Source organism: Haladaptatus halobius (genome assembly GCF_020618475.1).
In the GTDB taxonomy this organism is placed as follows: Archaea; Halobacteriota; Halobacteria; order Halobacteriales; family Haladaptataceae; genus Haladaptatus; species Haladaptatus halobius.
Genome location: NZ_CP085340.1, coordinates 341,449 through 454,677, shown reverse-complemented (window position 1 = coordinate 454,677; position 113,229 = coordinate 341,449). Strand labels below are relative to the sequence as shown.

122 protein-coding genes and 6 pseudogenes (2 of these 128 cut by a window edge) are annotated in these 113,229 nt (G+C 53.5%); 62 read left to right on the top strand and 66 right to left on the bottom strand.

The annotated features are described in order from the left end of the window. Positions 1-1,324, bottom strand: partial view of an aspartate aminotransferase family protein gene (locus LIW51_RS35625; RefSeq protein ID WP_227380270.1) — the 5' portion only. Its footprint begins 65 nt before the window's first position; 1,324 of the gene's 1,389 nt are visible here — the first part of the coding sequence; it begins with the start codon at positions 1,322-1,324; its stop codon lies off the left edge, out of view. 392 nt (positions 1,325-1,716) lie between these two features. Beyond that, positions 1,717-2,556 (bottom strand): polysaccharide deacetylase family protein, encoded by an 840-nt coding sequence (locus LIW51_RS35620; protein WP_227380269.1) that lies wholly within the window; start codon positions 2,554-2,556, stop codon positions 1,717-1,719. Between the two features lie 108 nt (positions 2,557-2,664). Here LIW51_RS35620 and LIW51_RS35615 point away from each other — a divergent pair, with 108 nt between their 5' ends. Beyond that, positions 2,665-3,963, top strand: a complete 1,299-nt coding sequence (locus LIW51_RS35615; protein ID WP_227380268.1) for an ArgE/DapE family deacylase — start codon at positions 2,665-2,667, stop codon at positions 3,961-3,963. Positions 3,964-4,106: 143 nt separating this feature from the next. Next, entirely contained in the window at positions 4,107-5,375 is a 1,269-nt protein-coding gene (locus LIW51_RS35610; protein ID WP_227380267.1) for an ABC transporter substrate-binding protein, read from the top strand. Between the two features lie 4 nt (positions 5,376-5,379). Here LIW51_RS35610 and LIW51_RS35605 read toward each other — a convergent pair whose 3' ends face one another. Beyond that, positions 5,380-6,165 carry an SDR family NAD(P)-dependent oxidoreductase gene (locus LIW51_RS35605; protein ID WP_227380266.1) on the bottom strand — a complete coding sequence of 262 codons (786 nt, stop codon included), beginning with the start codon at positions 6,163-6,165 and terminating at the stop codon, positions 5,380-5,382. 84 nt (positions 6,166-6,249) lie between these two features. On the opposite strand from LIW51_RS35605, the gene LIW51_RS35600 reads away from it, so the two are divergent. Then, positions 6,250-7,020 (top strand): SDR family NAD(P)-dependent oxidoreductase, encoded by a 771-nt coding sequence (locus LIW51_RS35600; RefSeq protein ID WP_227380265.1) that lies wholly within the window; start codon positions 6,250-6,252, stop codon positions 7,018-7,020. 142 nt (positions 7,021-7,162) lie between these two features. On the opposite strand, the gene LIW51_RS35595 is transcribed toward LIW51_RS35600, so the two are convergent. From LIW51_RS35595 to LIW51_RS35570, 6 genes are all read right to left on the bottom strand, one after another. Next, positions 7,163-7,891, bottom strand: a complete 729-nt coding sequence (locus tag LIW51_RS35595; protein ID WP_227380264.1) for an ABC transporter ATP-binding protein — start codon at positions 7,889-7,891, stop codon at positions 7,163-7,165. Then, complete coding sequence (locus LIW51_RS35590; protein WP_227380263.1) at positions 7,888-8,604, bottom strand: ABC transporter ATP-binding protein; 717 nt, start codon at positions 8,602-8,604, stop codon at positions 7,888-7,890. Before LIW51_RS35590 ends, LIW51_RS35595 begins: the two co-directional genes overlap by 4 nt. 3 nt (positions 8,605-8,607) lie before the next feature. Continuing rightward, positions 8,608-9,630, bottom strand: coding sequence for a branched-chain amino acid ABC transporter permease (locus tag LIW51_RS35585; protein WP_227380262.1), 1,023 nt, complete (start codon positions 9,628-9,630; stop codon positions 8,608-8,610). Next, the gene (locus tag LIW51_RS35580; RefSeq protein WP_227380261.1) at positions 9,630-10,505 is read right to left on the bottom strand and encodes a branched-chain amino acid ABC transporter permease; all 876 of its coding nucleotides are present in this window, start codon (positions 10,503-10,505) and stop codon (positions 9,630-9,632) included. Before LIW51_RS35580 ends, LIW51_RS35585 begins: the two co-directional genes overlap by 1 nt. Positions 10,506-10,821: 316 nt before the next feature. Continuing rightward, positions 10,822-11,811, bottom strand: coding sequence for an LLM class flavin-dependent oxidoreductase (locus LIW51_RS35575; RefSeq protein ID WP_227380260.1), 990 nt, complete (start codon positions 11,809-11,811; stop codon positions 10,822-10,824). Positions 11,812-12,131: 320 nt separating this feature from the next. Next, positions 12,132-13,358 (bottom strand): Zn-dependent hydrolase, encoded by a 1,227-nt coding sequence (locus tag LIW51_RS35570; RefSeq protein ID WP_227380259.1) that lies wholly within the window; start codon positions 13,356-13,358, stop codon positions 12,132-12,134. A gap of 184 nt (positions 13,359-13,542) precedes the next feature. On the opposite strand from LIW51_RS35570, the gene LIW51_RS35565 reads away from it, so the two are divergent. From LIW51_RS35565 to LIW51_RS35555, 3 genes are all read left to right on the top strand, one after another. Beyond that, positions 13,543-15,555: a hydantoinase/oxoprolinase family protein gene (locus LIW51_RS35565; protein WP_227380258.1), complete on the top strand. Its 2,013-nt coding sequence runs from the start codon at positions 13,543-13,545 to the stop codon at positions 15,553-15,555. Continuing rightward, a complete protein-coding gene (locus LIW51_RS35560) occupies positions 15,548-17,335 on the top strand; it encodes a hydantoinase B/oxoprolinase family protein (protein ID WP_227380257.1) in 1,788 nt (595 codons plus the stop codon). Before LIW51_RS35565 ends, LIW51_RS35560 begins: the two co-directional genes overlap by 8 nt. Before the next feature lie 102 nt (positions 17,336-17,437). Further along, a complete protein-coding gene (locus LIW51_RS35555) occupies positions 17,438-18,127 on the top strand; it encodes a hypothetical protein (RefSeq protein WP_227380256.1) in 690 nt (229 codons plus the stop codon). Positions 18,128-18,392: 265 nt separating this feature from the next. On the opposite strand, the pseudogene LIW51_RS38980 reads toward LIW51_RS35555, so the two are convergent. The 3 genes and pseudogenes from LIW51_RS38980 to LIW51_RS35545 all read right to left on the bottom strand — a co-directional run. Then, positions 18,393-18,542: pseudogene (locus LIW51_RS38980) on the bottom strand (helix-turn-helix domain-containing protein); the annotation flags it as partial. Positions 18,543-18,588: 46 nt separating this feature from the next. Beyond that, positions 18,589-21,252: a lamin tail domain-containing protein gene (locus LIW51_RS35550; RefSeq protein ID WP_227380255.1), complete on the bottom strand. Its 2,664-nt coding sequence runs from the start codon at positions 21,250-21,252 to the stop codon at positions 18,589-18,591. 339 nt (positions 21,253-21,591) lie between these two features. Further along, positions 21,592-22,008 (bottom strand): hypothetical protein, encoded by a 417-nt coding sequence (locus LIW51_RS35545; RefSeq protein WP_227380254.1) that lies wholly within the window; start codon positions 22,006-22,008, stop codon positions 21,592-21,594. Positions 22,009-22,406: 398 nt separating this feature from the next. Between LIW51_RS35545 and LIW51_RS35540 the strand changes: the two genes are divergently transcribed. The 3 genes from LIW51_RS35540 (at position 22,407) to LIW51_RS40290 (ending at position 24,894) form a co-directional block, all read left to right on the top strand. Further along, entirely contained in the window at positions 22,407-22,799 is a 393-nt protein-coding gene (locus LIW51_RS35540; RefSeq protein WP_227380253.1) for a hypothetical protein, read from the top strand. A gap of 114 nt (positions 22,800-22,913) precedes the next feature. Further along, complete coding sequence (locus tag LIW51_RS35535) at positions 22,914-24,065, top strand: amino acid ABC transporter substrate-binding protein (protein ID WP_227380252.1); 1,152 nt, start codon at positions 22,914-22,916, stop codon at positions 24,063-24,065. Between the two features lie 622 nt (positions 24,066-24,687). Beyond that, on the top strand, positions 24,688-24,894 hold the full coding sequence (locus LIW51_RS40290) for a DUF7344 domain-containing protein (protein ID WP_438267503.1): 207 nt from the start codon (positions 24,688-24,690) through the stop codon (positions 24,892-24,894). Between the two features lie 4 nt (positions 24,895-24,898). On the opposite strand, the gene LIW51_RS35530 is transcribed toward LIW51_RS40290, so the two are convergent. The 7 genes from LIW51_RS35530 to LIW51_RS40610 form a co-directional block, all read right to left on the bottom strand. Beyond that, positions 24,899-25,288, bottom strand: coding sequence for a HalOD1 output domain-containing protein (locus LIW51_RS35530; protein WP_227380251.1), 390 nt, complete (start codon positions 25,286-25,288; stop codon positions 24,899-24,901). 96 nt (positions 25,289-25,384) lie between these two features. Further along, positions 25,385-28,138 (bottom strand): bacterio-opsin activator domain-containing protein, encoded by a 2,754-nt coding sequence (locus LIW51_RS35525; RefSeq protein ID WP_227380250.1) that lies wholly within the window; start codon positions 28,136-28,138, stop codon positions 25,385-25,387. A gap of 216 nt (positions 28,139-28,354) precedes the next feature. Beyond that, entirely contained in the window at positions 28,355-28,915 is a 561-nt protein-coding gene (locus tag LIW51_RS35520) for a DNA polymerase domain-containing protein (RefSeq protein WP_227380249.1), read from the bottom strand. A gap of 1,032 nt (positions 28,916-29,947) precedes the next feature. Further along, complete coding sequence (locus LIW51_RS35515; RefSeq protein WP_227380248.1) at positions 29,948-31,237, bottom strand: thermonuclease family protein; 1,290 nt, start codon at positions 31,235-31,237, stop codon at positions 29,948-29,950. A gap of 137 nt (positions 31,238-31,374) precedes the next feature. Next, positions 31,375-31,806 (bottom strand): hypothetical protein, encoded by a 432-nt coding sequence (locus LIW51_RS35510; RefSeq protein WP_227380247.1) that lies wholly within the window; start codon positions 31,804-31,806, stop codon positions 31,375-31,377. A gap of 104 nt (positions 31,807-31,910) precedes the next feature. Next, complete coding sequence (locus LIW51_RS35505; protein ID WP_227380246.1) at positions 31,911-32,138, bottom strand: hypothetical protein; 228 nt, start codon at positions 32,136-32,138, stop codon at positions 31,911-31,913. Between the two features lie 411 nt (positions 32,139-32,549). After that, on the bottom strand, positions 32,550-32,798 hold the full coding sequence (locus tag LIW51_RS40610) for a DUF8156 family protein (protein ID WP_497007424.1): 249 nt from the start codon (positions 32,796-32,798) through the stop codon (positions 32,550-32,552). An 893-nt stretch (positions 32,799-33,691) separates the two neighbouring features. Between LIW51_RS40610 and LIW51_RS35500 the strand changes: the two genes are divergently transcribed. Further along, positions 33,692-33,997, top strand: a complete 306-nt coding sequence (locus tag LIW51_RS35500) for a HalOD1 output domain-containing protein (RefSeq protein ID WP_227380245.1) — start codon at positions 33,692-33,694, stop codon at positions 33,995-33,997. 67 nt (positions 33,998-34,064) lie between these two features. Here the strand turns inward: LIW51_RS35500 and LIW51_RS35495 are convergent, their stop codons facing one another. Then, positions 34,065-34,301, bottom strand: a complete 237-nt coding sequence (locus tag LIW51_RS35495) for a hypothetical protein (protein ID WP_227380244.1) — start codon at positions 34,299-34,301, stop codon at positions 34,065-34,067. Positions 34,302-34,749: 448 nt separating this feature from the next. On the opposite strand from LIW51_RS35495, the gene LIW51_RS35490 reads away from it, so the two are divergent. After that, positions 34,750-35,046, top strand: a complete 297-nt coding sequence (locus tag LIW51_RS35490; protein WP_227380243.1) for a hypothetical protein — start codon at positions 34,750-34,752, stop codon at positions 35,044-35,046. 74 nt (positions 35,047-35,120) lie between these two features. Here LIW51_RS35490 and LIW51_RS35485 read toward each other — a convergent pair whose 3' ends face one another. From LIW51_RS35485 to LIW51_RS35470, 4 genes are all read right to left on the bottom strand, one after another. Then, positions 35,121-35,540: a PIN domain-containing protein gene (locus LIW51_RS35485; protein WP_227380242.1), complete on the bottom strand. Its 420-nt coding sequence runs from the start codon at positions 35,538-35,540 to the stop codon at positions 35,121-35,123. Continuing rightward, positions 35,537-35,842: an AbrB/MazE/SpoVT family DNA-binding domain-containing protein gene (locus LIW51_RS35480; protein ID WP_227380241.1), complete on the bottom strand. Its 306-nt coding sequence runs from the start codon at positions 35,840-35,842 to the stop codon at positions 35,537-35,539. The genes LIW51_RS35485 and LIW51_RS35480 overlap by 4 nt, the downstream gene beginning before the upstream one ends. A gap of 238 nt (positions 35,843-36,080) precedes the next feature. Then, entirely contained in the window at positions 36,081-36,434 is a 354-nt protein-coding gene (locus tag LIW51_RS35475) for a hypothetical protein (RefSeq protein ID WP_227380240.1), read from the bottom strand. A 186-nt stretch (positions 36,435-36,620) separates the two neighbouring features. After that, on the bottom strand, positions 36,621-36,989 hold the full coding sequence (locus LIW51_RS35470) for a helix-turn-helix domain-containing protein (RefSeq protein ID WP_227380239.1): 369 nt from the start codon (positions 36,987-36,989) through the stop codon (positions 36,621-36,623). A 134-nt stretch (positions 36,990-37,123) separates the two neighbouring features. On the opposite strand from LIW51_RS35470, the gene LIW51_RS35465 reads away from it, so the two are divergent. Next, on the top strand, positions 37,124-37,969 hold the full coding sequence (locus LIW51_RS35465; protein ID WP_227380238.1) for a geranylgeranylglycerol-phosphate geranylgeranyltransferase: 846 nt from the start codon (positions 37,124-37,126) through the stop codon (positions 37,967-37,969). Between the two features lie 127 nt (positions 37,970-38,096). Here the strand turns inward: LIW51_RS35465 and LIW51_RS35460 are convergent, their stop codons facing one another. Together LIW51_RS35460 and LIW51_RS35455 are read right to left on the bottom strand one after the other, a co-directional pair. Beyond that, positions 38,097-38,705 carry a cupin domain-containing protein gene (locus LIW51_RS35460; RefSeq protein WP_227380237.1) on the bottom strand — a complete coding sequence of 203 codons (609 nt, stop codon included), beginning with the start codon at positions 38,703-38,705 and terminating at the stop codon, positions 38,097-38,099. A 293-nt stretch (positions 38,706-38,998) separates the two neighbouring features. Next, a pseudogene (locus tag LIW51_RS35455) lies at positions 38,999-39,577 on the bottom strand (cytochrome P450). A 278-nt stretch (positions 39,578-39,855) separates the two neighbouring features. Between LIW51_RS35455 and LIW51_RS40605 the strand changes: the two are divergent. Then, complete coding sequence (locus tag LIW51_RS40605; RefSeq protein WP_497007427.1) at positions 39,856-40,137, top strand: hypothetical protein; 282 nt, start codon at positions 39,856-39,858, stop codon at positions 40,135-40,137. Then, on the top strand, positions 40,133-41,197 hold the full coding sequence (locus LIW51_RS35450) for a hydantoinase B/oxoprolinase family protein (RefSeq protein ID WP_227380545.1): 1,065 nt from the start codon (positions 40,133-40,135) through the stop codon (positions 41,195-41,197). Before LIW51_RS40605 ends, LIW51_RS35450 begins: the two co-directional genes overlap by 5 nt. A 40-nt stretch (positions 41,198-41,237) precedes the next feature. On the opposite strand, the gene LIW51_RS35445 is transcribed toward LIW51_RS35450, so the two are convergent. From LIW51_RS35445 to LIW51_RS35435, 3 genes and pseudogenes are all read right to left on the bottom strand, one after another. Continuing rightward, positions 41,238-41,639, bottom strand: coding sequence for an SWIM zinc finger family protein (locus tag LIW51_RS35445; protein ID WP_227380236.1), 402 nt, complete (start codon positions 41,637-41,639; stop codon positions 41,238-41,240). Next, positions 41,575-41,991 (bottom strand): annotated as a pseudogene (locus LIW51_RS35440) (PIN domain-containing protein). Before LIW51_RS35440 ends, LIW51_RS35445 begins: the two are co-directional and overlap by 65 nt. A gap of 9 nt (positions 41,992-42,000) precedes the next feature. Then, entirely contained in the window at positions 42,001-42,231 is a 231-nt protein-coding gene (locus LIW51_RS35435; protein ID WP_227380235.1) for an AF_0619 family ribbon-helix-helix protein, read from the bottom strand. Between the two features lie 186 nt (positions 42,232-42,417). Between LIW51_RS35435 and LIW51_RS35430 the strand changes: the two genes are divergently transcribed. The 5 genes from LIW51_RS35430 to LIW51_RS35415 all read left to right on the top strand — a co-directional run bounded on the left by LIW51_RS35430 (position 42,418) and on the right by LIW51_RS35415 (position 45,973). After that, on the top strand, positions 42,418-43,782 hold the full coding sequence (locus LIW51_RS35430; protein ID WP_227380234.1) for an RNA-guided endonuclease TnpB family protein: 1,365 nt from the start codon (positions 42,418-42,420) through the stop codon (positions 43,780-43,782). 18 nt (positions 43,783-43,800) lie between these two features. Beyond that, on the top strand, positions 43,801-43,953 hold the full coding sequence (locus LIW51_RS35425) for an enoyl-CoA hydratase-related protein (RefSeq protein ID WP_227380233.1): 153 nt from the start codon (positions 43,801-43,803) through the stop codon (positions 43,951-43,953). A gap of 12 nt (positions 43,954-43,965) precedes the next feature. Beyond that, positions 43,966-44,100, top strand: coding sequence for a hypothetical protein (locus LIW51_RS38910; RefSeq protein WP_255767706.1), 135 nt, complete (start codon positions 43,966-43,968; stop codon positions 44,098-44,100). Positions 44,101-44,482: 382 nt separating this feature from the next. Next, positions 44,483-45,544, top strand: a complete 1,062-nt coding sequence (locus tag LIW51_RS35420) for a Gfo/Idh/MocA family protein (RefSeq protein ID WP_227380232.1) — start codon at positions 44,483-44,485, stop codon at positions 45,542-45,544. Positions 45,545-45,721: 177 nt separating this feature from the next. Further along, positions 45,722-45,973: a hypothetical protein gene (locus LIW51_RS35415; protein ID WP_227380231.1), complete on the top strand. Its 252-nt coding sequence runs from the start codon at positions 45,722-45,724 to the stop codon at positions 45,971-45,973. Positions 45,974-46,361: 388 nt separating this feature from the next. On the opposite strand, the gene LIW51_RS35410 is transcribed toward LIW51_RS35415, so the two are convergent. Further along, a complete protein-coding gene (locus LIW51_RS35410; protein ID WP_227380230.1) occupies positions 46,362-46,820 on the bottom strand; it encodes an FG-GAP repeat protein in 459 nt (152 codons plus the stop codon). A gap of 129 nt (positions 46,821-46,949) precedes the next feature. Here LIW51_RS35410 and LIW51_RS35405 point away from each other — a divergent pair, with 129 nt between their 5' ends. Further along, positions 46,950-47,093 (top strand): hypothetical protein, encoded by a 144-nt coding sequence (locus tag LIW51_RS35405; RefSeq protein WP_227380229.1) that lies wholly within the window; start codon positions 46,950-46,952, stop codon positions 47,091-47,093. Between the two features lie 54 nt (positions 47,094-47,147). Here the strand turns inward: LIW51_RS35405 and LIW51_RS35400 are convergent, their stop codons facing one another. Next, positions 47,148-47,912: a DUF8159 domain-containing protein gene (locus tag LIW51_RS35400; RefSeq protein WP_227380228.1), complete on the bottom strand. Its 765-nt coding sequence runs from the start codon at positions 47,910-47,912 to the stop codon at positions 47,148-47,150. Between the two features lie 130 nt (positions 47,913-48,042). Between LIW51_RS35400 and LIW51_RS35395 the strand changes: the two genes are divergently transcribed. From LIW51_RS35395 to LIW51_RS35385, 3 genes are all read left to right on the top strand, one after another. After that, a complete protein-coding gene (locus LIW51_RS35395) occupies positions 48,043-48,198 on the top strand; it encodes an MraZ N-terminal domain-containing protein (RefSeq protein WP_227380227.1) in 156 nt (51 codons plus the stop codon). Between the two features lie 13 nt (positions 48,199-48,211). Next, positions 48,212-48,409, top strand: a complete 198-nt coding sequence (locus tag LIW51_RS35390; RefSeq protein ID WP_227380226.1) for a hypothetical protein — start codon at positions 48,212-48,214, stop codon at positions 48,407-48,409. 64 nt (positions 48,410-48,473) lie between these two features. Continuing rightward, the gene (locus tag LIW51_RS35385; protein ID WP_227380225.1) at positions 48,474-48,812 is read left to right on the top strand and encodes a DUF6788 family protein; all 339 of its coding nucleotides are present in this window, start codon (positions 48,474-48,476) and stop codon (positions 48,810-48,812) included. Positions 48,813-49,189: 377 nt separating this feature from the next. Here LIW51_RS35385 and LIW51_RS35380 read toward each other — a convergent pair whose 3' ends face one another. Further along, complete coding sequence (locus LIW51_RS35380; protein WP_227380224.1) at positions 49,190-49,897, bottom strand: DNA polymerase domain-containing protein; 708 nt, start codon at positions 49,895-49,897, stop codon at positions 49,190-49,192. Between the two features lie 111 nt (positions 49,898-50,008). Here LIW51_RS35380 and LIW51_RS35375 point away from each other — a divergent pair, with 111 nt between their 5' ends. Together LIW51_RS35375 and LIW51_RS35370 are read left to right on the top strand one after the other, a co-directional pair. Next, positions 50,009-50,617: a hypothetical protein gene (locus LIW51_RS35375; protein ID WP_227380223.1), complete on the top strand. Its 609-nt coding sequence runs from the start codon at positions 50,009-50,011 to the stop codon at positions 50,615-50,617. Next, positions 50,595-50,828, top strand: coding sequence for a DUF8150 family protein (locus tag LIW51_RS35370; RefSeq protein WP_227380222.1), 234 nt, complete (start codon positions 50,595-50,597; stop codon positions 50,826-50,828). The genes LIW51_RS35375 and LIW51_RS35370 overlap by 23 nt, the downstream gene beginning before the upstream one ends. Positions 50,829-50,834: 6 nt before the next feature. Here the strand turns inward: LIW51_RS35370 and LIW51_RS35365 are convergent, their stop codons facing one another. After that, positions 50,835-51,026 carry a hypothetical protein gene (locus tag LIW51_RS35365; RefSeq protein ID WP_227380221.1) on the bottom strand — a complete coding sequence of 64 codons (192 nt, stop codon included), beginning with the start codon at positions 51,024-51,026 and terminating at the stop codon, positions 50,835-50,837. A gap of 545 nt (positions 51,027-51,571) precedes the next feature. Between LIW51_RS35365 and LIW51_RS35360 the strand changes: the two genes are divergently transcribed. Further along, the gene (locus LIW51_RS35360) at positions 51,572-51,940 is read left to right on the top strand and encodes a hypothetical protein (RefSeq protein WP_227380220.1); all 369 of its coding nucleotides are present in this window, start codon (positions 51,572-51,574) and stop codon (positions 51,938-51,940) included. A 221-nt stretch (positions 51,941-52,161) separates the two neighbouring features. After that, positions 52,162-52,362: a hypothetical protein gene (locus LIW51_RS35355; protein ID WP_227380219.1), complete on the top strand. Its 201-nt coding sequence runs from the start codon at positions 52,162-52,164 to the stop codon at positions 52,360-52,362. Between the two features lie 228 nt (positions 52,363-52,590). Here LIW51_RS35355 and LIW51_RS35350 read toward each other — a convergent pair whose 3' ends face one another. Then, complete coding sequence (locus LIW51_RS35350; RefSeq protein WP_227380218.1) at positions 52,591-53,037, bottom strand: hypothetical protein; 447 nt, start codon at positions 53,035-53,037, stop codon at positions 52,591-52,593. A 288-nt stretch (positions 53,038-53,325) separates the two neighbouring features. On the opposite strand from LIW51_RS35350, the gene ilvC reads away from it, so the two are divergent. Then, positions 53,326-54,351 (top strand): ketol-acid reductoisomerase, encoded by a 1,026-nt coding sequence (gene ilvC / locus LIW51_RS35345; protein ID WP_227380217.1) that lies wholly within the window; start codon positions 53,326-53,328, stop codon positions 54,349-54,351. Here ilvC and LIW51_RS35340 read toward each other — a convergent pair. The 6 genes from LIW51_RS35340 to LIW51_RS35315 all read right to left on the bottom strand — a co-directional run bounded on the left by LIW51_RS35340 (position 54,319) and on the right by LIW51_RS35315 (position 58,157). Then, positions 54,319-54,792, bottom strand: coding sequence for a hypothetical protein (locus LIW51_RS35340; protein ID WP_227380216.1), 474 nt, complete (start codon positions 54,790-54,792; stop codon positions 54,319-54,321). The two genes, ilvC and LIW51_RS35340, sit on opposite strands and share 33 nt — an antisense overlap. A 4-nt stretch (positions 54,793-54,796) precedes the next feature. Next, positions 54,797-55,069 carry a DUF8156 family protein gene (locus tag LIW51_RS35335; RefSeq protein WP_227380215.1) on the bottom strand — a complete coding sequence of 91 codons (273 nt, stop codon included), beginning with the start codon at positions 55,067-55,069 and terminating at the stop codon, positions 54,797-54,799. Next, positions 55,056-55,730: a P-loop NTPase family protein gene (locus LIW51_RS35330; RefSeq protein ID WP_227380214.1), complete on the bottom strand. Its 675-nt coding sequence runs from the start codon at positions 55,728-55,730 to the stop codon at positions 55,056-55,058. The genes LIW51_RS35335 and LIW51_RS35330 overlap by 14 nt, the downstream gene beginning before the upstream one ends. Before the next feature lie 370 nt (positions 55,731-56,100). Then, positions 56,101-56,292, bottom strand: coding sequence for a hypothetical protein (locus tag LIW51_RS35325; protein ID WP_227380213.1), 192 nt, complete (start codon positions 56,290-56,292; stop codon positions 56,101-56,103). Between the two features lie 169 nt (positions 56,293-56,461). Next, positions 56,462-57,658 carry a class I SAM-dependent methyltransferase gene (locus LIW51_RS35320; protein WP_227380212.1) on the bottom strand — a complete coding sequence of 399 codons (1,197 nt, stop codon included), beginning with the start codon at positions 57,656-57,658 and terminating at the stop codon, positions 56,462-56,464. A 202-nt stretch (positions 57,659-57,860) separates the two neighbouring features. Further along, positions 57,861-58,157 (bottom strand): winged helix-turn-helix domain-containing protein, encoded by a 297-nt coding sequence (locus LIW51_RS35315; protein WP_497007423.1) that lies wholly within the window; start codon positions 58,155-58,157, stop codon positions 57,861-57,863. Positions 58,158-58,680: 523 nt separating this feature from the next. Between LIW51_RS35315 and LIW51_RS35310 the strand changes: the two genes are divergently transcribed. From LIW51_RS35310 to LIW51_RS40285, 4 genes and pseudogenes are all read left to right on the top strand, one after another. Beyond that, positions 58,681-59,538: a hypothetical protein gene (locus LIW51_RS35310; protein ID WP_227380210.1), complete on the top strand. Its 858-nt coding sequence runs from the start codon at positions 58,681-58,683 to the stop codon at positions 59,536-59,538. 1,847 nt (positions 59,539-61,385) lie between these two features. Continuing rightward, a complete protein-coding gene (locus LIW51_RS35305) occupies positions 61,386-61,628 on the top strand; it encodes a hypothetical protein (RefSeq protein WP_227380209.1) in 243 nt (80 codons plus the stop codon). A 236-nt stretch (positions 61,629-61,864) separates the two neighbouring features. Further along, positions 61,865-62,218 (top strand): 4a-hydroxytetrahydrobiopterin dehydratase, encoded by a 354-nt coding sequence (locus LIW51_RS35300; protein WP_227380208.1) that lies wholly within the window; start codon positions 61,865-61,867, stop codon positions 62,216-62,218. Positions 62,219-62,562: 344 nt separating this feature from the next. After that, positions 62,563-62,646, top strand: a pseudogene (locus LIW51_RS40285) (hypothetical protein); the annotation flags it as partial. A 1,388-nt stretch (positions 62,647-64,034) separates the two neighbouring features. Here LIW51_RS40285 and LIW51_RS35295 read toward each other — a convergent pair. Both LIW51_RS35295 and LIW51_RS35290 read right to left on the bottom strand, forming a co-directional pair. Further along, on the bottom strand, positions 64,035-64,379 hold the full coding sequence (locus LIW51_RS35295; RefSeq protein ID WP_227380207.1) for a DUF7853 family protein: 345 nt from the start codon (positions 64,377-64,379) through the stop codon (positions 64,035-64,037). A 270-nt stretch (positions 64,380-64,649) separates the two neighbouring features. After that, positions 64,650-64,961: a hypothetical protein gene (locus tag LIW51_RS35290; RefSeq protein ID WP_227380206.1), complete on the bottom strand. Its 312-nt coding sequence runs from the start codon at positions 64,959-64,961 to the stop codon at positions 64,650-64,652. Positions 64,962-65,330: 369 nt separating this feature from the next. On the opposite strand from LIW51_RS35290, the gene LIW51_RS35285 reads away from it, so the two are divergent. Continuing rightward, positions 65,331-65,597 (top strand): HalOD1 output domain-containing protein, encoded by a 267-nt coding sequence (locus LIW51_RS35285; protein WP_227380205.1) that lies wholly within the window; start codon positions 65,331-65,333, stop codon positions 65,595-65,597. 116 nt (positions 65,598-65,713) lie between these two features. Continuing rightward, a complete protein-coding gene (locus LIW51_RS35280; RefSeq protein WP_227380204.1) occupies positions 65,714-66,001 on the top strand; it encodes a hypothetical protein in 288 nt (95 codons plus the stop codon). Here the strand turns inward: LIW51_RS35280 and LIW51_RS35275 are convergent. Beyond that, a complete protein-coding gene (locus LIW51_RS35275) occupies positions 65,998-66,225 on the bottom strand; it encodes a hypothetical protein (RefSeq protein WP_227380203.1) in 228 nt (75 codons plus the stop codon). The two genes, LIW51_RS35280 and LIW51_RS35275, sit on opposite strands and share 4 nt — an antisense overlap. 1,317 nt (positions 66,226-67,542) lie before the next feature. Between LIW51_RS35275 and LIW51_RS35270 the strand changes: the two genes are divergently transcribed. The 3 genes from LIW51_RS35270 (at position 67,543) to LIW51_RS35260 (ending at position 70,933) form a co-directional block, all read left to right on the top strand. Further along, positions 67,543-68,868: an orc1/cdc6 family replication initiation protein gene (locus LIW51_RS35270; protein ID WP_227380202.1), complete on the top strand. Its 1,326-nt coding sequence runs from the start codon at positions 67,543-67,545 to the stop codon at positions 68,866-68,868. Between the two features lie 726 nt (positions 68,869-69,594). Further along, positions 69,595-70,467 (top strand): ParA family protein, encoded by an 873-nt coding sequence (locus LIW51_RS35265; protein ID WP_227380201.1) that lies wholly within the window; start codon positions 69,595-69,597, stop codon positions 70,465-70,467. Then, complete coding sequence (locus LIW51_RS35260) at positions 70,460-70,933, top strand: DUF7970 domain-containing protein (protein WP_227380200.1); 474 nt, start codon at positions 70,460-70,462, stop codon at positions 70,931-70,933. The genes LIW51_RS35265 and LIW51_RS35260 overlap by 8 nt, the downstream gene beginning before the upstream one ends. A 115-nt stretch (positions 70,934-71,048) precedes the next feature. Here LIW51_RS35260 and LIW51_RS35255 read toward each other — a convergent pair whose 3' ends face one another. Together LIW51_RS35255 and LIW51_RS35250 are read right to left on the bottom strand one after the other, a co-directional pair. After that, positions 71,049-71,447 (bottom strand): HEPN domain-containing protein, encoded by a 399-nt coding sequence (locus LIW51_RS35255; RefSeq protein ID WP_227380199.1) that lies wholly within the window; start codon positions 71,445-71,447, stop codon positions 71,049-71,051. Further along, positions 71,440-71,805: a nucleotidyltransferase domain-containing protein gene (locus tag LIW51_RS35250; RefSeq protein WP_227380198.1), complete on the bottom strand. Its 366-nt coding sequence runs from the start codon at positions 71,803-71,805 to the stop codon at positions 71,440-71,442. The genes LIW51_RS35255 and LIW51_RS35250 overlap by 8 nt, the downstream gene beginning before the upstream one ends. A 482-nt stretch (positions 71,806-72,287) precedes the next feature. Here LIW51_RS35250 and LIW51_RS35245 point away from each other — a divergent pair, with 482 nt between their 5' ends. Continuing rightward, positions 72,288-72,656: an HVO_A0114 family putative DNA-binding protein gene (locus LIW51_RS35245; RefSeq protein ID WP_227380197.1), complete on the top strand. Its 369-nt coding sequence runs from the start codon at positions 72,288-72,290 to the stop codon at positions 72,654-72,656. 622 nt (positions 72,657-73,278) lie between these two features. Here LIW51_RS35245 and LIW51_RS35240 read toward each other — a convergent pair. The 6 genes from LIW51_RS35240 to LIW51_RS35215 form a co-directional block, all read right to left on the bottom strand. Further along, positions 73,279-74,442 carry a hypothetical protein gene (locus LIW51_RS35240; protein ID WP_227380196.1) on the bottom strand — a complete coding sequence of 388 codons (1,164 nt, stop codon included), beginning with the start codon at positions 74,440-74,442 and terminating at the stop codon, positions 73,279-73,281. 259 nt (positions 74,443-74,701) lie between these two features. Continuing rightward, positions 74,702-75,280, bottom strand: a complete 579-nt coding sequence (locus tag LIW51_RS35235) for a DUF411 domain-containing protein (protein WP_227380195.1) — start codon at positions 75,278-75,280, stop codon at positions 74,702-74,704. 9 nt (positions 75,281-75,289) lie between these two features. Continuing rightward, positions 75,290-75,697 carry a cupredoxin domain-containing protein gene (locus tag LIW51_RS35230; protein WP_227380194.1) on the bottom strand — a complete coding sequence of 136 codons (408 nt, stop codon included), beginning with the start codon at positions 75,695-75,697 and terminating at the stop codon, positions 75,290-75,292. A 356-nt stretch (positions 75,698-76,053) separates the two neighbouring features. After that, positions 76,054-76,926, bottom strand: a complete 873-nt coding sequence (locus tag LIW51_RS35225; protein WP_227380193.1) for a sulfurtransferase — start codon at positions 76,924-76,926, stop codon at positions 76,054-76,056. Positions 76,927-76,937: 11 nt separating this feature from the next. Next, positions 76,938-77,294, bottom strand: a complete 357-nt coding sequence (locus LIW51_RS35220; RefSeq protein WP_227380192.1) for a hypothetical protein — start codon at positions 77,292-77,294, stop codon at positions 76,938-76,940. Between the two features lie 225 nt (positions 77,295-77,519). Continuing rightward, positions 77,520-77,801 (bottom strand): helix-turn-helix transcriptional regulator, encoded by a 282-nt coding sequence (locus tag LIW51_RS35215; RefSeq protein WP_227380191.1) that lies wholly within the window; start codon positions 77,799-77,801, stop codon positions 77,520-77,522. 424 nt (positions 77,802-78,225) lie between these two features. Here LIW51_RS35215 and LIW51_RS40280 point away from each other — a divergent pair, with 424 nt between their 5' ends. Then, positions 78,226-78,555, top strand: coding sequence for a DUF8593 domain-containing protein (locus LIW51_RS40280; protein ID WP_497007422.1), 330 nt, complete (start codon positions 78,226-78,228; stop codon positions 78,553-78,555). On the opposite strand, the pseudogene LIW51_RS40275 reads toward LIW51_RS40280, so the two are convergent. Together LIW51_RS40275 and LIW51_RS40270 are read right to left on the bottom strand one after the other, a co-directional pair. After that, positions 78,552-79,213 (bottom strand): annotated as a pseudogene (locus tag LIW51_RS40275) (DUF4396 domain-containing protein). The gene LIW51_RS40280 and the pseudogene LIW51_RS40275 sit on opposite strands and share 4 nt — an antisense overlap. 320 nt (positions 79,214-79,533) lie before the next feature. Beyond that, the gene (locus tag LIW51_RS40270; RefSeq protein ID WP_438267491.1) at positions 79,534-79,674 is read right to left on the bottom strand and encodes a hypothetical protein; all 141 of its coding nucleotides are present in this window, start codon (positions 79,672-79,674) and stop codon (positions 79,534-79,536) included. A gap of 238 nt (positions 79,675-79,912) precedes the next feature. Between LIW51_RS40270 and LIW51_RS35195 the strand changes: the two genes are divergently transcribed. Both LIW51_RS35195 and LIW51_RS35190 read left to right on the top strand, forming a co-directional pair. Further along, entirely contained in the window at positions 79,913-80,554 is a 642-nt protein-coding gene (locus LIW51_RS35195) for a helix-turn-helix domain-containing protein (RefSeq protein WP_227380189.1), read from the top strand. A 110-nt stretch (positions 80,555-80,664) separates the two neighbouring features. Beyond that, on the top strand, positions 80,665-82,125 hold the full coding sequence (locus LIW51_RS35190; RefSeq protein ID WP_227380188.1) for an amidase: 1,461 nt from the start codon (positions 80,665-80,667) through the stop codon (positions 82,123-82,125). A 56-nt stretch (positions 82,126-82,181) separates the two neighbouring features. Here the strand turns inward: LIW51_RS35190 and LIW51_RS35185 are convergent, their stop codons facing one another. Then, positions 82,182-82,535 carry a hypothetical protein gene (locus tag LIW51_RS35185; RefSeq protein ID WP_227380187.1) on the bottom strand — a complete coding sequence of 118 codons (354 nt, stop codon included), beginning with the start codon at positions 82,533-82,535 and terminating at the stop codon, positions 82,182-82,184. 220 nt (positions 82,536-82,755) lie between these two features. Between LIW51_RS35185 and LIW51_RS35180 the strand changes: the two genes are divergently transcribed. Continuing rightward, the gene (locus LIW51_RS35180; RefSeq protein WP_227380186.1) at positions 82,756-83,121 is read left to right on the top strand and encodes an SHOCT domain-containing protein; all 366 of its coding nucleotides are present in this window, start codon (positions 82,756-82,758) and stop codon (positions 83,119-83,121) included. A gap of 59 nt (positions 83,122-83,180) precedes the next feature. Here the strand turns inward: LIW51_RS35180 and LIW51_RS35175 are convergent, their stop codons facing one another. Next, the gene (locus LIW51_RS35175) at positions 83,181-83,285 is read right to left on the bottom strand and encodes a helix-turn-helix transcriptional regulator (protein WP_438267490.1); all 105 of its coding nucleotides are present in this window, start codon (positions 83,283-83,285) and stop codon (positions 83,181-83,183) included. Between the two features lie 63 nt (positions 83,286-83,348). Between LIW51_RS35175 and LIW51_RS35170 the strand changes: the two genes are divergently transcribed. Further along, the gene (locus LIW51_RS35170) at positions 83,349-84,107 is read left to right on the top strand and encodes a CBS domain-containing protein (protein ID WP_227380185.1); all 759 of its coding nucleotides are present in this window, start codon (positions 83,349-83,351) and stop codon (positions 84,105-84,107) included. 185 nt (positions 84,108-84,292) lie between these two features. Here LIW51_RS35170 and LIW51_RS35165 read toward each other — a convergent pair whose 3' ends face one another. After that, complete coding sequence (locus LIW51_RS35165; protein ID WP_227380184.1) at positions 84,293-84,799, bottom strand: HVO_2922 family protein; 507 nt, start codon at positions 84,797-84,799, stop codon at positions 84,293-84,295. A gap of 242 nt (positions 84,800-85,041) precedes the next feature. On the opposite strand from LIW51_RS35165, the gene LIW51_RS35160 reads away from it, so the two are divergent. Together LIW51_RS35160 and LIW51_RS40265 are read left to right on the top strand one after the other, a co-directional pair. Then, positions 85,042-85,353 (top strand): hypothetical protein, encoded by a 312-nt coding sequence (locus tag LIW51_RS35160; protein ID WP_227380183.1) that lies wholly within the window; start codon positions 85,042-85,044, stop codon positions 85,351-85,353. A 272-nt stretch (positions 85,354-85,625) separates the two neighbouring features. Continuing rightward, positions 85,626-85,799: a DUF7501 family protein gene (locus LIW51_RS40265; RefSeq protein WP_438267489.1), complete on the top strand. Its 174-nt coding sequence runs from the start codon at positions 85,626-85,628 to the stop codon at positions 85,797-85,799. A gap of 52 nt (positions 85,800-85,851) precedes the next feature. On the opposite strand, the gene LIW51_RS39725 is transcribed toward LIW51_RS40265, so the two are convergent. From LIW51_RS39725 to LIW51_RS35145, 3 genes and pseudogenes are all read right to left on the bottom strand, one after another. Then, the gene (locus LIW51_RS39725; RefSeq protein WP_227380182.1) at positions 85,852-86,148 is read right to left on the bottom strand and encodes a helix-turn-helix domain-containing protein; all 297 of its coding nucleotides are present in this window, start codon (positions 86,146-86,148) and stop codon (positions 85,852-85,854) included. A 772-nt stretch (positions 86,149-86,920) separates the two neighbouring features. Beyond that, positions 86,921-87,349 (bottom strand): annotated as a pseudogene (locus LIW51_RS35150) (transposase); the annotation flags it as partial. 170 nt (positions 87,350-87,519) lie between these two features. Beyond that, positions 87,520-87,885 (bottom strand): winged helix-turn-helix transcriptional regulator, encoded by a 366-nt coding sequence (locus LIW51_RS35145; RefSeq protein WP_227380181.1) that lies wholly within the window; start codon positions 87,883-87,885, stop codon positions 87,520-87,522. A gap of 145 nt (positions 87,886-88,030) precedes the next feature. Between LIW51_RS35145 and LIW51_RS35140 the strand changes: the two genes are divergently transcribed. The 7 genes from LIW51_RS35140 to LIW51_RS35110 all read left to right on the top strand — a co-directional run bounded on the left by LIW51_RS35140 (position 88,031) and on the right by LIW51_RS35110 (position 93,184). Next, positions 88,031-88,447, top strand: coding sequence for a DoxX family protein (locus LIW51_RS35140; protein WP_227380180.1), 417 nt, complete (start codon positions 88,031-88,033; stop codon positions 88,445-88,447). A 5-nt stretch (positions 88,448-88,452) separates the two neighbouring features. After that, positions 88,453-89,424, top strand: a complete 972-nt coding sequence (locus LIW51_RS35135) for a WD40/YVTN/BNR-like repeat-containing protein (RefSeq protein WP_227380179.1) — start codon at positions 88,453-88,455, stop codon at positions 89,422-89,424. Beyond that, the gene (locus tag LIW51_RS35130; RefSeq protein WP_227380178.1) at positions 89,417-89,617 is read left to right on the top strand and encodes a hypothetical protein; all 201 of its coding nucleotides are present in this window, start codon (positions 89,417-89,419) and stop codon (positions 89,615-89,617) included. The genes LIW51_RS35135 and LIW51_RS35130 overlap by 8 nt, the downstream gene beginning before the upstream one ends. A 298-nt stretch (positions 89,618-89,915) precedes the next feature. Then, a complete protein-coding gene (locus LIW51_RS35125) occupies positions 89,916-90,683 on the top strand; it encodes an enoyl-CoA hydratase/isomerase family protein (protein ID WP_227380177.1) in 768 nt (255 codons plus the stop codon). A gap of 635 nt (positions 90,684-91,318) precedes the next feature. Continuing rightward, complete coding sequence (locus LIW51_RS35120; RefSeq protein ID WP_227380176.1) at positions 91,319-92,065, top strand: helix-turn-helix domain-containing protein; 747 nt, start codon at positions 91,319-91,321, stop codon at positions 92,063-92,065. Positions 92,066-92,184: 119 nt separating this feature from the next. Continuing rightward, the gene (locus LIW51_RS35115) at positions 92,185-92,880 is read left to right on the top strand and encodes an AzlC family ABC transporter permease (protein ID WP_227380175.1); all 696 of its coding nucleotides are present in this window, start codon (positions 92,185-92,187) and stop codon (positions 92,878-92,880) included. After that, positions 92,870-93,184: an AzlD family protein gene (locus LIW51_RS35110; protein WP_227380174.1), complete on the top strand. Its 315-nt coding sequence runs from the start codon at positions 92,870-92,872 to the stop codon at positions 93,182-93,184. Before LIW51_RS35115 ends, LIW51_RS35110 begins: the two co-directional genes overlap by 11 nt. Before the next feature lie 387 nt (positions 93,185-93,571). Here LIW51_RS35110 and LIW51_RS35105 read toward each other — a convergent pair whose 3' ends face one another. Next, on the bottom strand, positions 93,572-94,039 hold the full coding sequence (locus LIW51_RS35105; RefSeq protein ID WP_227380173.1) for a hypothetical protein: 468 nt from the start codon (positions 94,037-94,039) through the stop codon (positions 93,572-93,574). An 18-nt stretch (positions 94,040-94,057) separates the two neighbouring features. Between LIW51_RS35105 and LIW51_RS35100 the strand changes: the two genes are divergently transcribed. After that, on the top strand, positions 94,058-95,182 hold the full coding sequence (locus tag LIW51_RS35100) for a transposase (protein ID WP_227380172.1): 1,125 nt from the start codon (positions 94,058-94,060) through the stop codon (positions 95,180-95,182). Positions 95,183-95,613: 431 nt separating this feature from the next. Here LIW51_RS35100 and LIW51_RS35095 read toward each other — a convergent pair whose 3' ends face one another. Further along, the gene (locus LIW51_RS35095) at positions 95,614-95,814 is read right to left on the bottom strand and encodes a DUF7835 family putative zinc beta-ribbon protein (protein ID WP_227380171.1); all 201 of its coding nucleotides are present in this window, start codon (positions 95,812-95,814) and stop codon (positions 95,614-95,616) included. A 297-nt stretch (positions 95,815-96,111) separates the two neighbouring features. Here LIW51_RS35095 and LIW51_RS35090 point away from each other — a divergent pair, with 297 nt between their 5' ends. Then, positions 96,112-97,164 carry a PGF-CTERM-anchored ABC transporter substrate-binding protein gene (locus LIW51_RS35090; RefSeq protein WP_227380170.1) on the top strand — a complete coding sequence of 351 codons (1,053 nt, stop codon included), beginning with the start codon at positions 96,112-96,114 and terminating at the stop codon, positions 97,162-97,164. A 604-nt stretch (positions 97,165-97,768) separates the two neighbouring features. Here LIW51_RS35090 and LIW51_RS35085 read toward each other — a convergent pair. Beyond that, on the bottom strand, positions 97,769-99,067 hold the full coding sequence (locus LIW51_RS35085) for a cobyrinic acid a,c-diamide synthase (RefSeq protein WP_227380169.1): 1,299 nt from the start codon (positions 99,065-99,067) through the stop codon (positions 97,769-97,771). Further along, positions 99,064-100,113, bottom strand: coding sequence for a nicotinate mononucleotide-dependent phosphoribosyltransferase CobT (gene cobT, locus LIW51_RS35080; protein WP_255767702.1), 1,050 nt, complete (start codon positions 100,111-100,113; stop codon positions 99,064-99,066). Before cobT ends, LIW51_RS35085 begins: the two co-directional genes overlap by 4 nt. A 172-nt stretch (positions 100,114-100,285) precedes the next feature. Between cobT and cobA the strand changes: the two genes are divergently transcribed. From cobA to LIW51_RS35065, 3 genes are all read left to right on the top strand, one after another. Continuing rightward, positions 100,286-101,299 (top strand): uroporphyrinogen-III C-methyltransferase, encoded by a 1,014-nt coding sequence (cobA, locus tag LIW51_RS35075; RefSeq protein ID WP_227380167.1) that lies wholly within the window; start codon positions 100,286-100,288, stop codon positions 101,297-101,299. Between the two features lie 332 nt (positions 101,300-101,631). Beyond that, positions 101,632-101,970, top strand: a complete 339-nt coding sequence (locus LIW51_RS35070) for an SDR family oxidoreductase (protein WP_255767701.1) — start codon at positions 101,632-101,634, stop codon at positions 101,968-101,970. Positions 101,971-102,105: 135 nt separating this feature from the next. After that, complete coding sequence (locus LIW51_RS35065) at positions 102,106-102,891, top strand: CbiX/SirB N-terminal domain-containing protein (RefSeq protein WP_227380165.1); 786 nt, start codon at positions 102,106-102,108, stop codon at positions 102,889-102,891. Between the two features lie 9 nt (positions 102,892-102,900). On the opposite strand, the gene LIW51_RS35060 is transcribed toward LIW51_RS35065, so the two are convergent. From LIW51_RS35060 to cobN, 3 genes are read right to left on the bottom strand one after another with little or no spacing between them, the layout of a single operon-like run. Continuing rightward, a complete protein-coding gene (locus tag LIW51_RS35060; RefSeq protein ID WP_227380164.1) occupies positions 102,901-103,656 on the bottom strand; it encodes a cobalt-precorrin-7 (C(5))-methyltransferase in 756 nt (251 codons plus the stop codon). Then, a complete protein-coding gene (locus LIW51_RS35055) occupies positions 103,653-104,420 on the bottom strand; it encodes a precorrin-8X methylmutase (protein ID WP_227380163.1) in 768 nt (255 codons plus the stop codon). Before LIW51_RS35055 ends, LIW51_RS35060 begins: the two co-directional genes overlap by 4 nt. Then, entirely contained in the window at positions 104,410-108,291 is a 3,882-nt protein-coding gene (gene cobN, locus LIW51_RS35050; RefSeq protein WP_227380162.1) for a cobaltochelatase subunit CobN, read from the bottom strand. The genes LIW51_RS35055 and cobN overlap by 11 nt, the downstream gene beginning before the upstream one ends. A gap of 34 nt (positions 108,292-108,325) precedes the next feature. On the opposite strand from cobN, the gene LIW51_RS35045 reads away from it, so the two are divergent. The 5 genes from LIW51_RS35045 to thiC form a co-directional block, all read left to right on the top strand. Next, positions 108,326-110,464 (top strand): ATP-binding protein, encoded by a 2,139-nt coding sequence (locus LIW51_RS35045; RefSeq protein WP_227380161.1) that lies wholly within the window; start codon positions 108,326-108,328, stop codon positions 110,462-110,464. 58 nt (positions 110,465-110,522) lie between these two features. Beyond that, positions 110,523-110,711 (top strand): CbtB domain-containing protein, encoded by a 189-nt coding sequence (locus LIW51_RS35040; protein WP_227380160.1) that lies wholly within the window; start codon positions 110,523-110,525, stop codon positions 110,709-110,711. Positions 110,712-110,713: 2 nt separating this feature from the next. Next, on the top strand, positions 110,714-111,487 hold the full coding sequence (locus LIW51_RS35035) for a CbtA family protein (RefSeq protein WP_227380544.1): 774 nt from the start codon (positions 110,714-110,716) through the stop codon (positions 111,485-111,487). After that, the gene (locus LIW51_RS35030) at positions 111,487-111,864 is read left to right on the top strand and encodes a (2Fe-2S) ferredoxin domain-containing protein (RefSeq protein WP_227380159.1); all 378 of its coding nucleotides are present in this window, start codon (positions 111,487-111,489) and stop codon (positions 111,862-111,864) included. Before LIW51_RS35035 ends, LIW51_RS35030 begins: the two co-directional genes overlap by 1 nt. Before the next feature lie 136 nt (positions 111,865-112,000). After that, positions 112,001-113,229, top strand: partial view of a phosphomethylpyrimidine synthase ThiC gene (gene thiC, locus LIW51_RS35025; protein WP_227380158.1) — the 5' portion only. 217 nt of this gene lie beyond the right edge of the window; only the first 1,229 of its 1,446 coding nucleotides appear in the window; the start codon lies at positions 112,001-112,003; its stop codon lies beyond the right edge, outside the window.

Here is a 113,229-nt window from a genome sequence, read left to right as displayed (position 1 = left end):
TTCCTTGGTCGACCTGGTCACGAGTAATAACTAGCGGTGGAATCAGCCGAAGTACGTTCCCATAGTGGCCTGCTGACCAAACTAAGACACCGTTCTGGTAGCATACTGTCTGAATGTCTTTAACTAGGCGTTCAGATGGTTCACCATTGCCGTTAACAAACTCTGCACCGATGAACAAGCCTTTGCCACGAACATCACCAAGAAACGGGTTATTGTCAGCAACCTCTAATAGCCGAGTACGAATACTCTCACCGAGTTCGCGAGCATGTGCGAGCAAAGCATGCTCTTGGATATATTCGATTGCGCGGGTGCCTGCTCGCATCGCCGGAAGGTAACCACGGTACGTCCCAACATGTCCTCCTGGTTTCCACGTATCTAGATCTTCGTGATACATAGTTGCCGAGAGCGGAAGTCCGATTCCGCCGATCGCCTTTGCCATAGGCATGATGTCTGGGGTAACCCCACTCCACTCACTAGCGAACCATTGGCCCGTCCGACCAAAGCCCGTCTGTATCTCATCCACAATGAGAGGTATTTCGTTTTCGGTTGCTATCTGCTTAAGACCTCGTAGAAAGTCATCTGGCGGAATAATGATACCGCTCTCGCCCTGAATTGGCTCTACCCAGATTCCAGCCGGATTAGCGAGTCCACCATAAGGATCTTCAATCAGTTCACGGACATCAGCAAGGGCAGTTTCCATCGCAGTCTCCTCCGACAACTGTTGTTGGAAAGGATATGGGTATCGAGCATGGACGACGTCCGGCAACAGAGGTGTATACTTCTGTTTATATTTCTTGCCAGCACTCAGGCTAAGTGCTCCAGAGCTGGTACCGTGATATGCTCCACGGAATGCAATGAGCCCGTCGCCTCCCGTGTTGTATTTTGCGAGTTTAATTGAGGCCTCAATAGCGTCGCTGCCCGTTGGTCCACCGAAGATAACACGGTTGTTGTCCGGTAGACCTTCTGGAGCAATTTCGTTGAGTTTTTCGATGAGTTCTAACCGCACCTCTGTGGGGAAATCAATACTGTGAACGAGCTTTTCAGTCTGCTCCTGCACGCTTTCAAGAACATAGGGGTTTGCATGACCAACATTGAGGACGCCAATTCCTGCAAAGAAATCGAGATACGTATTACCGTCAACATCGCGCACTGTTGCACCACGCGCTTCCTTGAGAGCAAGTGGTACACGTCCAGGGTAAGAGACGGCACTGCTGTCGATTTCCCGCTGCTTGTTTAGTAGCTTACGGGATCGTGGTCCCGGTACGGTATCAACGTTCGGTGCATCATCGAAATGGAGTTCATCGATAGGGGTATTCAAGGACATCAATTCTATAATCATTGTCCTACGTATATATAGCCGAGTTTCGTGTGGAGTTCTTGGACATACATCAATGTAGCTCTAACAGGTGCATATCCTCGGTGAAGCGGAGAATGGTTGAATCTAGTCATCATCAAAACATGCGATTTGACAATACGAGCGTCCATTTAATTCGTCTATTGAGATATAATATAATATACTTTACTGGATGGAATAGAAATACCAAGGAGAAGACGATCGACGTTCATGCATCCATAGTCGTAGTTACAGGAATTGTACGTCGGAGAGACCGAACAGAAATTGTTTCCCAAGAAGGGTAGTCGCGGTTAGAGGATAGTACAGGTGTGAACGCAGAATACGATAAGGCAGGGAGGATTTACGGGTTGGTCACTTAGGATTCAGGATTGTGTTGTGTGCCAGTGGTCCGCAATTTCTGCACCTGATGTAATCCACGTATCGCCGGTAGTTAAGATGTGCTGAATAAGTTCTTCAAGCATGTCGATGCGACCAGCGCGACCGATTATTTGGGGATGCATGGTCAACATGAAACATCGTCCACGCTTGTGAAGTCCTTCGAACTCGCGTTGCCACGACTCGAATACGGGCAGTGTTGGCGTGATTCCGCTCTGATATGGTAGTGGCGGGTACATATTGAATCCGAAGTATGGCCAGTCGTCGAGACTCCACTCAAATGGGATTTCGACTAACTGTTGTCCGTTGTCTAGATCGTGGAAGTAGGGAACGTCGTTATCAATAAGACTGCTTTCGTAGCTAAACCCGTGCTTCGCTAGCAGTTCGAGTGAGTTATTACTAAGATCGGCCGCAGGGCTTCGATATCCAACGGGTGTTTGTCCGATAACGTCATCGAATGCATTGAGGGCGTTCACGAGTTCCTGTTCTTCTTCTTCCTTGCTCATTGTTGCCGGGTTACTGTGGGTGTAGCCATGATGGCCCAATTCATGACCGGCTTCGTGTATTGCTTGTATGGTTTCAGGGTATTTTTCTACCACTTTCCCCGGGACAAAAAATGTGCAAGTGAGATCGTATCGGTCAAATACCTCTAGGATCCGTGGTACTGCAACGTTAGGGCCGAACGTACCGCGTGTTTGGATCGGTGGCTTATCGTACTCTGGGTCTGCTTCTATCTTTGTTCGCCAAAGTTCGTCAGCGTCGAGATCGAAACTAAAAATCGCCGCTGCTCGGTACTCACCCCACTGTTCGGACTGTACGGTACTCATACTCACACAGTACTACAGTGAAGAGCAAATCAGTTGCTACGGCTGCTCTCTTTGGAAAGCATACAGTTAGGTGGCTCTACAATAACTGTAACGTAGGGGGATGGAGTCGTGACAGTACAAAACGACGAGATATTAGAGCATATTGCTGGAACTCGTGATCAGATGGTCGACTTTCTTGCGGAAATTGTGAGCAAGAAGTCTGTTACCGGTCACGAACGACCAGCACAAGAGGTTGTGAAACGCAAATTGAAGTCGCTTGGTCTTGAGTCAGATGTCTGGGAACCCGATCCAGACGATCTCCGAGGTCATCCGGGTTACTTCGAAACGTCATCGTTTCAAAAGTACGGCTACGAGGGGCGTCCCAACGTCGCCGCTATCGCCAACGGATCGGGAAACGGTCGGTCACTCGCGTTTAGTGGACACATTGACGTTGTTTCTGTAGAACCGGTCTCCGCGTGGACGCGAGATCCATGGGGAGCAGAGGTTGAGGATTCACGGATGTACGGCCGTGGGACTGCAGACATGAAAGGCGGCGTTGCAGCGTTCATCCACGCCTTCGAGTCCTTGCAAGAGCTGGGGGTTGAACTCGCTGGAGATCTCATTCTCCAAACGACTATTGAGGAGGAAGACGGTGGGGTTGGTGGACTCCTTTCCACACTGGAACGAGGTTATCAGCCTGATGCGGCGATTATCACCGAACCGTGGATGATTCCGAATGTGGGTATCGCAAGTGCTGGTGTGATGTATTTCCGAATTACCGTTCCTGGGAAGTCAGCACATGCAGCTCGAGGGTACAAAGGTGTGAACGCAATCGGAAAAGCATACAAAATATATGAGGCGCTCGATGCACTGGACCAGGAGCGGAAGGCACGTATCTCGTACGAACCAGTGCTCAACCGGGATCCTGATGCAGAAGGTAACGTTACAAATCTTAACGTGGGTATCATCAACGCCGGAGATTGGCCCTCCACGGTTCCTGGGCAAGCAGTGATGGAGTGTCGTATCGGCTGGCCACCAGGAGAGACGCGGGACGAAGTCCGCGACCAAATTGAAACTGCAATTCAAAACGTAATCCGTGCCGACGATTGGCTCTCGAGTAATCCACCACGACTAGAGTGGTTCGGATGGAGTGCTGATCCTCACGAACTCAACCAAGACGCGGAAATCGTGCAGCTTGCACGTACGAAAGCAGAGGCAGTCACGAACCGAACCGGCAAATTTATTGGAGGCGACGCTGGCCTCGACGAACGATTTTATAACTTGTACTATGATATTCCTTGCCCCACGCTTGGGCCGAAGGGTGATAATCTGCATGGAGCCGATGAGTATGTCGAGCTCGATTCGATCGTTGAAACGGCGCAAGCACTTGCACTTATCGCGATTGATTGGTGTGGAACGAGCGAGTAGTTGATATCCTCTTTATGCTCAAGGACACGATTTTACACCTTATTCTAAAAAGGTCGGGGAATAAAATGATCCGATGAAAATATTCCAACCTCAGCGGTTAGTCAGCAGAATTGTTTTTGTATCTTAGAGTGGTATAGACTTACATGGTGGGGGAAACCAAGACACAGCAGAGACGCACATTCTTAAAGGCTGTTGGAGGTGCCGCAGCCCTTTCGACGATTACTGGTCGATTGGATAGCGTGCAAGATGAGGCCGTTAAAATTGGCGTCTATGGACCACTCACTGGACCCGTTTCAAACATTGGCGCGGACATGAGAAAAGGAGCGACCTTAGCCGCCGACCAGATCAACGAAAATGGACCAGGTCCACGGATGCAACTGTTCTTCGGCGACTCCGAGTCTGAACCGGCGAGGGGGCGGAGCGCCGTTGAGTCTCTCTTAGATAGACAGCAGGTCGATATTATCGCTGGTGGGTTCCACAGTGACGTGAGTCTCGCAGTTATCGAGGTTACATCTGCGAGAAATGTACCACAGATGATTTCTAACTCGGTAAGTGGTGCAATCAACGCAAAGATGAAGCAACAGAATATGCGGAACGTATTCAAGATGAGTCCGCCATCCGAGTCGTATGGACTTGGATGGCAACAATTCATCGATGAATTACAGCAGCGGGGTGATGGCTACTTCCCATTTGCTGAAAAGCGCATCGCAATGATCGCCGAGACTACATCGTATGGGATCTCGGTCATGGACGCTACTGTTCGATATTTGGAAAGATCAGGCTGGAACATTATCTCCCAGGACGAAGTGGCCGTTGACGAGACGAACTTCACATCGTTACTTACTCGCGTCCGGGCTGCCAATCCAGATATAGTTTGGGCAGTTCAAACGTCACCATCTTCCGGGGCGAATCTCATTAAACAGTTCCGTCAGATCGGGTTCCAAGACACGCATTTCATGCACACCTTCGTGCCATCAGACCCAGAAACGATCCGTCTCGCTGGGGGTGCCGCAAATGGTGTCCTCTGGATGGCGAATATCGACGTTATTCCACGCTTTGCACAGGAGATCGGTCTTACAGAGGCATGGAGACAGCAGTATGGAACCGAAATTCCTGGTTCGGCTGGATCGCTCCCATACGATAACCTACAAATTATTGCAAAGAGTTTAGAAAGTATCGGCAGTGTAAGCGAACTGAACGTTGATTCCTGGGAAAGAGCGGTCATTAACCTTGAATCACACCAAGGATCGGCGGGGTATTACGACTTCCCACAAGGTGAACCCTTCCACCAGGCAGAATGGGGGATAGAAACGATCCCTGCACTTGGCTACCAAATCGTGAATCAGGAAAGTGGCCTCGTCTGGCCACCCAGATACAACGAGACGAATATCGATAACTCGCTGTATCAGTAAGTGTTCACGCACACCAACCGCCATCAACTACCACCGTTTCGCCGGTAATGAATGAGGCAGCATCACTTGCTAGGAACAACACCGCGTTTGCAACGTCCTGAGGAGTACCGAACCGAGGAAGCAGTGTCTTTTCGCGCTTACGCTGTCTGATATCAGGATCACTGAGTTCTTCAATAGCCATTCCTGCCTCGATGACACCTGGCGCCACCGCATTTACTCGCACACCATTCTGTGAGAAGTCAACTGCCAGTTGGCGCGTTAGGTTTAGTAATCCGGATTTTGAAGGCCCATACGCCGCATAATTTGGCGATCCATGTAGACCCGCTGTACTTGCTACGTTAATGACTGTTCCATTCGTCTTAAGAAGTGATGGAAGACAGAATCGAGCTGTAAGAAACGCACCGCGTAAGTTGATAGCGAAGATGCGATCCCATTCCTCGATTTGAATTTCGTTTACACTACCTAAACGGTTGATCCCAGCATTGTTCACAAGCACCTCAACCTCCCCGAATTGGTCAATAGCCTTCGAAATTCCGTTACGCACTTGGGTCTCATCGGTGAGATCCGCCTGAATAAACGCTGCTTTTCCCCCATCCTCCTTTATTTCGTCAACGACCGATCGCTGTTCATTCTGCAGAGTTTCCGTGATATCTAATACGGAAACAACAGCATCCGCTGCCCCAAATTCCAGCGCAATATGGCGGCCAAGTCCAGTCGCTGCTCCGGTTACAAGGACATGGACATCAGTGAACTCAAGCCCGTCGATGATGCTTGGGACGGTCGATGGCATATCGTTACCTAGCGTGCTGCCGGCTTAGGCTTTCTACTGAAAATACTCCTATACGCTTATGTGTCTTTGCCACGTGCTAGCAATATGTATTCTGATTTGAATGGAACTACTGCGATCGTAACTGGAGCAAGTGCAGGAATCGGCCGAGCGATAGCCGGAAAGCTAGCTGAGAACCAAGTATACGTCGTCGGTCTAGATATTCAGCGCGACCCCCACGACAGTGGTCCAACCTTCGATGAAGTAGTCGCCGACGGGGAATTGATCATCGGCGACGTGACGAATGAAGATGACGTTAAAGCTGCAATTGACGCCGGAGAGGCTGTCGGCCCAGTCTCAATCGCAGTAAATAACGCCGGCATTCCCAGTCACGGAAAAATCGAAGCCATCGCTATTGACAATTGGAGACGGACATTTGCGATTCACGTTGAGGGAACGTATAATGTTTCTAGAGGTGTCCTCCCGAAGTTGGTCGAACGCGGTGAAGGAAACATTATCAACATCAGTTCAGTTGCAGGTATTAGAGGCTACAAATCCGCAGCGGACTACTCGGCAGCGAAAGCCGCAATCGATAACCTCACGCGACAACTTGCGGTCGACTATTCGCCTCACGGCGTTCGCATCAACGCTGTTGCTCCGGGTTTCATTAAGACAAAGATGAACGAAAACATCTGGAAAAGCGACCAGAGGAATTATACCGGTCAATTCAGCTATGAGGAAATTCAGGAGCGAACGCTTCTTCCTCGGGTAGGAGAACCGGAAGATGTCGCGGATGTAGTCGCGTTCCTGGCCAGCAATGCGGCAAGTTTCATCACAGGCCAGACAATTCCTGTTGATGGTGGATGGTCTGCATGGTAACATATAGCTATTGAAAATTAATACTGGCTCATTCACCAACCAAGAATTCTGCTAGTCAGCTATCCGCCGTGCTACCTTTTTGTTCTGGATAATACGTTTCCCAATGCAGGCAGGAATCCCTGGCGTTTCCGCCGTAGAAGTGTCATACCGACCTCCTTCCGAGATATAATTCCACGAGTTCGTCTTCGTCCGTGAGTTCATCCTTGTTGCCTTCAAATACCACCCGTCCTTGATCGAGGATATAGATGTACTCCGCGATAACTAGCATCTTCCGGACGTTCTGTTCGATGATGAGCATATCGATGCCTGCACTTTTGAGTCGTTCGAGATGATCGAATACGTCGTCAATAAGATTCGGAGCTAATCCGGCACTGGGTTCATCGAGCAATAGATATTGTGGGTCAGCCATCAACGCCCGTCCAAGCGCCAGCATCGCTTGTTGACCGCCGCTCATTGATCCTGCTCTCTGACGTTCACGTTCTCTTAGTACGGGAAACATTTCGTAAACTCGTTCGTATCGCTCTTGGAGAACTGATTTTTCTCTTTCAAGGTACGCGCCCATTCGAAGATTTTCGCGAACGGACATATCCGGAAATACATTACCCTCTTGGGGAACAGTGATAATTCCTCGTTCAACGATTTCACGGGGCGTGCTGTCAGTCGCGTCCTCACCAAAAATTGTCAGTGTCCCAACCCAGGGTGATACAAGTCCGTTCATAACATTGAGTGCAGTTGATTTACCGCTGCCATTTGGCCCGATAATGCAGTTTACTCGTTCTTTACGGACATCCATCGATAAATCGTGTAGAACTTGATTTTGTCCGTAACCGGCGTCAATGTGGTCAAGTTGGATCGCAGTTGAGTTACTCATTGCTGTCCTCCCAGGTATGCGTCGCGGACAAGGCTGTTTTGTTGTACCTCCTCGAACGTTCCAGAGGTGATCTTCCGCCCGTTATGCATTACGATAACCCTGTCTGATAACCCTTCGATAACCGTCATATCATGTTCGATGAGGATGATCGTTCGTCCAGTCTCATTGAGCCGTTTGATATTATCGAGAATATCGTCCATCAGAACGGGATTGACACCGGCACTTGGTTCATCAAGCATAATGAGATCCGGATCAAGCATCAGTACCCGCGCAATTTCCAGTAATTTCTTTTGGCCACCACTCAAATCTTCCCCGCGATTACCTATAACAGGAGTAAGATCAAGCTCGTCAAGGATCTCTCGCGCTCGGGTCTCCTTCGCTTCGCCCGTGAGTCCTTTAGTTATGGGAACGAGCATATTCTCTAACACAGTAAGTTTCCCAAATGGTTTTGTCCGTTGGAATGTGCGCCCGAGCCCACGCGAGGCGATTTCGTATGGTGATTCTCCGGTTATGCTGTGACCGTTATACTCAATGTGGCCGGTATCTGGCTTGAGAAAACCAGTGATCAAATTGAAGGCGGTAGTTTTACCGCTGCCGTTTGGGCCGATAAGGCCAGCGATTTCACCTCGTTCAATTCGAAGATCAAGGTTGTCGACCGCAACAAGACCACCGAATCGCTTCGTTAATCCATCTGTTTGCAGTATTGTTGTCATTTTTCATCTCCCTATTTTTGGTATTTTTCTCCTGAGTTGAGCAAGTCGCTTCGTGAACGCTTCGCGCTTCACTTCGACACCTGCAATGCCGGTCGGGAAAAATAAAATAATGACAATCAAAAGCAATCCCCAGACAAGCAGACGGGATTGAATGATACCGCGGAGTAGTTCTGCAATGCTGAAAACGACAACGACGCCGACAATGGGGCCACCGAATGTTCCAAGACCTCCAATAACATTCATGGCCATGAACTGAATCATTTGATTCAGTTCAAGCATTGGTGGAGAGATGATAAGGATATTATACGCTTGTAACCCGCCAGCGACGCCTGCAAAGGCCGATCCTATGAAAAATCCGACAAGCTTGTGGCGATACGTGTTATTACCGAGCATTTGAGCAGCGTCCTCGGACTCTCGAATGGCACGAGCAACAAGACCGAATCGAGAGACCAACAAAATATACTGAGCAATCATGATAACAGCAACTATAAGAAATACATAATAATACAGAAGAACTCGGTTACCACCGAACAGCGCGTTGAATCCCGTGTAACCAGTTGGCCCGCCGGTAATATCGCGGAACGTAATTGCAGCTAAGTAAATGATCTCGGCATACGCAAGCGTAACCATTGCTATGTATGCTCCTCCTAAGCGAAGCGCAACGATAGTGATGGGCAAGCTGGCAAGACCAGCGATAAGACCACCGATAAAGGGTGTAATAAGCGGTGGTACGCCATATTCGGCCGCTGCAATAACTGTCGCATAGGCTCCTACGCCGTATAACGCGGCGTGAGTGAAGCTAAACATACCATAGTATCCAGCGAGAAGGTTCCAACTCTCAACTGCAAGAATGAAAATGATTATTTGGAGAATGATGCTGAGTTGGAAATCCTGAAGAAATAGTGGAGCAATGAGTGCAAACAATAATCCTAGACTAAGAAGTATCCCACGTGGTTTCGTCAAATCGTCCCAAAGCCGCTCCTTTGTTCGTGAAAGCATTACAGAGGATGTAGGAACAAGTGGCATCAGTCCACCACCCCTGCAAATCCGGTCGGTTTAGCTGTTAGTATCACGATCATCGCCACGAATAGGAGTATGGAGGTCGTCTGTTCTGAAACAAAAGTAATACTTACGCTCTCAAGAACTCCAATGAGAAGTGCTGCAAATAGCGTTCCTTGGACGCTTCCGAGGCCGCCGATAATCACTACAATAAACGCGAGTAGGAATGGTTGCCATCCCACTGTGGGATAGACAGTAAAAATCGGAGCAAGTAAAGAGCCAGCGAGCCCGGCTAGACCGGCGCTAACAGCAAACGTGATTGCATAGATCCTATCTGAACGAACTCCCATCAATTCTGCGGTGTCTTGATCCTGTGCAACGGCGCGCATTGCCATACCCAACCGAGTATATTTGATGATAGCAAACAGGAGAGCAAGAGCTACTACCGCAATTATAAAGAGATAGATTTGCTCGGTGATCAAAAAAAGCGGACCAACTTGCCAAACCCCGGGAAATAGCGTTGGAAGGGAACGGTGAGTCGATCCTAATGGGGAAACAAGAACGATGTTTTCGAGAACAATAGCTAATCCAAATGTTGCAATGATAGCCGCAAATTCAGCGTTTTCACGACCACGTAGCGGTCGAACAATGAGAACCTCGGTTAGCAGTCCCAAGATGAACGCTGCAAGTACTGACGCTGGAATCGCCAATAGTAAGCTTTCCGTTGCGGTGTAGGTAAGCAGTCCAGCGTACCCGCCGATCATGAACATCGCCCCGTGTGCAAAATTAAGAATGCGGGTGACACCCCAAATCAGCGTGAGTCCAACCGCAACCAATGCGAGTTGTCCTCCAAACAGAAGCCCGTTTATGATCTGTTGTAGGATAATGACAGCCTCTACCATACTAACATATATCGCACCAGTGTTGATAACGGTCACTGTTTATTCTACAGGATTCATTAATTACGTCCTTCATACATCAAGGATTCCTACTTACAAACACTTGAAAATATGCTGACTTATGGTCCAAAAGTACAACAGTCGATCAGCTATCCCGTTACCACTCTCACCACCGAGACTACGTTTTACTTGAAGCCGAGATTCACACGTTCACAGACGTGACTGCTATAGTACGGTTGAATTAATAGAAATAACTTATCGAGATCTATCATTAAACGAGCTATCATAAAGCCTTACCAAAGTGATGTGCCGAAAAGCGCTAATCAATTTTATCGATTACCGCTTCGCTGAACAATTGAATGGAACGGCGAAGGTGTTTGCCAGTGAGACCAGGAAGCGTTAATCGCGCGACAAGGCGATAGTCGTCACCTAAGCGATCTCGTCGTTCCGTAACTTGGTCACGAACCTCTTTTGGTGTCCCGACTAGGCATTCTTCTTTAAGATTAGCTTCCATTGCCGATGGTAGTTCATACGGTTGGGGTTCACCGGTTGCCCATTCGATATACTGGCGCTTAATGTACCAAATGTGCTGTTTAGCTTCCTCCCAAGGTTCATCCTCTGAAATATAGGTGTATCGCCATTCAGCTATGCCGTTTTTAACGGAATCGTCTGCCCCCTGGCGAAATAACGACTGCCGTCGTACAAGTTCATCAAGTGGTGTTGGCGTCGCGAAGTACCCATCAGCGATGATTGCTGCACGCTTTACTGCTGCGTCGACCGTTCCTGCAATCCAAATGGGTATATGGTCTTGCACCGGTTTCGGATGTACGTTTACTGCCTCGTATTCGTGAATGTGTCCTGCATACGAGAATTCACCTTCAGTCCAAGCAGCCCGCATGACATCTACCAATTCCACTAGGTACTGAACACGGGACTCTTTCGGGATGCCGAATGCTTCGAATTCAGCATCGGTCCATCCGATAGCAAGACCGGATTCGAATCGCCCGTTGGTAATTAGGTCGATTACTGCAGTATCTTCGGCGAACCGTAGTGGATCGTAGAAAGGTGCGAGCGCGATTCCAGTTCCGATTCTTATCTCCGTCGTCCGAACGCCGAGTGCCGCACAAAACGGTAGTACTCCCGGTAGATAGCTATCCTCGGCGAAATGGTGTTCGCTCACCCAGAGCTTTTCGAATCCGTAGCTTTCGAGTAGCGGTGCTAGATCTAGTAGCTCTCGATAGCGCTGGGTGGGGCTCTGATCACTCTCTGGTGGGACTTGGCATGTAAACAGCCCCGCATCGAAATGCATAGCGATAGGTATACTGATTCATACCTAAGTCTATCTCAAAGAGTGCTCATGCCGTACGGCATGAGAGAACGCACTCTTTACACAGTGTAGTTCCGTGGACGGAAGGCTATTGAGATAAGGAGTACGAATGGAGCAAGCTACATTCGCAGACGAAGATACTGACATCACAAAGAGTACTCCTGTTGTTAACTAAGACAAGTAAAGCTCTGCGTTGATACTGGAATTAAAGTCATAATACCCACATATTTGATCATGAACTAACTATACTGCCCAGCGCCACTCAGTAACGAGTTAACTACATTTCTCGACACACTACTCAATTATCTTCCAGCCAGTGCCAGTATCGCGTTCGCATAGACGTTTGCCCCCGTGACGCAGTCTCCCCACGCGGTGTATTCGGCTTCGTTGTGTGTTTTCCCGTCGACCGACGGGACAAAGAACATGCCCGCGGGAAAAGCTTGGTTGACGTTCGTCGCGTCGTGCCCAGCACCGCTTACGATGGATTCGTACGTGACGTCAAGAGATTCCGCAGTGTCGGCGATGGCATCACGAACCCGAGGAGAGAACTCGGTGTGGCGTGTCTTCCAGATCTCCTCGAGTTCGTACGTCGTCCCGTGACGGTTGCATGCGGCGACGATCTCTGCTTCTGTCCGTTCAATGGCTTCAGCGACAACATCGTCGTCATAGGAGCGAAGGTCAACTGTGAACTCAACGACGTCGGGAATGACGTTGATTGAGTCGGGTTCGACTCGAAGTTCACCGACTGTCGAGACTGCATCGGCGGAAAGTCGGTTGGGCAAACGATTGATCTCGCTGATAGCGTCTGCAGCTGTAGCCATCGCATCACGCCGGGTATGCATCGGTGTCGGGCCAGCGTGATCTGTCTCACCGTGAATTGTTGCTCGAAGCCATGTGATGCCAAACACGCCATCAACGACGCCGATAGCGTTCCCGTGCTCTTCCAATATTGGTCCCTGTTCAATATGAAGTTCGAGATATGCGTGTATATCAAACGGTTCGACAGCGTCAGTGCCGGCGTATCCGATGCGAGTAAGTTCATCGCCAAGGCGGTTCCCTTCGACATCGGTCAAGTCGAGCGCCTCACTGAGATCAGTCTTCTCGATAAAGACGGCACTTCCAAGCATGGCATGTTGGAAGCGCGATCCCTCCTCGTTCGTCCAGTTCACGATTTCGATTGGCCGCTTTGTCTCGATGCCTTCATCCTCGAGGGTTCGAAGTGTTTCTAGGGCCGTAAGGACACCGAGCTGGCCGTCATAACGGCCGCCGTAAGGTTGTGAGTCAAGATGAGAGCCAATGAGGATGGGAGCTATATCTTGATTTTGTCCGTCTCGTCTAGCGAAGATATTTCCTATTTGGTCGATACGAATGTCTACCCCGAGCGATTCAAGATCTGCGACGAATTGATCGCGAACATGCTTGTCCTCATCTGTGAGTGCTAGTCTGTGAAGACCGTTATTATTCGTCGAACCGATCGCCGAATACGTCTCGAACGATTCCTGGAAGCGTTCCTCGTCTATTGTTAGCATGACTATTTCACCGCGGGGGACGCTCTTAACTCCCGTCGTATCGTTACTGAGCACGGGATAGAAAGGACGACTGACAGGATGTATGATCCCCATGAGAACGACTTCGCCCAGAGACATTACGGTTAGTGATCAACCTACTGAATCGGGACGAAGGATTTTCTATTGATGGTGTGGTGTGTGCCCTATGGAATCAAACCACATAGGCGTAGATATCGGTGGAACCTTCACCGACTTCATCGCGGTCGATCCGGCGACGGGCATCTATACGGTCGTCAAGACGCCATCCGTTTCGGATGCACCTGAGCGAGCCGTCAGTAACGCCTTCGAGACGAGCGGAATCGCTGAGGCTGCTCGCGTCTCTCATGGCACAACCGTCGTTACGAATGCAATTTTAGAGCGAACTGGAGCAACAACTGCTTTGATCACTACTGCGGGATTTGAAGACATTCTCGTCATCGATCGGCAGGATCGCGATGACATCTACGATCTTCGATATCAACGACAGGAACCACTTGTCTCTCGCCATCGGTGCTTCGGAGTACCAGAGCGGATCGGACCGACCGGCGAAGTTATCGAACCGTTGAATATGGACGAACTCGACACCATCGCCACTCTCATTTCAGACACTGATGTGGAATCGGTCGCAGTCTGCTTTCTGCATGCCTATGTGAACGACGAACACGAACGCCAAGCCGCTATCCGTCTTCGCGAACACCTAGATGTCCCGATTTCGATTTCGAGCGCAGTTCTCCCTGTGTTTCGAGAGTACGAGCGTACGAATACCACTTCTCTCAACGCATATACTCGTCCCGTCGCAGAAGCGTATCTCGAACGCCTTACCGACGAAATCGACGCGAAGTGTGAAACCGACCAAGTACTCGTGATGCGATCGGATGGTGGCGTCGTACCAGCCGATGAAGCTTCGGAGTTACCCGTCAATCTCGGCGTTTCAGGTCCTGCAGCAGGAGTCGTAGCGGCATTGGACAGTGCGCAACGATCTGGTTCCGATGATGTACTCACCTTCGACATGGGCGGAACAAGTGCCGATATGAGTCTTGTCCGTGGTGGTACACCCGAGATAACAACAGAAGGAGACATTGGTGAACAATCGGTCTCTGTGCCGATGTACAACATACGTACCATCGGTGCCGGAGGCGGTTCGATCGCTTATCTCGATGAGGGAGGACTACTGAAGGTTGGCCCTCGGTCTGCAGGAGCCAATCCCGGTCCTGCTTGTTATGGGCGAGGTGGCACCGAACCCACGGTAACAGACGCAAATCTCTTGTTAGGTCTGATGAACCCAGATGTGAAATTGGGCGAAGGGGCAATCGAGCTGAACGTTGCGGCGGCCGAAGCAGCGGTCAAAAGCCTTGCAGATCAACTCGATCAGCAACCAATTGAAACAGCTCATTCAATCTACGAGTTAATCAACATGAACATGGTCGAAAGCGCTCGTGTAATCAGCGTTAAAGAAGGTATCGACCCGCGTGGATTCGGCTTAGTTGCATTCGGCGGGGCAGGTCCATTACACGCGCCATATCTCGCACGTGAACTCGACATGGAACGAGTTATTATCCCGCCGCAACCGGGGATCCTATCGGCCATTGGGCTGCTCTATTCCGACGTTCGCCGTACTGCCAGCCGGACCGATATTACGTCGCTTTCTGCGATCTCATCAGACGAGTTAAAGACCCTGTTTGCGACACTCGAGGAGAAGATTCGTACAGGACTCTCCCTTCCGGCAGGGGTATCGATAGAGCGATCGGTTGACGTTCGATTTGCCGGGCAAGCACATGAGTTGCGTGTTGTCATCGACGAAATGGACGACTCGGGTCTCGAGGATCTATCGACTCGATTCCGGACTCGACACGAAGAGAAGTACGGCTTCGTCATGGACAGTGAACTCGAACTCGTTACGTTTAGAGTCGGTATCTCAGTCCCAACCGAGGTACCGAACATTGACTGGAGAACCGATGGGACACCAAATCCGGAAACGAGAGCGGTATATCTCGATAACGAAATGCACGATGCCGGGATGTATCAGCGCACATCTCTACCGCCAGGCTTCGAAACCGACGGACCAGCTCTTGTTCAGATGGCCGACAGTACCGCAGTTGTATTTCCAAACCAGAAACTCAGTGTCGACACTGCACACAATCTAGTCATCGAACCCAAGGAGGGTGATAATCATGTCTGAAGATGGATCCGCCTCATCGTCAGATTCGGATTCGACTACAATCGATCCAGTCACGCTCGAAATCATTCGCAATTCACTTGCGAGTGCCGCTGAGGAGATGGGCGAAACGCTGCTTCGGACGGCGTACTCTTCAGTTATTCGCGAGGCGCGCGACTGCTCGACAGCATTGTTCGGCCCAGAAGGCGGCCTGGTTGCGCAAGCAGAACATATCCCGATGCATTTAGGATCCATGCCCTACGCCCTCAGTGAGAACTCGGAACTTGCCAATGATCTGGAGGAGGATGAAATCCTCCTTTTCAACGATCCGTATCACGGTGGACAGCACATAATGGATATTATCGCGTTCCAGCCGGTTTTCATCGACGACGAACGCATCGGTTTCGCGGGAAGCATTGCACATCACATTGATATGGGCGGTGGTGGCGCGGCAAGTCTAAACCCGGAGGTCGCCACAACGTATGGTGAAGGATTCAGATTCCGCCCGCTCAGGCTCACCACTGACACAGAGGCCTACGATGTGTTCCTCGATATTTTAGCTACGAACGTTCGCGCATCAGAATACGTCATTGGAGACTTCAAGGCACAGCTTTCCGCAAACCGCAGAGGCGTCGAACGGTTGCGAGAGATAGCAACCAAGTACGGGACGGACATCTACGCAACTGCCCTGAATGAGCTCGATGCCTACGCAGAACGCTTCATGCGTTCACGTCTCGTGAGCTTACCAAACGCAACTGCAACAGGTACAGAGACGGTCGAGATTGACGAACCGCCAGCCGTTGCTGAAGCAGACACAACTGTCCACGTCGAGGTTACGATTAACCATGATGACATCACTGTTGACTTCGATGGGACTGCCTCTGAAGTCGCAGGTTATATTAACTCCCCGATCGCGTCAACTTATTCTGCAGCCTACTTTGCGGTATTAGCAGCGATTGGCGGCTCAGACCTTCCAGTTAGTTCAGGAATCTATCGACCGATCCACATAGACATCCCGGAGGGAACGCTCGTGAATCCGTCCGAACCGACGGCCACCCGTGCTCGGATGAAAACCTGCTGTCGGGTCTTCGATGCTGTTCTTCAGGCGCTCGCAGTCATCGCACCTGATATTGTCCCCGCAAGTGCATTTAACAGTACTACTCCTATCGTATTCGCCAAGCAATTTGACGACACTACCGAGGTGTTCATGGATCTCCCGGGTGGAGGATGGGGTGGATTTGCTGGCGGCGACGGTGCTCCTGCGACTACGAATCCCTTAGAGAACGAGATGAATATCCCAGTCGAAGCTATCGAGCAGGATCATCCTTGGCTCAGAGTTTCCGAATATCAACTCCGCACTGACAGCGGTGGTATCGGTGAATTCCGCGGTGGTCTCGGTGTCCGGCGCGTATTCGAGATCGTCCATGGGCCGGTCAGCGGGACCGGGTACACCGGTCGGATTACGAATGGTTCCTGGGGTGTCCGCAATGGCGGTCCCGGGGTTGGTGCGACTACTGAATGCGTTCGCACTGCAGATTACCACGAGACTTTGGGCACCACTTGGAATATCAAACTCGATACTGGGGACCGTGTTGAAGTGGGTATGGGCGGCGGTGGCGGGTACGGCGATCCGGCCAACCGAGATATAGTAGCTATTGCCCAGGACGTTGCGGCTGACTTCGTGTCCTTCGAAGCTGCACAACAAAATTATGGAGTGGAACCATCGAAACTCCGTGATTCACTTCGGATAGTATTAGGAACAGCGTATGAGGCGTACGCAGACAACCGAAATTGGGAGGGCTAATCACTGACTGATGAGATCAATGCTCTATTAAGAGTATCTGTCCAGGTACGAATCCGCTTTAGGTCATCGAAAGAATTCATGAAGCGACCTTTCCGAATACATTTGACATTCGCCAACTGTGTCGTTGAACTCGAAGAGCGAGTCGATGAGCTTGAACACTATCGCAAGGACGTGGCGAAAGCGAGTGCCGAGAACCGACAGCAGCTCAGTAGTCTTACAGAGACGACCGAGACCATCCAAGCAGACATCAACGATCTCACCGACGCAGAAGAGAAAAACAGTCAGGTGCGAGCGTCAGTGTCTCGGCTCATCAATCTCGTGCGGGATTACAAGACTGAAGAAAGCGTCGACGATGACTCGCCGAATCTCGTTGCAGAAGCCTCGAATGCAGGGCGGCAACTCTTCGAGACGGTCCAGCGTTCGGAACAGAACACTGAACTCGTCAACTTCCGCGAGAAGCGCGCTGAGAGTCAGCAAGTCGAGGACAAGTATCTCAATGTGCTTGAGCACGCGAAGAACGTCGCCAAGACGAACGATGTGATGGTTGCACGATTGGGCTATCGGGAGGTTGCGACCCACTACGGCTGTGCGTACAAGAACGACGGCTATCGGGTGATGGAGGAGATGGCCGAACGTGTCCCAGGCGTGAGCTACAAGGAGTCTCGAACGCTGTCGGTGGATGACGCCATGGGTGTCGGTGGCCATCACATCGAGATCACGTTCGCCCATCCTGATCTAGCGGGGTGGATGCGAGCCCACGAAGCCAACGCGGAACGAAACGGAGGGCGCTGATTATAGTGTTGTAATCACGGGGGTTCGGAGAACCCCCATTTCGGCGGCACCACCACACGAGATTCACACCGCCTTGGCGGTGACACATGGTGGTACTAATGTGTTGGCTACAGTGGAGTGCGTCTTTTTCTGCGTCATTTTCTGCGAAACGGAGGGGTCGCGTTCGCGATCCCCCTCTATTACAATGTTGTAATCGATTGTTCCTACTAACATTCGCGTACGGTGCGAATGTCCGTGAATTCAACTGGGGCGCCAGCCACGAATGTTCGCTGATGTCCTTCGCTGTCACCTCTGGCACCCGCGTCAGGGTGACGAAACACTTCGCTTCGTACTCTTTGAGGCCGAGCTGCTGGAGCAGTTCGACGGGGTTATGGCCTGATCTGACTCCATGGTCGCCTGTCGGTTGCGCCGCCATGAAAAGAAACAGTCCAGTCGTCCGGAAAGAAAAGAGGACGCCCGCCTCAGTAGGACTTCTTGGTGTGGAGGTTGCCGCTGGAGTCGTAGAGGGAGACCGTGTCGCCCGAGTTGTTCCAGATGGCCGACCCCGAACCCCAGTAGAGGTCGCCGTCGGTGCTGGAATCGGTGCCGCTCCCGGTGTGGAGTCGCACCGTGCCACCCGAGGTGAGGGTGTAGTTATCCGGGAAGTCGTAGTGGTGGCCCGCGCTGTCCTCGACCGACCAGCCGGTCATGTCCTGATCTAAGCTACTCGTATTGTCGAACTCGACCCACTCGTCGTTGAGGGTCGAACCGTCCTCGCTGATCTGGCCGACACAAATCTTCGAACCGCAACTACTGCCAAGGTTGCTGGCGGCCTGCTTCTCGGCCAGCACCTCGTTGTCGTCGTAGACGTGGGCGGTGTCGCCGTCATTGTTCCAGACGCCCGAGCCGCGACCCCAGTAGAGATCGGTGGTCGTGTCGGTGCCGCTCCCGGTGTGAACCCGCACCGTGTCACCTGTGCCCAGCGTGAACGAGTCGGGAAAGCTGTACGTGTAGCCCGCCGAGTCCTCCAGCGTGAAGCCGGACATGTCGAGGAGACTCGACCCGTCGTTCTTCACGTCAACCCACTCATCGTTGAGGGTCGAACCGTCGAGGCTCATGTCCGTGACGGAGACGCTGTACGGCGCAGGGTAGGTCCGCTTCTGCACGAAGTTGTCGTTGGCATTGTAGAGGTACGCGGTGTCGCCGTCGTTGTTCCAGACGCCCGAGCTGCGACCCCAGTAGAGGTCGGTGGTCGTGTCGGTGCCGCTTCCGGTGTGGACCCGCACCGTGTCGCCGGACGCGAGGCTGAAGCCACTAGGGAAGGTGTAGGTGTTACCAGCCTCGTCCTCGACGGTCCAGCCGGTCATGTCCACGCTGTCGGCGCTGACGTTCTTGAAATCAACCCACTCGTTGTCGGCGTCGATGGTCGGGATGATAACGTCGTCGACTGACCACGAGGCGTCCCGAACCAGCGTGCCGGTGTCGTCGTAGAGGGATGCCGTGTCGCTGTCGTTGTCCCATCGGAACATCGACGCGCCCCAGTAGAGGTCGCCGTCGGTGCTGGAGTCGGTGCCGCTCCCGGTGTGGACCCGGACGGTGCCGCCCGCAGTCAGCGTGAAGTTGTCGGGGAACGAGTAGGTGTCGCCGTCGGCGTTCTCAAGCGTCCAGCCGGTCATGTCCTGATCGGCGGACCCGGTGTTCATCACGTCTACGTACTCGTCGTTTAGGGTCGAGTGGGGGTACTGGTTGACGGTGCCAAACTCGATGACCGACTCGTCGGTGCCGCCGCCCGAACTGCTGCCGTAGGCGCTCCACAGCGAGAAGTCCGTCGTATTCAGGTTCGTCGTCTTGAGGAGCTTTCGGTTGCCGACGTTGTTGGTGTCGTCCCGGACGTCGTCGTAGTTGAGCCGGAGGTCGGTCCCAACGCCCGCCGCGAGGTCGTCGAGGGTGGCCCGCTCGCTAGCAGTTTCGCTCCCGGAGCCCATCAGGATGACCGCGCCGCCGTTGTTGATGAAGTTGTTCATTTCGTTTATTTCCGAATTGGTCCACGCATCGGGACTACTGGAAGCGATGAGCGCCCGGGCCTCCGACAGACTGTAGCCGGTTGAGTCGCCGTAGGAGTTGATGCTGTGGAGTTCGATGCCCACACCTTCGAGGTACCGCTGGTAGTAGGCAACGTCCTCGCCTGAAATCGCGTTGTCCTGATTGAAGGTGTGGTGTCCGCCATCAACCAACACCGGACCCGAGGGGTCGGTGCTGTCGTTCAGGTAGTCAATGAGGTTCGTCACGAAGACGAAGTGTTCCAGCGCGTCGGAGTCGGACTCCCAGCTCTCGTTGATGGGGACGCCGCCGAAGTACGCGAGGTTGTTGGCCTCATCCACCCCGACCATGGGGATGTTGCCGCTACTGTAATCGACGGTGCCGCTTCCCGTGTTCTCCTGCACGGCCTCGGGTTCGGTCCAGACCGGAACTCTCGAATCCGCGACTTGTCCGTTCGTGGTCTTGATACTGGAGGTGTGAGGGTGGAACGTCTGTGCCACGTCGTTGTTTCGCCACTCCGAGGCCGATCCGTCGGCACCGCCCCAGACGCCATTGCCGTTGGCGCGGGCACTCTCCTGGTGGCCCAGATACTCGTCAGTGTTGCTCATGCTCGCGGCATATACCCGCGCGTACCCCTTCTTGAGGGCTAACTCGTTCCAGACGGTGTCCATCGTGCCGTCGGCGTCGCGGTCGTACCGTATCTTCGCCAGAAGCCGGTCGTACTGATCTATTTCCTCGGACTGACAGTCAAGCTTGACCTGACATTTCGTGCCGACCGGGAGTTCGTCCTTGGCGAACTGGCTGGCCTTGTTGCCCCAGTTTTCGAGGTGGATTGCGGACTCGATGAATTCCCACTCCTCGGTCTTCTCGTACCGTGTGTTGCCCGACTTCTCGGGGGTGTCCATCCCGAGACAGCGGACGTTGTAGGTCGTGCTGTTGGAGTACACCTTCACGTCGAACGTGTCGCCATCGATGTTGTCGGTGATTTCCCCATCGTACCAGACGCCACAATCGAGTGCGGAATCGGCTGCGATGGTCGGTTGTGCGCCTATCGAAAGAGCACCTGCTGTACTGCCCAGCAACTTGAGGTAATTCCGGCGTTGCATGAAACGAGTAGACCCACTGATCCAATGTATAAAAATATCCTTATTGGTTAATAGGATATTATATTTTTATATAAAAAATAATTCTCCGTGACAGCACAAAATAAAATTTTGGCGGGTTACCTATTTCGCACTGGCCCCGTCCCGCCGGGGACCGGACTGATTTCAGCAGTTCGACTGGGTCATGGTGGAGCAACCGACAGCTACCGTGCGGACTATGCGCCCTCTATTCAGTACGATATCAGGAATGCATCACTGATTGAGAGTTTCGACATAGGCATGATTTTTTGGTTCTATGGAGATGCAGGCGTGCAACAGATCCCTCTTCTAAACTTGTACTCGTTAGAGAAACGATTTGAGACTGATTTCGTCGTAACTCGATAGGAATTGCTCAATACATTTCTCACGCCACCCTAACGGCGATATCACACTCGCTGCTGCACGAACCAACAACTCCCGATACAACCCAACATCATACTCGGTTAACTCCTCACTTGCTAACATCACCCGCTCACGCGAGCGCTTTGCATCGTCAACCACCACATACGACACATTCTGACCAGGCGCACGAGCCAACCCCAAATCTGCCGCCCGCTCCAATGCTGCCACACTCCGTGTCGACTGCGTGTACTCCTCCCGATTTTTCGAAACCCGATTCGTGATCACCAACTCACTTGGATCGACCGCCCCACGTTCAAGCCGATCAACCCACGACCGCAACACCTCACAAACCGCCTCTAGATCACGGTACTCACCCACCGCTTGAATCAGCTCTTTCTGCGCCTCATCGATATACGACGGCGTACTCCGTTGGCGACACTCGATTCCCCCGATACAAGTAACGTCAATTCAGTCGACCACGAATCTCATCATTCGCGATAGCATACTTATCATTAGTGCATGCCCGCTGGGGCCGCTATTTGCCTGCGATGTACTCAATCATCCTCGTTTCTGTGATAGTAGGATGACTTCGATTATCGCAGATTAGGCTTTCCGCGTTTCGGTGATCTCGATGTCGCCAGATGTCGCAGATTGTCGGCTTCAGGAGGATTGTAAAGGAGACCATTTGGTGTATCACTGGATTTACACCCAGCAAATACTAAAGGTGCATTTCAGAGGGGATACTTCCTTTATTGGCTGGCACGTGAATCTCTACCATGGTTTGGGAATCGAACGCTGTGCTGACGCCGGATGAACTCGTTGTACACCTCCGCGAGGCAGGCGTGAAATGTATCTACCTCGCTCGAGAGCAGGCCTTCCGCGATGGCACAATTCCTATCACCGCGACCTACGAATTCTCCAGTGAAGAAACCCAGGAGGAGACAGGGTCGAAACGTGTACGTGAGATGCTGATACGTGTGTTTAACACTATCGGTGATCAGATCTGGTTCCACGATCGCGCGTGGCTTCTCGATTGGACCGTCGAGCCCGCGTTTACGAACCCACAACTGAATCTCATTCCGCTCTACGATCGTCGCGTTGAACACAAACATGGTGATGGGTTCAATCTACGGAACCTGCTTTTCGTCTATGAGGAGTGTCATGAGTGATCGGTTCTCCATGAACGAATCGTTTACTGAATACTTTGATTTCGTGGCTATTGTACTCACTGTGTCGGTGCCCAAGAATAAACGATCCAGTCTCAATGATTGGAGTGACTCTCCGTGACTTCCACCTCCCTCACCGTCGGCTTACCCGTTTCTCAAAGTGGCCGGTTCAGTCGTCAGGGAATACAAGTACTCACAGGGATCAAACAGTGGATTCGCTGGGCGAACGAGCGTGGTGGGGTCAGGGTTAATGACGGGCAACGAGTGGCACTTGAGTTAATCCACTACGACGATGAAAGTCGGCCAGCTGTTACCGAGCGCCTGACAAAACGGCTACTTCGAGATGACAAGATCGACATCCTGCTCGGCCCATACGCTAGCTCACTGACGCTAGCCGCAGCACCTGTCGCTGACACCCACGAAACGGTTCTCTGGAATCACAGCGGCGCAACCGACGCACTCTACGATGAGGGCTTCCAGTGGCTTGTCAGCATTCTCGCACCGGCAAGCCGATATTTCCATGGCTTGCTCGAACTAATTCGTCAATTGGATCGATCAGCGTCGCGGATTGCACTGTGTTGGTCGAGAAGCGGTTCGTTCGGCGAGGCAGTTGCCTCCGGTGCGAAAGTTCGAGCACGTGACTTGGACTTTGCTATCGCCAAGGAACACCCGTGGGAGCCACCGCTGGATGATACTGCGTTGCTTGTCGATTCCCTTCGTGACGTCGAGCCGGACGTGGTGCTCTCGGCGGGATCGTTCGAAGACGATGTCCGGCTCGTGCGCGAACTGGTAATCCACGATATCGATATAAAAGCAATCGGGGCGGTGGCAGCCGGTATCTCAGCGTTCGGCGAACAGCTCGGCGAGACGGCCCACGGCGTATGCGGGCCCAGTCAATGGGAGCCCACTCCCACGTTTACTCCCGAGTACGGCCCCTCACCAACAGACATTGTGAACATCTTAGAAACGACCGCTGTGCAGCCCTCAGACTATCCAGCCGTTCAAGCATTCGCTACAGGAATTGTCATCCAGACATGTATCGCTCTGGGAGACGCCTACGATCCTACCTCGAGAACTATCGATCAACAACAGTTACTGGCTACAGCGGAAGCAGCGAACTTCACGGCATTCTTCGGCCGGTTTCAAATCGATCCTGACACGGGTGAGCAAGTGGGCCAGACGCCGGTTATCATCCAATGGCAGGGGGATGTACAACGCGTCGTATGGCCCCAGATCAGCCGGCACGTCACGCCGGTGTATCCAATTTAGTACATGCTACACAATCATCTTCGAAACCTATTACGATATCGACACCCATCACAGTGCCAATATCCCACAAGAGGTGACTACCAGAATGCCCGACGTGTTCTCTTTCTCCAGAGAGCGATAACACCTATGAGAGTCACACCACGTTGGCGGTGACACATGGTGGTAACGGTTGTACGGTTACTGTGGAGTGCGTCATTTTCTGCAAAACGGAGGGGATCGCAAACGCGATCCCCCTCTATTACAACGTTGTAACCAACCTCCTATCGACGATGAACGAGAATCGTATGACAGAACAGACATCGATATCGACAGCGAACTTGTCAGGAATACCGAGCCAATCTATCCACGTGGCTTTCGTAACGCCCGTGAGAACACACCAATTGCTTCCTGTGAGTTGCCCAAGTAGTTTTGTAGAATCAGGTTAAGCTAGCAGATATTGACTGACTTTCCCACTGAAAACGACGATACAGGCCCACCATCCCGGGAGGAACAGACCAACCACCAAGACACCTCGTTCCATGACGTCCCTGGTCATTTCTTCGCGGTCCTCGCTAACCGACGAAGACGCTGCGTGCTCGCTTACCTATCCAACGGATCGTCCAACAGTGCGACGATACAGTAACTGGTCGAAGATATCGCAGCGCGAGAGCATGGCAACAAGGCGGATTCTCTTGACGAGATTGAAGTCACGCTCTTCCACCATCATCTTCCGAAACTTGCTAATATTGGACTCATCGAGTTTGACAAACGGACGAAGACAATCCGCTATCGTAACGACCCGCGAGTTGAATCGCTGCTGACGTATCTCGATGAGTACCGGCTAGATTAGGCACTCAGACTTGGCCGCAGTCTGATATTGCCGATGACACGTCCTGTGGCGGGGTGATTTGAATCTCACCATCCCAGCTGACTGCTATTTCACATGATGCGAACTTAAAGGTGACATACACCCCACCGTGGTCGGGTGCGTTACGTCTAAATTTATCAAACAAATCTTCGAGTGCGTCCGGATCGATTACATCGTATAATGGGCCGAACTCCTGAGGTGGGTCCCCCGTGACTGCAGACACTGATCGAGTGATCGAGGTCGTTAATTCATCGACATTCTCTATATCGTATTGAGCGTAATAGGTCTCTGTCTCTGGGTCATATCCGACTCGGTCTTCTCGGAGTCTCTTTTCAAGATCGACTGACCGATTCTCGCTGGAAGTGTGCTTAGTCATTAGCTCTATTTAGAGAGGGATGTTACAAGGACTTTCTACCACGATAATGAAATAGAAGTCAATAGAGCACCTAAATACTGAAATAGAGAGATTGCGTCACTCCTTGTCGAAAGCAAGTGCGAAGACCTTCTGCTGGGCCGCCCGGAGGTGCTGTGTAAATGTCGGGGGGGAAACGTCCAGCATATCCGCAATCTCTTGGCCAGTACTCTCCCGTGGTGATTCGAAAAATCCACTCAGGTACGCAAGTTTAAGCACGCCTTCTTGACGGTCGGTGAGTGGCTCTTTGATCGCCATCGGAACATCTTGAACTGATTCGGGCAAACGGTCACACGACCGACGTGACGTAAGCTTCACCGAGGAATAGGTACGTTGGAGATCATCGATATACGTCCGAACGTCAGTGGTCGAGGGAAGATCCACGACTGCAATTGCAGCGGTTCTATCGAATGTGAGCGTGCGTACTGCGCCTTTCTGGGTGGCAAGCTGTGAAGCAAGCGGTGAGCCAGACACGGTCACTCTGAACAGGCAATTCTCACCGTGCTCGGCGATACGAGCGATCGTTGTGATGGCAGCGAGGTTCGTTCCAGCAGTCTGAATAGTATCAGCTGCCGTCTGACTCCCTGTGAAAAACACGTGCGAAGAACCGTTTCCAACAGGAACGATACCCTTGAATTGGAGCTGTACATCGGCATTTCGAGCAAGTCGTGCGAGCACCGTTCCTGGCTCCTGGATCTGGATCGTAAGTTCGACGACATTGTCCGTTTGGACGGTCTCTTGTTTTTCGGCAGCGTTAATTGCATGCGCAACCGTTTGCCCAAGTTCATCTAAGACACGCTGATTGCGTTCTTCGGGGTGTGGCTGAGCGGCATAGACGGTTAGAGCGCCATACAATGTTTCCTCATATTCCAACGGTATACTGATGCACGAACGGGCACCTTGCTCGAGAATGTCTTCCCGACATGACCCAATTCGCCGATCAGTGGCAATATCGGCAACGATCTGCGTGTCCCGAGTACGCACCGCGGTGGCCACAGGATTTTGGTCCGTCGTACTGTCGCCAATAGTAATCGTGCGATCCTCGACAATACTACTATCGATACCAGCCCACTGCCGTGGTTCAACCGTTCCCCTGACAGCATCGAATTCGCCGATCCACGCAAACTCGTAGAGATCGGAATCTGCGAGTCGCTCACAGACGGACTGGTCGATCTCGGTGACCGTACCAGCCTGCACAAGTGCCTGATCAATCGCTCGAATGAGCGTGTTGAGCTGGTCGAGACGTGTCAATTCCTCGTTTCGCCGCAGCAACTCCTGTTCGCTGTCGGCGCGGTCCCACGCGGTTTCGATGGTCGCCGCGACCGTTTCCACGAGGTCGACTGTCCGCTCGTCGAACATCTTGGGTCGAGTCGAGCCAGCACAGATGACGCCGTGTCTCCCCAGTGGAACGAGCACACGACTTCGCAGTGGCGGCTTCGACGACATACTCTCGGGGACGTTGAGGTCGTTGTCGACGTCGAGATCGTCGCCGATGAACGTCTGCCAGACCTGGTCGGAGAATTCGTCTGGTAGTCGAACCGCATCGGAGTCTGTCTCTAGGGCTGTGTGACTAGTGTCCTCTCGGAGTTCGCCAGCCGCCTCATCGTAGCGCCAGAGCGCGGCGTACTCCACGCTGAGAACGTCCCTCGTGAGTTCGGCGACGCGGTCGCTGATCGTCTCCGTATTGGCGTCTATCAGCTCGCGGCTCGCGGTGTTGAGTCGTTCGAGGGATTCACTGGCCTGCCGCAATCGCTCCTCATTCTCACGTAGAGCTTGTTCGGCGCGAGCGCGCTCGACCGCCGCCCACGTGCGTTCGGCCGTCTCTTCGACCATCGCGATTTCGGTCTCCGTCCACTCTCGAGGCGTCGACTGAGTGACGACGAAATATGCAGTGAGTTGACTGTTCTTAACAAGTGGGACGCCGATGCATGAAGTGATTTCCATTTCCTGGTACGCGGCTCGTTCCTCGCCGCGCAGCTCTGAATCGGTCGCAACGTCATTTACCACCAGGGTGTCACCAGTCTGAAACCCGTCTACGACGTACTCGCCATACTCGTCAAGCTGGTGCTCGCCGACAACGGATGGGACATCTCCTCCGTAATAGTCGGCGTGAACGAGGTTTGTGTTTTCATCTGCGAGAACCTCGCTGTAATAGGCGCGGTCAACATCCAGCTGCTCGCCGAGGACGCGGGCGGCCTCGTGTTGAATCTCGACGGGGTCGGCTATCGGGCGGAGTTCGTCAGTGAGCGTGATGCGGAAGGCATCCAGCTCGGCCCGCTTGCGCAGATCCTTCTCGGCCTTCTTGCGCTCAGTGATATCGGTAAAATAGATGGAGAGGCCAGAGTCAGAGGGATAAACGTTAATGTCGAACCACCGGCCACATTGGTCGAAAGATGTCACGAAATGTGCCAGGTCCTGGGAATCGAGAGCGTCATGAAACGCTTCATCGGCGGACTCATCGTACTCAAAGACATCCCAAATAAACTCGCCACGCACCTCAGATTCAGTGATGCCGAGCCACGCTTCAGCTCGTTCGTTGAGGTATGTAAGTCGGAGGTCTGCATCGAGCGTGTAGACCGCGCTCAGGTCACGCTTGTACAGCTGGTCAACCGCTGACTCAAGTGCTCTATGCGGATGTTCGATACCATCGGTGGAATCATGGCATTGAATCCCATTGGATGGTCGCCACCACACCCGTCCCCGAGCACCGACCTTTTTCGTTTCGAGCACGCCTTCATCGACAAGTGCGTCCAATTTGTTGTAGATCGTCCGATCAGTGCAGTCGAATTCGTCGGCGACCTCTGTGGTGGTCACCGGTGTGCCTGGTGAACCGAGAGTGTCGAATACGTCAAGCACAGTCGCAGGTGATGGCACGGACGAACTCACACCTCTACGCTAACCATGGACGCGCAAAAAATATTCTGTCAATAGAAATTAATCAGTACTGATTTCAAACCCGTAGAAACGCGAGAAATAATCAAATGTGATGAGCACCGAATGGACGAAGATCACAGCAATCGAATAGCAGTTTCACCCGAACGACGCCAAACTCGACTCAGTATACTGTCCTAACTCCTGCTCAATATCCGATTCACGCCAGCCTAGGGGTGACAATACACTCACTGCCGCCCGAATCAACAACTCCCGATAGAATCCAACATCATACTCAGTTGGCTCCTCACTTGCCAACATTACCCGCTCACGCGACTGCTTTGCATCGTCCACCACCACGTACGACACACTCTGTCCCGGCGACCGCGCTAGTCCCAAATCAGCCGCCCGCTCTAATGCCGTCACACTCCGCGTCGACTGCGTGTAGTCCTCCCGTTTTTTCGAAACACGATTCGTGATCACCAACTCACTCGGATCGACCGCCCCACGCTCGAGCCGATCCACCCACGACCGCAATTCCTCACAAACCGCCTCTGGGTCACGGTACTCATCCACCGCTCGAATCAACGCTTTCTGCGCTTCATCAATATACGATGGCGAGCTCCGCTGGCGGCACTCGATCCCTCGATACTTGTATTCGCCTTCACCAGCGACCTTCCCAAAGTACTTCGTCAACGCACCAACATCCGAATCCCGCATCGGAACAGTGTAACGCGAGAGCTATTCGCCGAGTACGGGTGTGGCCACTCGATGGAAAATATTGACTGAGAGACCAAGGATATACGCTTGCGTTGGTCTCAAACTCGAACAGTCTCCCAAAGAATATCTCCCTGAATTCTAGAGTGATACGCGGGAGTCAACAGCGGAAATTAGAAAACAATTTCGATACAGTGTGAGCCATACCCACATATATAACTGTGTATATATGTATCTCGGAAGTTTTTCTTGTAATTATTTTGTTTATTTAGTGCCAGAACCGAACCGCTGAAAGTGAAAACACGAGCGACAGCAGCGATCGAACCAATTGTGAATCTATGTGAGATCGTTAAAATAGAGAATCAGCATTAGTGAGTATACACGCATGAGATATGTTGTAATCGTTTTCACGGGAATTTTGAAGAATATAGAATCATATCGATCAGGATAAAACCGTCGAATCTACCAGTAGAAATTTAATGGATAATAGCTTACCTGGTATGCGGTTACACCGGGTTGCCACTGATCACTATCCACAGCATTAGCACCGGGTGGGGGAACGATGAAGAAGTCTTTAGTTAATCACATCAAACGACGGTTGGATCGAGCGGCAAACCAAGACCCAGAAGAACGAGCACGCACTTTACTCGATATTAGATCGGATTTGGAACGCTTCCGAAAGAATCCACATATCGATCGAGATACTCTGACACATTTTGAAGAAGATATCGAGCAACGACTGGCGAAGATAGATGATCACGTTACAATGCTACAACGAAAGTCGGAATCTCCGTCTTGGACATCGAAAATCGCTCATCTGGTGATGTCCATCTGTCCTTGGTTGGAGGGTTCTTCTCAAACCGACGAAGAAAAGACGAGGGGCGAGTCCTCCTTTCTCAGCGACTGAACAAGCGTTATCAGCGACTAGGAATTTAGCTGTACAAGGCTTTCCCGTGAGAATATTGGCTATCTGTGTATCGAGTGGAAATCGACAGGGTAGCCAATATTATCTTTTTTCTGACTTGTAAGGTGGAATCACTCGGCAGATTCTATTGCTGTAGATTGTTTGCTGTAGGCTTCGAAAAGGGGAAATGAATCGTTGAATAGAGATGTTGAGAGAAGTTCTGGATTCTCATTTACATTCTCATTTTTACTAGTGATTTTGTCATCATTAAGCCGAAGGTCAGATCCAAGTCCCGACGCAAGCGCATTGAGATTCTTACAAGCTTCAGTCGAGGCCGCTGCACTTCCGAGCAAAATAACTGCTCCACCATCATCTCTGAATGTACTGATCGTTTCGATTTCATCCTCTGTGAATGGCTCTACTGGCGTCGTGATGAGGAGTGCACGCCCCAAATCGAGGAACTCTGTCGTCAATGTATTGTTCTGCTCGAATTTGATTCCACCTTGGCCCTCAAGATACCGTTGGTAATATGCTACATCCTCTGCAGAGAGAGAAGCTTCTCCTGCAAATTGACCATGTCCCCCATCAATGAGGACATCTTTTGAACGCTCTGATAGAGAGGTGAGAAGATTTATAAGAAAGACGAAATTCCCAAAGTCCGACGTATCGACGGGAAATTCTTCACTTTTCTCATATTCTTCATTGATAAAGAGACTGCCAAGCATTCCGAGGCGAGCATCTGGGTCTACTGCTACCAATGGTGGATTAGAATACTCGATACTCTTGTCGCCATTTAGTTGTTGTTCGGCCTGTTCACCCGCAAAGACGGGTACCCGTTTTGAATCGATTGTACCACTCTCGCTTCGAATACTGCTTGTATAAGGGAAAAATAAAGTTGACACATCATGATCTCGGATTTCGGATGAAGCTGCTGGATCGCTTTCTTTCCAGACACCATGCTGTTGCTTTTTTGCGTCTCGTTCAGCTTGCCACAGTTCATCATGCTTTGCGGCCCCTGAATCATACACACGAGCGTAACCGCGTTGAATCAGTTCCTTGTTATAGAGGACAGGCTCACCCTCGTCTGTCGAATAAGAGGCATAGACGAGGAGCCGATCGTACTGATCGCGGATTGGTTCATTAGGATCAAATGATACCGTGAGTGTCGCCTTATGGACAGTCTCCTTTGCGAATTTTGACGCTTTTTCGCCCCATTTGCCGAGATATTCGAGATCCTCAATCCCTTCCCACTCTTCTGGTCGTTCGTGTTCCTTGTTTTGAGTGGTTTCAGGGGAATCTACTCCGATAATCCGGAGTTCTTCGCTGGAGCCATCCGAGAATTCAGCGTCGAACGTATCTCCGTCGCTAACATTCGTAACAGTCACCGTGTATTCTTCATCTCGATTGAGCGAACTTCCCATAGCCGTCACTATGCGTCTTTTATTACTTTAATCTTACCATAGAAAGTATATAGATAAATATAGAATTGGCTACTTGAGAACCATACTGCGTAGGCGTTTGGATGGATATAAAGTTAACATAATATTTAGAAATTCATCTACAAATCTTGTACGGAGAACCCGTTTTTCAAATCATTGGCTTCGAGTCCAGTGAGTTTGACAGACCCCTCAGGAATTTTGTATTTCCTGAGCACCTTGCGTGCTGCATCCGTTTTGTTAACCGTATCATCAACTGCATACGTTGTCCATGTACAGGCATTAGGAATGAACTCAGCAATAGAATAACCGTTGTACTTGGCGTTGAAGAACTTAACCCACGGATTTTCTTCAAGCACCGTTTCAACCATTACTTCATTCGTAAGCGACTTCGAAGCAGACTCGTTGGTTATCTCCTCGCCTAGACTCCAGAAGTCAGATGTCCCCGAATTGCTCGAAATTGCCGTGGTGAGAAGTTCAGTACCGACCATTTCTTCTTTCTTGCTCGACTTTTCACGAGATACAGACAGCCATCGAGATACGTCTGATTCCACATGAACGTATTCGAACCATCGATGATCACCCGTCCAGGGAGGTTGTAGCGTGCTGGTGAGTGCCCGACTTGGCCGTAGCTTTCGTACGTTGATTCGCCCGCCAACTACTGCCACCCTGGACGTCGTCCAAGCTGGAACTCTACGTCGAGCCGATCGGCTTGCTGGAAAAGAACTGGAATGAGATCGCTCGTATTCAGGAAGAGCACATCCGGATCAACCGACTCAACTCGATCCGACAATGTTGCTAACACGTCTTCGCCACCCCCAGTCACCGTCTCATCATCGATCGTGAGTTCGGTGACGCTCTCACTCGCGATTTCTGTCTCTGGCACAGCAATCTGTATCCGTGAGAGGTCGTGAGTCGGCAGTGGATCAATTCTCTTTTCGAGACAGTACCGAAACTCCCGTGAAAAATCGACGTTGTAACACCGATACTCACCGGGGAGCCCCACTTGCTCACCATTCGCGCCACAGAATTCACTGCGTTGAGATCAACCATATCCACCTGGAGCACTTGCTCGGGATCGTGCCGGAAGCTCACGCGTTCAGTGACGATTTCGACATGAGCAACAGCGGGATGGTTACGAAGTGCAGCACGTGCCGTCGAAAACTCACCGTCGCCATGCACCGACACGTAGATTGTCGGGGTATACGACTCGTCAACCTCGCAAGTCACACCCGTCTCAGTTACCGACTAGGTGAGGACGTCGCCGTCGACGTAGTCGATTGTGTACACCATCGTCTCATCTCTGCCTGTTTAAGTCGTCCTCTACGTGGTCAAGCCGATCTTCTAAATCGTCGATTTGGGTCTGTTGTTCGATCAGGATTGAGACGAGGATCGGCGTCTCGACGAACAGGGGCCTATGAACAGTACTGGAATCAGTATGCAACTGGGCATACTCAAAGAGTCGATCAAAGACCGCTTGATCAGTCGGTCGAAGCGCTCGTCGATACTCGTCCCATCTTGCCTCAATGTGGCTGGTGTGGCTCATTACAGGTAGACACGACCACCGAGATCCCCTTAGGTAAGTCAGGGCTGCTTCCGAATATTCCAATATAGGTAATGCCGATGGAATCGGTGCGGGTGCCGGACGTGCTGGTCGCCACACAGGAGAACGAACGTGAGCTGCTCACTCACTAATTTCGATCGGTTCACTGCATCGGTAGAAGTCCACTGAAAACTCGAGGTATCCCTGTAGATTTGGCCAGGTTGAAACCCATATCCGTTCGCCAAATCTCGGCGACGACGAGATGATTTCGAACGAATTGGTCGAAGAGTCTGTGATGAATTTCACATCGCTTCTAGGGCCGTTTGAAGGGGGTTGTAGATGGTTCGATTCAGTCTCAACTGGCATAGGTGGACACGAATTTCCATAGTCAATCACGATCAGAAAGCCTGACACTGATAGTGGAATTCGACACGCCCCATCCATTTCCGATTCGGATTTCCGAAACCCTGCTTCTCGACAGACAAGCACTGAACAACAGAACTCACACAACCTGTCGGAAAGAAGGCTAGGGAGGGAAAGCCAGCTCTCACGACCAGCCACGGCGACACTGTCGGGTGATGACGCCAGACTATGTCGTCGCGCTGGCCTCTGGTGAGAGCGTATCTCCACTAACGGCATCGAGGATAAAATAAGTTCGTCAGACATAGCTTGATTTTATTATACTACTTCATCAAATAATCCCATATGGCTTTTATTTGGCTCAATTTTAGCATCGTTTTCTTTCGATTGAGTAAATCCTGCAGTAAGTGGCCGTTACTCAACCATCTGGAGAGCTAATGGAAAGCATGAACAGCGAACCACTGAGAACCAAAACGACCAGCTGGTTCGGTTCCCCCACGAAACACACTGGACCGAGTCCACCACCCCAATACGCATTGGTCGCCTCCGAAACGATTGACCCCGAATCATCGAATTCGGAGCTTGTTGTTGATGTAGTCAACGCACTCGTTGAGGTGATCGAGCCGGCAGCTGGCCAGACCACGCTCTCCCTGTACGAACACGTGAACCTAGATGCGCTCGAAGACATCATTACAGCAAGCGCGGAGAAAAAGAGTGACGTCGAAGTCCGATTCACGGTCGAGGACTATCTTGTCACCGTCCGCAGTGACAACACCATCCTCATCTACGAACCGATTAGAGCACAACGCGAAATTGGTGAGAACCCCTATCTGGCTAGTTGATCAAACTAAGCGATTACATCGACACGACGCAGTATCCACGCTTACCCTCACTACTGGGCCGTCCTTGTTATTTAGCTCCGTAATCCGTGAGCCGAAGCTTCTCCTCGACCTCATAGAGATGACCTTTCATATAGAGGCGTTCGATAATATCCTTGGCAGCTGGACGCTCAAGATCTTCTTCCTCGTTGAGAACCGTGTACGCTTGCTCGTAAGTGAGCTCCCCCTCATCCGGGAGTCTTCTCGCGAGTGCATCGAGCGCTTCTTGCGCAAGTGGTGTAAGGGGCGATTTCTCGTTTGGACCCATTGCTATTACAAAATTCCTGTTCTCGATAAGTAAACCCTCGGGCGACGGTTCTTTGTACCACTGTATAATTCGCTGCGACAGGGGGAGCAAGCAGACGGCATGGGAGGATGGGGTGGGATGAGTACGAGAACCCACGTCGTCTGCTGGGATACGCTGACTGCATTTTACGCTTGGAACCCGACCGATAAAGACGTCAGCCGACCAGAGCGGAAGTGAAATTGAATACATGGGAGGACTCGCGGGCCCGACGCTTCTCACCAACAACGCCGAGTCGAGAGCGTATCCGCCAAGGCGAGTATTCTTGAGTTAGTATTCGATACTAACAATCAATGCCCAACAAAATCAAACGGTCTGGCATGGCTTTGCTCTCCAGGTCACAAAGCCCGCCCGAGCCGCTAGACTCGTTGAAGAGACTGACGATGAGCCCACCCGTCTTGCAGACATTCGCGTGTTTGCCTTCGACGGTCTCCTCCTCGTCATCGACTTCGACCGAACCACTGATGAGAATATCGTCGAACTCGCAACGTCAGCCGCGCTCGACACCGTCTCGATCCACCGAGTTGCAAACGCTTCACTCCAAATCGCAGGGAATGGCTATCAAGTGCAACTCCCCGGTGCTGTAGATGCAGGATTTCACGTCGGTGATCGAGCGCGCTGCACGCCAGCACCGAATCTGCTCGTGATCGCAGCAGAGGGATCCAAACGAGTGGCAGCGGATATCGTGACAATTCGACGTGAGCAATGATAGAAGTGGTACGATTGCTTCATAAACAACCCATCCCACAAATGCAAGGTTCCGACCTCTGCTCAAAAGGATAGCTACGCGGACCCGTCGCGAAAGCGCTCAATCGGCTCTGAGGAGATTTCATCATAATCGTCATTCCCACCAACAAGGAGTGTTGCGTCGAGATGAGTTGCGGTCGCAAGTGCGAACGAATCGCCCAGAGCAGGATTGTACTTGAGAATATAGTCGGAAGCATCTATCCACACCTGATCGACGTTCACTGGTTCGATGCCAAGATCATCAAGCCACTCTAGATATTCGTCAGCCGTTGCTCGGTCGTACTTCCGGGCGAGTGTATACCGAACTTCGGTGAGATTCACACAGCTGGCGTATCCAGCAGTATGCTCGGTAGCAACTGCGTTGAGATACTCCTCAACGCCTTTGCTTCCAGGTTCATCGTCTGCATGGGCGATCAACGGCTCAGCATCGAAAACGACGCGATCGGGACTCGTCATTCGTTCTCAGATGAAAACTGGGCTTCGCGATCGTCTCGGTCTTGCTCACGTTTCTCACGGAGAATCTCTGTTGCCGGTGTGTCGGTGGTCGCGTCACTACGAGCGGCGAATCCGCGCATTTCACTGGGTGAGCGGACATGCTCGACGATGACGGTACCATCGTCAGTTTCACGGAATAGTACCTTTCCCGGTGCGTCAATTCCAAGCTTGTCGCGGAATCGCTTTGGGATGGTTGCTTGGCCATGTTTCGAGACAGCGACAACCTCCTTTTCAGAGTCATCTGGTTGTTCTGATTTACTCATTATTCATAATCTAGTGGCTATTCATAGGTAAGCCTTTCTCTTACAGCAGACTTCTGGAGGAGTCCAATGCGGTAGCGAAGAAACACGTAGGAACTGGCCTATTTCCCCTGAATAACCACTATTCGTTTTCAATACCGAGCAGATCCGCCAACTCATCTAAATCTCGAGATTCTACATCACCTAGCTGGGCCATCCCTAATTCGAGAAGTGGTACGAGGAAGTCTCGAAATGAAGCGGTTCAACTGATTACACTGATCCGCTGGAGACGATTACGGTGCTTCGAAACCCGATTCGTGATCACCAACTCATCCGGATCGACCACCCCACGCTCAAGCCGATCAACCCACGACCGCAGTTCCCCACAAACCGCTTCCGGATCACGATACGCATCCATCGCTCGAATCAACTCCTTATGCGCCTCATCGATATACGTCGGCGTACTTCGCTGGCGACACTCGATACCCCGATACTTGTACTCGTCTTCCCCAGTGACCTTCCCGAAGTACTTCGTCAACGCACCAGCATTCGAATCCCGCAGTGGAACAAACGCAATCCAGTCGTAGTGGGCTTCGTGTTCGAGACGAATCTCCACCTGCTTAGAAATTTCTCTGTGAGGGTGTGGAGGCCGTCTTTCTCAATCGTACTCCACCACTTGCCAGCCGACGAATACCTGCGGTCGTAGTCGGGGGGACACATCGTCAACGAAACGATAGAATCAGTGAGTGCGAAGATACGAAAATTGGGACAGGACCGCATCTGACCAGGCGTTCAACTCGTGTTAGAACCACTGTTTGGTTTCTGGAAGCGATTGCGCCTTGTAGAGATACTTGATACCGCCATTGTCCACCGTTCGCGGATACCGCTCGACAAATTCCAGTTCGAGCAGCGGTTTCAATTGCTTGCCAACTGTACTAGAATCGCGGTCGAGAGCGTCGGCAATTTCAGCAATTGAGCAATGTGGATGGTCAAGGACCGTCAGATACACACGAAACTCGGCTTCGTTGATACCACAAATGATGGCCGTCGCATCCGTCAGTTCAAGATTAGAGTTCTCTGTCAGTAGTTGCTGAAACGCTTGGACTCGTTCGGACGCGTCCTCATCAGCGTGTACGTCCCTCCCTGTCATCTCGTTATCTGCTTGATCCATACGTGAATGGTCTAGTGATAATTAATAAGTTTTTCCGACACACCGACGTAAGCGCGCAATGAGATCCAGTCAGTCCGAGTGTAACAGCATGCGTTTCGTGCTGTTTATAGTCACGGCAAAGAAAGTCCCCCAGCGTGTCGCATGCAGAGCGCGTCGGTGGACTCATCGAGCTTACTCGGCCGGGGAATGCAATTGCCTCTGGTGTGCTGACGTTCACAGGCGCGTTCGTTGCCGAAGGCAGTGGGATTCTTTCCCACCTCGGTGCGAGCAGTGCAGCCACCATCACAACGATTCTCGCAACAGGGGCGGGGATGGCCATCAACGACTACTTCGACCGGGATATCGATCGGATCAATAACCCTGAGCGGCCAATTCCTCGTGGCGCAGTCGCTCCTCGAACAGTGCTCGTTTTCAGTGTCATCCTCTTTGTGATTGCTGCTGGATTCGCTCTCACGCTTCCACCGGTAGCGATGGGCATTGCGGTAGTGAATCTCGTCGCGCTCGTCACCTATACGGAGTTCTTCAAAGGGCTACCGGGAGTCGGGAACCTACTCGTGTCGTATCTTGGCGGAAGTACATTCCTCTTTGGAGCCGCTGCCGTTGGCCAGCTGAGTCCCGCCGTGGGTGTTCTCTTAGCAGCGCTGTCGACGTTCGCACGTGAAGTGATTAAGGACGTTGAAGATCTCGCCGGAGATCGAGAGGAAGGGCTGAATACACTCCCGATTTCCATTGGACGACGTCCTGCACTGTTGATCGCGATGGCGGTGCTGCTGATCGCGATGCTTGCAAGTCCGGTGCCGTATTTCATTGGAACGTTCGGAATGGCGTATCTTGTGCTGGTTACACCGGCAGTATTCGTGATGCTCTACTCCGGATATCGGAGCTTCAACGACCCAACGGCTGGCCAGTCGTTATTGAAATATGGTATGTACTTCTCAGCAGTGGCCTTCATCGGCGGCCGTCTGACACTCCTTCTGTGAAATACCGCTGGCTCTGTTGAGACGTCTATCAGGTGATGATTTGTGGGAGTCGTGCTGAATATAGAGTAAGTATTCAGCACGGCCCGAACCAGTGCGTAATCGGCCAAACCTGCCTCGGTGAATAATGCTACCGCTTCAACCCGTACTGTTCGAGGATCTTGCCCCGTCGTTCGTGGAACTGCGTCACACTGAACTCATGGTCAAGCTCCGCCATCCGCTCGCCGAACTCACGTTCAGTGAACGTCGATTCGCTACGGCTCACCTCGTCACGCATTGCGAAGAACGCTTCGAGGTACTCGTCGAAATTCTGGTTCAAGAACACATCTAAGAAGCATACAGGCTCGTCTGTTGCGTTCCAGAACGAGTGCACCAACCCCCTCGGGCGCCAGTGCATCCCCCCCGCTGGGACGTCGTACACCTCGTCTTCGACCATGACACTGAGCGTCCCCTGAAGCACGAACGAGAGTTCGTCGAGGTGCGTGTGTCGATGCGGCGAAGGCCCCATCGTCTTCGGAGCGAGAGCCGTTTCAACGCAGGTGTACTGATTCGCGGTTTGGGAACTCCGAACTCGGATTCGGATGTCAACTCCTTGCAGGCCGGCCTGTAACGGCTCCATGGGCGAAACCTGGAATGCTCGAAACAGCCCATCGTCGTACGAGATGGCCTCTACGTTCTTGCATTCCGGTAACGGCACCGACGTACTGTCTTCTGATTCTGGACCAGTTGCTTTTGCCATAGTTAGTTCTCTCTGTTGGTGAGAATTCGTCGGCACTGCTGCCTGCGCCTCCCCCCCGATACCGAAGAACGCTCACATCAGGTACGGTGTGTCAGCGGTTAACGCTTTCCACGAGGGGGTGATTGGTCTGGTTACACGAATACAGGTATTCACCGTTGAGATTTAGTATCGGTTCTTGCTGAATACGCGCTCTGTATTCAGCATGCCATTCCTGTCCTTCTCCGAGGATCTCAACGGAGTCATACCGCTGTCGAAGATCGAACGAACTACGAACAAAAGCTAACTACCGCCGATTATCGCCGTTTCAGCCACATTGGCAGCCCATCTTGAGACTGGAGTGTGAGTCCGGGTTCAACCGCTAACTCATCTTCTCCCTTCCACTCAACTTCCCAGTCTTGCCCGATTGTCGCGAGCACGAGTGTTGCTTCGAGCAAAGCAAAGTCACGGCCAACGCACGCTCGACGACCCCCACCAAACGGCATATAGGCATGCTATGGAAGTTCATCTTCTAGATTTGATTCCCATCGATCCGGCTGGAATGAGAGCGGATCATCGTAGAACCGTTCGTCACGGTGGACAGCAAGAATACTCAGATGCACTTCTTCATCGGCGGGCAGCTGATAGCCGTTCACATCCACCGTTCGAGTTGTTTGGCGGGGAATTGTGTGAATCGGCGGATAGAGTCGCATTGTTTCTTTGAGAATCCGACGAGTGAACTCCAACTCATCAATATCTGCCTGCGTAGGGCCATCGCCATCCAGAACAGCGTCAAGTTCGTTGTGAAACGCCTCTTGGAGATCAGGATGTGTCGCAAGTGCGTACCACGCAAACGCGAGTGCCGAGGCAGTCGTTTCGTATCCAGCGAAAATCATCGTAATCACTCTCAGGACCACCGATGATGAGATCTAGCTCTCGGGTGATGCCACCGACCTCGATCGTCTCCGGAGAGCGTTCATCATAGTCGAATTCGTCTATGGCCTCGTAGGTCTCGAATGCGAGGATGACATCAACGTCGCTCTCTTGTGTAACTTTCTTGGCCGGGTTCACGAAACTTCCCGTGAGCCACGCACTGAGAAGGCGATCCTCGTCGACTTCGAGTGCATCTCGGATTTGAGACCTAGAACTCGATGAGAATGACCTAGAGTCCGGGCTGGCTCTTGAAGTCAAGAGGGGTAGGCCGATCTCGGTTAACCATCCTGATGGCGAAAAACGGTGGACACCGGGCTGCATCGTTCGGGCTACAGATGGGTGGGATGGATGTGTGCTGGCGAAGTACTATTGTGAAATCAAACTGATAATGCGTAGTTCGAGCGGTCACAAGGTGCGCAGTGATGGAGGAATTGGCGAGACAAAAACGAGTGGGGAGCATACTCGCCATGTAAATTTATTAGGAATCGCAAAGAACCTAAACACGCTCAGAGAGTGGTATTGAATCTATTCCTAACGGGTCGTATGAAGGGGCAGATTACATGGACGATGATGGGATCAATGATGGACCGTTCAAACTCCATGTGAATATGGAAATTCGTGATGACGAGGTCGTTGCAGATTGGAGTGGGACTGACGATCAAACGGATGGTCCAATTAATGCAACATTTGGTGTCACCAGTTCAGCGACATGGAACGCTGTCCTCCAATTGTATGATGGCGAAGGTGAGATGCCAGTCAATGCGGGGTCCTATGAACCCATCCACGTCATCGCTCCACCTGGAACGATTGCAAATGTCGATTATCCAAAGCCGGAGGTCGGTGGCAATACCGAAACACACCCGCGTATGGTCGATACAATCTATCGAGCAATGTCAGAGCCACTTCCGAATAAAGTGGCAGCTGCTGACGGTTCAACGTGCATGAATTTCCTTTTCGGTGGCGAACATCCAGATACAGGCGAACCATATGTCAACTACCATCTTGAGGGAATGGGGTGGGGTGGCCGTCCATATGGCGACGGTAACGATTCAGTGATTGTTGTCAATGGGAATTGCCGTAATACACCAGTTGAAGTCTTTGAAACCCGCTATCCATGGCTAACAGAAAAATATGAGTTACGTCAGGACTCTGGTGGGCCCGGTGAATATCGTGGTGGGCTCGGTATCGAACGGGTTATCGAATCCAGAGCACCGCAAATAACCGTCTCTGCTCTTTTTGATCGAATGAAGAACGCCCCATGGGGGCTCAAAGGTGGTCAGAAAGGCGGGAAAAGTTCGATTGAGGTACAACCGCGCGGGGACGATGAATTCCAATCGTTTGTCGATGCATTCGGAACGGATTCGCCGAGTAAATTTGCAGACGTGAAAGTTGGAAGCGGAGATCGGATCCGAATTCGGAGTCCAGGCGGAGGTGGATACGGCGACCCGACGGATCGAGATATTGAGAAGGTTCGTGAAGACGTTATGGAAGGATTCGTCTCTGCTGAGTCTGCCCGTGAGGACTATGGAGTAGGCGATGACGAAATGGACGAAGAGATAGCAATCGAGAACCCAGGTAAATAAATAGAGACAGACAGCGAGGTCTGAAGAGCCTCTTTTACTTTCACTTGTTTATAAAGTCAGACTCGTCGTCAGTTTTGTCATCCTCGTCAGCAAGAATGGTGTCAAGCGAGCCGTCGACAATGGCAACTGCAACGCCGACTATGTGCTTGCAAAAGTCGTGGCGATGGACGTGATGCGGGCAGGTGCAGGCCATCAGGTCCTCGGTCACGTCGTCGATGGAGACGGTGTACTGGTGGTCTGCGGGGGTGTCGTGACTCTCGTTGGTGACTTCGATGAGTCCGGGGGCTTCGACGTCGAAGGCAAATTGTTCCCACTGTGCGCGTTTCTGTGCCGTCTCATCATTCTGTGGGATCGGTGGCTTGCTGCTATTCTCGTTCTTAAATTGTGTCGAATGAAGTGATAACGTCGCTCGTCGAATACACCGGTACCAGATCTTGCTCATCGAAATCAGAGTCATCGCTCCAGACGCCTGCTTCACAAGCGAGCGCACATGCAACATACAATACATCATCAGGGTCTGTCGCACCAATTGCGTCATTGGCCTGCTCATTAAACGGATAGAAGTCTGTAGCGGGGATGACGTCGATATATTGAAAGAGTAGTTCGATGAACTGATTGACTCAGTTCGCATCCATGCCGGATTTCTCAACAATGAGATCTTCGTAGTTCCCGATTTCGTCGTGGACAACTTCAGGAGTTAGAAGATTGGGTTCAAGTGTGACAATGAGTTCGCGTGTTTTCGAATTCGCGATGAGCGCAGAGATAACGACGTTGGCGTCGACAACCAGCTTCATTCGTCAGTACTACCTCGACTCTTCTTCGAGGGATTTCCGTGCGCTCTGATTGATCTTTGCGGAGATTTCCTCGACATCCTCATTGGTGAGTTCACTACCAGCGGTGAGTTCGTCCATTAAGTCGAGCTTTTTGACCTTGTCCTCGATTGCCTGGCGAGTGACCTCGCTCCAGTTGATCTCTGGATGGTTTTCCATTCGCCGCTTGAGGTCGTCATCGACGTTGACCGTGATGGTGGGCATACAGGATACTATGGAGACACAGAATACTGTGTCTTTCGATTAATGTCATAGATACCATAGCGCGGATACCCGCGACTTTAGGCGCGAGAGGAAGCGCGTACGCTTGACTACTGTACCATCGTTTTCTGCCGGGACGACTCTTGATTGTATATTTACCTTTATAAGCATAGTTGTTGTATATGATGTATGGAGGTCCGGCGTACCGTTCAAGTCAAACTTTCTGTGACTCAAAGCGACGCCGACCTTCTTCACGAGACGATTCAGCAGTTCCGATGGGCCGCGAACTACGTCGTTCTGAACGCTCGAAACGACGACGGCTACATCGAAACGAGCAAAGGCAAACTCAACAGCCGAACCTATGACGACGTTCGGAGTGAAACAGAGCTTCACGCGAATCTCGTTCAAGCGGCACGGAGCCGCGCAGCAAACGCGTTGAAATCCGTTGTGGCGAAGTGGAAACGTGGAAAGAACGCGAGTCTCCCGTACTTCTCGTCGCCGTTCCTCGAATACGACAAACGAAGCGCGACGTTCCACGACGACCACGCGTCGCTTGCGACTGTTGACGGTCGAATCACCACCGACTACGTGTTGCCTGCCGACGACCGCGAGACGCCACATTCGGAGTACCTGTTTTCCGACGACTACGAGACGACCGGCGCGACGCTTCACTACCGCGAAGCCACGGACGAGTTCTACCTTCACGTCAGAACAAAGGCTGACGTGGACGCTCCCGAACCACGCGAGAACGGAACGGTTCTCGGCGTGGACCTCGGGGTCGAAAACATCGCCGTCACCTCGACCGGCGTGTTTTGGTCGGCCGCCGAACTCGACCACTGGCACCGCGAATACGAAAAGCGTCGTGCATCGCTCCAACAGTGTGGCTCGCATGACGCTCACGAGAACATGCAAGCGGTCGGGGTGAAAGAGACGGGGCGATTCGAGCAACTTCTTCACCGCGTGTCGAACGAGCTGGTTGAAGAAGCCGACGAACGCGGGTGTTCGCATATCGCCTTCGAGGACTTGACTGATATCCGCGACCGGATGCCCGGTGCGAAACGACTTCACACATGGGCGTTTCGGCGTCTGTTCTCCTACGTGGAGTACAAGGCCGAAGAACGCGGTATTTCGGTTCAGCAGGTGGACTCGGCGAATACCTCGCGTCGGTGTTCGTCGTGTGGGTTCACTCACGAGAACAACCGTTCGTCGCAGGATACGTTTGAGTGTTTGAAGTGTGGCTATGCGAACCACGCGGACTATAATGCGGCGAAGAACATCGGTTACAGGCTCCTTGGCACGCAAACCGCTGGCGAAGGAGGCGCACCCGTAGGCGTGCGCTTGAACACCGGGATGATGAACGCGAACGGCGTTACAGCCGTACCAACGTTGGTTAGAGCGGGAGTCCATGGTCACGCCGCTGCTAACGGGATTGGCCTCTTTGCCGCTTGCGATCTTGCGGTGCTCGCGGACGGAACCAAACTCGGCGCTACCGCCCCCAACGTGGGTTTATTCTGTATGGAGCCTGCCGTGCCGTTGATGCGTTCGCTCACATAGAAACAATGTCTCGAACTCTTGCTGACAGGCGAGCTCATTGATGCTAAGACCACACTCGGCTGGGGACTTGTTAATCGTGTCGTCCCCAAGAACGACCTCCGAAAGGAGACAATTGCACTCGCGGAGTCAATCGCAGAGAAGAGTCCGGTCGCCGTCCAAATGGGCAAGTAGGCCTATTACGTGATGAACGATCTAGACTACGACACCGCCCTCGAGTACTCGAATGAGCAGTTCGCCTCGCTGTGTACCACAGGCGACGCGAACGAGGGCATTGATGCGTTCTTCAATAAGCGTGAGCCCGAGTGGCCTGGTAAGTAATTCGGCGAGCGTTACTATCCTGCCTGCTTGAAGAGTTCGGTGAGAAACACGGTGTAACGTGGAAAGCATACGAACCACCCACAGAGCAGAATAACGGAAACGCCCGCCGCAAGCGACTGTACATCGATCTCGACGTGTGAGACGACAACAAAGGATCCGGTTTCACAGAATAAACGACCGAATGAGTGTGAAAATTAAGAGAATGCTATCGAATTCCATCATCGAAGATCCACGGATAGAAAAGGTCCACAGATGTAGCTGTGTCTGCATGCACTAAACCCCCTTCCTTAAAAAGCAATACGGGGGCAAAACGAGCGAGTAAAGCGGGGTAATTCACTACGGATCAATAGGTTTTTGCCAGCTGTTCAACCTCTATCTAAGGATGTCTACTGATACAAAATTAGAGACCGCAGCAGATGAATCGGAGTCTTTAGTGTCTGTTGGTGTTGTTGGCGGTGGTTTTATCGGACAAACCGTTGGCGATCAATTCCGAGAACTCGATGATGCTCGTGTTGAGGCCATTGCCGATATAGACAGTAAGACGCTGCAAGCGGCTGGAAATGAACTTGGAGTGTCAGAGCAAGCACGCTATGAGGACTACGAAGTAATGTTGGAGTCGGAAGACCTCGATGCGATATTGATTGGAACTCCGCACACGCTTCACTATGAGCAGATACTCACAGCAATGGAGCATGATCTACATATCCTCTGTGACAAACCTCTGACAGCAAATCTGAACCATGCTCGCGACCTCGTTGAACGAGATACCACCCGTGACGAGGTACTGATGGTGGGATACCAACGTCATCTCTATCAAGCGTTCGTTGAGACACGAGACATATTGAAGAATGAAGGCCGTATTCCACGCTGGATAACCGCTGAAATCAGTCAGGACTGGGTAGACCGATTCGAAGACGCGTGGCGGATGAATCCGAATCTCTCTGGTGGTGGCTATCTCTACGATACAGGTAGTCATATTCTCGATTCGATCCTTTGGAGTACAGGTCTCACGCCGACAGCAGTGTCCGCTGAAATGGATTTCGTTGACGACGAACAGCGCGTTGACGGACAATCTCATGTTACGATCCGATTCGAAGAAGGAACTACAGCGACGATCGTATGCTCTGGTGAGACCCCTTGCATGCGCGAGCACATCCACATTTGGGATGAAGAAGGCGCCATATATCTTGAGAGTCAGGATTGGGAGCCGAACAAACTTACAAAAATAGACTCCACAAGCGGTGAATATGCTCCTCACCTCGATCGTGGTAACCCCCCAAACAAGGCAGAGGCGTTCGTCCGATCGATCCGTAATGGCAAAAATCCACCGGCAACTGCTCTTGATGGACTGCGGGTGACTGCAGTTACAGAAGCAGCATATGAGTCTGCACGACAAAATAGCGAGTTTGTTGCTATCGACCCAAATGATGTTGCGTTAGAGTAATTCAAATCTCCTTTTCATCGAGGACTCATTCACTCTCCGTAATAATTAGGAAACAATAGCACTTAGAATACTGACCTAGTCAACTTCCGTGAGAAACGCGCAGAGAGTCAGCAGGTCGAAGACAAGTACCTGAATGTCCTTGAGCACGCGAAGAACGTTGCCAAGACGAACGACGTGATGGTCGCACGACTCGGGTATCGAGAGGTCGCGACGCATTACGGGTGTGCGTACAAGAACGACGGGTATCGCGTCATGGAGGAAATGGCCGAACGTGTGCCCGGCGTGACCTACAAAGAGTCACGGACGTTGTCGGTGGACGATGCAATGGGTGTCGGCGGGCATCACATCGAAATCACGTTCGGGCATCCTGATCTCGCGGGGTGGATGCGAGCACACGAAGCGAACGCGGAACTAAATGGAGGGCGCTGATTATAGCGTTGTAATCACGGGGGTTCGGAGAACCCCCATTTCGGCGGCACCACCACAAGAGATTCACACCACACTGCCGGTGACACATGGTGGGAACGGTTGTACGGCTACTGTGGAGTGTGTCTGTTTCTGCGTCTGTTTCTGCGAAACGGAGGGGGTCGCGTTCGCGATCCCCCTCTATTACAACGGTGTAATGGACTACGTCCGCTCGCGACAGTTGAGGACAGCGTGAGTGAGAACGTGCCGAAATGATTCAAGATTTCGAGTCAGCAGTTGAATGTCTCCTTCCTGTCGTCTGTGAGGAATGGCGTGCCAGATATAGAGGGTGTAGTCAGCACTGGAAAGACGTCTGCGAGAAGGTGTGATATCCCACCTCAATCGGTGTCACCTACAGCGTGAACACGTACGCCGAGCCCGTACCCATACTGTTATTTGGAATAATTTCCTGTGGGTCGCCGATGAGGGCAGTAGTGCCGTCACCCGACACTGCCACTGACGCGCCGAATCGGACGCTTTCGTCGCCATCAAAGGAGAGCGTGGTCTGTTGGCTCCAGGAGCCGCCGGAGGCCTCGAAGACGTACGCCTTGCCCGTACCCATACTGTTTATATCCATTTTGTTCTCGGCACCGACGAGGGCGGTGGTTCCGTCGTCTGACAAGGCCACTGACCTGCCGAACCAGTCCTCAGTGTCGACTGCATCGGCGGTGAACTTCGCCTGCTGGCTCCAGGACCCGTCGGTGGCTTTAAAGACGTATGCCGCGCCCGCGCTGTCACCGTTGGGATCCTCATCTCCGAAGGCACCGATGAGGGCGGTCGTGTCCGTAAACTCGCGGTCAGGCCCCCCCACGGCGCCTTACGGACGAATTACAAGGAGGAGTTAGCCGAATTACGCGCGGAACACAAAACCGAGATCGACGAGTACGAGGAGGAGGTATCTGCATTACAGGCGCGCGTCGACGACCTCGAGCGGCAATTGATGGCCGCGAACTCGCGAATCGACGCCTCGAACGAACTCGTCGAGCGCGTCGAGGAGGAGCAATCACTCGCGCGGCGAAAGGCCGAGGCCGGCCTCGTCACTCGCGCAAAATGGACGCTCTTTGGAATGGACGTCGAAAGTTAATATAGCGAAAAAGAGTTTATCGAACTCGACTCACCGCTCGAGGGGCGTTCCGCTTCAATACTGAACGATAGAGTCTAAGATACCTTGCGCGAAGGTCTGGCCGCCAATTTCACCATTCGCATACGCTCGAGCGTTGTCGGTCTCGACGACGTAATGCCCCATGATGGTTCCAGACCCTTCATGGACGATTGTTACGACTAGCTCATCCGGCGCGTTCGGGTTATCTTTCACGTATCCCGCCCAACTTCCGCCAATGGTTCCCATCTCGCCGGCGAGACCCTCAGACGTCGTTTGGGTAGTGTGGTGGTCCATCGAAGCCCAATTATCCGCGTCGATAACATCGACATTCTCGACATGAACTCCATTATCTGCGATCACGTATGTCATCATATCGACGGTCACTTTCTTCGACGGCGCCGACGTCGTCGGTTCAGGCGTGGGTTCAGGCGTGGGTTCAGGCGTCGGTTTGGCCGTCGTCGTCGGTTTGGCCGTCGTCGTCGTTTTCACCGTCGTCGGTTCAGGCGTGGGTTCAGGCGTCGCCGTCGGGGTTGGAGTCCTCTCGACGGTCGTCGACGCGGGTACGACGGTCGTCGTCGCTTTTGTCGTCGCTTCCGTTTGAGTCTGCTCGAGTTCCGCGACGGTCGTCGTCGTCGTCTCCGCCTCGACGGTTCCAGCAGGTTCCTCGGCCGGTGCTCCGCCGGCGCCAATGACCATTAGCGCGACGAATACATACACCGCTCCGACGCCCTTGTTTTTCCATGATGGTTCCGCGCCGATTCCTGGGAGTTTTCGGACAAGTTTACCGATAGTTGCTCTCATTGTGTTTCAACGAATTAACAAATGATTGATTGGGTTATAAGACTTTGGGTATGATTCCCCATTTTGCCCCAGGAGTGGGAAATTACTGATAATGGGTGGGTTTATTAGGGCGAGTCGCCTATTCCGAAGTATGCCAAAACTACAAGCGCCGTTAAAGATCGACGACCGAGGTCGAATCACGATTCCCAAAGCGCTCCGCGAGACCCTCGGCGTCGATGGGAGGGAGGCCGTCGTTCAGGTGACTATTGAACCCCTCGACGAGACCGACGACGACGGCGACGAGTAGCGGAGTCAAAGACATGGGAAACGGAACACAGCGTATACGCATTCCCGCCTCGAGCGACGATTCATATCGGCTATTCGAGCGAAGCCCCTTTTTCTATCAGACGGTAACTGTCGCCTCGCGGGTTAGTGGTGTTTCGAAAGAGACGATTCTCGAGGGGGAATACGCGCGGGAAATCGTCGTCGAGAACCATTTACTCGGGATATACGAATAGCTGGTTTTTCCACCCTTATGTAACAACACTTATCACCTATGGGGGTGTAGTGTTACATAAGGTCATGACGAACCAGATCGAACCCCATCCCCCGGAACGTTTGCCGAAGTATCTCGCCGACGGCCTCCCGAAACAATCGACAGAGACGCTCGAGGACACGCTCGTCTATCTCGAGCAATTGATCGAGTGGCGGAACCGACCGCTCGAGGCCGACGACCTCCCGGACAGCGTCGAACCCGTCGACGACGAGGAGAGTTCCGGCGGCAAAGGAACGCTCGTTAAAGAGCGCGTCAAATGCGGCGCGGATTGTACCTGTAACGACGGAAACGGCCATGGGCCATACCTCTATAGGTATTTCCGAGAGAAGGGAACGATGAAATCGGAATATGTGGGGAAAGCATGAGTCTCGTTTGTAGGATTCTCGGCCATGAGTGGCGCCTCGTCGGGGGCGTCGCGCGGAATGCTGGCCTGCTGCGTCCAACTCTCACTCGTTCCTGTGGAAGTCGGGTTTCCGGCGTTCCCAGAAATGCCGATACAGCCCGCGAGTCCCATCAGTGCGGAGACTCCTGTCGCGCCGAGGAATGTTCGTCTAGTTTTTTGCATAAATTCTCTGTGTGTGATCATGTAATAAGTCTTGTCTCCTAACCAGTGACCAACTTGCCCCCTATATGCAGCACGACCGCTGAAACCCATCACTGATTTTGGGTTTCAAAAGGTCGTGACTCTTGGTTCTATAGAGGCGCAGGTATGCAACAGAATCATCCTCCATACTTGGAATCGTTAGAGAAACGATGTGAGACTGATTTCGTCATGACTCGAGAGAAATTGCTCAATACGCTTCTCTCGCCATCCAAGCGGTGACAATACACTCGCTGCCGCACGAACCAACAACTCTCGATAAAATTCGGTATCATACTCACTTAGCTCCTCACTCGCTAACTTCACTCGCTCTCGCGACTGCTTTGCATCGTCCAGCACCACATACGACACGCTCTGACCAGGGGCACGCGCCAACCCCAAATCAGCCGCTCGTTCTAATGCTGCCACACTCCTTGTGGACTGCGTGTAGTCCTCCCGCTTTTTCGAAACCCGATTTGTGATCACCAACTCATTCGGAGCGACCGCCCCACGATCCAGTCGATCAACCCACGACCGCAACACCTCACAAACCGCCTCTGGATCACGGTACTCACCTACCGCTCGAATCAGCTCTTTCTGGGCCTCGTCAATATACGTCGGCGTACTCCGCTGACGGCACTCAATACCCCGATACTTGTACGCATCCTCTCCAGCGACCTTCCCGAAGTACTTCGTCAACGCACCAGCATCCGAACCACGTAACGGTACAAACGCAATCCAGTCATAGGAGGCTTCATGCTCAAGCCGAATCTCCACTTGCTTAGAAATCTCCGATGCAAGCTCGAACAGCGACGTCTGGTCCTCTCCCTCGATCGGTGTCACCCACACGCTATCGACGATCCCATGCACAATCCGCCACTCTAAATGCCTTGATTATGAGCTTCGTCTTCAAAGAGGTGAAACCACGAAGAGCACTCGATCCTAGGTGGACTTATCTTCCCAGAAAAGAAAGACGAGGATATGGGCGGGATCGAACTTCGTGATGGTACTCTTGTTGTCGATCGAAACCCCAACGATCTCGATGAGCTCGCGATTACATTCTCCAAAATTCTTGACGACCTTGACATCAATCATGTCTTCATCAGTGGTTATGTTGCAATCTTAGCCGGACGCTCAAGAGCAACAGAAGACATCGATATCCTTCTCGAACCACTCGATGAATCGACGATTGAACAGCTATCTGAGCGTCTACAAGCAGAAAATCTCTGGGGTCCAGCAATGCCACTAGACTCAATGTCGGAGATGCTGACCGAAGGCGACAATATCTGGGTGGCACGAGATGGTGAAATGATCCCACATTTGGAGGTCAAGTTTGTGGACGACGAGTATGATCGCGCTTCCCTCAAAAGTAGAATCACAGCAGAAATCACGAGCATCGACACCACACTCCCTATCGGTCCTCTCGAGCTGCAAATTGCGTATAAACTCTTTCTGAGCGCTCAGAAAGATTTCGAGGATGCTGTCCATCTATATTCGATGTTCGGGGAAACTCTTAGCATCCCAGAACTCCAACGATGGGTTACGAAACTTGGAGTGGAGGACGAGTATGAGCAACTCAAAAGGGCGTGATGCACTTGATGCGAAACACGAACGCAACCGGAAGCAACGCGTCACCAGCATCAAACGCTGGGTAGAGTACATTCACACGCATTCGCCGGACGACTGGGGAGAACAACAGAACCGTCTAATCAATTCGCAGCTTGAATCTGCCCGCCAGTCGGACATTGACGCTGAACAGCGCCGCCGTGTTGAGGAAGCTGGTCGTGACTACTCAAAGTGAACTACCCTACTTTTTCGGCCTGACAACCCCGTTGAAAATGGTGGTTCTCCGAACCTTGTTGCGGAAGCAGCCACTGCAGGCCGTCAGCTCTTCGAGACGGTCCAGCGCTCGGGACAGAGCACCGAACTCGTGAACTTCCGGGAAAAGCGCACAGAGAGCCAGCACGTCGAGGACAAATACCTCGATGTGCTTGCGCACGCGAAGAACGTCGCCAAGACGAATGACGTGATGGTGAGACCGTGCCGAAGTGTTTCGAGCTGACGAGTCAGCAGTTGACGTCGCCCACCAGTGACCTGTTAGGAATGGCATGCCAGAAAGAGAGGATGAGTTCAGCAGCACGGTCGTTTGTCCGGAGACAAAATTAGCTGTCGGTGCTTCCCCACCATATTCCGATAAAAACCCTGAGAAAGGGTATCAGGACGTAATTCACTGAATTCAGATCCAAGTCAAACCCCGACAAGTAACGGCAACTCACTCCACTTATCGGTGCTATCGTCGCTGTTCGGCTCTAAAAACTAATGCGCCGGTTCGATGGAACGACTCTATTTAAGTCCTTGTTCAGCGACTCGTCACTTATGCAACACTGCACTCGTCGAAGCACACTCCGTGTGATCGGTATTGCCCTCTTCAGTTTATTCGCTGGGTGTTCGGCCCTCTCTACGGACTCCTCAGACTCCGAGAATCTGTCCTTCGAGCGTCTTGACGCGACCGCTGTCTACGTCACCGACGGTGTCGAACTTTCAATGTCTGCAAAGGTCCAAACAGTGGACGGCACGCACAACGCCGACCTGCTGGTCCTTCCCGGTGACACGAATACCAACGCCCAAAAGGCGGTCAAGTGGCTCGCAGACGACCGAGTTATCGCCCTCCTGGGCGATAGTTCGGAGCCGACGTGGCTCTCGTGGACTCGGAGCGAAGCCTTTCGTGACGCGTTCCAGAACAGGGGATACGGCGATGGTGAACCAGATCCATCACTGGTAGTCGCGGCAAAAATTGGCCAGCTTGTCTCGACGTACCGATATACGTGGGGAGATGGCCCGAGTGATAGCGACGTTCTCAGGGCGCCCGACGAGTCGCTCGTAACCATTGAGAAGAAGACTCCTCCAGAATGAATTCGTTGCTGATTATGCGCTCTCTATTCAGCATAGATGCGATTACCTTCCCATCCGTTGCCAGAAATGTCGTGCTGAATACAGAGGATGAATGTAACATTGCAGTGGGGTGTATACGCCACCACAAAGGGTATGCTTCACAGTGTAAATACTGGAATATGGCTGTTCGCTCAAAATTATTCGCTGTGTTCTGCTATGGCTCATTGGCATTTGGTGCCCTCATGGGACTGCTTGGGGTGCGGCTTCTCGCGGTGGCCTTCTTTTGGCCGTCGGCTCCGATTAGAGCGTATCTCCCCGGGTTACTCATAACCCTCGGCAGTTCGGTTCTCCCCCTCAGTATCGGGCTGATGGGTCGATACATGTTGGCCAATCCCCACACCTACAACGCTCGTGATACCGTTCGCGCTAAGTGGAAGCAGTGATAGAGTGGGTGCTGGCCGTTCGCGGCTGGACTGACGGGAACGAGATCACCCGCAGAAACATCAACGAGTTCCCCGTCGATATCATCGTTGTGTCTTCGCTTGGTGACTGGGCACCACGAACGCAACAGCCAGTGAATATGGTATGGGAGATACGCGCTCTATATTCAGCAGCATTACTGAAACCCATCACCGATTAGGGGTTTCAACAAGGCCGTTGCTCAGTGTTTCTCAACCGAACGACGCCAAACTCGACTCGGTATACCGTCCTAACTCCTCCTCAATATCCGACTCACGCCACCCCAACGGCGATAAAACACTCGCTGCTGCACGAACCAACAACTCCCGATAGAACCCGACATCATACCCGTCTAACTCCTCACTCGCCAACAGCACCCGCTCACGCGACTGTTTTGCATCGTCGACCACAACATACAACACACTCTGGCCAGGCGCACGCGCTAACCCCAAATCAGCTGCCCGCTCCAGTGCCGCCACACTCCGCGTCGACTGCGTGTAATCCTCCCGCTGCTTCGAGACACGATTCGTGATCACCAACTCATTCGGATTGACCGCCCCACGCTCAAGTCGATCGATCCACGACCGCAATTCCTCACAAACTGCCTCTGTAACACGAACTCCAACACAACGGCGGTCGTGGTCGTCCCGAATTGACACAGTTCGGGACAGACGCCGGACGGCTACTCGTGAGTACGGTAGTTGTATCGGCACCTATCGGCTACAAACCAGCGGGAAGGGGAGAGCAGGTACTAGCCACCGCATTTGCGGTCAGAAACCAGGGATCACCTCTGTCGTCGACTCCCTCCGAGTGAAAGACAAAAGTCCGAGATAGTCTACTCAGACGAGACTGGTGATGGGCACTGACTATTGAGTTGTGAGACGGTGCAGCTGAACGTGCGGCGGGAGAACTTATTTCGATGCCCGCATAGTTTGTTAAGTCATATCATGACACAGAACGATACCACCGTCTACTATGATGATGATGGGACTCTATCGGACCTTGAAGACAGAACAATTGCGATAATTGGATACGGGAATCAAGGACGTGCACAGGCACTGAATCTTCGCGATAGCGGTGTCGAAAGCATAATTGTAGGGAATCGAGAAGACGCCTCGTGGAGCCGTGCTCAAGAAGACGGATTTCCCGTCTATCGAGTCCCAAAGGCGTCATCGAAAGCGGATATCGTGTTCATGCTGATTCCAGATGAAGTCGCACCGGACGTGTACGAAAACGCTGTCGAACCCGATCTTGACGATGGCAATGTAGTGATTTTTGCGTCTGGTTACAATGTCACCTATGGATTCATCGATCCGGATGACGGCCTCGATGTGGTACTGGTCGCACCGCGAATGATCGGGACGATGGTCCGAGAACTATACATCGAAGACCGCGGGGCACCAGCATTACTAGGGGTTCACCAAAATTCGTCCGGCGATGCAAAAGAAGTTGGACTTGCGATTGCAAAGGGTATCGGTGCGACGCGATCGGGTGTCGTTGAAAGCAGCTTCGAAGTAGAGACAAAGACCGATCTCATGACTGAGCAGGCACTTTTTCCAATCTTCGTGAGTGCCATGATGAGTAAATACGAGATCGAACTCGAAGCGGGAGTTCCACCGGAGGTCATCATGCTCGAACAATCACTCTCCCGTGAAATGGCCTACATTTTCCAAAAAGCAGCCACCCAGGGGATCATCGAGCAACTCTCACTTCACTCCCAAACCAGTCAGTACGGCCAACTGCGGGGAATCGATGCGTTCGACCGTCAACCCATCCAAGAGTACATGCGTGAATGCATGCACCGAATTGAGAAAGGCACATTCGCGACCGAGTGGACCAGAGAGCAACAGGCAGGTTATCCAACACTCGACCACCTCCGAAAGAAGTACGAGAAGACGGAGATGGTAGAGGCCGAACAGCAAACACTCGATGTATTTGGTCTACGCGAAGAAAGAACGAAAGACGAAGATTGAAAACCAACTACGGAACTGATGAGCTCCAGACCGGAAGGGAATACGGTTACAGAAAAGCGAACGCTCGAGCGGATGATCCCTCGGTATCCTGGAAATTGAGCGAAGGATAGAAGAAGTACGCTCGACGACTTTCGGCGTCAAGCACCTGATCGAGATTCTCACCATTCGTGCCACTGAATTCACCGCCTTGAGGTCAAGCACATCCACCTGAAGGACTTGTTCGAGATCGTGCCGGAAGCTCACGCGTTCATCAACCACAGCAACCCAAACAACAGCGGGATGATCACGGAGTGCAGCACGTGCTGTCGAAAACTCGCCGTCACCATGGGCGGACACGTAGATTGTCGGTGTATACGATTCATCAACTTCGCAATTCACCCCCGTCTCAGTTACCGACCATCGGAGCACGTCGCCGTCGACGTAGTCGATTTTGTACACCATCGCCTCATCCTCGATCGTTCAAATCGTCCTCGACGTGATCGAGTCGATCTTCGAGATCGTCGATCTGCTTTTGTTGTTCGAGGAGCATCGAGACGAGCGCCGGAACCTCGACGAACTGGTGGTTCTGCAGCCCGCTAGCATCAGCGTGTGCTCGGGCATATTCGAAGAGCCGATCAAACACCTCCTGATCGGTGTGTCGAAGTGCACGACGGTAGTCATCCCATCGTGATTCCATGACGCGCAGTGCGTCGCGATACGTCAGGTTAGTACGACCCATGGACACTCACCTCTATTGGGGAATCGGCATCAGCAACCGCTGGGTGGCGGGTTGTCAGCACCTGCTGCCAGAAGGCAAGCGTCGTTTGCACCATTCCATTGTCGAGTGGGTACACCAGCGTCTCGTACTCATCACCCGAAAAGCGTGGCCCGTACGCCGTCTGCTCACAGTGAATGACATCGTCCGCTCGCTCTTGGATCGGATCCGTCAGCGCATCATCAGTGTGCTGAGTCACGAGCACTGAGACATCGAAGGTATCTACAATTTTGCCGATGAGATCGACAGCCGCCGCGAGCATCCGCTCACCGTCGCCACGCGACAGCACCTCCGAGCGATAGAACCAGTCAAACGCCGGAAGGACGATAACGGCAGTGTCGTCCGTGAGTTCACGCACGAGATCCTGGCAGAGACTCTGATGTTGCCACGCGGTGAATGCACGTGCAATTCGGATGCGATCGAGGATGCGCATGGATGGTGCAATTCGCGATAGTGGTTGGGTCGTCCCGTGACCGTGGGCATCCACCCAGACGGCTGAACCACCGTCAAGGAGCAGTTTATCGAGTACGAGCGACTGTAACGCGCCGGTCGCTCGCTCATCCGTTTCGAGCACTGTGAGACCACTGTCGAGAGTCGGGAGTTCTGGGTGGTCGTGGCGCATCATGGATCAACGTTTCGACGGACCCATTCATAGATAAGACAGAGTCGTTTCCAGGTATTCCGATACAGGAATAAGCGACGGCAATCAGTGCGCGTCATAACCGTGCTAGTTGCGAATCATCGGTCGGATTCTATGGTTATCATGGGTCGCACGCAGCGCACTTTGTTCGTTTCCGATTCGGATTTCCGAAACCCAGATTCTCGACATTGCACCGCAACACGTGGGGTAGGACGCAGTGCTCCAGCAACAACCCACTAAGAGAGTAAAAGTGAATACGCCAAGGTTAGTATATTATACTAACTAGTATCAGCACCAATTCCATTCGGAAACGAATGAATGAGAGAATGGAGAGGGCCGAAACGTCAGTGGGGTGTTAGTCGTCAGAGTCGGCAAGGAATTGTGTGTACCACTCATCGGGCAACAGCGGGTCGAGGTCCGGAGCGTCGATCAACTCCACCATGTGGCCGATGTCATGGCCGCATGGCCGAATCATGATCACTGAAGGGCCGTGAATCTCTGTTGCGATCACTCGCTCGTTGTATTTCGGGCAGCGTTCGTCCGGCATTCGTTGGCCTCCTCGACCCGCAGCGATCCACCGCAGTCACCACAACTGTACTTCCCGGGGTATTTCACATGCCATCTGGGGTCAGAGAGATCGTAGGCATGATTCTCGTATTTTGGATCAAGTGTGGCGAGGTCGCCGTCAAGAGAGGTCTACACCTTTATCAGAGGCGTTATTTTACCGCGACTGCGAAGGGGACGCTCTTGACGTCGAACACATGCTCATTGCCCACAATCTTTTCTTCGAGCCGGTCCATCCGATCGGCCATCGCTTCGTACAGCCGTTTGTCCTCCTGGATTGCGTCCTCTCGTTCCGCACGAACCTTCGCGTAGTGTAACCTGTTTGAGTGAAAGACCGACCAGTAGTCACGGCGCTCGGCACTGTCCTGCCCTACGGTATGATAGTTTTGCAAATCCAGCCACACGTCGGTCGGGGGAGGCGAAAGTCGTTTCAGATGGGTCGGGAGTCGTCGACCGTGGGTTCGGTCACTGCTTCCGGGGATAGCGTCCGTCGTCTCAACGATCCAGTCCATATCTTCATTCGGGGGATAATGCAGGTGTTGACCATCATCACAGCTCCGGATTGCCATCACCCCGTTATCTCGAACCTGCTCCCAGAGAAGAGAGAGTATTGACTCTTGGTTGGCTACGTGATGGAAGAGGTAACTGGCAAACACTATGTCAAATGTCCCAAGATTAGCCTTGTCGAGGTTGTTCACGTCCAACCATCGGTACTCAATGTTCGGAGCGGGATATCGATCTTTGGCGACTTTCAGGACTTCCTCGGCATCATCAATCGCAACAACCTCGAACCGGTCGTCATCACCAAATCGAGACTGAGTGACCGTCCCATATCCACACCCAGCGTCGAGGACGGAGTAGGGCTGTTCGATACCACTCTCTTGGAAGTGCTCCACAATCCGGGTGATATTCCGAGTGTCTTGCTCTCGATGCATCGCGGCCGACAATTGCAGGCGGTTGTGATCGACTTCGGGATCGTACTCGCTCGGCCCCTCATGCTCTTCAGCAGTATGCGAGACAGAGTCCGACGATGAGAGCAATTGATCCATCGTCCGCGCCAGCGCGTTTGTGAGTTGCTCTTCATACTCTTCTTGATCTACATACGTGAAATACCCCGTCACCCGGCAGTCGTCCCGAAATTCCTGCAGGCGCTCGTATTGCTCCGGGTCCAGCCGATTCGGCGGAATATCGCGTTCAGAGAACCCAATCATCGCCGGCAGGTCTTTCTCAATCGTAAGCCGTCGCACAGCGTCAGCAAGACTCGCCCCACCGGTCGTTCCAGCGTCAACCGTGGTCCAAAACGCTCCTAACACAATGTCAACCTCGTCCGCAAGATCGGACCGGCTCACATCCACGTGATTGGCATCAACCGGTCCCAAGTAGATGTTTTGCTGGCGGCCGATCGACGCGTTCCAATTTAGCAAGACATCTTTTGCGACTTGCCGCTCTGCTGTAATCTCAGGGGGCATCGCGAGGAGCACACGATACACAGTAGATTCAGTGGGCATCGATGATTCTTAATTCAAATCCTTGTACAAAATGCGTACCGAATTAGATTTCTGAGGGGTCGAACTCCTCCAACTGCTGGCGCTCGTCATCAGTCAGCTCGCCTGCCAAGTAGCGTTGTCCCAGGCTTGTAATCTTGTAATAGCCACGTGTCTCATCCGTTCGCTCGATGAGACCAGCAGCCCGCAATACTCGCACCCGGTTCCAGACGGTGCCTTCAGCAAGATCCATATTGACAGCGATGGCTGTTGGCGGGGCTTCATAGTCTGCAAGCGAATGACCGTCTAGAAATTCAAGAATATCAAGATCGCTCATTCGGAGCCAGGCTATTCGCGCTCTCATAGGGGAGTGGTAAGTACTCTACGTTCGCATAGCATAGGCTAAAAACCCATGCAAAGTCACACCCAGCCATCTTCGATCGCGATGAGTATCTACTCATTTGGTGGTGTGCATACCCAAATGATTTATTACAGAGGCCCAAATAGATGGGAGTAAGAGCTGATGATCAAAATCGAAGCCTCCAATGAAGGAAAGAGCCGAAGCTAAGCAGGTATGCTTCGGAAAGGTAGCGATGAAGTGAGGAATAGTTCGCACGTGACCCGACAGGATCATGCGCGCACCGCCGTCATCGACCTGATAAGATCGATAGAGATGGAGCTACACTAGGCAAAGTTCAGCGCCAAGAAATAACAGCCCCGTCGGAGGTTATTGGGTGACCCAACACCCGTCACACCCGCCGACGACCCATTGACAGTTATTTCTTGCTCAGTTGGCATAATTGTTTGGGTTTCACGAGCGACGGCAATCCCGATTATGTCCGGCAGAGTGGCTCTGAGACGAGTCAGCGCGTCCCACGACGCGTTCAATGAGCAATTCAGCATCACACGGAACGACCCAACAGCATCGGAATGCAAACAGTCAGCAGTGCGAGACGGAGAAAACACACCAAGAAGTCGAAGACCGACTCGTATCGTTCGAGGAGCGACTAGATCAGAAAGACGAGCAAATCGAAGCGCTCCAGCAGCGCATAGAGACGCTGGTGCAAGAGCGTGAGAACACCGAGAAGGAACTGGCCGACGCACGAGATCGTGCCGACCGCGCCGAGGCCGTGGCCGACGCCGCGATTGCTCATATCCGACAACAATGGACGTACTCCACGGACGCGCTCGAACCACGGGTAGACAACGTGACGAAGCGCGTTTTCGAGAATCACGAACAACGGCTCCAAGACATCGAACACGACCGAGTGGACGTGAGCGACCTAATTAACTCAGGCCAGATCCACGACCTCGAAATCCAGCGGAAAACGGCCGCAAGATTAGCTGCCGAACGGGAGGACGCTGAATCTCCCCTATCCGGGAACAAGCATCGCATGACGTTCCTGTGGCGCGAGTTCATCGAATCGGCGCAGAAAACGAAAGGCGGGAAACTCGAGCTTGATTCGTCGGCGTGCCGTCGTCGGTTGGAACACCGCGCAGGGATTCACGATCCGAACACGAACACGGTGCAGCGGTCGATGAAAATGCTGGCGCGTCACACACGGCAAGACGGTAGCGTGAGTGCGTCAGGCGAATGGGACGACAAAGACAACCTCGTTCGCTTCGAACCCGGCGAGCAGGGCGAACAGGCTGCCCGCTTGGTCGCTGACGCGGAAGAGTTCCGTGAGTTCGCTGCCGAACAGTCACGGGCTGCGCTCGAACAGGGAGGTGATGGAGCGCGATAATTACACTGTCGTAATTATCCCCAGAACGCATAGCGTAATCTTGCCCCGAAGCGGTTCCGGAGTACTCCGCCACAGATGACAAGGGGGGCGCAATTTGCGCCCTCCTTTGATGCGGAACGAACGGTCGGCTACTGTGGGGTGTAATTACTCTCACTTTTCCCACCGCGCCTGCGAGGTGGAAAAATGAGGAAGAACAGGTTTGGCGTGATTACGATCCACTTTCGGGCGCTAATTACGACAGTGTAATCTTGGCTGGGGCAGTTTCGCTGAGAACCGTGCTCCGGTCGGAGTATGTTGTGGTCGCGCGTATTTGTTTGAACAAATTGTTCATCATCGTGTTCTTCGATGAAACAAGTTCTGGATACGGAGGTTCATCATGTTCTGGAAGCCGTTATCGGCACGTTTGACGGCGTGAACTTAGATATGAGCAACGTCCGGGACAAACGTGCGAACAGCATCAGCAGACTAGGTGAGACACCACCCTGTCGAGTGCGTCGAGTGGCTAGGATCATCAAGCGAGTTCACTGGCTGAAAAGTCGAATACGCATGCCACAAGAGTTATCGTTAGTCAACCAATCAATAGTCGGTCAGCCGGAGCTTTCCCTCGACTTCATATACGTGGCTCCGCATGTAGAGCCGTTCGATGATATCCTCGGCAGCAGGCTGATTCAGATCTTCTTTCTGTGCCAAGACAGCATAGGCGAGCAAATGATCCTACATCCACGCTCCTCTTTGGAGATAGATGCACCGTTACAACGAACATGCTACTGCTAGGAACGTGGAGGACAGAGGGTAGGTGCTAGGTACCGTTTAATCCACGTCCGTCGAGTGGAAGACAGTGGGTTTAACCAATGAACTCACTATGACTCACCCGACACTAGTTGTGTGCTAGTCATTCACTTAGTTGTTTGGGGGATGGTTATGATATAGCTCTATTCCATCTCAGTTTTAAGACACAGTAATATGGGAACTGAGGAGACCGACTCACTGTTTTGCAGAATGCTTTGACCGTGGGACGAAGATGCTCTCGATCTACCTAGACGATGGAGTGTGTTACAAGTGTGGTGAGGATGAGTAGTTGCACGATCACTCGTCAATAGATGTGCCACTACAACAAGCATGACACTGCATGAAACGGAGAGTGAGAGAGGTAGGTGTACGGTATCACAAAGTCCACATCCGTCGGGTGACCTCACTATGCTCTCACCTGCCACAAAGAGGTCTGGTAGTTACTCAGTGGTTGGGTTCACTGTCGTCAGTGAGAAGGGGACACGGGCACACGAATGGTCTCTCATGGGTGTCCCCTACCCTGAATGATTAACTAAGCAACTATAAGCTATGGATTGAAGCAACGTGGAAAAAAGTGCCACCGCAATGTACAATCTACGCTCGTTGTCGTCCTGAAACGTGGGGTCAGCGGTGGTCAAGTCGTAATCGCGCTGCCCACGTTCGTCGGGCATGCTCATGCATAACGGTCACGAATGCCTGACACTCAATAGCATGATGTGTGGTAACAAAGTAATTTTGGCAGTGTTCAATAAAGATAATCGAGACGCCATTGCCTCGAAGGATACAAAGGTGCTAAGTGAATCGAGTGATCGGAGCCGTGACCGAGAGTATCAACCACGAATCTGAATGAGCAAGCTAGTGGTCGTTGGTCGTTTGTTCGATGGCTTGAATACGATCTAGTTGTGCGTTTACGATATCTCACTCTTGACCCGTCGACGTCCACATGAGCAGTGAGCGTGCCTTACCGTCGACTGACAGCCAGACGTCAGACAGCCACCGGCTCTTTAAGTAAACTTGGTACAAACTACCGTCCACTGGTAAAGCGAGTGTGAACGCAGATGTGGCCGAATGAATCGCGATCACTGCCTGGCTGGATCGAAGATGCCTACGAGATCCTGGTCTCTCAAACTGCCAATCGCCACGAGGGATTCTCCCACGAACGAGCGCACAAACTATTGCTTGCGCATGAAGAATTTCCTGACGAGCCAGCCAACGTGCAATATGCAATCGAGCATCTCCTCAACTATGGCTGGCTCTACGAGGTCGAAGATGAGCTTCGCATTACCGATCTGGAACACTGATTGACCAGAATCGAATCCGCGCTCACTGTCAAACGAATAGACGAGAGAGCGCTCTCCAGATATAGATAGATATGAGTCGGTGAAAATTATAATATATTAGTACCGTGCATTCGGATCTAATGAAATGTTATAGGATCCCTATTGGAATACTCACTGAATATGACGGTTACTATTAGTTCTGGTGAAACCACTCACACAGCAAAACTACAAAACATACGGCGATCATATCCCAACATATGACGCCAGCACTGGCTGATCAGGCATGTGAAGCATGTACCTCGGACGATGAACCGCTCACCGAATCAGAGTATGCAGAGTACCTCACTGAACTCAACAAGGATGTATGGGAGGTGGTGGACGAGCATCATCTCAAAGGTATATACGAATTCGAGGATTTCCGTGACGCACTTGAATTCACATACGAGGTTGGCGAGCTTGCCGAAGAAGAGTGGCACCATCCAGATATCCATCTAGAGTGGGGTGAAGTACAGATCGAGATGTGGACGCACAAAATTGACGGGCTGCACAAAACCGATTTCGTGATGGCGGCGCGAATGGATCGTATTTACAACGACTACACATCCACGTAAACACTACTCGATAGGAAGTGTTGGCAACGATAGTGCATCACCGTGTATAACCCGTTATTATCATGGTTAATAAAGTATAGTAGCTCCCGCCCAATAGTATGTAATTTAATAACAATGTCGCAGTGCAGGAACCAGCTAGTTGAGCGCATGTCGCTCCTAGATGCACAGAGACGCCTTACCGACGAAAAATCCCACTTCCAGGCTGAAATTGACGCATTCAAGGACTTTCTCGACAGACTCGACGAGATTCCGCCTCATCCATATCAAACTGACGGGAGATCACTCAAAACACAATTCATTCTCAATCGCCACCCTTGTACACGCTCTAAGGGGCCGTTCAAACCGCCTATCGTGAGACAGTTCTGGAAGTCGAGCATTGGAAGGATGAGTACGGCGAGGAGACCGCCCTCGAGAGTATTACAAATTAATTCGGAGCCGGTGTGGCAGCCGGACTAACAGGTGGGTCAGCGACGTGGTCACAACTCTTATGGAACAAACTCCAGAGTGCAAACAAAGCGGCTATCGAAACCCGCCAGCAAACACTTTCGATACTCGCAGCAGAACGATAACAACTTTGTGATCTTCACGGTGCACTTGCCGAACTCGGTGATGAATTAGCTGCGATCGAACGAGGCGAGTACCTTTTTGCTGAGCGAAGCGATCGACTTGCGATAATACAAGAACAGCTTGATAAGCTAACACACGACCAGTAAGTGCATCTCCGCCAGCGCAAGATACCGGATAGGAAATTGTTCTCGTCGATTGTCTATGCAGACCTTGAGACTGACAATTCAGGGCTAGCGGCCCTCGCAACAGTGCGACAAATGCTTAATCAAATCGAACTTCGCCACTGGGCTAGGAAGATCTAATATTTTGTCGATGACCCTGGCGCATCGAGGGGGTGAGATAACCTTGGAAGGGGAGATACGATCATAAGACAGCAGTATTACGAGCGCCAAAGAAGGCATTCAACTCGGAGCGTCAAGATGACACAGTCGTCAAATGATCCCTTTGAGCCATTGATCACCTGGATCGCTGATCATGACGTTTGTTTCGCACCTCTGAAGCAGGTGGAGGCTCAATTCAGATGATCAATCGATCAGCAATAGTAATGTATTAACAGATGGCCTTCGGCGATGATGATCAGTTCGAAATCACGGAGAGGAGCATTGAAACTTCACCGAGGACTTCGGCCCAGAAGTGAATCATCGCGAATATGCTTCCGACTTGTTCGGCAAGCGGTGAGTTAATTCGATGTCCCGACCATCCTAAAGTAGCGCAGTCATCCGAGGGGGCCAATTGAAACTGTTCGCGGAGATCGCTGACGATCAGCAAACGCTCATCAGCGAACAGCAAACACACACTGTCTATACGGGAGTAGCCACTACTCTGGCGTTCCCAATAGCTGGTGTTAGATACGTTGCACTGATGCCGTTTTTATTGCCATCATCGCGATCACGACCGCCACGTATCCACATCAATCTGTATTGGACGTCAAGCTGGCACCCAACTACATTGAAACGGGATTACGAGACATCGAATTTCGCGATTTCAGTCGACCCACAGGTAGGACACTGCTGCTCGGTAGACATGAGTGTCGTGCCGCAATGCCTACACTCGTAAATGACGTTCTCATCGTCAGCTAACCACCGCCGTACCGTGGCGGAGAGTGACATGATACTCGACCTTTCGCACCCAACGTAATAAGAATTGGCCCCTTTATTCGACCCCTATTAAATGGATGTCTTCGTCGATCGTTGCCTGAACCAAAATACTGTCCAGTTAGAAGGAGACGGATCGGTGCAGTGCTAATCGCTCAGTACTGTGGGTATAGGAGTTGATTCGCTTCAACTAGTGTCGCAACGTGCTGGAGGAGTTGTTCGAGCTGTGCTTGTTCGCCCTCCCACCAGATGGTCGAGTGATAATACTCTGCGAGAACCGCCTGGATTGCCTCAAGTTGGGTAATGGAGAACTGCGTGCTGCCAGCATCAAGTGCCTCAAATGCTTGGAAGACTTCAAGTGATGGCGGATCAACGACGGTCGTGTCGTCTGCAGTCGTTTCTTGGTCAATTCGATGGAGGAGCACGTGGTGGAGTGTCCAGTGTTCGTCTGGTGGAAGTGCCAGTGTGATTGATCGGGATGACCGTGAATCGGCGGACATAGCAGGTCTGTCGTGGAGCTATGCGTAGGTGGTACCCGCTTATAAATCTTTGTGCAATGCTAACACAGAACTTCAATTGAACAATAGAGAGATGTGACTTCGACTCTCGCTTCAATCCACCAGAACGTCAGAAAGATTGCTCAACGAAACCAATACTTAGGAGTCACCACCAGATCTGATCATATTGATCACGGAATTTATGATGATACATTGATTTCTTCTCAATAACCAATAGAAGAATCCCGTCAATTACGATGAACGAGATCGTCACTACGAGCGTTCCTTGGGGGGAGAATCCCAGGTACTATTGGCATAATAGGTATCAAAAACCTGTGTTGCCCGATGTGTGATGGCTTGACGTGGACGAGAAGGTTCTGCACGAATCTCGTCGATACTAACTGCCTGAATCGCATACATATCAAGGGCATAGGAGACAAAGACATCTTTCGCCTCGTCAATTGATGTGAACTCAGTTGGATTTCGGTTATTAAAGAGTTCGGTCGCGTCACGCTTAGCGTTTTCCACAACGGTTTCGAAATCGACTCGGCTTATCTTCTTGGAGGGAGCTTTAAATTCGGTCATTGAACGCACCCTTCGTAGTCTGACATACAGTGAATAGAATAAAAAATTAGCGATAGATGGGAGTCACAAACCAGATTCTCAGTGTTAACTCACTGAGACAAGAACCGTACTCACAGACAAATATCTTTAAGAGCTCTTGTATTCACAACTCTTGGCTTCGAGGAAAATGCGCTAGGAGATGAATACTCTGATGTTCAGTACGGGATGGACATTTTTTGTGCTATCGAGTAAATTCCGTCGTAAGCAGCTGTTACTCAACTTGATCGAAACATACTAGGAACTATGCAGAGTGACCCAATGGCCAGCGAAACGACCAGCTGATCTGGGACCGACACAGAGCGCTCTGGGTCGCGTCCACAACAGTACGCGTTGACGGCCTCGTATTCAATTGCGCTAGACAGCTCGCCAACGCTGACTGTTGTTGAGGCTGTCGTTGACGTCACTACACAGGTCGGTGGCCAGACCTCGCTTCGTTTGTACGAGCATGTCAACCCAGACGCACTCGAGGATATCATCACGGCAAGTTCGGAGAAGCAGAGTGACGTCGAGGTTCGATTTACAATCGAGGAGTATCTCGTCATCGTCCGGAGTACCAATACTATTCTTATCCATGAACCAGTGGAAGCACAACGATAGCGAGACAGCCGCGATTTATCATATCGTGATGGGTTTTTCAGTTGAACTCTTATATAAAGAAGCGTCTTGCGAAGGCGAGAAAGGTTAACTCGCTCTGATCCTTGATCGCAAGTACAATGATCGACAGCATAGAAAACGAAGTGGAGATGATTGGTCGGCACCTAGACATTCTTGAGATGGTTGTTACTAATGAACCCATCGGGATTGTCAAAATGTCGGACGAATCAGGCTATGCTCGCCATGAAGTCCGTTATTCCCTTCGGCTCCTTGAGGAAGAGAATCTGATCGATCCGACAAACCAAGGTGCAGTGACAACCGATCGGACGGGCCCGTTCATTGAGGATCTCGATGAACAACTCGACGCTATCAGAGCGAGACTCGATGCGCTAAGAGCTAGCGATTAATAATCCGTAAGCCGGAGCTTTCCCTCGACTTCGTAGAGATGGCCGCGCATGTAGAGTCGTTCGATGATATCCTCGGCAGCGGGCTGATTCAGGTCTTCTTTCTGTGCCAAGACATCGTAAGCGTGCTCATAGGTGAGTTCCCCATCGTTTGGAGCTGCGCTCGCAAGAGCATCGAGCGCTTCTTGCGCAAGTGGAGTGAGTGGCGATCGCCGATTCGAAATCATAGATATAATCAAAGATGAGCACTAATGACGTAAATCCTCGGGACAAAACGCACGCTTGTCTCTGTGCTGGTCGTGATGATACAAGGGGAGCACACGGCGTGGGCGGATGGGTAAGGGCACAGGATCCACGCCATGCACTGGGTTACGACGACTGCAGTTCCCTCTTCGAAGGCGATGGATAAAGAGGTCAGCCAACCAGAGCGGAAGTGAAACGCTGGCTCGCGAGATGAACGCCTTCGCTAGGTGTGGATGTTCGTTTATCACGTACCGAGTACCGGAGGTTAGTATATTATACTAGCCAAGAGCGACCGACCAAACATATAAAAGACTTTAGAGAGTAAATAGGAACCGGCAATTCACACTAGGAAGCTACTACTCCTCCTCAATGCCGAGCAGATCGACCAACTCATCTAAATCTCGAGATGCTACATCTGTCAAGGTATCCGACTCCGTTTGAGCAGCAGGAGAGACGCACCCCTATCGACTTGTTCACCGAAACCCCTGCGTACGGAGAGTCACCTCTATCGATTTGTTCATTGGGGAGGAATCCATGGACAGATACTATAGAATCAATAAAGAGAACATGCCGAAATTGAGAATAACAACTCTCCAGACGTAATGGACGGATATATCGTGACGGTAGCTCAAAGACCACACCCACACCCCTATCGATTTGTTCTGGCGAGAAAGGGTGTGGGGAGGGAGTCGATCACAGGGAATCCACGAGAGGAAAGCTCACCAAAAATCGGCCTTCGATTATCTCGGTGTTTATCAACTCCAACACAACCGTATTCGGTAGACTGCAGGCATATAGAACAAATCGATAGGGGGGTGCATAGGAGTAAAATCTGGGAAACAGAGGACGTAACAAATAGTAGCACGTCCGTGTTCGCCGTCTTGCGGTTCCACTGACCCTGTTTTAAGTCATTGTTTGTTGGGAAATGGTCTGATAGGACGCAGTTAGAACAAATCGATAGAGGTGCGTTCTTCTAGCTAGCTATAGACTAGTACTAGAAAGAAGAGAAGAGAATAGAGAAGATGATTCTTAGTTCTGCGCTAATCGTGGCGTAGATGCAATAACGGTCCGTTCGAGGATTCGATCACCCTCCCTTCCTTTGTGGCTAGAACAAATCGATAGGGGTGAGAGGGTGTGCTGGACTCCTCGTGAATCGATCCAGACGAAGACTCCTAACAAATCGTCGGAGGTCAAGGAAGACAGCAATGTAACCCTCTGATATCCTGCTTCTGAACGTCATACCGGTAGAAAAGAAATCGACAGGGGGAATCTTTTAGTATCGTGATAGAGTTGAGTCCGGTATGCCCACGGATCCTGGTCCTGAGGGAACCCCCAAATCTACGGGTTCTATCAAAGATCTCATCCTTGAGCAGGAGGAAGCTGCGAGTCTCATCAAGAACCGTTCTCTCCTCGAACCGAACGAAATCGTCGATGAGGAACGGATTGTCGGCCGTGATACCCAGCTTACCGATATTACTCAGCATCTTCGCGTCGCAATTAGTAACGAGCGGCCACCGAATCTCTTCCTCTATGGACCGTCTGGGACCGGGAAATCTCTCATCATTAACGCCGTCTGTCAGAACATCGTCGAACTCTGCGAAAGTCGTGATATCCGGTTCGGCGTCATCCAGATGAACTGCCAGAACGTGGGGACCCTCGGTGCAGCCGTCTATGAGCTTGCCCGAAAGGCGGCGAACGACATCGGAACGACTGTCGACGTTCCAGAACATGGCATTCCAAACAAGAAAAAATGGCGCGAACTCTATCGTCTCATTAACGAACACTACGATACGGTCGTGTTCATCCTCGATGAACTCGATATGCTCGTCGGTCGTCGCGATAAGGATGAGCCAGCCTTCTCCCGCCTTCTCTATCAGCTCTCTCGTGCTGGAAGCACCGATGAAATCAGCGCTCAGGTCTCCGTGACCGCCATTACTAACGATACGAAGATGATGGAGAGTGTCGGTAGTCGTGCTCTCAGTTCGTTTACCCCTGAAGATGTCCACTTCAGCGACTACGACGCCAACCAGCTCCGGGAAATCCTTCAGGCCCGTGAAGATGCCTTTCACGAGGATGCACTCAATGATGACGTCATCCCGCTCGCAGCAGCATTCGCCGCACAAACCAATGGGGACGCACGGAAGGCGATCGATCTGATGCGAACAGCGGGGTCGATTGCAGAAAAAACAGGCGCGGACAAAGTCCGGGAAGAGCACGTTCGAGAAGCTCAAGATAAGGTTGAGCAAAACCGCGTATTAGAGGTAACTCGTGGGATTAGCACGCAGAAGAAGCTCTGTCTCTTCGCGACTGCGGCTGTGGCACGTGAAACCGGAACTGGTGCAGCGAAAAGCCCGATCGGATACCAAGTGTATCAGTACCTTACAGGCACCCTCGGTTCGGATCAGTATCACCAAGAGACGTACGTGAATAAGATGAAGGAACTCACGACGTATTCGTTGGTCGAGACAGAGCGGAAGAGCCAAGGGCCACACTCGGGCAGCTACCTCGAGTTCACGTTTGGTGAAAACCCGGAGACCATCATCGAAACACTCCGGGAAGATTCGCGCCTGGACGACGTCCATGATGACGAGCTCCGTGCAGTCGTGAACGCACAGCTCAAGCGGTAACTTGTTCCTCGAGCAAATCGATAGAGGTGTGGGTATTGTCGATAAGCAAGCTCCCTCGCTGACAAGAACAAGTCGATAGGGGTGTGTTTATACGACTTGGTGGTCTTTTACACAACAAATCGATAGAGGTGTATCTACCCATCTTGGTAGCCTTTTACACAACAAATCGATAGGGGCGACCCTCCTGGATTCCAAGTTACCGATGTTCCGAAGGAAGCAGTGAAACCGCTAATCGACTTCTGAAGGCTCATTTGAGAGCAGTCGCAACCGAATAGATTTTGTGAATTATTTGTAATACCCACACAACCTGAATAGCATACAAAATCTACATTATGTACCCTGTGTGGATTGCGTCGAGACTGTAGGTTGAGTTAGTTATGGACGTTAAGTACAAGCTCTACAGATTGACTGGTTTTATGAATATCCTTCGAAATTCACGCTATCTGGGCAATATCAATAATCCACATTATGCAGATTGCGTGAATTGCGGTGAAGTTACGGCTTGGATTTGTTGTTTGCATTATGTACAAAACCTAGATTTTGTACGTAATCGATATGATATGCCAACTCCGTCTGACGCAGAATTAAGGTAGATGAGTTTCATTGGGCACGTATGAGCGCGACAAAACGTACATTATCCGTGAATCTTGCATTATGTTCAAAACCAACACAATATGAATTGCCCACAAAATGTACAAAATCCTCCTATTGTAGGAGTGCTGACCGATGAGTACCGGAGAGTTCGAAGGGCTCCCTGGCGTAGCGGTCTCGCTCCTGAAGGGGGGTGTGGGCAAGTCAACGATCGCGCTCAATATCGCTGATCGCCTCGCGGCCCGAGGTCATGAGACGGTTCTGATCGATCTCGATAAGGATGGGCATATGACGACCCAGCTAGGCTACGACGATGCGTACGACCGGGAAGCAAACCTCGGCAATGCACTTATTGACGGTGAAGATCCCCGCGAGTTGCTGATTGAGACGGAATTCGGAGTGAATCTCCTTCCGTCGAGTAACGAACTGGAGAACGTGGAGACGAGATTGAAGGACGAACGGTTCGCGGACGTGAAACTCCGACGGAATGTCGTCGAACCGCTCATTGAGAACGGGTATGATTATGTTATCATCGATGCCGCGGGCGGCCGAGGCAAGCTTTCTGACAACGCGCTCATCGCTGTCCAAAGTGTGATTGTCCCGCTCATTCCGCGGGCTGGTTCGATCAATGGACTCAACAAGATGATCGGCCGTCAGATCTCCCCGATTCGGGAGAACATCGGCTTGGACATCCTCGCCGTCACTCCAAACATGATCCGAGAAACAATGGGGCAGCGCAATGAGCATCGCACACTCGTCGAGAACCTCAATCGGGAATTTGGGTCGTTCGTCCCCGAGTTTGCACGGATCGATCCGGAACTCTTCGATGCACTCGATGACCCGGCGCGTAGCGTCGACGACATCCCGAAGCCTGGAATCCGCGAACGGACGGCTATTTCTCGGGCCTTCAAGCAAGGAATGCCGGTCGCGGCATTCGACGAGGACTGCGATCAGATCCCGAAGTTCGACCACTTGGCGGATCTCGTGGAGGATCACACCCATGCCTAATGAAGACAACCGATTCGGTGACGTTGCTGAACAGCTCAAACAAACGGAGGCAGGGGAAGGAGCGGCTGACGATGAAGATGTGACTCCAGAAGAAAATATCCAATCGCTTGCCGAGGAGAGTAAACAGGAAGTGGACGATGAGTCTGAATCAACGCAGAAACCGGGTAACTCGGCCAAGGATGAACCGGCTTTTTCCTTTGATGAGACCGATATGCATGGGTTCTACGTTCGTGATGAGACGTGGGATGGCGTTACTCGAATGCGGTCGTCAGTGATGGCCGCCTGCTCGATGTTCGATGTCTCCGAGTTCGAAGGACGGGAGTTTCAAGATGCGTGCCTACAGGTTGTTGCGAATCACGGTGACGAGGTCGCTCTTCAGATCCTTGGCGAGCGAGGTATCAAAGCGGATGAGGAACGGGTTCAAGAGGTCATCGGGATGTTGAGCGGTCAAGCCAAGACTGACTAATCCGGTCGCTCAAACATCATCTCTGCCATCTTCGTAATCTAGATTTTGTGGATTATGTGAATAATGTGGGCTGTGTAATTGTCGAACTCGTCAATGCGAACGTCGTATAGCCTCGTTAGTCGGAGGTGGTACAAAGAGCTTCCATCTCGGCAACGAGCTGTTGGGTTTGTGAATGGAGTGCGTTGACGTCCTCCTCGAGTTCGTCGTAGCCATAGTCGGCCTGTTGCCGAAGCTCAGAGAGTTGACTGAAGAATCGGCCATCCCGCCGTTCAGCGTCCCCAGCAGCAATGATTTCTGAACCAAATAAGGAGAGCACACCGCCGTGGGACGTAGGCTCAAACCCGCGGTCGTAGAGGGCCGCTTGGACGGAATGGAATGCGGCGTAGTAGAGACGGTTAATCACCGCTGCGTCTGAGAGTCCGGCGTCTTGTGCTTTTGTAGCATCGTCGAGTGCTTGCCGTGCTTGCTGGAACTCCCGTTCGACGATGGGATCCGTGTCGTTGGCGTCAGGCATATGAGCATCCCTCGGTGACGACGTTGCGGATGAACGGGTTCCCCTCTCGCTGGTGGCGATCGAACGTGGTTTTGGAGAGAATGTGGAGTTCGACAGCGGGGCCATATTCGATCATCACGTCGAGGGCGATATCACGGAGTGAGTCGGCGATGGTGTCGCGGTCAGTATCGTTAGCGAGAACGATGAGGACGTCGACGTCACTTGCGCGTCCGTGGGTTTCCCCTCGAACAGTCGAGCCGAAGACGTACAGCTCAGCGATTTCGTCGCTGTGCTGGGACCGTGCCCGGTCAACAAACGCCTCCGCTGCGTTGGTGTGGGCGTCGGCCGGCAGCGGTTCGTGCGCGGTCTCGTTCCCCATGTGTCTGGGTACGGGTTTCGGGGTGATTTATATTTCCCCTTGTACATCGTGCAGAGCAGCACCGGATCATGATAGGTCTACCCTTTATTCAATAGGAAGTCACCAGCCGTGTTCACATTCGGGCTCATACTTACTTTGCCAGGCATATCTGGAACCGCTATTGAACTCGGTGTTCTCATCGTCGCGATTGCCACACTTTCAGAAGCTGGCGTTTTGACCTCTCACTTGGCGCTTGAGTGGGTTCTTGCACTTTTGCTTCTCGGTCTCGGATTCGTTGGAATTGCAATTGCCCTTGAATCATTGGAGTCTGTGTCCTTGCTCTAGTAGGTACATTCGTCCTTTCGATAGAACGTTACCTCTAAGAGACACTCTGTTATGATACAGTCGAAATAATCGACTTTCCAGGCATGGCCGACGTATATCGTCGGTTTATCCGTGAAGTCAACAACTACCGATAATCAAAACGCGGCAAAGACAAGGCTATGAGCGCAACACTACACATCCGGGTTGAATCGACTGATGACTTCCACGAGGACACGTTGAACGCGATAGAAGCACTTGAACGCGGAGAAGAACCGGAGGATCGCCATGTTCTGAGTCTCCAAGAAGAGGGCGATCTCCAGCGGTTATTCAGTGATAAAAACCTTGAACTCCTCCGAACCATCCGCCAGCATGAGCCGTCAAGTATGCGCGAAGCAGCGCGATTGGTCGGTCGGGATATCAAGGACGTCAGCAGAAACTTGAATGAACTAGCGGAGCTGAACGTCGTCGAGTTCGTCCAGGAAGGGCGGTCGAAGCGGCCAGTTGTCAACTATGACGAGTTCGAGATTCATGTACGGCTTACAGCATGAGTAAATAAACTGTAGACTCGCTCTCTCAGGCTTGCGACAATCGCTTAGATTATCTCTGATCACGAAATGCGTTTCAAATCCTCATGGATTCGTCTGAAACTGGCACTCCCTGACTCACTACACGCTCAAATCCGAAGCATGAGCGATAGCGAAAACTCGAGCAGAAAAACAGCAGTCCACGAAAATCTTCCTCGTATCTACTCCTTATCGCGAGAACTACTTAAACGGAATCCGGTCAGTGACTGTCACCGTCCTCGCTATCTGCATAGCGTCGTGGCGGCCGCTGTTGTAACGCCTATGCGTAGGAAGAGTATGGTGTCGCTCAGTCCGAGTGATCGGGTCTGTGTTTCCATATTGACTCTGAGTGGTCTTACTCGGGCTTGCGACCGATGTAGAGAAACATCGTTGAACAGGACAGGAACTGGCCAGCCTCGTCAAGCTCCCTGAGGTCTTGTTCCCATGCCTCGATTTCCGAGTTGTCGAACGATCCGCTCGACTCTAGAAACCCATTAAACCTCCATTCCCTGCTCCACCTGGTCGTCGATTTTGGTCCGAATCGATGCACACGAGGCAATATCGTCGACGGTGAATCCGGTCTTGAGAACCAATGAGACGAGATGAATCAGTCTGAACTTTTGAGTTGGCCTGCGACTTGTGGTTGTTCATCAGCAGGAACTGAACAGATCTCTGGCGCAAGTGCATTCACTGAATAGACGAACCCACCGGTGAGGAGGGCGACACTGCCGACGAAAAAGAATGCGCCGACGGGTGACGACAGGTCGACAAACAGCCAGTAGAGTGGGGCAGCCGCTGACGGGCCGAGAAGGACGACGGCGAGTTGGGCGAACATTGGGCCACAGCATCCACAGGCGTTCGGCCCGACAAGAGCAGCTGCGCCAGCTGTACTCTGGGTGGAACTTGCTCCATTCGTGTAGAGCCACTGATGAGCAGCGAGCATTGCGTTGATTGCGACGAGCCCGCCAAGGAGGGTGACGAGGATGAGTGTCCCGACGGAGAGCGTTCCACTTAGCGGAATTTGGGGGAACCAGAACTGGACTGCTGGCCAGGTGACGAGCGGATTGGCTGTGGGGACGGTATCAATAAATGCGGGTGTATGAATTGTCGAGCGCCCATTAATGATGCCTTCTTCAGGGACGAGCGCCAGCATTCCCGTCGAAAAGATGAAAAAGACTGCCATAACGGCACCCACGCCAAATCCGAATCGGCGTGCGACGGTATCTTGGGCGATCTCTCGGAGGACGTGACGTCCATCGCGCCAGATGATGTAGCCGACACTCAATGGAACAGCAAGCGCGATCAGATAACCGAGGGGGTGATGGTATGTGGCACTCCCACGAATGAGTGCTGGGTAGGCGATCCAGAGCCCGAGGAACAGACCAAGCCATGCATACCGAGGGCGTGTGGGCCAGCGGAGATGGCCAATCACCACACTCGCTGTCATGAGTGTGAATCCGATGCCCAGTGTAATCGGGAGATACCATGCTCGTGGGAATGGCATGCTACTCGCTGCGTATTCATCGACTGGGGATAACTGCACGAGGAGGATTCCGCCGAACGCTGCGATAATAAGGCCCAGAAAGACACTATAAAGTGCATGCTCTGTCGTTGCTATCTGGTCGCGACGTTTGAGGAGGATGCTTCCCCCGAGAATGCCAATACCCCCAAGGAAGATGACGAGGCCGTACCACTGTGGAATATTTGGGGTGTGTTCACCGCCATGGGCGGACGCGAGGGGAACCATGCTCACGCTAATGAGGAGTGCCATCCCCAGGCTTGCTATTCGAGAAACCACCTGATAGCGTCGCAGATGCGTTCTCTTCTTGCTTCGTTCAGTAGGCGGTCCCCCGGGGATCATTGGTAGATCACTCTGCCTGAAGTTACTTCTATATGCCGGATTGTGTACGCCGACGTGAAACTGTCATTCTTCAAATTCACCATAGTCACCGATATCTGAGGAAGGAATACACGAGTTCAAGAGCTGTACTCCATTGCGCCTTCTCCAATACCGAGTGCTACTCATGGGTTTATATCGTCATGAATTCACGAGAAGAGCCGTCTTTCTTCACCGCGTAAATGACGAACTCCTTCGTTTTCTTGCCTGGCATTCCAGGCGATCCGGCTGGCATATTGGGGAGCGCAATGCCAAGGATGTCCGGCTTTTCGCGGGCGAGTTTCCCAATGGCTTCCCGGGGAACATGCCCTTCGACGAAATACTCGCCAGTATCCAGTGTGTGGCAGCTTTCAACATCTTTAGGAACGTTGTACTTGTGCTTGATCCGTGTGAGGTCGTTCACGCTAGTTACCTTGATCTTTGCCTCCGTCGTTGACTCAAGGTACTTCTTATATTTCATACAGCAATTGCAGAGCGGGGCCTTGTAGAGGGTCGCTGTTTTTAGATATGTTGCCGCTGCTTGGCGAAGCTGCTTTGCATTCGTCCCCGTCTCGAAGGTCACGTCCCCCTGACTCGTATTCATACAGCCAGCAACAGCTCCAAGTCCTGCCACACCAAGTGTTCCGAGAAAGGCACGACGGTTGAGCATAGCATCAGTCTTGGTTGTCTTCTCTGCTTGTAGTGGTGTTGAATCAGTGTCTGGTGGATTCATATTGGTTTCTCAGTTCGTGTTCTCGAGTGTTTGTGTAACTTGTGCGTTGAGCCTTTTTATGGCCGCTTGTGCTTCCTTCGGCAAGCTCTGTTGTGACGGAGCGAGCCCCGGTTGATCACGTGCCTTCGGATGCCCGACAATAACACTCCCAACCATCCCTCTGTATTCATGCGGAATACAGAAATAGTCGTAGATACCCTCGTCCTCAAATGTCCGTTCGAATGTCGCTCCTTTTTTCGTGAGCATGCCGCTGTCCCATGCTGCCGCTGCATTTGGAATTCGACGTGGTTTGTCGAACGTGGGATGGTATGAAGTCGCTGTGTGGCTCCCACTTTCGAGGATCCACGTCACTGTCCCACCCTTTGATACCCAGACGATATGCGGATCGAAGTGATAACCACTCTCATTTGTAATCATCGCCACCTCAGCCTGGTCAACAGGGCCACTAACCTCCTGGTTATGCTTGTGATCGTTCGTATTCTCACGCGTATCGTGGTGAGTACTCTTACCAGCGTTACTCTCATTACGAGGTTGCTCAGTTGACTCAGTACAGCCAACCAACCCACTCAGAATAACACTACTAATGCCTGTAGTAACAAATGTTCGTCGGCTTATCATGTTTGATTCAGTCGTTAGTATGGATATGCTCTGTGTAGTTTTGCTGCTGTTGCTATCCTGCCAACTCTGATCGATAAGATCTATTGAGGATCTAACTATAATTAGACAATAGTACCCCAATAATCAGTCAAAATTATTAGTGTGCTTACTTCTCCTCACTTCCCCCGTTCGATCGGGGCATCCACCAGGTTACCCCACTCGGTCCACGACCCATCGTAGTTCACGACGTTGTCGTAGCCGAGCAGCTCCGATAGTGCGAACCACGCGATGGACGACCGCTCGCCGATGCGGCAGTACGCGACGACCTCTTGGTCGTTCGTGACGCCTTCGCTCTCGTAGAGGTCGCGGAGTTCATCGGCGTTCTTGAAGGTGCCGTCGTCGTTGACCGTCGCAGCCCACGAGATGTTCGTTGCGCCGGGGATGTGGCCACCGCGCTGAGCGGTCTCTTGGAGGCCTGACGGAGCGAGCACCTCGCCACTGAACTCCTCGGGGCTTCGGACGTCGACCAAGGGTACGCCACGTCCCATAGCCTTCTCCACGTCGTCGCGGTAGGCGCGGATGCCCTCGAAGGGGTCGCGTGCGTCGTAGTTCTGCTCGGAGAAGTTCGGTTCCTCGTCGGTCGTCGGATAGTCGTTCTCCAGCCAGTAGTCGCGGCCGCCGTTGAGCAGGCGCACGTCGCGGTGGCCGTAGTACTTGAACTGCCAGTAGGTGTAGGCCGCGAACCAGTTCGAGTTGTCACCGTAGAGAACGACGGTGCTGTCCTCATTGATGCCGTGATTCCCGAGCAGGTCTTCAAAGTCGTCCTTCTCGAGAATATCACGCTGTGTCTGATCTTGGAGCTGCGTCTCCCAGTTAAAACCGATCGCACCGGGCGCATGGGCCTCGTCGTAGGCCTCGGTGTCCACGTCCACTTCGACGAGACGGTACTCCGGATCGTCGTTTTCGAATTCGGTCAGTCGATCAGCCACCCAGTCGGCAGTCACGAGTACGTCCTTCGCGTAGTCCGTGTCAGTTTCTGTAGTGCTCATAGTGAAGTAGATTAGTGGCAGCCCATGCCCGATCCGCTCTCATTCATCATGTCGCCCATACTAGAGCCATTCATCTGGCCCATCGTATTCCCGCTCATAGTTTCCATCATCTGCGTACACATCTGCATCATCTGCATGCATTGTGCCATAGGTGATCTACCGTTTTCTTGCATCATCTGCATACACTGCGCCATGTTCATGTCTCCATTTTTATTCATCCACTTGATACACTCCTCATTCATGGTGTTTGATGATCCATTAGCTGTATCAGTGCTGTTGTTTTCGTATATTCCCATCGCGTTCACTGCACCAACAGCAGTCAGTGTAATAGCTAGAATAGCCACGACAGCAATTGTTGCTTTGCGCATTTATGTTCGCCCCACTCCGTCTATACGGCAGAACCTGTGTTAGCGATATGGGTGTGAACACACCGGATCAAATCGACGGAAATCGTTTTTACTCCGATCTAATCGTTTTTCTCATCCCGATATCGTTCATACGAGCCGTTTCTACGCAAAAGGCCGTTCTCGGACATACCTATCGTTTTACGGCAAGCAGAAATTCTCTTACAGCATAAGAGATTCGTAATTCCGCTACATTTCGAGTGATTCATCAGGATAGATCCGATACGTACGTCCTTGTGACTCACGATAGAGCAGACCGCGTTTTTCAAGATCCGTTACGGTCTGACTGACTTTTGCTTTCGAGAAGTCAGATCGATCACGGAGCTCAATCTGTGTGAGCCCTGGCGAGGTGAGGACTGGCTGGAGGATCCGTCGTTCGTCCTCCGGGAGTAGATCAAGGATGGTTGATTTCTGAGAAGGAGGACTACTGGAGTCTATGGGTTCCTCTGTCGTGTGCTTTGCAGGAGACATCTCACGATGTACCGCAGCAGTCTCCGCAGTGGCGCTAGTGGCTTCTGGTTCTACTGGTGATCTTACCTTCGATTTCGTCGTGGTTCTACCTCGGAGGGTGAGATAACCGCCTCCAATGACGGTGGCACCAATCGCAGTACTGAGTACGTAGACGAATCCAGTGGCTAGTGAGCACGAGATCATAGTTAGATATCACAACCCTTCTACGTACGTTTTGTGGTTCACTGCTTCACTGGATGAGTGAGACGAGCAAAAAGTGAGTGACGTCATGAGCACTCATGGAAAAACCGTAGGCGACTTGAAGAAGACATCTCATATCTCTCTGTCGGTTATCTAGTCGAGTACTTGTGAGTTCACTCGCTGGGAGTAATTCTCGATTGCTTTCAGGGCTATCGTCAATAGATTTTCTTCACTCTTCGGTTGCTTGCCTAGCCATGTCGACTATGAAACTCGCTCACCTACTGGCGTTGATGGACTATGTCGCTCCAATGAGAACTTGCACTCGACGATCACGGAAAATGATACGGGGAAACCAGTTGTCGCTTCAGATGACGCCCAGATCGGGGTCATTTCAGAGATTGAAGGAGGGACGGTCTACGTCGATCCTGAGCCTAATCTCGCTGATGATGTCCGTGCGATACTTGGTGGGGAGGCTGACGAATCATTCCCGCTCAATACAGACGCTCTCAAGCGGGATCCGTACGCAGATATCGCGGTGTTCCGAGTTGATCTCGATGCGCTTGACCGACGTTAGGCAATCATCTCGGGATTCATCATCCTCTCTTTCACCCCCAAATTTGACCAGGAGGACGTTTACTGGATACGCGGCCAGCAGCCCGAGCGAGAGTGAGAACACAAGTGACGTCCAGAATAGAACCTCACCCATCGTCGGCTCACCGGCGAGCCAGAGATCCGTCCCGATCGCACCAATCTCCATGACCGTGATGCTGGCGGTTTCCGAGTAGAACGCATCGACCAGCGCTTCTTTGAGTGCGACACCCTCTTGCATAAGTGGTCCGACAGTCATCGCATAGCCAGCGACGTATGCGAGCGTAAACGTGATGAGGGCAACGTAGAGGTTGCTGAGCGCGAGCAGACCCACCGTGATGACGACGCCGGTGATTTCATCTGCACCGCAGCCCGAGTAGCAGTGCGAAACTGACCGGAAATCCCGCCGTCAGAGTGAATCATGAGCCATTTGTGTCCGCCCAGTATACCAGTACCCGAGCAAGCCAAGCGGTCCTGAGTACAAGACGGTGAACCCCAAACGAATTTCATTAAACTGCCGATCGCTTCGTTACGTGTGCGGAGATCCCAGATGAGGAGCCTACTGATACAAGCACGAGCACTGCCCAACCAGCGAGATACAGTGGGTTTGTGAGAATATTCTCCAATGTCGTCTCCAAGCTCATAGGCTAGGTTCTAGTTTGGGATCCAAACTTACCATGATTTGGGTTAAGATAATTAGATTGAGGATGGTGAAGATTTTTGCTTGAAGAGGTAGCGGTGGCTTCGTTATGGATTCATACGCGCATAGCTCCTACTTTAGTCTAATTTACCTGGCTCTGTTGAAACGCTTCATCGCAGATATCCGTGTTAGGCGTTTTCTCTTGGGCAAATTTCAATGCCAGTCAGAGACGACTGCAGAAGTAGCGTTTATTTCAGTTCCATTGATATAATCACGCCCAGCACCCTTATCGGGATTACGACCGGATAAGAACATATGACGGAGTCACCGTGAATGAATAGCCTCCGCGAGCCGCTCGACACTGGAGAAGTCGCCCTTAGTGTTCTCGACAGTACGTATAGCCCGGCACTGGTTGAACTCTATGGTGAACTCGGCCTCGATTTCGTTTAGCTCGGCTTCGAACACGGTGAACCAAGCCCGTGGGATGCAGAGACGGTTGAGAGACTACTCCGTGCGGGGGAGCTGACGGAGACTGAACTCCTCGTCCGACTGCCCGTAACTGAGCCTGCACTTATACGGGATCGTCAGATTGCGTTGATCGGCGATCGACTGGTGTAAGTGGCTGTACTGACGCGTTCTCGACCCGGAAAGGGCAAAGCACACCCAATGCAAATACATCAGTAGCAATACTAAGCGAATAGTGATGAAGTATCTCCGCATGACCATTCCGCACGAAGTGGTGGCTCCTGCTTCCATCGTGACTGAAGGGAGTCTCCTCAATGTCCAACTGCTGCCCGATGGAACGCTGCTTGAGTTGGCGCATGTTCGTGCCAATTCTGAGAAGCTGCTCAATAGTATGGAGACCAGCGCCAGCACAGACCATTTCGCTCATGAAGTGGTTGAGGCACAAGATGGTCAGTGTTACATCTATCAACACTGTCGTCCAACCGAGCAGGCCCAGGAGCTCCTTCAGCTCCTCAATGAGTATCGATTGATGGTCATTTTCCCAATTCCGTTCGATGAAGAAACTGGTCTGACGATCGAGATTATCGGGAGCGAATCGGATATTCAAAACGGGTTTGACGCGCTTCCGTTGGAGGTTCGCCGCCGGACTTCCATTGAACGAGTGGGCGAATATTCGCCGATGGCACCAAGAGTGGTTTCAGCACTGACTGAGCGGCAACGCGAAGTCCTCAACGCGGCTGCCGCCGTGGGGTACTACGACGTTCCTCGCCGTGGAACCGCAGACGAGGTCGCTGACGTCGTTGGATGCGCATCAAGTACAGCCTCCGAACACCTCCGAAAAATTGAGGCACGGATTCTCTCCGCCCTCGCCGAAGAATGATTCGACCATTCCAGAGATACTACGGAATCATGCCCTTCCGAGCACGGTGTCTTTAACCGTCATAGATACCTTGCACCAGCTCTTTCCAGCAACCTCGTCTCTATCGCAGTATGACCGAGGAACCGACGGACAGATCCGGCAATCAGGACGTCGATCCGTTTATATCGTTGACTGACCTCGCGGTGCGGATTCGCAAGGGTACGGTGTCGCCCGTCGATGTCGTCGACAGCTACCTCAGTCGGATCGAGACCCACGACAAAGCGATCAATGCCTATGTAACCGTGATCGAGCACCAAGCCCGCAAGGCTGCCGAAGAAGCCGACCGCGCCGTCGAGGCGGACGAAGATCTCGGTCCGCTTCACGGTGTGCCGATCGCACTGAAGGACCTGCGATACTTCAAGGAGGGCGTTCCCCATTCGTTCGGCTCGAAGCTGATCGGCGACCTAAGCTACGTCGCCGAACGCACGACCGTGGACGTCCAGCGCTTAGAGGACGCAGGTGCGATTGTCCTCGGGAAGACGAATGTGCCCGAATTTGGCCATAAGGGGGCGACCGACAACGAGTATGTGGGCGCGACCGCGACGCCGTTCGATCTCGAGTATAACGCTGGGGGTTCCTCGGGAGGCAGCGCCGCCGCCGTCGCTGCTGGCATGGCGTCGGTCGCCACCGGTAGCGACTCGGCCGGGTCGATTCGCGTTCCCGCCGCCATGTGTGGTGTATTCGGCCACAAGCCCTCGTTCGGACTCATTCCCGTCGATTCGCGGCCCACCGCCTTCGGTCTGAAAACCCACCACTCCGTGCAGGGTCCGCTGACCCGCACCGTCGAGGACGCCGCCCTGCTGATGGAGATGCTGGTTGGCCAGCATCCGAACGATCCCTCGTCGATTCCCGATCCGGGGATCGACTTCCGAGGAGCAGTCGAGCGGTCCGTCGACGATCTCCGGGTGGGCTACAGTCCCGATTTGGACGTGTTCCCGGTCGAAGCCGAAATCGAGACCATCGTCTCGGACGCGGCGACCGCGCTGGCTGACGCCGGCGCGACCGTTGAGCCCGTGACCATCGATCACGGCTACTCGATGGACGAACTTGCGAACATGATCGAGACTACCCTCTCGGTGGAGTTTGTCGGACTCGCTGAAACGCTCGCCCGATCGTTTGGCCTGGACATTCGCGAGAATCCTGACCAGATATCGGAGAGTCTGCTCGATCTGCTGGAGCGCGGCGACCGGAAAACTATCAACGACGTGGCTGCCACAGGAATCCCCCGAACGGAGCTATTCGACGCTATTCAGGGACTCTTGGCAGAGTACGACCTCCTAGTAACGCCGACACTCGCTACTCAGGGGATGGAGCTCCATACTGACCGGGGGACCGACTGGGAACTTGGGTTGACGTGGCCGTTCAACTGGACCGGCCATCCAGCTGCCAGTGTTCCGGCGGGGTTGACTGATGACGGTCTCCCCGTCGGGATGCAAATCGTTGGTCGACGCTATGCCGATGACGACGTGTTCGCTGCCAGCGCCGCCGTTGAGCGTGAGCGCCCGTGGATCAACACCTATCCCCGGGAGTGATCCCGATTCTGAGGTAGATCAACTACTCGTTTCGCAGGTATCGAGAAGAGCGCTACTCAGTGACAGCCCATCCCCGACATCCCACCGCGCATCGTGCTGTTCATCATTCCATCCATCATGTCGCCCATCATCTGACCGTCCATCATTGAGCCGTCCTGGTGAGACGTCATGTGCTCACCCATCTCCTCGTAGCTCAGACCCATTCGATCCTGCATCTGTGCGGCTGGATCGGCACCCATGTGCTCGGTCATGTGTCGTTCCATCCAAGCAGCCCACTCGGCCGCGGTACCGTTCTGGGGAGCAGCGTCGTGGCCGGTCGTATTCCTATCGTTGTCGTGGGCGGCAACACCGCCGGCAGCAAGCAGGAGGATCGCGAGTACGGCCAGTACAGCGGGTGTGAAAGTGCGCATCTGTTATTCTACCTCACTCCCTCTATAGCTGTGGGGCGGATTTAGCGCTGTAGGTGTGAACGATGGTACTAGAGTCGATTAGGACGTTCATACGACGTTCTAAGCGTGTATCTCGATCAATATCGTTCATCGCGGTGATGCAGAGCATCGAGGGCAAAACATGAGCGTTTTAGGTGAAGGAGGCCAAATATCGCGGCAACCTGCGTGGTGATGAGCAGCTATGTCCACATCGAGAGCAGAGCGAAGTCGATGGCTTCGTGTCCTGCTTATCGTCGTCGCACTCGTCTTGTTAGTTCCCCTGTTAATGATGCTCTTTATGATGCCGATGATGGGGATGATGGGCTGGTGGTTCGGTGGTGCGTCCGGTACAGGGATGGGCATATCCCCGGTATGGGGTATCGGTATGATGCTGGTGTTTCTCGTGGTGCTGCTCGGCATTGGGTACCTTCTCTATCGGGCGTTCACTCAGGGATTGTTCAGCGGTGGTGATCCTGCTCTTGAGGAACTGCGACTCGCCTATGCCCGCGGGGAGCTTTCGCAGGAAGAGTTCGAGCAGCGGCGAGAAGACTTACAGCGGACGAAGTGACGTTAGAGTTGCTGTCAGTCCTTCACGAGTTCACCGGGGTAGACGCGGTATGTCCGGCCCTATTTCTCGCGGTAGATGAGGCCGCGATCTTCGAGTTCGCTGACGGCTTGGCTGACTTTGGCTTTGGAAAAGCCGGAGCGCCTGCGGAGTTCAACCTGTGTCAAGCCCGGTAATCCAGAATCGGCTCGATAACGCGTTGTTCATCTTCCGGTAAAAACGTTAGTGCGGTGGGTCGTTCTAGGATCGATCTGTTCGTCGTCGGCTGGCTCGCGGTCGTGAACGTAACGCTCGCCATCTTCAACCTCGTTCCGGCGTTCCCGATGGACGGCGGGCGGGTCTTTCGGGCGCTGCTCGCACGGACGCGCCCGTACGGGCAGGCCACCCGAATCGCCGCACGTGTCGGCGTCATCTTCGCACTGGTGTTCGCCGTGATTGGCGTGTTCTCGTTCAACGTCATCCTCCTGCTTGTCGCACTGTTCATCTACGGAGCGGCGACCTCCGAGTCACGCACGACGGCACTCGAAGATTTGCTCGCTGGAGTCACCGTCGCGGACATCATGACGCCCGATTCACGCACTATCTCGGCCACCTCGACGGTCGCGGAGTTCGTCGACCAGATGTTCGTCGACCGTCGAACCGAGTTCGGCGTCACCGACGAGACCGGCGCCACTGTCGGTATCGTCTCACTGCAACACCTGAAAGACGTCGACCAGTGCAACCGTGCGACCACTCCGGTTGCCGACGTAATGGCCGAAGAACCGCTAACCGTGCAGGCGACGGCGGATGCCTTCGACACACTCGTCGAACTCGGCACCACGAAGACGTCGTACGCCCTCGTCGAGGAAGACGGCGCAATCGTCGGGATCCTCTCGCAGGCTGATTACGCGGGCGCACTCGAATTACAGCGGGGTATCGGTACGGTTGGCGAGCGCGATCAGTCTATGCCGATGACTGGGGCCGGTGACGTATCTGCCTCCTGGTGTTAGTGTAGATTTGAGTTCGAGCCTCTCAGAACACACCACATCATGTCTATTCTTGGATTCATGCGACGCGAGATGTGTTGACACCCTCCTCGCGCTAAAGCACGGGGCTTTCTCCTTGTGCTTCCGTAACAGTGAGAACGTTCAGACCGAGTGCAATCATATGGCCTCGACGTACCTGGCGTTCTCTATCAGTTCGTGGGATCCTCCGTTAACTCCGCTTCTGGTGCATTCTTGACCACACTTTGGAGTCCTTTCCACGCGTTGTGTTTGCGTGTGTAACCCTCGCCACTGGTCGCGATGATGTTCCCATTGCGGTGGCGGAGCCGCCACCGCCATTCCTCGGCTTGGTCACGGAAGACTTCAAACCGGGCCAGCGCCTGCGAGGCGTTTGTGCCTTCCGCAGACGCTGATAGTTCATCTCGTTTGTCTGGAAGATCTCCACTGAGAGAGAACGCGGATTCCTCGTCGTCTGGAACGGGCCACGTTAATTCGAGTTCCAGATTCACATCGTCGTCCTCCACCTCGAGTTCGATTTCGAGCTCGAGTTCTTCAGGGATTGTGGCAGTGACTGCCTCCGTGCCGTCGCTCAACCGTATGGAGCCAGCATGGACCCCATCCAGTACACCGCTGAGCACCGCTGCTATTTCCTCACGACTGCCCGTCAGTTCGGACTCGTATTCGTAGTCTCTGGACACACCAATACTGACGGGAACATCCGTGGTAAAGCATCGCAAATATGTCCTGCGTTGGGGAGGAACGACTTATATACACTATTTTGGTCCCTCACCATCTAGGGAACAACGTACCAGGCATTCACTCCACGAAGTTACATCAGAAATGACCGGCAATCTCCCGGCTTGTATCTCATATAATCACAACCTAACCTACTGTGAAAAGTGACGACTTGAAACGTTAGCGTGCTCCATCTCTTTGGAAGATGAACGAATTCGACGGAGTTATGCGCGCGCTATCGGACGGTAGCCGCCGACAGATACTGATCGCACTCCGCGACGAGCAGTACATCCATCCGTTCTCTGTTGATGGAGACGAACGGGACCGAGCTATCCAGCTCCATCACGTCCACCTTCCGCTCCTGGAGAAGAACGACCTCGTCGCGTGGAATCGGGATACTGGTACCGTGAGGAGAGGGGACGATTTCGAGGCCGTCGAACCCATATTCACAGCACTGGAAACCCGACGTGATGCTCTTCCCGACGACTACCTTCCGGAAGAAGGACAGACATGTTAGGGAAAGTTAAGACTATACTTAGCCGACTGAACACGAGCGCCGCCGACGGGGTCGCTGACGCTTGGCCACGCGGTCAAACGTCGGTCAGCGAGGATGGAGGGACAACGGATGAAACTGCCACGAACGGCTCTGACACCGCCTCACAACCGCACCTGTACAAGTGTCCCTCGTGTGATCAAGTCTACGTTGCCACCGACAAACGCACGTGTTTTACGTGCGACATCGCCGTCGATCGCGTCGAATAGACTGACTACTCTGTTCAGAAAGCGAACATGAAATCAGACAACTCACATCCACCGCGGGATTCCACCGAGTGGGATAACCCGGATCTTTGCCCATTCTGTGGCACGGCCTTGCGGGACGGTGGAGCGGGATTCATGGAACCCATCGAAACAGCCGATACATGTTGGGAGCGGTTCGAGGCGAGAGGATTTCGCAGAAGTTGAGACTGACTCTCTCAATGCATGAATCATTCCACACAATGTTGCCTGGTTCGATCTATTCAACAAACGTCATGATCACCTTTGATTCCGCCTTTCGTATCAGCTCTCCAGCGGTACTATGGGCACATCCGAGTTCAATTGCGATATCCTCGATCGTTCCCGTTCGGGGAATCTGATAATAGCCGACAGTGACGGCAACCTCTAACGCTGTCTGTTGTCTCCTTGTGAGCGTCGTCGGTGATATCTGACGCTGGTACTCTTGGACGGATTCGATTTCAACTTGTAACTCACTCTGCAATCGACTGTAGAATTCGCTTAGTTGTTCTGCTCCACCAACAGCTTCGAAACACACCTCTCTAGTGTCGTAAAACGTGACTGGTGGAACAGTGATCACCTCTGATTGGGAGAGGATTTCGAGTAGTGAGGGCTCAAACTCCTACTGTGTCTGGTTGATGAATTCATATGTTCCGTCACTTTCCGGATGCAGATGAAACGTGCCGATCGCTTCGATGCTTGTCAGTATTTCTGTTACTGCTCTTCGTGATCCGTCAAACCAAGATAGCGTCGTCGCAGTAGCCATTGGATCCCACATCAGTAGCCTCCCGTGCGAAATTCTGTCGCCCTGGATGATCTGCCGATATATTGGATGTGAAAAGCCCCCCAAATCGGTCACCCGAAACGATATACGCTTCATCGATTGATGGAGATCTGGTAGGTATATAAATACCCGCACTAGTCCGGGACGATAATATTCCCGCCAGAAGAAAAAGATTGATCCACATAATATGGGTAGAGAGCTAACAAAACAGGAAGCAGATACCAAGCAAACCATTTCCATCGATGATGGCCGTTGCGTTTCTTTTACTGAATATGGCGCGGCTGACGGAACACCGGTTGTATTCTTGCATGGGACACCGGGATCTCGCTTTCTTGGAAGATGAGACTACAGTGTGCTTAGTAGGCCTGTGATACATGGTTTCGGACGAATCAGTACGTAGAAACTGCCTCAGATCGCCTCTCAAACACCCATTCTTGTTGTTTTAGTAACTATTCCAATGATTTCTCGAAACTACTACCAGTGTCGCCACTTGGAAAAGCAACGTGCGGCCTGACTGAGTAACTTTCTACCCGATTCCCGTCGCCTTCTTCAGTAGCGTGAGCGTGTTGTCGGCCGTTACCACCGGCGAGTGCTCGTACTCACCGGTTAACGCGACTTGGACAAGCAGATCGACCGCTCGCCAGATTGAGTACAACAGACAGGCGAACCCGAAGTAGAAAAACCGTAAGACGAAGTTCTTCGACGTTGTTGCGGCCATGAGCCGCTTGATACTCCGATAGCCACTTTCGATCTCCCAGCGATAAGCGTACTCGCTGAGAAATCTCTCGCCTCCGTTCGACATGAACACCGAGTACTGGCGGTGATCAGTGTACTTAGCATCCTCTTTCCGGCGATAGACCAATGTCGTATTGTGCCACTCGTTGCTCCCGAGATGGAGGTTCCGATCGGTTACGTACCGATCTTGATCTCGCTGGAATAATCGTTTTGAACGACTCGCTCACATATTCGGATGAAATCATTTTGAGCAAGTTTCATTTCACCGGATTGATCGTCGGGGAAATAATGCCGACGAAATCTTTGCAGACACTACACACAGGGAAGTTCAGCAGCGTCTCTGGAAACCGTTATAAATGAAAACCGCAGGAGGGAGGATGAATGATTTAATTACCGAGTAGGGTCCTCCTGTTCAGGTGTCTCTAACCACTCCTCAGACCATACTTCTATTTCATCAAATACTGGACAGAGTGACGCACCTTTTGGGGTCAATGAATAATACGTAGCGATTGGAGAGTCTGTTTCCACTCGGCGTGTGACGAAATTCAAGTCAGTGAGATCATTCAACACGCGCGAAAGGGTCCGCGAATTTGCTCCAGTCGAACGTTTGAGTTCGTTAAATCGCTTCTCGTCTTCTCGAAGGTCATGAAGAACGATGAGCCGCCACTGTGAACCGATTTGCTTGAGTGGACGAATAAGCGAGCATGGTCCTTCTTTGGACTTCTCCGCCGTCTCTTGTTCTGTATTAACTGACATTAATGTCACCTACTGATGTTTATGTTAGCTATACTATATATGGGTTCGCATTCGTACTTGGTAGTGCAATGCAACCAACCATCGGCTGCACGGTCAGTGGTATAGAACAGAAAACTCTCACAGTCCAAAGCGGGGGGGACATCTGATGGCGCTTGATGTCGGCCTTGGAGCGATCCTCTTGCTCGTTGGGCGCATCCTCTTTGGAGTATCGCTCGCGTATCTGGGGCTCAATCAATTCATGAACGCTGACGAGATGACCGGCTATGCCCAATCGAAAGGAGTGCCCGCCGCCGGACTTGGAGTCATCACGTCGGGGGTGATGCTCATACTCGGCGGACTTGGCATTATGTTAGGTGTGTATCCGACCATCGCGGCGGGGATGCTGGCGGTGTTCCTTCTCATTGTGACGCCGATGATGCACGATTTCTGGGCCGTCCCAGAGGAAGAACGGCAAGACGAGATGGTCAACTTCCTATTGAATACTGGGCTGTTGGGGGCATCACTGATCTTCCTCGTGCTCGGCGGAGAGACGTGGGCGTACGCGCTCAATATCGGGATGTGAGTTCCATGAACCCATGTACACTGTACGTCGGAACCGAAGACGGCCTTCGGACCATACGTATTACCGACGTAGATACGATAGAAGACCTTGAAACTGGGATGAAAGGACAGGCGATCAGAGCGATTGCAATCCATCCGGACAATCCATCTATCGCTTACGTTGGCTGTGGACTACGCGGTTGGGGACTTCACTACACAAACGATAGTTGCAAGACATTCACGTCGGTCGGGTTCGAAGACGAGTGGGTCTGGGGAGTTATCTTCGCACCGGACCCCAACACGATCTACGTCGGCACGGAGCCACCGATGCTGTATGTCTCTCACGATGGTTGCTCGTTCGACGCACTGTCGGCAATAGAAACACTACCGAGCCGGTCGGAGTGGACGTTCTTTCACGAACCGTTCTACGCCGGGCACGTCCACGGGCTTGCGATTCACCCCGATCGGCCGGAGCGGCTCTTCGCTGGCGTCGAACACGGGGCCTTCATTTACAGTTACGATGGAGGGAACTCGTGGAACGAAGCACTAGTCGGCTATGATCTCCACCGTGTTGCTGTCGCCCCGACACATCCGGATCGAGTGTTCGCTGGAGCGGGCGAAGGGCTGTTCATCAGTAAGGATGCGGCACAGAGTTGGTCTGCTGTGGAGCAACTCCATGGAAAGTTCGTTCACGGGATCGTGTTCGACCCGGAGAACCCGGATACCGTCTATGTGTACGTGGATTTAGTCAGTTCACCGCTCTATCGGAGCACGGATCGGGGGCGGACATGGGAGCCGATCGCCGAGGGGCTGCCAGCTGCGAATCCAGCCGATCCACTGTGTGTTCACCCGGACGACTCCAATGTGCTGTTCTATGCGGGGAACAGCCATAATGAGAACGGTCGGTTGTTCATGAGTACTGATGCCGGCGATTCGTGGGAACGCCTGTCGTTCGAATTGCCGAAAGTGTGGCGTCTGGAGGTGGCTGTCCATGGCTGACGCGATCTTCGATATCCCGGACGAAAGTCGACTGGCCTTATTCTGGCGGACAGCAATCGTATTTGTTGTCATCGTGCTGATTTGGCTGGTGGTCGGAGAAGGACTCGGTTCATTGTTTGGACCAGCGTACGCGGATCGCGTCGGCCACGCTGTCCGGGCGGTGGTCATTATATCCCATCGACTTGAGGGCTGAAGCCCCAGAACTCGCAGAATCTCCATCCGTACTGTCCATTCCAGCACCGCCACCTACGTCCATACCTCCCATTCCAATTCCACCATCTCCGCTAGCTGAAGTTGGCTAGGTAGAATTCGTCATGCATAGCTACCTGCGAAATGTAGCTTAATGGGTCAAATTTCGCGGTCGACTGTGCATTAGAAATCTTACCTGCCCATCATCAGTCTCAAGGGAGTGATGACCACTCCGATCGACTAACGGTGATGAAATTCCCGCGAACCGAACACTTACACCCGCAATCGGCGAGTGAGAGTATATGCCAAAGCCAGTTGACCTCGATCACACGGCCGATATCGCCCGAATCACGATCAACCGTCCCGACAGCCTGAATGCGCTTACCAAGGAAACGATCGAGGCACTTTCCGACGCGCTCGATCGAACGCAGGACGCCCGCGCTGTGACCATCACAGGAGCGGGCGACGAGGCGTTCATCGCCGGCGCGGATATCGGCTACATGCAGGATCTCTCGACAACCGAGGCGTATGAATTCGCGAAGATCGGCCACGACAAGGTAATGCGAAAGATCGCGGGGCACCCCGCCCCGGTCATTGCTGCAATCAACGGCTACGCCTTTGGGGGCGGATGTGAGGTCGCGCTCGCCTGCGACCTTCGGGTGGCGAGCGAGAACGCCACCATCGGGCAGCCCGAACTCGACGTCGGCATCATCCCGAGCTGGGGAGGGATCCAGCGACTCGCACGACTCGTCGGCGACGAACGCGCCCGTCGGATGGTGTTCTTCAGCCAGCGTCTCAGCGCGAAGGAGGCACTGGAGGTCGGACTGGTGGGCGAGGTCGTCGCCCAGGAAGAACTCGACGAACGCGTTCGCACGCTCGCCGAGGATCTCGCCGACCGACCGAAGATCGCGCTCCAGGCAGCCAAGGAGGCGTTTACCCGGGTTCACGAGGCCCCCCTATCGGCGGGCCTTGCATACGAACAGCGTCTCTGGAGCGGGCTATTCGGCACCCACGATCAGCGCGAGGGGATGGCGGCGTTCGTCGAGAAGCGCGATCCCATCTTCGAGTAACGGGCAGTTTTGCGGCGCGGCCGTCAGAGATGATTTTTTCGCGACGATTATCTGGTGGGCATTCGTTCTAGTTTAGTCAGAAGTCAAGCAGATGGGCTTCTCATGCATAGTCGATTTGTATTCATTAAACTCTGGGGACAACTAGGTTGTGAATAATCGCTTGGATCAGTAGGATCAATTAAAAATAACGTGAATCTATAATTTCACTTGAGCGGCTATTTTATAACAGCTCGACACGGCGTGGCTGACGTGGTTCGATGGAATGACTTACAGCGTGTTACTTCCCGTCTCGGTGCTGGGGGTCCTGGAATTCGTCAGGGGTATTTGCGGCCGCATGACCCCTTCGGAGCTCCGAGCGGGAACGAGCAGTCTGCTGACGTTCAGATTGATGTGACTCTGGACGGTTCGGGGGGTCGTACTTGTGGCCGTCAGTGCAACACTCATCCTCGGAATAATGGGACTCGCCAAAAATGGAGATTCCTTCCACCAATATAGCAATGAGATACCTCGAAGAGTTCTAGGCCGATATCGAAAGAGGAATTCATTACAATTCGCAATATGCTACGATCCGCAACAAAAAAAGTATAGCCTCAGCAGTGGGTTATTTGGCCAGCAGGATTTCCACAGGTGATTCGATGACAGAAGAACTTCTGCGGCTCTCGGTGGAACTCTGGCACCCAAACTGCTGGACATCCGAACTCGCAGTGGAGACAGGCGCGGGAGTGCTCGGTCACGGTGGTGTCACAGACGGCATGACCGCGCACGAACGCTGTACAGTCCATGGTGACGACACGAAACAGGTTGTCGCCGCTGTCGAAACCGCACAGGCGTCGGATCGAATCAGCTCCGTCCGTGAGGTGACGGCCCCGACTCGACAGGCTCTGTTCGGCGCGCCCGCAATCGGTACCTACTCGCAAGATATATTCATCAAGTATGATGTTCCCAGGTGTATCGAACCAGCGTTCCGCTCACGGGGATTTGTTCTTGATGACTATGCCCGTATGGAAGACCGGAAGGAGTTCTGGCAATTCCTCGTCCGAACCGACCGGGAGACACTTAACCGAATGCTTGACAACATTCGTATCGAACACGATGCAGAGATTACCGTTCAGAAAATCACACCGATTGCCCCAGACGATCACGATCAGGTGATCACAGAACGAGAAGCGATGCTCACTCCGCGCCAACATGAAGCACTCACGCTCGCCAGAAAGCGAGGCTACTACACGTGGCCGCGAGAGATAACAGTGCGCGAACTCGCCGCTGAACTAGATATCGCAAAAACCACGTTTCTCCATCATCTCCGAACCGCCGAGGCGAGACTGTTAGCCCCAGATTCTGGGTCCGAGTCAGACGTGAACGATCGAACGATGCCTCGGTAACTGTAACCGCGGAAGGCAGTGGCATTCCCGACGCGTTCGACCATGGTCGAACAACGACTATCGTCGTTCTCGACCGAACACACCACTATGTGCCCGAACAATCAACGTGGTGATATCCTGTGTCGGACCGAGTGACGTTCGATCGAACCGGAGCGCTCACCGGGTTTCACGCATGCCTTCCAATCGCGATGGGTGTCGCCACCTACGGGCTCGTGTTCGGCATGCTCGCTCGCCAGGCCGGGCTCAGTGTGCTTGAAATCGGACTGATGAGTGCCCTCGTCTTTGCCGGGTCCGCGCAATTCGTGGCGATCGAGCTGTGGCAGACGCCGCTTCCAAGTCTTACGATCATACTTACGACGCTTGTCGTCAACTTGCGTCACATTCTCATGGGGGCCGCACTGCGTCCGTGGTTCTCGAAACTCAAGCCAGCGGAAACCTACGGCAGTGCGTTCTTCATGACCGATGAGAACTGGGCGCTCACGATGGGAGAACTCGCTGATGGATCGACGAACGCTGCATTTCTCCTCGGGAGTGGAATCGCTGTGTTCCTCGCATGGATTAGCTCGACGGTGATCGGCGCAGCCGTCGGCGGCCTCATTACTGATGTCGCTCGGTATGGATTGGATTTCGCGTTCACTGCCGTCTTCATCACGCTCCTCGTCGGTCTCTGGGATGGACGCTCTGACCTCGTCCCGTGGATGAGTGCTGCCCTCGTCGCGGTAGTAGCATCGCAGGTACTCTCTGGTTCGTGGTATATCCTTCTAGGCGGACTTGCGGGGAGCGTTGTCGCGGTGGTGAGCAGTAATGGCGACTGATGTGCTCGTCGTCGTGACGATACTTGGGATGGGAATCGTCACGTATGCAACGCGAGTCGGTGGTATCTGGGCGATCGAACGAATTGAAGTGTCCGACCGCACCGAAACCGCTCTCGAAGCGATACCGGGGGCTGTCCTCATCTCACTCATTGCTCCTACAATTGTACACGGTGGGCTCCCTGAGTGGGGCGCAGCCTTCGCCGTGCTTTTCGTGGCCGTACGGACGGGGAGCATTATGCTGACGATGATCATCGGAGTCAGCGTCGTCTGGCTATTACGAAACGTTTCAGGAGTGTTCGTTTGATCAAGTACTGTGAGTGGCGCAGGGATCGGTAGATGTCGTCGAACGATTCATCAACAATGGAATCACCGCCACCAGCCGGAGATTCAGAACCGGCATTCAATCTGCGATGGGGATCGTTGTATGACCTTGGCAGCCATTCAGCTGACGCCAGCCATGCCGGCTGCTTCCGATTCTCGCTTCGCTATGTCGGGTCGGCGAATGACGATCCGACTATCGAGACGCTGATCGCCGACCTCTCTATCGATCCAGAACTTCCTGATTCACGAGCAACATGGCATCGGAATTTCACACCGCTCACTCCGTGGATCAGAGCCCACGTCCTCAAACAGGCAATGGGCTGGAACGGCGAGAAACAGCTTGCCGAACACTTCGAAACAAACCCCAGAGCTAACGGTCGCATACGGATTTGTCGACAGTAATTCGATAGGGGAGTCGGAGCGGATGCAGCCGCAACCACCAACCCAGTCCCGACTCTGGGAGATGTGGCACGAGGAGTTCAGCGACGACCTTCGGGACATCTGCCGTGACGTAGCGACCGAATTCGTCGAGTTGGCACGTGAGGAGGGTATCCCCACCCCGGCTGATGTCTTTCAGTTTGAGGATGAACAGAACGTCTCGGAGCGGTCGGAAACCTGACTTATTGCTGACAAAACAAAGGAGGTCTGGCAGCACGCCAAGCCGTTCGTCACCGAGGAGTTCTTCCTCAAACGCGGCGACAACGCCCAAATCCACGAGAACGCGTTCTGGGAGCAACATGCGTTCATGGGCGTCCGCAAGCACATGTTCGCCGAAAGCGGCGCGGACAGTTTCTACGTCGACTCGACCCGTGAGAAGACACCCTCTGGATCGTGTCATAGGTGGCAGATCCGTAAGTTGAGCATCGATGAAATGCGTAGACAGCACCGGTGGACCACGAAGCGTCTCATCGAACGTGCTCGGCGCGACGGCGAACTTGTCGGGGAGCTGTGGGCGGCCATCGACGTGTCTAAGGGTGCGCCGTTCACCGGCGTGATGGATACCGACGACGAGGGAAACGTCGTCGAGCCGTACATCCTCGGCCATCGAGACGGCAACTACTATCACCAGTGGGCGAGCATCCAAATTGTCGGCCACGACATCCCGCTCGTGCTTGACGCGCTACCGAAAAAGCGTGGCATGTCGAAGAACGAGATCGTGGATGAATTGCTCGAACACGCGACCGAAATGGTTGATGACTTCGATCTCGTGATGATGGACCGGGAGTTCGATAGCGATCCGGTCAGGAAGACCTGCGAAGAGCATGGCGTGTACTTCCTCAATCCGAAGCGAAAGTTCACCGACGAGAACGACACCATCGAGGAGATGAAGCAAAACGACGAAACCGTCAGGGTCGTCGAAGAGTTGTCTGAGGACCAACCGACTTGGAAGAACCTGTTCCTGCCTTCAACGAGGAAGACGCCAGAAGACGAGGAGAGGGATAACGAGGAGAGAGACGGCGACCACGATGAGAGGCCGAATTATCGGCAGGAGATGCGTGATGACCTTGGGCTGACCGAAGACGACATCGACGGGGATGCATCCCCGCTGAGACGCCTTCTCGGGGAAATTCGTGGCGAGGAGCCACTGGAGACGGAGGATGCCGATGGTGACAGCACGGGATTCGTGGTGTTCCAGACCAACCACCCGTTTGTCTCGGCTCGTGATGAGGACGGCGCACCCTATACGGAACGCGAGCAGATCCACATGATAGCGCGTCTGATTCGGTGGTACCGCCATCGATGGGGTATCGAGAACGGGTATAAGAAAATCAAGACGTTCATGGTGCGGACCACCTCGACGTGCCCCCGCTATCGCTTTTTCAATTTCATGTTCGCGTGCGTCCTGTACAACGTCTGGCGGCTGGTTGATCTGCTCGTCAAGCTCTCGCTGGAGGCGAATCCCGATTACTTACCGCGAGTTGACGCCAACCAGTTCGTGACGATAGCGAAGCAGTACTACGGTCTCGATCCACCCGACTGACGCTGAGTTCTCTCCGGGGCCGTGCCTGCTGAGCAATAGCTCTCTCACTCATTGATTGTTCCAACCAAATAACCACAGTTTAAAATATTTTATAGAAAGTAGTGATTTTGAATTCGTCCTGACGGACGTAAAACCGGGGCGGAAACAGTCAAGTTCGAGCGATTATCTGGCTACCTAATTGCCATCAGAACGTTGTGAGTTTGATATAGCGCCATATGATATATTGATTCCGAAACGGTGGTATTTGGGGAGTACAGTCCTTCATGTGGGGTTTTACACTGGAAGTGGTGGTGTGTGGTGTACTTCCGCATAATTCGATAAGTGGAAGTGCGATGCCCCCGGGAGGGGGAGTCGAAAATATGCGTGGAAGCTCCTCTCACTGAGATGCATATCCAGAGAGTGATCGCCGAGGATTTTTTACAGTGCTAGCGTCACGCGTTGTTCATCCGCTGGCTCGTCATCTCATCGCATGTTTGGCACGTCGCAATGCGGTATGGTTCCCGTGAGAATTCGGCGTTCTCTTTCTTCTTGCTCTCTGTCCGGATCTCAACTGTAACTGTATGCGAGGTCTCACGGTCGCAGTTCTCACATCGTTCAACCACCGTCTGAAATCCCTGGCGTTTTGCCGTCATGGCGATTCTCCCCAGCTTATAGAGCGACGAACACGAGCATAAACAGCGACCTTTGTTAACCCATATTCGAACAGGTTTATGCCCATTATTGGCGGAGGATCTCTCAGAAATGGCCAAGTAGAGGAAAAGAGCATCAATAAATAACGAGGCATTGCGTACGACCATTATGCGAGAAGGTGCAGAGTGAGAAAAGTCTCCGGTATTGGAGTTCATCAACAACGTAGGTGATCCACTACTCGAACGAAACTGCACTTTTGCTAGTTACATATTTGTTGTGTTCCCTCGTAGAGTGAGGCTATGCGACTGAGAATACCACTGACCGTACTCTTGCTTATTATCACCGTTTGCGTCCCACCTCCAACGGCAGCGACAGCTCCTTCGACATCTGTCCAGGCGTGTTCATTTCCAGTAACTGAAGTTGATGCGACTGAGACGAACGTAACAATCGAGCAAGAACCCCAACGAGTCGTCACACTCGCGCCGAGTGCCGCCCAAATAATGTGGGAGATTGGTGCCAAGGATAAGGTCGTCGGAGTCACACAACATGCAAGCTATCTTGAGGGGGCCGAACGGAAGGTAAATGTCTCAGGTACTGGCCAATCCTTCATTAATATCGAAAGGGTCGTGGCGCTCGAACCAGATCTCGTTCTCGCACCAAGCGTCACGGACGAGCAGGCAGTTCAAACGCTTCGCGATGCTGGGTTGACGGTGTACTACTACCGAGATGCAACCACCATCGAAGATATCTACCGCGATACCAAGGTAACTGGCCGCCTCGTTGGTGAATGTGATGGTGCCCAGGAAACTATAAATTGGATGAAAGAACGCATCAGTACTGTTCGTCAGACTGTTAAAGGACAGGAGCGCCCAGATGTATTGTATCTCTTCTATGGATTCACTGCGGGCAGGGGAACGTTCGTTAACGAAATCATCGAGACGGCGGGTGGTACCAATATTGCAGCTAAAGTCGGTATCTCCGGGTATAAGCAAATCAATCCAGAAGTAATTGTCAAACAAAATCCTGAAGTAATCCTCCTCAACGATGAAGACCCTGCGGTTCCAGATACTCCGGCGTACAATAATATCACTGCCCTACAGAAGAATCAAACCGTGATCGTTCCGATCGAGTACCTAAATCAACCTGCGCCTCGAGCAGTCTACGCTATCACGATTCTTGCGAAGCAATTGCACCCACAAGCATATGCAGAAGCAAACGCAACCACAACCAGGACGACTGTCGGTTATCCGCCTGTTTCTCCTGTGAAAACTGCTCTTAGCGGCGAACGGACTCTGGCTCATCCTCTAAGAGTAACAGAAGATAGAACTAATTTGAGTTCGAGCTATCCGTAGCCGCGTTCGCCACCACTACTACATATCCTGTTCTTAGCGTGCCATTCCAGGAGTGGAGAGAAGCAACAAATTCTCGTGATCCACTATTGATTAGATCGATATTTTATTCTTAGGTTACTCAAATGATTACTACTCGTAGGATACGACTAATCTCCTGTGCTCACTCTCGAATTCGAAAACGAAATCAGGAAGCGGAATATCTTTCGTTCCGCTGTTTGCGGTAAGTCACGCAGTCTCGCGAGAGACGGAATAGATAGAACTCGTAGTGAGTGTGATCCTGTCTTAACGAGGGCCGACGTCGATTCAACTGAAATCTCTTGGCCGTCTTTCTCAACCGTCTTGATGACTCCCTGTCCTGTACTAGGGATTTTTGTTAGATGATTGCAGTAATTCTTTTATTTCACGATTAAAAGTACTGGTCATTCTCGTATTTTTCACGAACCGATTGCACTCGGCGAGTTGAATGGAACCGGTTCTGGCGAGTTGGTACCTCTCCCGTCCGTTCACGGCGTGAACACCTCCGCACTCTATTCGATACCACGGTCACAAGCGTTCTGAAGAGGTCGAACGAAACGGCGTCGAACGTGAGCTCTACTTCGAACATTCAGAGTTCCTCGATGAACGCGTCAAATGCCCCGCTCTCGGGATGGACGTGACAGTACGTTCCCAGCGTCCGATATTCGACGAGACCGTCACGGCCGTCGGTGATGCCGTCACCGCGGACGACGTCGAAGGCGAACCGCGCGTCCGACCCAACGTCGGCGCTGGAGTAGTGGAACTCGTGGCCCCGTAACGTCGCGCCCGCGTTCGTGGTGAGCGTGTCGGTACGGGTGGCGAGTTCCACGTGGTCGAGCGCCTGATACCGATCGTGCATCCGTACGTCCGCAGGGAGGACGCCGGCCATATCGAAGCGCTCACCCTCGGTCGTTGTCAGAGTTTCGGCGAGCGCCAGTAGCCCGCCGCACTCCCCATAGATCGGCAGTCCGTCGGCGGCGCGCTCGGCGAGCCGTTCGAGCGCCGGATTCTCTGCGAGCGCCGCGGCATGCAGTTCTGGATAGCCACCGGGGAGGTAGACGCCGTCGCAATCCGGGAGGTCGTCCCCACCAGTCGGGGCGAACGAGACCATGTCGGCACGCTCCCGGAACCGTTCGACGGTCGCCGGATAGCAGAAGCAGAAGGCTTCGTCTTGCGCGACGGCGATTTGCGTCTCGGTGCGAGAGCGGTTTGCCGATTTGGATGGTCGGGGAGGCGTGCGTGCGACGTCAAGGAGACGGTCGGTGCGGATGTGTTCGGCGACGGCGTCGAGTGCTTCGGAATTGAGCGGCGATTCGTCGCCCATATACAGTCCCAGATGGCGTTCTGGGATGTCGAGGTCGTCACGCGGCGGGATACGGCCAAGATATGCCAGGTCGTCGGGGAGCGCATCACGGATTCCGCGCTCGTGACGTCCACCGTGTGCACGCTGTGCGATGACGCCGACGACATCGATGTCGCGGTTCTCATGCGCGTCGTACCGTTGAAAACCGACTGCCGTGGCGGCGACACTTTCCATGCCAGCTTTGGCGTCCACGACGAGAACGACTGGGAGATCGAGCGACTCGGCGACCATGGCGGTGCTCGAGCAATCGCCGTCGTACAATCCCATCACGCCTTCGACGACGCAGACGTCGCCCGCTCCACAGTAGTAGTTCCGCCGAAGTCCCGCCTCACCTTGGAGCCAGCAGTCGAGGGTTCGGGACGGCCGACCGGCCGTCTTCCGATGGTGGCTGGGGTCGATGAAGTCCGGACCGGCCTTTGCGGGTTGGACTTCGTATCCCGCGACGGTGAGCGCGCGAATAACCGCGAGAGTGACGACAGTCTTGCCGACGCCTGACCGCGTGCCACCGATGACGAGACCTCTCATAGTTTCGCTAGTTGATCGTCGGCCACGAGCCTGTCGTAGACGGCTTCGATCTGCTCGCGCAAGCGGGCCATCGAGACGTCCGCTCGGTCGAGGAGGGCCAGTGCGCCGCCCATCCCGACGCCTTCCTTCGCTTCACCGGCGACGTAAGCGTCCATTGCCGGATGATCTCCGCAGCGGAACTGCGGATCGGTAATAATCAACTCCAGACCGAGGTCGGCTGTCAACTCTTCTATCGCGGCGGTCTCATCGGCCGCGATGAACGAGGTCGTAGCGAGCGAAAGCGAGTCGTCCATGCCAGCGTGTCGAACGAGGGCGGACGCAGCGGCCTGTTGCGTGCCCCCAGCCAGCGTCACGTCAGTTCCGGATTCGATTGCTCCGATGGTCATCCCCGCGACGCCGATAAGAACCGGATCTCCGACGTGACTCACCGCCTTTATCGGTTCACCTTCTGCATCACCCTCCGACAGATCACTTGCTTTCAAGGCGTCGTTCACTACGTCCCGTTTGAGGGTGAGTGGATTTTCGGGTAGCGACGAGGAAACAGTCGTTCGTTCTCCGAGCGCGGTCAGGACGCCGAGTGCGGTCGTCGTTCCGCCTGGGATCGTCTCGCCGATGACGATTTCGTCGTCGGGAAGTGCACGTCCGAGGCGTTTAGCGTTCTCGAACACATTTTTAGCATTTGGAACGGAATGGGACTGTCGGATGTCCTTGCCGCTCTCTTCGCCAATCGTGACCGTCGGCGCACTTGTTGGGGCGCTAAGACCAGCATCGACGCCAAGGATCTCGAATTCGAGTAATTCCTGTACGGCACGGGAAACGACTGCGGGGCTCGGGCACCCCGTGGGACTGACGGGCACGACGGGGGACAAGGTCGGTTCCCCGTATTCGAGGAGTTCGAGATCGGCGCTCGGTGTGTGCACCATTACGGTGGAGTCGGCTCCAGCGGCGCTGATACCGTCTATTTCGGCCGTGTGCGTGCATCCGGCGACTAGAACGAATCTCATCGTGCTATCGATCTTCTTATCGGGTTTTCTCTCTGGCACCATCGGACGAAACCACCTCGTTGTGAACTCATGATTACTCCATCTATTTTGAGTTAGTACAAATAGACTTTAATTGTTTCGTCCGGCCAGAGGGCAGGGGTAGTCAATTGAAATTGTCTTATACCGCGATCAAATACAACCAAGATTGAAGTAGCACAACCACGTTTGGCTTCATATGAGTGAAGATACAATTGAACGTGCTCAGTCAGACCCCGAGAGGACTGACCGAATCAAGGATTCATCTGTCCCTATTCAAATTCCGCTTGCGAAAGAAAGGGACACGACGAGCCAACAAACGAGTGTTCAGGAGCAGGAGACCAGGAACGTGCTGTCGGATATCGTCGAGCGTAGTAAACGGGAAGAACAATTCTCCCCCGACGTTGCGGAATCCGATAATCGAGATCGGTCGGTAAAACGGATTAATGAAAAAGGAGAGACGGGCACGGTGTTCTTGGTCGGTTCCGGCCCAGGAGATCCAGAATTGCTCACGAGGCGGGCCTGGCGGCTTCTTCGGGAATCAGATGTCGTTCTGCACGACTCGTTGACCGGTGACGAAATCGTCGACCAACTTCCTGAATCAGTGGAGGTCATCGACGTCGGAAAACGCTCGCCACAGCGAACGACGCAGGACGAAATTAACGAGCTAATGCTCGAACGATCCCAAAAGGAGGAAGCCGTCGTTCGTCTCAAAGGTGGGGATCCAAACGTCTTCGGCCGGGGAGGGGAAGAGGCGGAATACCTGGCATCCGAAGATATCCCCTTCGAAATAGTCCCCGGGGTTTCGAGCGTCCTCGCCGTGCCGAGCGTGAGCGGAATTCCGCTGACACACAGGGACCGATCCTCGAGCCTGACCATTATAACAGGACACCAAACACCGGACAAGGATGAGAGCGCCATAGACTGGAGTGCGATCGCCGATTCGGTCACAGGAGGCGGGACACTGGTCATTCTAATGGGTGTAAATCGGCTGCCGAACAACGTTCGGGCACTCCGAAAACATGGGGTACCGCGTGGGACGCCCGCGGCGATGGTACAGAAAGCGACGTGGAGCGACGAGAAGACCGTCACAGGAACGTTAGGCAATATCGTTGGGAAGAGCCGAGAGGCGGCGATAGAGTCCCCTGCGGTTACGATAGTCGGTGACGTCGTTACCGTGAGAGGTAACGTAAAAGAATGGCTGCTCCGTTAGAAAATGCACAACTAGCGTGACTCTTTCACGATTTCGAGAATAGGACGGACTACCCATTGGCTGAGAGACCGCCACCTTCGAAAACTCGATGGTTCGCCGACAAGTCTCCGAACGTTCGGCGTGCCGATAACATGGTGCGGTTACAAAGGGAGCCCCCGGACGTTCGATGGACTTGACGCTGTCATCAACAATGCAGGAAACGTCCGACCGAATACGGCGACTGAAATCACCGATGACCAGTGGCAAGATGTGGTAGAAACAAATCTTAGTGAGCGTTCTACACGGTGCGAGCAACGATTCCGTACCTGGCTCCGGATGGTGATATCGTGAATATGTCCAGTATCGGTGGAACTGGCGGCACGGTCGACGCGAGTTACGCGGCGAGTAAAGCTGGCCTGCACGGCCTTACCCGGGCGTTGGCCCGCGAGTTCGGTTCGGATGGCGTTCAAGTGAATGCAATTGCCTCCGGCCCAGTGGAAACGAGTATGAACGACGAAATCATCTCGTATCTCGAGGCGGTGGATTTCCGAGGCCACGAAAACGTCGATACGCACCTCCCGACCTACGCCTGTGAGCCGAAAGACATCGCTCACACCGTCAAATATGTGCTGGAGAAAGTCGTTCTTCAGCACGAGATCGTAAACGTAAACGGCGGGATGCAGTTTCGATAGGTAGACTAAGTGATGCTTATTCCAGGCGGAAGTTTTCCGCTGGCGTCCAAAACTTATTAGGCAATCGCTCTCCACGTGAAATTCAAGCAAACTTGGTCTAACTAAAGCCAGTTTGTATATCGGCGGGATTCCAAAATGACAAACGAAGCACTCCTACTCATCGGCCGGAACGCCCCGCACGCTCGCGAAGTGTACGAAATCCACGCGAATCGGCTCAGAAATCGAGCCAGCATCGGCGAAGTGCACGTCGCAACGTACGAAAATGAACCGATTCGTGAACTCCGTGAGACATTCGTCGAGATCGAAAGCGATCGGGTCTATGCCGTACCCATGACTACAGCGCATACGTACGATACGACCGACGAAGTTCCAGCTGCGCTTTCGTACGTCCCCGGTGAGGTGCGCTACTGCGAACCAGTCGGTCAAAGTCCTGCCGTCACGGACGTTCTTACCCAACGAGCCTCGGAAGTACTGCGAGCAAGCGACGATGCGTCGCTCGTGCTCGTGGGTTTCGGAAGCAGCTCGAAACCGTATCAGCGTCAGACGGCCGAATACCACGCGGCACGTCTGAGTGACCAGTCGGACTACGGTGAGGTCCTTACCTGTTACCTCTTACAGAATCCAACGGTTGAATGTGTCCGCTACAACACTTCGAACAGCCGTACGGTCGCTGTTCCGTTGTTTTTGACGCAGTCTGAAGCGACAGAGGAAGAGATTCCGACGAAACTCGAACTCGCACGCGGCGGAATCGAATACGCTGACCCGCTCGGCGACCACACGCGAGTAACCGACGCGATTCACGCGGAGGTCGAAAAACAACGCGTACTTGCCAGTAGCGGAGACGGCCCAACATCGTTTGAAACTCAGCTCACCCAAAATCACCGTCCCGTTGCGACCGACGGAGAGGGAGTGCGGCGGTAGTAGATCGGGTTAGTCTGCTCGAACGGCCAGCACGGACAAATCCGAGAATGGCGTGTCGTCCGGTTTCGTTCCACCCGCATAGGTTTTCAGTTCACCGAGAGTCAACCTGGTAACCTCCTCGTCCTCGTGCGTCAACCGCTCGAGGACGAGCGCATCACACGACGAAGACGCACCGGCATCGAGGAGATTGGCGGCGATATCTCCTGGCATCCAATCGTACGGTCGTGGTAGTACGAGCAGGTGGCGGTCGCCGACGGAATCACGGAGGCGTTGGAGATCCGGAGCCACGTCACCGCTTTTATGGAGCGTCACGAACGTCGTTTCCTCCATGGGCGTTCGTGCACGACTCGCAGCTACTTGGAGCGACGAGATACCCGGAATCACGCGTACTGATCGGTCTATTGCAGCTTGGACCTTGCCGACGAACTGATAGCCCGAGTGGTTAGGGTCGCCCATCAGCACGGCCGTCCCGTCCGCACCGTCGCTGACCTGCTGTGCAAACGTCTCGAGCATTGCGGCTTCGTCGGCGTAGCCGCAGGGTAGCAGTTCAGCGTCGGTCTTTCCACGAACGAAGTCGACGACCGTCTCGAATCCGACGACAACGTCTGCTTCACGAATCGCTCGCTTTCCTCGAGGCGTCAGGTACTCCGTGTTTCCGGGACCGATCCCGACCGCGTACACCGGGTTCTCGGCGGACATCTCCGGTGTGGACGCCGCAATCGTCGCTGGATCTGGACCGGCTTCCAAATCGTACGTGTCGCTCATGCCAAGTCGACGTCTCCTCGTTTCACGCTTCTCTGCTCTCCGTTCGATATTTCCGAAGTTTTCAACGAAATCTCGCCATTCCGTACATCGCTTGCGACGTGTACGAATTCGTTTGTCAAACCAGCCGCAAGTCCGCTCCCGCCGCGGCGACCGACGTTCGTGATGGCAGGGACGCCGTACTCGCGGACGACTTCACGAATACGCTCGCGACTCTTGGCGGCTTTCACGAATCCCACGGGGGTGGCGACGACGACTGCGGGACGGGTTCCGTCTTCGATGCAGTCGGCGAGTGCCAGCGCCGCGGTCGGCGCGTTTCCGATCACGGCGATCGCACCGTCGTAGACGCCCTGATGGTCGAGTTCGAGTACGGACGCGGCGGTTCGCGTCATCCCCGTCCGTTCTGCGAGGTCGGTACCGTTGCCGATAGCCTTGCGAACAGAACAACTGTGGCCACGTCCAGTGATTCCCGCTTTCACCATCGTGATGTCGGTGACGATGGATCGTTCGTCGAGCACTGCCGCCGCGCCCGCTCGGACGGGAGTGCCCTCGAAGCGCAATAGATGCTGGAACTCCGGATCGCCGGTGGCGTGAACCGCCTTCTGACGGATTCGGTCAGGAAGTGTCTCATCGGGGACGAGTTCCCGCACTCGATCCATGCTCGTTTCGGCGATCTGCATGGCATTCTCGGTAGTCGCGCCGAGGTCGGCGTACGCTTCACCCTCGTCGTCACCTGTCGAGGCGTCGACGTTCGCGTCAGTCGTCATCGCTCATCACCTCTGCAGCGTCCACGCTATCGGCACGCGCTTCGATGTCACCATCGACTCGGAGATTGATGTCACGTATGCGGTCCGTCGTCTCGTTGTCGGCGTTCCACAGCCCTCGGTCGATGGCCTCGAGGAGCGTATCGGTGATGCTCTCCAGCGCCCACGGATTCACGTCGCGCATCCACTCCCGTCGATCCGCATCGAACGCGTACTTCTCGGCGACGTCGTTCCAGAGAGTGTCGCTCACGACGCCGGTGGTGGCGTCCCACCCGAGGATGACGTCAACCGTCGTGGAGAGGTCACCCGCGCCCTTGTACTCGTGATCCTCCATGCTTTTGAGCCAGTCCGGATTGAGCACTCGAGCGCGCATCGCCTTCCGAACCTTCTCCTCGTTGGTGTAGATGTCGACGTTGTTCGGATCGGCGGAGTCGCCAACGTACGAGGCAGGCTCCTCGCCCGCGATCTCCGAAACGGCGGTGATGAACCCGCCGTGGAACGCGTACCAGTCAGAGCTGTCGAACTCGTCCTGCTCGGCGGTGTCCTCGATCTTGACCGTGGCCTCGACGCTCCCGAGCCTGCGTTCAAAGGCGTCGTGCGCTTCAGAGACGCGACCACGCTTCCCCAGCGCGTAGCCACCCCACTGGACGTACACGTCCGCGAGGTCGGCGCGGTCGTCCCAGTTCCCTTCGTCGACGGCCTTGTTCGTGCCCGCACCATACCCGCCAGGTCGGGTCGTGAACACCCGATGTCTAGCGGCCTTTTCGGGTTCGTCGATACCCTGCTCGCCGAGCCGCTCGGCTTCCTCCTTGACATGCTTTTTGACGTAGTTCATCTCGTGTGACTCGTCGAGTTCGACGACCGCGTCGACGGCGTCGTGAATGACGCCCGCGGCCTGCGGGAAGGCGTCGCGGAATAGACCCGAAACGCGAGTGGTGACGTCGATTCGGGGGCGATCGAGTTCGTCCAAGGGAATGGGAGTGACGTCGTCGATGCGCCCGGCGTCGGTCCACTCGAGTTCGACGCCCATCAGCGCAAGCACTTGCGCGATGGTCTCGCCCCGCGTTCGAACAGTCGGCGTCCCCCACGCGACGACGCCGACCTCTTCGGGATACGCGCCTTCCTCTTCATGGTGGCGCGCTGCGATGCCGTCGGCGACTTCCCGCCCGACGCGCCACGCGCTCTTGGCCGGCACCTTCCGTGGGTCCAGCGTGTAGAAGTTCCGTGCCGTCGGAAGCAGGTCGACTCCGCCTCGCGTCGGCGCACCGCTCCCACCTGGTGGGACGTACTCGCCTGCCAGGGCGTCTCCCGTTCTCGGAATCTCGTCCTCCGCACCTCGAACCCGGGGGGCAACCTCCTCACAGATGAACGCCAGCGCGTCCCGAAGGTCGTTGTGTGCGCCGGATTTCGCACGTGCGTCCCCGAGTGGGTCAATGTCTACCACAAGGAGGTTCATGTTCACCTCGTCCCCTGGACCCGCCTCTGCCTCCGAGGCCGGGATGTCGAAATCGTGTTCGGCCAGCGTCTCCACGAGCGCGAGACTCGTCTCGTACACTTCGTCGGCAGCCTCCGAGAGTGTCATGCCCAATTCGTCGTCGTATGTACCCGGTTCGTCGAGCATCCGTTGGTAGTCGACGCCGAGCACGCCGGTCACACTTTCACGGAGACTGGGCCCCCCCGGATTCTCCAGTCGCGTAAGTGCGACGAGATACTCGATGAGACGGTCCGCCTCTGGGGGCTCGCTCATCGTGTGGAGCCCCATCCGAATCTGGGTCGTCTTCACGTCCGTGAGGTACTCATGGATGCGTTCGACGAGTTCGTCGACATCTATCTCGTCTCCATCGACTGTTCCCTCCGCGAGCGTCGAACCGGCTTCCTCTGGACCGCGAACGTCGACGCGCTCGTCGATATCGCCTGCGATACCAAGTTCAACCGCGAGGTCGAGTTCGTCGACTTTCTCCCGGAGGAGCCGTTCGAGGTGCTCCCCGTCGTCGGTGCGGGCGTCTTCCATCCCGGCTTCGCGATACTGATCAGCGATCTCCTCGAGTTCGGCAAGTTCGTCGTAGGTTCCGGCGTTGCGCATCACCGGGGTCAGGTAGTCGACGATAGCCGCGTATGACCGCCGCTTCGCCTGGGTTCCCTCACCCGGGTTGTTGATGATGTACGGGTACACGTTCGGGATATCGTCGACGAGCTGATCTGGGGCGCTCTCCCCGTTCAGCCCGACCGTCTTGCCGGGAAGCCACTCTAGACTCCCGTGCGTGCCGAGGTGAACAATTGCATCGGCCTCGAACGTGTTTCGGAGCCAGCCGTAGAACGCCACGTAATCGTGGGGCGGTTGGAGGTCGGAGTCGTGGTAGACCTTCGACGGATCCATCCCGAACCCACGCGGTGGCTGGACGGTGACGAGGACGTTCCCGAACTCGACGCCAGGGATGGCAAACGGACGGTCGGGCACCTCGCCCCACTCGTCGACGACGTTTGACTGGAAGCGTTCGTCCGTGGCCGCGAACCACTCGCGATACTGTTCCGTGGATACGACATCGACACTCAGGTCTCGTACGTCCTCCGGGGCGACCCAGCGGTCGTCGAGCGTCAATTGTGTGGTCAGCCGATCTACCAAGACCTGACCGCTCGTTGGTGTACGCTTGCCGAGGTCGTAGCCCCTAGCGTCCAGCTCATCGAGGAGGTTGACGGTGCTCTCTGGACTGTCGAGTCCAAAGGCGGTGCCGATGCCGTCGTCGCTCGGCGGGTAGTTGTGCAGGACGACCGCGACGTGCTTCTCCTCGTTCGAGGTATGGCGAAGGGTCGCCCAATTGACCGCAAGTCGCGCGGCATGGTCCACCCGGGCGTCGATGGGGAAGTGCTGTTTCGGTGCGCTCCCGATGTCGGCCTCGTCGTCTGTCCGCTCCTTGCCGCTGATCGGATGGGTGATGATGTTGCCGTCGAACTCCGGGAGTGCGACCGACAGCGCGAGTTCGAAGCCCATGACGCCCGTGTCGCTCTTCTCGTACCGGGAGCGGGATCGCATCGTCGTCACGGTCTGGACGACGGGAACACCGAGTCGGTCGAGGAAGACGTCCTCCGCTCCGTCTCCCTCGTCGTCCGCTGCACGCCCCCGCTCGTCCATAGAGAGGGAGAACATGAACGACGAGAGCACGGTGTCGACGATGGGGTCGCCATCGTCGAGGAGCCACTCCTCCGTCACACGTTCAGCGTCCCACTGTTCGTCGCTGTCCGTCGCCGGGTTACAGAAAATTGGGAGCGCATCCGCACCCTGCGCCTCAACGGCGCGCACCTGGGCGTCGACGTACCGCGTGTTCTCGTGGGTCCAGTGAGATTCGTAGAACCAGATAGCGACTGTAGGTGTGTCGGGGTCGAGCGTACCTATCAGATCCTCGTACGACGCTCCCGGGTAGTCCGGATGGTAGACTCCCTCCGTTGGAAGCGTCACTGGTTCGTCGTAGTCACACTCGAGTTCCCCGTACTCGTCGACGAGGAACCGAACACAGTTCGCGACGTTGTTGGTTCCACCTTTTTCTAAATATTTGTAGACTCGATCGCGGTCTGCCGCAGGGACGGACGTATCCTCGAGTGCGTAGGCGTCACCGGTGGATTTGACGACCAGTGGGACGCCGGCCTCTTCCAGACGATCGACGCCGTGGTCGTACCCTGGCATACTCTCCTCGGCACCGTGCAGCCAGAAGATCGCCGCCGTCGCATCTTCGAGTTCGTCGAGGAACGCGTCGACATCTATCTGATCCTCGAGATCGCTCTCCGAGCGAACGACAAGGTCGACATCTGTTCGCGCCGCGGCCCGCTGGACAGCTCCGAGTTCGTTTTCAGTCGCGGTGTATAGGCCGATTGTTGGCATAACGTTATTAAACCTCCATTGTGCTAATACAAGTATGATTGATTACGGCGGAGGCAAAAAAGCTTCGCACGGTCGGGGGGCGTCGCTGTCTTTTTCGGAGATCGTCGGTCAGGAGGAACTCAAGAGAGCTTTACTGGCCGTCGCAGCTAACGACGACCTGGATGGCCTTCTCATACAGGGTGAGAAAGGAACTGCGAAATCCACAGCGGTGCGGGCACTAACTGACCTCCTTCCGAGACAGGAGATCATCGAGGATTGTCCGTATGGCTGTCCGCCGAACGTGTCCGAATATAAGTGTGAAAATTGTCGTGAGCGGACCGACCCGCCAACGGCCGAACGGTCGGTTCCTCTCGTGACGCTCCCGCTGGGGGCGACCCGCGAGCGGGTTGTCGGGACGCTCTCCGTGGCGGATGCTCTCGCCGGCGATTACGAGTTCGACCCCGGACTGCTCGCCCGCGCGAACCGCGGCATCCTCTACGTTGATGAGGTGAACCTCCTCGACGACCACCTCGTCGACGTGTTACTCGACGCGGCGGCAAGCGGGGTCAACAGAATCGAACGTGACGGTATGAGCGTCTCCCATCCAGCTAGGTTCACGCTCGTGGGGACGATGAATCCCGAGGAGGGGGACCTTAGACCGCAGTTGCGCGACCGTTTCGCACTCCAGGCGACGGTCACCGCCTGTGAAGACGTCGATCAACGGGTCAGTATCATCGACCGGGCAATAGGACGAATAGACGGTGGCGTAACGGAGCAGTCGACCGACGGATGCGTGGAGATCGACGACTTCCGAGACCAGCTGTGGCAGGCCCAAAAACGGCTCTCCGAGGTCGAGCTTTCGACGCAGTTCGCCCGGGAGATCGCGGAACTATGTCGTGACTCGGGAGTTGACGGACACCGCGGAGACATCGCGACGGCGCGCGCTGCCATGACGTTCGCCGCCCTCGACGAGCGCTCGAAGGTCATCGAGCCTGACGTGCAACGGGCGGCGGAACTCGCGCTCCCTCACCGGCTTCGATCACGGCCGTTCGAAGACGCGCCTGATCCCAGCGAACTCATTGACGAACACTTCGATGGTAAGGGTGGTGACAGCGGTCAGGAGGACCGAAAAGAACAACCCGATGAGGAGCAGTCCGAAGCCGATGAGGATTCCTCAGACGAGGTGGACGACTCCGGAAACATCGAAGAAATAGACACACCAGACTCGACGGAACCCGAATCGTCTGAAGAAAACGGTAGGCGCGACGAAGTCGAGAACGATACGTCACCATCAGATCAAAGTGACAAAACGGGAACCGAGGGCGTCGAAGCGGAAGCGGCGGACGAGGGTCAGAAGACGGACGAAAATGACGTGGCGGAAGGGAAACCAATCGTCCCCGGACAGTCTCGTGCAAACATCGGTGCCGGACGCGCTCCCGAACTGGCTGCGCCCGAAGCCGTCGAGAGCGGGAGAGCAGGTGGCGGATCCCGGTCGCAGACGCAGCCACATGTCAACAACGAGGGAGCCCGGGTACGGAGTCAACGTACGGATTCGAACCGGCGCATCGACGCCGCGGCCTCGATTCGAGCGGCAACTACCCGTGGAGCTTCGTCCGTTGAATCGCGCGACCTGCGTCAATCCGTTCGTCAGAGCGACGCCTCAGCGCTGGTGCTGTTCGTCGTCGACGCGAGCGCGTCGATGCTACCCGCGATGCGTGCGGCGAAGGGAACCGTGCTCGAACTCCTGAAAGACGTGTACCAGCAGCGCGACGAGGTCGCATTTGTTGCGTTCGCCGGCGACGAGGCAAACGTTCTCCTCCCCCCTACGAACAGTGTCACCCTCGCCGCTCGTCACCTGAAGAATCTGCCAACCGGCGATCGGACGCCGCTCCCTGCCGGACTCCGAACGGCCAGCGAAGTTCTCGACCGGGCCGAACCGACCGCCAGTGTCGTCGTACTGGTCACCGATGGCCGGGCGAACGTCGCGGACGAGAGCCCGGTACGTGAGACGCGTGCGGCCGCTAGACGATTGACCGAGTTCGGCGCACACGTGGTCGTCGTCGATGCGAGCGACAGCGACAGAACCGGATTAACGGGGCTGATCGCCAACGAAACGGACGGTGAACGCGTCCCGCTCTCTGCGCTGTCTGCCAGTCGTATCGATGCAGCCGTCGATGCCGCCCGTGAAAGCTAGGTTTAGATAATCCGGAGGATTTACAAGCTTATTTGATCTTGTACAAGTGTGGTTTAGAATGGCGACTGCCAACAACACCGTTCACGGTCGAATAGAACAGGCTCGAATGGAACTAACGCCGGCGCAAATGGGTGTCGGACTTGCTCTCATCGCCGCACTCGGATTCGCACTTCTGTTCGTTCAGGAGCCGATGATGCACGACTCAATGCATAACTTCCGGCACGCGGCGGGCATTACTTGTCACTGATCATGTTCACGTCATATTTAAAGCGAGGAGTGAAAGCGGGCGTGATTGCTGGGCTGATATTCGGCTTGTTCATGGCACTCGTCGCCAATCCGCTCGTCCTGTTCGCTGACGAACTCGGGCAGGTGGATCATCACGCCGTCGATGGGCACCACAAAGAGGGGACCGATAGTGCACATCACGATAGTGCTGTTTCGATGACGGTCACGAACGGCGTGAGTATAATCTCCGGAGTTCTCTGGGGCCTGCTTCTAGGCGGGGTTATCTTCGGCATCGCCTTCTATTTCCTCGAACCCGCAATCCCGGGAACCGGTGGAATGAAAAGTTATCTTCTGGCCGTGGCTGGCTTTGTCACTGTCTCGGGCGCGCCATGGCTCGTGCTTCCGCCACAGCCACCGGGAGTCGAACAAGCACTCCCAACGGAGACCCGCCTCATCCTCTATGGAGGGATGATGGTCGCAGGTGCGCTTGTTTGTCTGCTCGCGGGGTTCGTGTTCGGTCGTCTCCGAGATGCAAATGGACGAATCATCGCTGCTATCATCGCGGTGCTTCCATTCGGTCTGCTCGTGATTCTGGCCGTTCTTTCGCCGGTGAACTCGGTGGAGAGTTCACTCCCTCCTGAACTGACGGCTGGACTGACAGGGATGATTGTGTTCGGACAGGCACTACTCTGGCTGCTCCTCGCGGGGGCTCATGCTCGACTTCATCGCCGCCAGACGGACAGGCAGGCCTCCGAGATCATGACGTCACACACCGATGCGACAGCTACCGCAGACTGATGAGACAGCGAACCAAGGACGTCCATGAGAACGGGTTCTCCGACCACGTACTGGTCTGTACGAACGACCGGGACTCGGGGTACGCCTGTTGTGCGGAGGCGCACGGTCAGGAGGTGTACGAGGCGGTGAAATCCTGGCTACGCGAGCGGGGGATCTTCTGGTCGCGCGTCCACGTCGCCGAGACGAGCTGTCTCGGATTGTGTAGCGCCGAGGGCACCGCGATTGCCATCCATCCTCGCAACCAGTGGTACTCGGACGTTGTCCCGGAGGAGGTACCGGAGCTGCTCGAAGGCGAGTTCGGTGCCGATGGAGCGCAGTTGAGTATTAAGAGAGATGACGTCTCGGTAAGCGACCACGAAAATATGACCGAACCCTGAGCCACACTTTAGAGCAATTTGGATCTCGCGATGATGATCAGTAGCCCAGCAGCCAACGTTCGAGCGACACTGATGACTGCGATTCAGACACTTATTCCCAGGTAATTTATTACCCAGTAGTATTATGGCGTTATACATGGCGCGAACACAGCTTCACCGGGCCATGGCCGGAGAGATAACTCCTGCCATGAGACGCGTAGCAGAACGCGAGACCCGTAAACCAGAGTACGTCCGTGAGCAGGTGGCGGACGGTCAGGCAGTGATCCCGAATAACCACGCTCACGAGTCACTCGATCCGATGATCATCGGGCAACAGTTCGCTACGAAGGTCAATGCCAACATTGGCAACAGTGATACGACCAGCAACCTCCAAGGGGAACTCCGGAAGCTCCACACAGCAGTCCATTACGGTGCCGATACAGTGATGGATCTCTCGACGGGCGAAAACCTCGACGAAATACGTGAAGCCAACGTCGAACATTCCCCCGTTCCGATCGGAACAGTTCCCATCTACGAAGCAGTCAAGCGGGCGAAAAATCCCACGGATATTACTCACGAACTACTAATCGACATCATCAAAAAGCAGGCCGAACAGGGAGTCGATTACATGACCATCCACGCAGGTGTGCTCATGGAACATCTGCCGCTGACGGACGGTCGCAAGACGGGTATTGTCTCGCGAGGAGGATCCATCTTGGCCCAATGGATCGAAGAAAACGGGATGCAGAATCCGCTGTACGCGAAGTTCGAGGAGATCTGTGAGATCTTCGCCAAGCACGACGTGACGTTCTCGCTCGGCGACGGCCTTCGGCCAGGATGTCTGGCCGACGCCAGCGACGAGGCCCAGTTCGCTGAACTCGAGACACTCGGCGAACTCACGCAGGTCGCGTGGGATCACGGTGTGCAAGTAATGGTCGAAGGGCCCGGTCACGTGCCTATGGATCAGATCAAGGATAATGTTGAGCGACAGCAGGACATGTGTGATGGCGCACCCTTCTACGTGCTTGGGCCATTGGTTACGGACGTTGCGCCGGGGTACGACCATATTACCAGCGCGATCGGCGCGACGGAAGCTGCCCGTGCAGGGGCAGCGATGCTCTGTTATGTCACCCCCAAGGAGCACCTCGGCCTGCCCGACAAAGAGGATGTGCGTGACGGCCTTGCAGCCTATCGAATCGCGGCCCACGCGGCGGACGTCGCTACTAGCCTCCCCGGCGCACAGGATTGGGACGACGCGCTCTCGGAGGCGCGCTATGAGTTCGACTGGCGGCGCCAGTTCGAGCTCGCACTTGACCCCGAACGAGCACAGGCGTATCACGACCAGACTCTGCCAGGTGACAACTACAAGGACGCACGGTTTTGCTC

Bases quoted from the DNA above. Each gene is read 5' to 3' on its own strand.
- LIW51_RS35620 (WP_227380269.1), bottom strand. From the start codon at position 2,556: ATGAGTACCGTACAGTCCGAACAGTGGGGTGAGTACCGAGCAGCGGCG.
- LIW51_RS35610 (WP_227380267.1), top strand. From the start codon at position 4,107: ATGGTGGGGGAAACCAAGACACAGCAGAGACGCACATTCTTAAAGGCT.
- LIW51_RS35605 (WP_227380266.1), bottom strand. From the start codon at position 6,165: ATGCCATCGACCGTCCCAAGCATCATCGACGGGCTTGAGTTCACTGAT.
- LIW51_RS35600 (WP_227380265.1), top strand. From the start codon at position 6,250: ATGTATTCTGATTTGAATGGAACTACTGCGATCGTAACTGGAGCAAGT.
- LIW51_RS35595 (WP_227380264.1), bottom strand. From the start codon at position 7,891: ATGAGTAACTCAACTGCGATCCAACTTGACCACATTGACGCCGGTTAC.
- LIW51_RS35590 (WP_227380263.1), bottom strand. From the start codon at position 8,604: ATGACAACAATACTGCAAACAGATGGATTAACGAAGCGATTCGGTGGT.
- LIW51_RS35585 (WP_227380262.1), bottom strand. From the start codon at position 9,630: ATGCCACTTGTTCCTACATCCTCTGTAATGCTTTCACGAACAAAGGAG.
- LIW51_RS35580 (WP_227380261.1), bottom strand. From the start codon at position 10,505: ATGGTAGAGGCTGTCATTATCCTACAACAGATCATAAACGGGCTTCTG.
- LIW51_RS35575 (WP_227380260.1), bottom strand. From the start codon at position 11,811: ATGCATTTCGATGCGGGGCTGTTTACATGCCAAGTCCCACCAGAGAGT.
- LIW51_RS35570 (WP_227380259.1), bottom strand. From the start codon at position 13,358: ATGCTAACAATAGACGAGGAACGCTTCCAGGAATCGTTCGAGACGTAT.
- LIW51_RS35565 (WP_227380258.1), top strand. From the start codon at position 13,543: ATGGAATCAAACCACATAGGCGTAGATATCGGTGGAACCTTCACCGAC.
- LIW51_RS35560 (WP_227380257.1), top strand. From the start codon at position 15,548: ATGTCTGAAGATGGATCCGCCTCATCGTCAGATTCGGATTCGACTACA.
- LIW51_RS35550 (WP_227380255.1), bottom strand. From the start codon at position 21,252: ATGCAACGCCGGAATTACCTCAAGTTGCTGGGCAGTACAGCAGGTGCT.
- LIW51_RS35540 (WP_227380253.1), top strand. From the start codon at position 22,407: ATGGTTTGGGAATCGAACGCTGTGCTGACGCCGGATGAACTCGTTGTA.
- LIW51_RS35530 (WP_227380251.1), bottom strand. From the start codon at position 25,288: ATGACTAAGCACACTTCCAGCGAGAATCGGTCAGTCGATCTTGAAAAG.
- LIW51_RS35520 (WP_227380249.1), bottom strand. From the start codon at position 28,915: ATGCGGGATTCGGATGTTGGTGCGTTGACGAAGTACTTTGGGAAGGTC.
- LIW51_RS35515 (WP_227380248.1), bottom strand. From the start codon at position 31,237: ATGGGAAGTTCGCTCAATCGAGATGAAGAATACACGGTGACTGTTACG.
- LIW51_RS40610 (WP_497007424.1), bottom strand. From the start codon at position 32,798: ATGAGCCACACCAGCCACATTGAGGCAAGATGGGACGAGTATCGACGA.
- LIW51_RS35495 (WP_227380244.1), bottom strand. From the start codon at position 34,301: ATGGGTCCAAACGAGAAATCGCCCCTTACACCACTTGCGCAAGAAGCG.
- LIW51_RS35485 (WP_227380242.1), bottom strand. From the start codon at position 35,540: ATGACGAGTCCCGATCGCGTCGTTTTCGATGCTGAGCCGTTGATCGCC.
- LIW51_RS35480 (WP_227380241.1), bottom strand. From the start codon at position 35,842: ATGAGTAAATCAGAACAACCAGATGACTCTGAAAAGGAGGTTGTCGCT.
- LIW51_RS35470 (WP_227380239.1), bottom strand. From the start codon at position 36,989: ATGGATCAAGCAGATAACGAGATGACAGGGAGGGACGTACACGCTGAT.
- LIW51_RS35460 (WP_227380237.1), bottom strand. From the start codon at position 38,705: ATGGCAAAAGCAACTGGTCCAGAATCAGAAGACAGTACGTCGGTGCCG.
- LIW51_RS35445 (WP_227380236.1), bottom strand. From the start codon at position 41,639: ATGAGCAAGATCTGGTACCGGTGTATTCGACGAGCGACGTTATCACTT.
- LIW51_RS35435 (WP_227380235.1), bottom strand. From the start codon at position 42,231: ATGCCCACCATCACGGTCAACGTCGATGACGACCTCAAGCGGCGAATG.
- LIW51_RS35430 (WP_227380234.1), top strand. From the start codon at position 42,418: ATGGAGGTCCGGCGTACCGTTCAAGTCAAACTTTCTGTGACTCAAAGC.
- LIW51_RS38910 (WP_255767706.1), top strand. From the start codon at position 43,966: ATGAACGATCTAGACTACGACACCGCCCTCGAGTACTCGAATGAGCAG.
- LIW51_RS35420 (WP_227380232.1), top strand. From the start codon at position 44,483: ATGTCTACTGATACAAAATTAGAGACCGCAGCAGATGAATCGGAGTCT.
- LIW51_RS35415 (WP_227380231.1), top strand. From the start codon at position 45,722: ATGGTCGCACGACTCGGGTATCGAGAGGTCGCGACGCATTACGGGTGT.
- LIW51_RS35405 (WP_227380229.1), top strand. From the start codon at position 46,950: ATGGCCGCGAACTCGCGAATCGACGCCTCGAACGAACTCGTCGAGCGC.
- LIW51_RS35400 (WP_227380228.1), bottom strand. From the start codon at position 47,912: ATGAGAGCAACTATCGGTAAACTTGTCCGAAAACTCCCAGGAATCGGC.
- LIW51_RS35395 (WP_227380227.1), top strand. From the start codon at position 48,043: ATGCCAAAACTACAAGCGCCGTTAAAGATCGACGACCGAGGTCGAATC.
- LIW51_RS35390 (WP_227380226.1), top strand. From the start codon at position 48,212: ATGGGAAACGGAACACAGCGTATACGCATTCCCGCCTCGAGCGACGAT.
- LIW51_RS35385 (WP_227380225.1), top strand. From the start codon at position 48,474: ATGACGAACCAGATCGAACCCCATCCCCCGGAACGTTTGCCGAAGTAT.
- LIW51_RS35375 (WP_227380223.1), top strand. From the start codon at position 50,009: ATGGGCGGGATCGAACTTCGTGATGGTACTCTTGTTGTCGATCGAAAC.
- LIW51_RS35370 (WP_227380222.1), top strand. From the start codon at position 50,595: ATGAGCAACTCAAAAGGGCGTGATGCACTTGATGCGAAACACGAACGC.
- LIW51_RS35360 (WP_227380220.1), top strand. From the start codon at position 51,572: ATGTCTGCAAAGGTCCAAACAGTGGACGGCACGCACAACGCCGACCTG.
- LIW51_RS35355 (WP_227380219.1), top strand. From the start codon at position 52,162: ATGGGACTGCTTGGGGTGCGGCTTCTCGCGGTGGCCTTCTTTTGGCCG.
- ilvC (WP_227380217.1), top strand. From the start codon at position 53,326: ATGACACAGAACGATACCACCGTCTACTATGATGATGATGGGACTCTA.
- LIW51_RS35340 (WP_227380216.1), bottom strand. From the start codon at position 54,792: ATGGTGTACAAAATCGACTACGTCGACGGCGACGTGCTCCGATGGTCG.
- LIW51_RS35335 (WP_227380215.1), bottom strand. From the start codon at position 55,069: ATGGGTCGTACTAACCTGACGTATCGCGACGCACTGCGCGTCATGGAA.
- LIW51_RS35330 (WP_227380214.1), bottom strand. From the start codon at position 55,730: ATGATGCGCCACGACCACCCAGAACTCCCGACTCTCGACAGTGGTCTC.
- LIW51_RS35325 (WP_227380213.1), bottom strand. From the start codon at position 56,292: ATGCCGGACGAACGCTGCCCGAAATACAACGAGCGAGTGATCGCAACA.
- LIW51_RS35315 (WP_497007423.1), bottom strand. From the start codon at position 58,157: ATGAGAGCGCGAATAGCCTGGCTCCGAATGAGCGATCTTGATATTCTT.
- LIW51_RS35310 (WP_227380210.1), top strand. From the start codon at position 58,681: ATGAGCAATTCAGCATCACACGGAACGACCCAACAGCATCGGAATGCA.
- LIW51_RS35305 (WP_227380209.1), top strand. From the start codon at position 61,386: ATGTGGCCGAATGAATCGCGATCACTGCCTGGCTGGATCGAAGATGCC.
- LIW51_RS35300 (WP_227380208.1), top strand. From the start codon at position 61,865: ATGACGCCAGCACTGGCTGATCAGGCATGTGAAGCATGTACCTCGGAC.
- LIW51_RS35295 (WP_227380207.1), bottom strand. From the start codon at position 64,379: ATGTCCGCCGATTCACGGTCATCCCGATCAATCACACTGGCACTTCCA.
- LIW51_RS35290 (WP_227380206.1), bottom strand. From the start codon at position 64,961: ATGACCGAATTTAAAGCTCCCTCCAAGAAGATAAGCCGAGTCGATTTC.
- LIW51_RS35280 (WP_227380204.1), top strand. From the start codon at position 65,714: ATGATCGACAGCATAGAAAACGAAGTGGAGATGATTGGTCGGCACCTA.
- LIW51_RS35275 (WP_227380203.1), bottom strand. From the start codon at position 66,225: ATGATTTCGAATCGGCGATCGCCACTCACTCCACTTGCGCAAGAAGCG.
- LIW51_RS35270 (WP_227380202.1), top strand. From the start codon at position 67,543: ATGCCCACGGATCCTGGTCCTGAGGGAACCCCCAAATCTACGGGTTCT.
- LIW51_RS35265 (WP_227380201.1), top strand. From the start codon at position 69,595: ATGAGTACCGGAGAGTTCGAAGGGCTCCCTGGCGTAGCGGTCTCGCTC.
- LIW51_RS35260 (WP_227380200.1), top strand. From the start codon at position 70,460: ATGCCTAATGAAGACAACCGATTCGGTGACGTTGCTGAACAGCTCAAA.
- LIW51_RS35255 (WP_227380199.1), bottom strand. From the start codon at position 71,447: ATGCCTGACGCCAACGACACGGATCCCATCGTCGAACGGGAGTTCCAG.
- LIW51_RS35250 (WP_227380198.1), bottom strand. From the start codon at position 71,805: ATGGGGAACGAGACCGCGCACGAACCGCTGCCGGCCGACGCCCACACC.
- LIW51_RS35245 (WP_227380197.1), top strand. From the start codon at position 72,288: ATGAGCGCAACACTACACATCCGGGTTGAATCGACTGATGACTTCCAC.
- LIW51_RS35240 (WP_227380196.1), bottom strand. From the start codon at position 74,442: ATGGCACTCCTCATTAGCGTGAGCATGGTTCCCCTCGCGTCCGCCCAT.
- LIW51_RS35235 (WP_227380195.1), bottom strand. From the start codon at position 75,280: ATGAATCCACCAGACACTGATTCAACACCACTACAAGCAGAGAAGACA.
- LIW51_RS35230 (WP_227380194.1), bottom strand. From the start codon at position 75,697: ATGATTACAAATGAGAGTGGTTATCACTTCGATCCGCATATCGTCTGG.
- LIW51_RS35225 (WP_227380193.1), bottom strand. From the start codon at position 76,926: ATGAGCACTACAGAAACTGACACGGACTACGCGAAGGACGTACTCGTG.
- LIW51_RS35220 (WP_227380192.1), bottom strand. From the start codon at position 77,294: ATGCGCAAAGCAACAATTGCTGTCGTGGCTATTCTAGCTATTACACTG.
- LIW51_RS35215 (WP_227380191.1), bottom strand. From the start codon at position 77,801: ATGTCTCCTGCAAAGCACACGACAGAGGAACCCATAGACTCCAGTAGT.
- LIW51_RS35195 (WP_227380189.1), top strand. From the start codon at position 79,913: ATGAAGTATCTCCGCATGACCATTCCGCACGAAGTGGTGGCTCCTGCT.
- LIW51_RS35190 (WP_227380188.1), top strand. From the start codon at position 80,665: ATGACCGAGGAACCGACGGACAGATCCGGCAATCAGGACGTCGATCCG.
- LIW51_RS35185 (WP_227380187.1), bottom strand. From the start codon at position 82,535: ATGCGCACTTTCACACCCGCTGTACTGGCCGTACTCGCGATCCTCCTG.
- LIW51_RS35180 (WP_227380186.1), top strand. From the start codon at position 82,756: ATGTCCACATCGAGAGCAGAGCGAAGTCGATGGCTTCGTGTCCTGCTT.
- LIW51_RS35160 (WP_227380183.1), top strand. From the start codon at position 85,042: ATGAACGAATTCGACGGAGTTATGCGCGCGCTATCGGACGGTAGCCGC.
- LIW51_RS40265 (WP_438267489.1), top strand. From the start codon at position 85,626: ATGAAATCAGACAACTCACATCCACCGCGGGATTCCACCGAGTGGGAT.
- LIW51_RS35145 (WP_227380181.1), bottom strand. From the start codon at position 87,885: ATGTCAGTTAATACAGAACAAGAGACGGCGGAGAAGTCCAAAGAAGGA.
- LIW51_RS35140 (WP_227380180.1), top strand. From the start codon at position 88,031: ATGGCGCTTGATGTCGGCCTTGGAGCGATCCTCTTGCTCGTTGGGCGC.
- LIW51_RS35135 (WP_227380179.1), top strand. From the start codon at position 88,453: ATGAACCCATGTACACTGTACGTCGGAACCGAAGACGGCCTTCGGACC.
- LIW51_RS35130 (WP_227380178.1), top strand. From the start codon at position 89,417: ATGGCTGACGCGATCTTCGATATCCCGGACGAAAGTCGACTGGCCTTA.
- LIW51_RS35125 (WP_227380177.1), top strand. From the start codon at position 89,916: ATGCCAAAGCCAGTTGACCTCGATCACACGGCCGATATCGCCCGAATC.
- LIW51_RS35120 (WP_227380176.1), top strand. From the start codon at position 91,319: ATGACAGAAGAACTTCTGCGGCTCTCGGTGGAACTCTGGCACCCAAAC.
- LIW51_RS35110 (WP_227380174.1), top strand. From the start codon at position 92,870: ATGGCGACTGATGTGCTCGTCGTCGTGACGATACTTGGGATGGGAATC.
- LIW51_RS35105 (WP_227380173.1), bottom strand. From the start codon at position 94,039: ATGACACGATCCAGAGGGTGTCTTCTCACGGGTCGAGTCGACGTAGAA.
- LIW51_RS35095 (WP_227380171.1), bottom strand. From the start codon at position 95,814: ATGACGGCAAAACGCCAGGGATTTCAGACGGTGGTTGAACGATGTGAG.
- LIW51_RS35090 (WP_227380170.1), top strand. From the start codon at position 96,112: ATGCGACTGAGAATACCACTGACCGTACTCTTGCTTATTATCACCGTT.
- LIW51_RS35085 (WP_227380169.1), bottom strand. From the start codon at position 99,067: ATGAGAGGTCTCGTCATCGGTGGCACGCGGTCAGGCGTCGGCAAGACT.
- cobT (WP_255767702.1), bottom strand. From the start codon at position 100,113: ATGGTGCCAGAGAGAAAACCCGATAAGAAGATCGATAGCACGATGAGA.
- cobA (WP_227380167.1), top strand. From the start codon at position 100,286: ATGAGTGAAGATACAATTGAACGTGCTCAGTCAGACCCCGAGAGGACT.
- LIW51_RS35070 (WP_255767701.1), top strand. From the start codon at position 101,632: ATGTCCAGTATCGGTGGAACTGGCGGCACGGTCGACGCGAGTTACGCG.
- LIW51_RS35065 (WP_227380165.1), top strand. From the start codon at position 102,106: ATGACAAACGAAGCACTCCTACTCATCGGCCGGAACGCCCCGCACGCT.
- LIW51_RS35060 (WP_227380164.1), bottom strand. From the start codon at position 103,656: ATGAGCGACACGTACGATTTGGAAGCCGGTCCAGATCCAGCGACGATT.
- LIW51_RS35055 (WP_227380163.1), bottom strand. From the start codon at position 104,420: ATGACGACTGACGCGAACGTCGACGCCTCGACAGGTGACGACGAGGGT.
- cobN (WP_227380162.1), bottom strand. From the start codon at position 108,291: ATGCCAACAATCGGCCTATACACCGCGACTGAAAACGAACTCGGAGCT.
- LIW51_RS35045 (WP_227380161.1), top strand. From the start codon at position 108,326: ATGATTGATTACGGCGGAGGCAAAAAAGCTTCGCACGGTCGGGGGGCG.
- LIW51_RS35040 (WP_227380160.1), top strand. From the start codon at position 110,523: ATGGCGACTGCCAACAACACCGTTCACGGTCGAATAGAACAGGCTCGA.
- LIW51_RS35035 (WP_227380544.1), top strand. From the start codon at position 110,714: ATGTTCACGTCATATTTAAAGCGAGGAGTGAAAGCGGGCGTGATTGCT.
- LIW51_RS35030 (WP_227380159.1), top strand. From the start codon at position 111,487: ATGAGACAGCGAACCAAGGACGTCCATGAGAACGGGTTCTCCGACCAC.